The organism is Pseudomonas sp. RIT-562 (assembly GCF_026241895.1).
Taxonomy (GTDB): Bacteria; Pseudomonadota; Gammaproteobacteria; order Pseudomonadales; family Pseudomonadaceae; genus Aquipseudomonas; species Aquipseudomonas mandelii_F.
Genome location: NZ_JAPJIV010000004.1, coordinates 226,253 through 323,820 on the forward strand (window position 1 = coordinate 226,253; position 97,568 = coordinate 323,820).

A 97,568-nucleotide genomic window follows, 5' to 3' on the forward strand; every position below is an offset into this window, starting at 1 on the left:
AAGGCAAGCGTGTAGCGATCTCGGGGTCAGGCAACGTGGCGCAGTACGCGGCGCGCAAGGTCATGGACCTGGGCGGCAAAGTGATCTCGCTGTCAGACTCCGAAGGCACTCTTTACTGCGAAGCTGGCTTGACTGAAGAGCAATGGGTGGCGGTCCTGGAGCTGAAAAACGTCCAGCGCGGACGAATCAGCGAGTTGGCCGCGCGCTTCGGCCTGGAGTTCCGCGCCGGTCAGAGTCCATGGGATTTGGCCTGCGACATCGCGCTACCCTGCGCGACGCAGAATGAACTCGATGCCGAGGCTGCCCGCACGCTGCTGCGCAACGGCTGCATCTGCGTGGCTGAAGGCGCCAACATGCCGACCACGCTGGAAGCCGTGGATCTGTTTATCGAAGCGGGCATTCTGTTTGCGCCGGGCAAGGCGTCCAACGCCGGCGGTGTCGCGGTGAGCGGGCTGGAAATGTCGCAGAACGCCATGCGCCTGCTGTGGACCGGCGGTGAGGTGGACAGCAAGCTGCACGCAATCATGCAGTCGATCCACCATGCCTGCGTGCATTACGGCGAGGAAAATGGCCGGATCAATTACGTCAAGGGCGCGAACATTGCTGGTTTCGTCAAAGTCGCTGACGCCATGCTCGCCCAGGGCGTGGTTTAAGCCGGTTCGATGCGAATGATCTCTATCAACTGATCGCCGGCCGGCCGCTGCCACAGCACCTCGTCCCCGAGTTGCGCTCCCAGCAGCGCCCGGCCCAACGGCGAGCCCCAGTTGATCAGGCCCGCTGGCGCATCGGCCTGATCCTCGCCCACCAGCTGGACCGTCTGTTCGGCACTGTGCTCGTCGGCGAAGGTCACTCGACTGCCAATCTGCACCTTCTGCGTTGAACTCGCCGGTGTGACCACCTGCGCGCTGAGCAGGCGCTGGTTGAAGTAGCGTAGATCCCGATCGAGGTCCGCCTGACGCTGCTTGTCGGCCTGTTCTCCTTTGGCCGACTGGGCACTGAGCTGCTGTTGCAACTCGGCGACCTTGGCTTGCAGCTGGGTCAGTCCGGTGGGCGTGACGTAATTGGGCTGCGCGCTGACCTGCCGTTCGACAGGCTGATCGGCTTGCGCAGCTGCATTATCTTCATTGACGAAGGCGCGACTCATGGTTTTCTCCCGTTATAGGGTTTGGGCCATGGTCGCAGGCATTTAGTTTCGATGGATGCCCGTGGGCGACTCATTGCGAGCGATAGGCGCGCGCTGCGTCCTGGTCTTTTTGCTGTTGCCAGGCCTTGTCACGATCATCCCCGTGGTGGTTGCGATAGTCTGCACGATCCTGATTTTCCAGCATCGCCTGGCATTGGCGAAAGCCATCGCTCCAGCCCTCGGCGTAGCGCGGGTCCTTGAGATAGCGCGGGACGTTCTTGCGAAACTCCCCGGTTATCGCCCCGGCAGCCTGCCGGCCACTGCTGCAACCGTCATCGAAGCCATCGGCGAAGGCGGGTGGATAGCCCTTGGCGATCAGGTCTTCGTGGGTCGACTGGCAACCTGTGATCAGCAGCACAACACTCAATGCACCTACCCAACGCCACATCTCAAACTCCCGGGCCGTGCTACGGCCGATGCAGGAAGTCTAGGTGTGGATTTGTGAGCCGGATGTGAAAGAAAGATCAAAAGATCGCGGCCCGTTGAGAGCGCCGTTCGGGGGAGCAAAGCTTGGTGGGAGCAAGCTTGGTGAGAGCAAAGCTAGGTGGGTGCAAAGCTTGGTGGGAGCAAAGCTTGCTCGCGATAGCATCGACGCGATCCATCGCCAGCAAGCAGGCTCCTACACGATCAGTAGTGATACCACTTCATCTCCAGCATCACTTCGTTCTCAGGTGACGCCATATGGCTGAACTCGCGCTGCGCACTCAGGCGCAGGCCAAGGTTGCGCGACAGCTCCCACTGCTGATTCAAACTCACGCTGCGGCGCACCTCACCGTTGGTGAAAAAATCACCTTTGGTTTCCAGGCTGAGGTTACCCAGCGAATTCTTCCACAGCAGCCCGGAATTAAAACCGGCGGCTGGGGCAATGAACCCGGCGAAATCATTGTTGTGTTCCACGCGCACGGTGCCCAGGGCAAACCCGAGCATGTCTTCGGTCAATTGCCAGGTGCCACCGGCGCCGCCATTGACATGGCTGACCAGATTCTCGTCATCGTGCTTGCCGGGCACACGCTCCAGGCCGCCAGTGACCTGCCAGGACAAGGGTTGCAGCAGCTCGTTGCGTGGGGTCAGGGAGCGAATCGTCGCCAGATCGAGCTGCTGGAACTGCCAGCGATTGCCTTCGTACTGGCGCAATTTCATCTGCAGGATTTCAATCTGCGCACCCAGAGGGAAGCTTTCGGCGTTGTCGTTGAGGTCGTGGTAGGCCATGCGCAAACCATACTCGGCGAAGGCTTCATCGCCTCGCGTGCCGATGCCGGCCTGCCAGGTGCGTGATTCGTGGCCGTCCTCGGGCAAGCCTGGGCGTGGGATATCCAGCGCTGGCGCCGGGTTCTGGTTGATCGCCCGCAGCAGTTCGAAACTGCGTTGGGAGCGCTCAGGATCACGCTCCTGACCGTTGGCGCGGTAGCGTTCCAGACGATAGGCCGCGTCGATGATCAGCGCCTGGCGATCCCGGGGTTGGGCCTTGAAGTCCGCAGTCTGCAGCTGATTCTGGTCGGCGCTGACCTTAAGCACCCATTGCTGCTCTTCATGGGTCAACGGCTCGGCGCGGCTCAGCAGCTCACGCTCCCGGGACGGGCGATACTCGATGGACTCCACCAGGCCCGCCTCTTTCACCGCCTTCACGGTGTCGGTGGGAATTGCCGTGAGGGGAAACTGTTCGGTCAGGCGCAGGCTCGGGCGAGCCACTTGCAGCAGTTCCAGCAAGCGGTAGGAGCAGTTTTCATCGAAGAAGAAATAGTCGAACTGAATCTGTTTCAGCTCCCAGACGTGCTCGACCATGCGCGCAGTTTCCGCCTGGGTCAGGTTCAGCCGGTATTCCCACAGGTCGCGGTTTTCCAGGCTGCGGTACTCAGAGAGTTTTTCCTGATAGGGCACCAGCGCAAACAGCCCCGGATAGCCGCCCATGAGACCTTTCCAGGCATAGAGGATGCTGTTGTCAGAGCCTTCGATGTAGGCGCCGAAGTTGATCGCATAACTGAGCAGTGACGTCTTGTCGCTCTGCACGCCAGCCTGATCGATACGCAACAGGGTGTGACCGAACATCGAAGACGGACTGTTCAAATACGCTGCCGGAAAGATCATCACCGCACTGTCGGGGGATACGTCCTTGAACCACTGCGTGAATTCAGCGCATGGCAGCGCCGGTAAATCAGTCAGGTTCAACTGCGCCTTGAGCCAGCGGGTGCGTGCCGGGTAAACGCATTGCGCGTGTTGTTCGCCGGCGCTTGCCGGGGCGTACAAGGCTTGCACGGTAGCTGCCAGTTCGCGGTCGGGATGTTCATTGCCGTCGGGGGCGAGGAAAAACTTCTTGTCGCTGACGTAGCTGCGCCAGCCGCCAAGCTTCGCGGTTTCGTAGTGGCCCAGGGAGATCCAGAAAGGGTCGTTAGCCAGTTGCTGCAAACGTTGAGAGTCGATGTTTGGCGCGGCGGACAGCGGGGCGCAGGCACAGAGCGCCAACCAGGCAAGGCGTTTGAGCATAGTGGGCAACTTAATGGAAAGAAACAAAGACCCAAGGGGGCGCAGGTCCAAAAAATAAAACCCGCTCCCCAAGAGGAGCGGGTGGGGTCGAGCTTATGCTTGAGTGGCGTATTTGGCCAGACGAGCATCGTTCTTGATAACGGACAGCGTGTTGGTATGCACGTCTTCAGCGGTTACGTCAGCTTTGCTGAAGATTTGCTGGAAGTGCTCGTGAGTCACAGCAGCGAAGTGCTCACGGTCTTCCGGCGCCACGCCCAGGACCACGGCGTAGGTAGTCAGCGCTTCGCCGTTACCTTTAGCCATGTCTTCGGACAGCTCATTCATCATGCCATTCATGGCCAGCCAGGATTTGCCGCCATAGGTCAGCGACGCGTTAGTCGAGCAACCGTTGGTACCAGAAGTCATACCGAAAGTTGCGTTACCGGAAGTGCCGTTAGTGGTGGATGCCAGGAAGTGAGCCGGGGTGCCACGCTGACCTTCGAACAGCATGTTGCCCCAACCGCAATCCGGACCGCCGGGCGCTTGTGCCATGGCGTTGAGGGATACAGCGGTGAAGAGAGTACCGAGAAGAATCCGTTTCATAGCTTTGTTCTCTTTATGTGCATACCAATGGACAGGGTCTGGCCCGATCTGGCGCCAGTGGGCCGGTTATTGTTCCAGCCGCGCAGTTTGGAGTTTAGGCACGTTCCAAGGGTTCCGTGACTTTTTGCAAAATATTCGTGGAAAACATTGATTTAGCCCCGGCCAGGCTGGAGATGGTGCTTTGGCTATGCTTTGGCGTAAGGCGCGCCTTGCAAGTGGGGTGGGGGCAGCGCCAGAATGCCGTTATCTGCCCCGCCTGATGTAAGGAAGCCCGATGCCTGATCCTGTTGCTGCCAGCTTGCGTCTAGCGCCCGAAGCGCTGACCCGTCCGTTTTCCGCTGAACAGTTCAGCTTCTCTACCACCAATGATCTGGAGCCCTTCCGCGGTGTACTCGGCCAGGAACGTGCGGTCGAAGCCTTGCAGTTCGGCGTGGCCATGCCCCGCCCCGGTTACAACGTATTTGTCATGGGTGAGCCCGGCACCGGCCGGTTCTCGTTCGTCAAACGCTACCTGAAAGCCGAAGGCAAACGCCTGCAGACCCCGGCAGACTGGGTCTATGTCAACAATTTCGACGAGCCGCGCGAGCCCCGCGCGTTGGAGCTGCCGTCCGGGACCGCCGGCGCATTCATCGGCGATATCAACACCTTGATCGACAATTTGGTGGCGACGTTTCCTGCGGTGTTTGAACACCCGTCCTACCAGCAAAAGAAAAGTGCCATCGACCGCGCCTTCAACCAGCGTTACGACAAGGCGCTGGATATCATCGAGCGCCTGGCGCTGGAAAAGGATGTGGCGCTGTACCGTGACGCCAGCAACATTGCGTTCACTCCGATGGCAGATGGCAAGGCCCTGGATGAGGCGGAATTCGCCCAGTTGCCGGAAGCCGATCGCGAGCGTTTTCACGATGATATTTCCGGCCTAGAGGAACGCCTCAACGAGGAGCTCGCGAGCCTGCCGCAATGGAAGCGTGAATCGAGCAATCAGCTGCGCCACCTCAATGAAGAAACCATCACCCTGGCCTTGCAGCCAATGCTGTCGCCGCTGTCGGAGAAATATGCCGAGAACGCGGCGGTCTGCGGTTACCTGCAAGCGATGCAGGTTTATCTGCTGAAAACGGTGGTCGAGCAATTGGTCGACGACAGCAAAATTGATGCTGTCGCCCGCAAGATGCTGGAAGAGCAGTACGCGCCAAGCCTGGTGGTCGGCCACTCGGCCAGCGGCGGTGCACCGGTAGTATTCGAGCCGCACCCAACTTACGAAAACCTGTTCGGGCGCATCGAGTACAGCACCGATCAGGGCGCGCTCTATACGACTTACCGGCAGTTGCGTCCGGGTGCACTGCACCGCGCCAATGGCGGTTTCCTCATCCTTGAAGCGGAAAAAATGCTCAGCGAGCCCTTCGTATGGGATGCGCTCAAGCGTGCCCTGCAGTCGCGCAAGCTGAAAATGGAATCGCCATTGGGTGAGTTGGGCCGCCTGGCCACCGTGACGCTGACGCCGCAGCACATTCCGTTGCAGGTCAAGGTCGTCATCATCGGGGCGCGGCAGCTGTACTACACGCTGCAGGACCTCGATCCGGACTTCCAGGAGATGTTCCGCGTCCTGGTGGATTTCGACGAAGATATCCCGATGGTCGACGAAAGCCTGGAGCAGTTCGCCCAGCTGCTGAAAACCCGCACCTCGGAAGAGGGCATGGCGCCGTTGACTGCTGACGCGGTGGCGCGCCTGGCAACCTACAGCGCACGCCTGGCCGAACACCAGGGGCGTTTGTCGGCGCGGATCGGCGACCTGTTCCAGCTGGTCAGCGAGGCGGATTTCATTCGTCATCTGGCAGCGGATGAGATGACCGACGCCGGGCATATCGAACGAGCCCTCAAGGCCAAGGCCACCCGTACCGGGCGGGTCTCGGCACGGATCCTCGATGACATGCTGGCCGGTATCATCCTGATCGACACCGATGGCGCCGCCGTGGGCAAGTGCAACGGGCTGACGGTACTGGAAGTTGGCGATTCGGCCTTCGGTGTGCCAGCGCGGATTTCCGCCACGGTCTACCCCGGTGGCAGCGGCATCGTCGACATCGAGCGTGAGGTCAATCTCGGCCAGCCGATTCACTCCAAGGGCGTGATGATCCTCACCGGTTACCTCGGCAGCCGTTATGCCCAGGAATTCCCGCTGGCGATTTCCGCGAGCATCGCCCTTGAACAGTCCTACGGTTACGTGGACGGTGACAGTGCGTCGCTGGGCGAGGCTTGCACGCTGATTTCGGCCTTGTCGAAAACCCCGCTCAAGCAGTGTTTTGCCATCACCGGTTCGATCAACCAGTTCGGGGAAGTGCAGGCGGTGGGTGGGGTCAACGAGAAGATCGAAGGCTTCTTCCGTCTCTGTGAGGCCCGTGGCCTGACGGGTGAACAAGGCGCGATCATTCCGCAAGCCAACGTGGCCACGCTGATGCTGGACGAGAAGGTACTGGCGGCGGTGCGCGCCGGGCAATTCCATGTCTACGCGGTGCGCCAGGCCGACGAGGCCTTGAGCCTGCTGGTGGGCGAACCGGCCGGTGCGCCGGACGAGAATGGCGAGTTCCCTGAAGGCAGCGTCAACGCCCGGGTAGTGGAGCGCCTGCGGGTGATTGCGGAAATGATCAGCGAAGAGGACCTGAAGGAGGCCGAGAAGGAAGCGGCGCAGGAAGCTCTGGCAGAAGCCAAGCCCGCCTGAAATTAATACCGGCCCTACTGTGGGAGCGGGCTTGCTCGCGAAAGCGGTCTATCAGTTAACGCATTGGTGAATGATAAATCGTCTTCGCGAGCAAGCCCGCTCCCACATTTTTGATCCGTACGAAATGAATGAAAGTGCCATCACTCTGGCGCCAATATTCACACAATGACCATTCGGCGCCTTGTGGTTCTACTTGGCATGCCCGCCAGACTTTTCTTCTATTCTCAGCTCAAGGATATCGACAGTATCACTGGATCGAAACAGTCTTCCGATGGGGGCTGAATACCGGATCTACCGAGGGTCGCCGCCATGTCGCGCAACCTCTGCCTCACCCGACAATGCCTGGGTCTTGTGACCCGTATCGAATGCGCTGTCCGCCCGCTGGCGGGTGACAAGGGCATGTGGACCTTGCTGTTTGCCGCCGGAATGGCCGGCGAACAACCTTCTGCCATCAAGGCCCAGGGACCTTTCCATGGCCCGTTCGTGGCCGAATCAATCCTCGACACTATCGTCGAAAGCCTGACCTTGCACGGCTACGAATTGGCCGACGATCCGCAGATCTGGTGCCTGCACCTGCAAGCCCAGCTGCGGGAGATCAATGGGGGACGGACGCGCAACCTGGCCGGCTTCGAGTTTCGCCCTGATCACTGATCGAGGCTGGAAGTGTCAGCCTTATCGAGCTTGACCTCGAATCCATATTGCACGGTGGTGAGGTCGATCCGCTGATAGGTTTCCAGCCGGGTCGGCTTGCCGTAGAAGTAGTGCACGCCAGTCAACGCCGGACCCTCCGGGCTCGCATCGTGACTGACCGCAAGAATCTCCTTCAGGTAATTGCCGCTGTCGTCCCGGGCGTAGAAGCGCCAGTCCTGCTGCGCGAATTCCTTGCGGTCGACCAGCAGGGCGTTCCCCCTGAGCTCCAGGCCCTTGGGCAATTGACGGACATCCAGGGTGTTCTTCTGAATGCTGGCCAGGAACAGTGGGATCGAGCCTACGGCGTACGCGGGTGTCTCCGGGAACAGGTTCAGGTCGTAGGTGATGGTGCCGCGCAGGGGGGCGACCTGGAACGCTTCGGGTGGCAGTTCGATCGGCTCATCGCGTTTGCCGCTTGAGTCTTCGGTGAAGAAACTGACCGGGCTGTCGCCAGGGTTGAATGAACTGCCCAGCAGTTCGTCGTTGAAGCTTGTCCTGTGGGAGAACTCGATGGTTGCGGCGCTCGGGTCGTCGACCGACTGGCGGATGCTCACGCCTTTTTTCAGTTGGTCTTCGCTCAGGGTCGCGCCCTTGAGCCAGTTTGCAGCCTGATCGTCATACACCACCACCGGCAGCTCCAGGCTCTGGATGGTTTTTTCCGTGGTGTGCGCGTCGAAGCGGCGGATTGGCAGATCCAGGTCCTTGCGGGTCACAGTGGCGGTGGAGAAATCCAGCACGCTGACTTCCAGGGTGTCGATCGGCCCGTTGAAGTAGACCTTCGAGTAGTGCCGGGTTTGCTGCTTTTCAAAAGCCCGTTGCTCGGATTCGAGTTGTTTCTCAAACGCCTCGCTCCAGGTTTTCTGCTGTTGCAGCAGGGCCAGTTGCTTTTGATAAAAGGCGATTTGCGTGGCCGACTGGTTGATAGAGCCTGAGCGCGAGAGAAATTGCCCGGTGCTGTCTTTCGCCTGGACGATCAATGGGTTCAGTGGAGTGTCAGCCACTTCCGCAGCCACCGGGGCGCTGTTGCTGAATTCGATTTCGGCGTAGTTGTTCTCGAGTTTCAACAGTTTGACGCTGAGGTTGTCATTGCTGCGAGTCTGGCCCACGTCCTTTTTTGTCAGGTCGAAGCTGTACAGCCTCCGCGGCGCAATAACTTCCACCTTGCCCTGCAGCCTCACGGGTTGAGGCTGGTGCTTGTTATCGACGTCCAGGCCATCAATGAAAGGGTAGGTGACGGTCAGGTCATCGGGGTTGGTCAGGTTGGAGCTTGAGGGGCTCAACTGGATACCGGGATCGGTTTCCGACCATTCCGGCTGGAACGGGATCACGCGTTTGTTGCTCAGGGTTACCGACAGCCATTCCACGCCATGGGGAAACACAAAGGCGTCGGGAATGTTGAAGTTGAAGGGGAATACCGGCTGCAGATCGGTCAGGTAGTCGGAGCTGGAGTCCTTGTGCAGCACGAACAGGCCGTTGATGTAGGTGTCGACCAGCGCCTGGGGCGTTGGGTAATGTTTGAGTACGGCGAGGGCATCTTCGCTGTATTCGGTTTCCAGTGGTTTGCTGTCGAGCTTGAGTTGCGCGCGCTCGAGCAGTAACAGCGAGCCGCCCAGTTCGGCGACGGCATCCTTGAGTTTGGGGTCTTCGATGGTCTCCAGGGATTTTTCGAACTGGGCCGTTTTGTCCTCGAGGCTGACCTGGCGTTTTTCATCGCTGGGCGAGCAGGCGCTCATCAGTAAAGCCAGGCAAATTCCGGCGCTCGTTAAAGGCAATCGCACTTCCATTTTCCCGTCTTCCTGTCCGATGTCGCTGAGCTGTCAATTGTTTCGACACTAGCAGAAAAAACTTGTCACACACGGGCAGGTTGCGGATTGACCGTCTGTTTCCAGTTGCTTCTGAATGTCCACAAGCGACTGGTATACTCGCGGCCATTTCCAGCCCAATGTGTGAGATTTAATGGAACGCTTTATCGAAAATGCAATGTACGCCTCGCGCTGGCTACTGGCGCCGATCTACTTTGGCCTGTCGTTGGGATTGTTGGCCTTGGGGCTGAAATTCTTTCAGGAAGTATTCCACGTCATTCCCAGCGTGTTCTCGATGGCTGAGTCGGATGTGATCCTGGTGCTGCTGTCGCTGATCGACATGGCGCTGGTGGGCGGCCTGCTGGTGATGGTGATGATTTCCGGGTACGAGAACTTCGTCTCCCAACTGGACATCGACGATCACAAAGAGAAGCTCAACTGGCTGGGCACCATGGACTCGTCTTCGTTGAAGATGAAGGTGGCAGCGTCGATTGTGGCCATTTCCTCGATTCACCTGCTGCGGATCTTCATGGACGCCAAGAACGTCGATCCCGAGCACTTGAAGTGGTATGTGATCATCCACATGACCTTCGTGGTCTCGGCCTTCGCCATGGGCTACCTGGACAAGCTCACCAAACACTGATCGCAAACGGACGGGCGGTGCAGCTCGTGGCTTGTGCTTTGAAGCGCCGAAGCCTATGCCTGTAAGAGTCCTGGCTCGCCACTGCCCGAGGTGCGTTCATGAACCTGCAAGAGCTCAATGCCTTTGCCATCGCCCATAAGGTCGATGAGCTGAACCTGATTTCGCTCGAAGGCGGAATCTACCTGCTGGAGGCGCGCATGCACGGCGCAGCCTATCCCTTGAGCGATGGCCACGGCAAAGTGCTGCATCTGCGCTCGGTCGAGCATGCCCGAGAAGTGCTGCATGCCTTTCCGGTCATGCCATTCAATCTGGTGCACACCTCTGTGCATGATGAAATGTGCGGGCTGGGCCCTGGTGCAGAGGAGAGCTTGAAGGTGCCTATTGCCTTGCGTACAAATTTGCAGGGCTGACACCCCTCATCAGCGCGCCGACATCTGTGCTAGTCTGCTGGCCCTTTTAGTTCCGGGCGCTCCGGGACGCGCTGTGCACGCACGGCATGTTCCAGGGCCGTCCGCACAGCGGAGCAGTGTCATGTCCGAAGTAAATCTGTCCACCGACGAAACCCGCGTCAGCTACGGTATTGGCCGTCAGCTGGGCGACCAGCTGCGCGACAATCCGCCGCCGGGCGTTAGCCTGGACGCGATCCTCGCAGGTCTGACCGATGCCTTCTCCGGCAAGGAAAGCCGTGTAGGTCAGGAAGAAATGTCCGCCAGCTTCAAGGTCATTCGCGAAATCATGCAAGCCGAAGCGGCTGCCAAGGCTGAAGCTGCTGCTGGCGAAGGCCTGGCATTCCTGGCTGAAAATGCCAAGCGTGACGGCATCACCACCCTGGCTTCCGGCCTGCAGTTTGAAGTGCTGACCCAGGGCGAAGGCGCCAAGCCAACCCGTGAAGATCAAGTGCGTACTCACTACCACGGCACCCTGATCGACGGCACCGTGTTCGATAGCTCCTACGAGCGCGGCCAGCCTGCAGAATTCCCGGTAGGCGGCGTGATCGCTGGCTGGACCGAAGCCCTGCAACTGATGAACGCTGGCAGCAAATGGCGTCTGTATGTGCCGAGCGAACTGGCTTACGGTGCTCAAGGCGTTGGCAGCATCCCGCCGCATAGCGTACTGGTGTTCGACGTCGAGCTGCTCGACGTTCTGTAATATCTGGCCCGATTTATCGTCGGGCTAATGTGGGAGCGGGCTTGCTCGCGAAAGCGGTGAGTCATTCAACGATGATGTTGAATGTTATGGCCTCTTCGCGAGCAAGCCCGCTCCCACAGTTGTTGTGCGGTTACTCATATTTCGATCTTATGGTTAAGATCGCTCGCCGGGCGCAATGCCCGGGCATAGCAGAACAGAAACAGATTGCGCACCAGCTCCTTGAGTACCACCGGTTCGCTGGAGCTCAGGCCGATGACGTCCAGATCTCCTTGGTCCTGCAGTTCGTTCAGGGCTTCTTCTTCAAGCACCGCACAGACTTCTCCGGTTTCCCGATGCAGGATCCTGAGGTATGGGTGTGGGCGATCAAGCCAGGCATCGATCAAATAGGTCATCAGTCTCATCTCCATTGATTGGGGTTCAATGAGAATAATTCTTATTCAATAAATAGCAAGGGACTATTGGCGGTTTGCGTTTTTTTGCGGGTAAAGATTGCGTAAGGTCAAATCGTTTGGCCATCACACGGGGGAGGGGACCATCCGGAGCAAGACTCCGGACGGGCTACAGCGGGATCAGACTTTTCTGACGAACTCGGATTTGAGTTTCATCGGGCCAATGCCATCGATCTTGCAATCGATGTCGTGGTCGCCATCGCACAGGCGGATGTTCTTGACCTTGGTGCCGACCTTCACTACCAGCGAAGTGCCCTTGACCTTGAGGTCCTTGATCACGGTGATGGTATCGCCGTCCTGCAGGACGTTGCCGACCGAGTCCTTCTTCACGGTGTCGTCAGCCGCCACTTCAGTTTCGCCGCCGGCCGACCACTCGTGGGCGCACTCGGGGCAGATCAGCTGCGCGCCGTCTTCGTAGGTGTATTCGGAATTGCATTTCGGGCAGGGTGGCAACGTGCTCACTAAAGCTCCTTGGATGAGGATGGCTAAAAGTCGCACATTATATAGGGTTTTGTTCGAAGAGGGTGTCGACGGCAAAAGATCGCAGCCTTCGGCAGCTCCTACAGGGTTTTGTGTACACCTGTAGGAGCTGCCGGAGGCTGAGATCTTTTGATTTTGCGTTTGCCTTTAATGCGTGCGGGCTACGGCAAACTCGCTCAGCTCGACCAATGCATCGCGATATTCGCTGGCCGGCAGCGCGTCGAGGCATTTGATCGCGCGGGCCACGTAATCACGGGCCAGTTTCGCGGTGTACTCCAGCGAGCCCGACGCTTCCACTGCTTCGCGGATGCTTTCCAGGTCTTCGATGCCGCCTTTCTGGATCGCCTTGCGCACCAGGGCCGCCTGTTCCGGCGTACCTTCACGCATGGTGAAGATCAGCGGCAGCGTCGGTTTGCCTTCAGCCAGGTCGTCGCCGACATTCTTGCCCAGGGTCTCGGCATCGCCTTTGTAATCGAGCAGGTCGTCGACCAGCTGGAAGGCCACCCCAAGGTGGTCACCAAAGGTGCGCAGGGCCTCGCTCTGCTCCGGCGTCGCGCCCGCCAGGGCCGCGGCGCTGTGGGTCGAAGCTTCGAAGAGCATGGCGGTCTTGCCGCGGATGACTTCCATGTAGGTTTCTTCGGTGGTGCTGGCGTCTCGCACCTTCGACAGCTGCAACACTTCGCCTTCGGCGATGATGCGGGTCGCTTGCGAAAGGATTTTCATGACTGGCATGGAGCCCAGTTCGACCATCATTTCGAAGGAGCGCGAATACAGGAAGTCACCCACCAGCACGCTCGGCGCGTTGCCCCACATGGCATTGGCGGTCGAGCGGCCACGGCGCATGCCGGACATGTCGACCACGTCGTCATGCAGCAGGGTGGCGGTGTGCAGGAACTCGATGGTCGCGGCGAGCAGACGCATGTCATCGCCTTCGCGGCCGAGGGCCTTGCCACACAGCAACACTAATAAAGGACGCAGGCGTTTACCGCCAGCCGAGGTAATGTAATCGCCGATTTTCGATACCAGCGGCACTCGGGAAGTCAGCTGCTTCTTGATGATGCCGTCGACGGCGCTAAAATCGTCCGCCACCGCGCGGTAGAAAGCTTGGGGTTGCATCAGCGACAGTTGCTCCAGAAGGGTTGCGCGGCATGCTAGGACCCACGTCGGCGGGTGTCAAGGCGCGATGGACGGCCCCTTGCATCAGCCCGGCAGCTTGCGTACAATCGCGCACCCTGAACTTCCTGGGCAGCACCTGCCTTACGCAATTGCAATCGGGCCTTCCAGCCCAATGCAGCCATGCCAGCCAATACCTCTTCTTATAAAGAGCTGGGTGAGCAGGATTATCGGAGAAATACCATGTCTTATGCAGTAATCGTTACTGGTGGCAAGCAGTACAAAGTTGCTCCAGGTGAATACCTGAAGATCGAAAAACTGGAAATCGCTACCGGCGAATCCGTTACTTTTGATCGCGTTCTGTTGGTTGCCAATGGCGACGACGTGAACATCGGCGCTCCAGTTGTTGCTGGCGCTACCGTTGTGGCTGAAGTGATCTCCCAAGGTCGTCACGATAAAGTCCGTATCATCAAGTTCCGTCGTCGTAAGCACCACATGAAGCGTATGGGCCACCGCCAGTGGTACACCGAGATCAAAATCACCGGTATTCAGGCTTAATTTCAGCCTAATTCCTCACTAGGAGAATTGACTCATGGCACACAAAAAAGCTGGTGGTAGTACCCGTAACGGTCGCGACTCAGAAGCCAAACGCCTTGGCGTGAAGATGTATGGCGGCCAGAAAATCATTCCGGGCAACATCATCGTGCGTCAGCGCGGCACCCAATTCCACGCCGGTTACGGTGTTGGCATGGGCAAAGATCACACCCTCTTCGCGAAAATCGAAGGCGTGATCAAGTTTGAAGTAAAGGGCGCGTTCAACCGCCGTTACGTGAGCGTTGTCGCAGCTTAATTGCGCGATCGCTGGAAAAGCCCTGTCTCGCGACGGGGCTTTTTCGTTTGTGGGGTGAGTCTCTTGCAAAGCTGTTTGTAATGAGCTCCAGCGCTGGATTTGCGGTCGTTGATTGAGGTCGCTGCGCTCATTTTTGCAAGAGTCTTATGTCTGGATTTTCTCGGCTCGTCCGTATGACGAGAGGCGTTTTGTTATGAAGTTTGTTGATGAAGTATCGATTCGAGTAAAGGCCGGTGACGGCGGCAACGGTTGCATGAGCTTCCGTCGCGAAAAATTCATTGAAAATGGTGGCCCTAACGGCGGTGATGGCGGTGATGGCGGCTCGGTCTACATGCTCGCCGACGAAAACCTCAACACCCTGGTGGATTACCGTTACACCCGTCATTTCGATGCCGAGCGTGGCTCCAACGGCGGCAGCACCGACTGCACCGGCAAGAAGGGTGAAGAGTTGGTCCTGCGCGTTCCGGTTGGCACGACGGTCATCGACTCGGCGACCCAGGAAGTCATCGGTGACCTGACCAAGGCTGGTCAGAAGCTGCTGGTTGCTCATGGTGGCTGGCACGGTCTGGGTAATACCCGATTCAAGTCCAGTACCAACCGTGCTCCGCGCCAGACCACTCCGGGTAAGCCGGGTGAGGCGCGTGACCTCAAGCTGGAAATGAAGGTACTGGCTGACGTGGGCCTGCTGGGTCTGCCGAACGCTGGCAAAAGTACGTTCATTCGTTCGGTTTCGGCCGCCAAGCCGAAAGTCGCCGACTACCCGTTCACCACGCTGGTGCCGAACCTGGGTGTGGTCAGTGTCGATCGCTGGAAAAGCTTCGTGGTTGCGGACATTCCGGGCCTGATCGAAGGCGCATCCGACGGCGCAGGCCTGGGGATTCGCTTCCTCAAGCACTTGTCGCGTACCCGTCTGCTGTTGCATCTCGTGGACATGGCGCCGCTGGATGACGCCAGCGCTCCGGATGCGGCTGAAGTGATCGTCAGTGAGCTGACCAAATTCAGTCCGTCCCTGGCTGAGCGCGATCGCTGGCTGGTGCTGAACAAGTGCGACCAGATCCTGGAAGAAGAGCACGAAGAGCGCGTCAAGGAGATCGTTGATCGCCTGGAATGGACCGGTCCGGTCTACGTGATTTCGGCTATCTCCAAGCTCGGTACCGAGCGCCTGTGTCACGACATCATGCGTTACATGGAAGATCGTGCTGACCGCCTGGCCAACGACCCGGTGTACAAGGAAGAGCTGGCTGAGCTCGATCAGCGCATCGAAGACGAGGCGCGTGCTCAGTTGCAGGCCCTGGATGACCAGCGTGCCCTGCGTCGCAGCGGCGTTAAGTCGGTCCATGATATCGGTGACGATGATTGGGACGAAGAAGACGTGGATGACGAAGACGGTCCGGAAATCATTTACGTGCGTGACTGATCTGTTGCTATAAACTTGAACGCCGCTCAATCGAGCGGCGTTTTAGTATCTGGAAATCGATTGTTGGTGACACATAGCCACGATTAACGTCATGGGCAGTGCCAAGTCGCGCTGCCCTCAAGCTAAGGTTGAAGATGATGCGGAGCAAGGTGACAGGTGCGCAGCGTTGGGTCGTGAAGATCGGCAGCGCTTTGCTGACGGCTGACGGCAAGGGCCTGGATCGCGCGGCGATGGGGGTCTGGGTCGAGCAGATGGTGGCGTTGCATGAGGCTGGCGTCGAGCTGGTGCTGGTGTCCTCGGGGGCGGTAGCAGCGGGGATGAGTCGCTTGGGCTGGAACGTCCGACCCAGTGCCATGCACGAGCTCCAGGCGGCTGCGGCCATCGGCCAGATGGGCCTGGTGCAGGCCTGGGAGTCGAGCTTTGCCGAGCATGGCCGGCATACCGCGCAGATTCTCCTGACCCACGATGACCTGTCCGACCGCAAGCGCTACCTAAACGCCCGCAGTACCTTGCGTGCACTGGTCGAGCTGAAAGTGATCCCGGTGATCAACGAAAACGACACCGTGGTTACCGATGAAATCCGTTTCGGCGACAACGACACCCTGGCGGCGCTGGTGGCCAATCTGGTCGAGGCTGATTTGCTGGTGATCCTGACTGACCGCGACGGCATGTTCGACGCCGATCCGCGCAACAATCCCGACGCCAACCTTATCTACGAAGCGCGTGCCGATGACCCTGCGCTGGATGCGGTTGCTGGCGGCACTGGCGGTGCCCTGGGGCGTGGCGGCATGCAGACCAAATTGCGTGCTGCACGGCTGGCGGCGCGCTCCGGTGCGCACACCATCATCGTCGGCGGGCGCATTGAGCGTGTGCTGGATCGGCTGAAGGCGGGTGAGCGCATTGGCACTCTGCTGTCGCCCGAGCGCGGCATGCTGGCGGCGCGCAAGCAGTGGCTGGCCGGGCACCTGCAAACCCGTGGCACGCTGGTGCTGGATGCGGGCGCGGTGACGGCGCTGTCCCAGGGTAACAAGAGTTTGCTGCCGGTCGGGGTCAAGCTGGTTCAGGGCAGCTTTCGGCGTGGCGAGATGGTGGTGTGCGTAGCCCCGGATGGTCGAGAGATCGCCCGCGGCCTGGCCAACTACAGCGCGCTGGAGGCTCAAAAAATCATAGGTCAGTCGTCTGAGGCGATTGTCGGTCTATTGGGTTACATGGCGGAACCGGAACTGGTCCACCGCGATAACCTGATTCTGGTCTGAAGGAATATTCGAATGCGTGTGGCAAAAGGATTGTTAGGGCTGCTGCTGGCACTGCCGCTGCTGGCCTCGGCCGAGGAGATTGGCCAGGTGTCGACGGTGTTCAAGATTGTCGGTCCGAACGACCGTATCGTCGTCGAGGCGTTTGATGATCCCAAGGTCGAGGGTGTGACCTGCTACCTGTCGCGGGCCAAGACTGGCGGAGTGAAGGGTGGTTTGGGTCTGGCGGAAGATCGCGCCGAGGCGTCGATTGCCTGTCGGCAGGTCGGGCCGATCAGCTTCAAGGGTGAATTGAAGGATGGCGATGAAGTGTTCAAGGAGCGCACTTCGCTGGTGTTCAAGACCATGCAGGTGGTTCGCTTCCTCGACAAGAAGCGCAATACGCTGGTTTATCTGGTGTACAGCGATCGCTTGATTGAAGGTAGCCCGCAGAATGCGGTGACGGCGATTCCGATTTTGCCGTGGGCGCACGCTCAATAATTTGATCGAATCACAATTGTAGGAGTGAGCCTGCTCGCGATAGCCGTTTAACGGACGACATCAGTGTTGAATGTTAGATAGCTATCGCGAGCAGGCTCACTCCTACAGTTGTTTGTGGTGTTGGTTAAATCCCAGGCAATAAAAAACCGACCCTGAGGTCGGTTTTTTAACAAGCTTATCGCTTATGCGGCAACAGCAAGGTTCAGAGCCTTGACGTGACCGTTCAGGCGGCTCTTATGACGAGCAGCCTTGTTCTTGTGGATGATGCCTTTATCGGCCATACGGTCGATAACTGGCACGGCCAGAACGTAAGCAGCTTGAGCTTTTTCAGCGTCTTTTGCGTCGATGGCTTTAACTACATTCTTGATGTAGGTACGAACCATGGAACGCAGGCTGGCGTTGTGGCTGCGACGCTTCTCAGCCTGTTTTGCACGTTTTTTGGCGGAAGGTGTGTTGGCCACCGTCGAGCTCCTCGAAAGACTTTTTAGGAAATAGCAAACAAAATAGGCCGCGAATCATGCCGATGAGTTGATGTCTTGTCAAGGGCGGTTGAAACGTTCCGCTAAGTGGTAGGTATAAAGAGGCGGGATATTTATTTCCGGCGCTTGACCTGTAAACTCGCGAGCTTTGGCTCTGTGCTGCTGCGGCGCGGAGTATCGCATAAGTAGGCGCTTTGTTCGCCTGCTGTTTATCGACAGGCACAAACTCTTTCAATGAATCTGCTCAAATCGTTGGCCGCCGTCAGCTCTATCACCATGCTTTCCCGGGTTTTGGGATTTGTTCGTGACACGCTGATCGCACGTACATTCGGGGCCGGGATGGCCACTGACGCCTTCTTCATAGCGTTCAAACTGCCTAATCTGCTGCGCAGAATCTTCGCCGAGGGCGCTTTTTCCCAGGCTTTCGTGCCGATTCTCGCCGAATACAAAAGCCAGAAGGGCGAGGAGGCGACTCGCACGTTCATTGCCTACGTCTCGGGCCTGCTGACCCTGGTGCTGGCGCTGGTCACTGCCTTGGGCATGCTCGCTGCGCCCTGGGTTATCTGGGCGACTGCCCCGGGTTTCACCGACACACCGGAAAAATTCGAGCTCACTTCCAGCCTGTTGCGGGTGACGTTCCCCTATATTCTGCTGATCTCCCTGTCTTCGCTGGCCGGGGCGATCCTCAATACCTACAACCGCTTCTCGGTGCCGGCATTTGTGCCGACGTTGCTGAATGTCAGCATGATCATTTTTGCGCTGTTCCTCACGCCGTATTTCGATCCGCCGGTCATGGCGCTCGGCTGGGCTGTATTGGTCGGTGGCCTGGCGCAGCTGCTGTATCAGCTGCCGCATTTGAAAAAGATCGGCATGCTCGTGCTGCCGCGCCTGAATCTGCGCGACACCGGCGTCTGGCGGGTCATGAAGCAGATGTTGCCGGCGATTCTCGGGGTCTCGGTGAGCCAGATTTCGCTGATCATCAACACCATTTTCGCCTCGTTCCTGGTCGCGGGGTCCGTGTCCTGGATGTACTACGCCGACCGCCTGATGGAATTGCCTTCCGGGGTGTTGGGCGTGGCGTTGGGCACGATTCTGCTGCCAACCCTGGCCAAGACTTACGCCAGCAAGGACCGCCAGGAGTATTCGCGGATTCTCGACTGGGGCCTGCGCCTGTGCTTCGTACTGGTGCTGCCATGCTCCCTGGCGCTGGGTATCCTCGCCGAGCCGTTGACCGTTTCGCTGTTCCAGTACGGCCAGTTCACGGCGTTTGATGCCTCCATGACCCAGCGCGCCTTGATTGCCTACTCGGTCGGCTTGATGGGCATTATCGTGATCAAAGTGCTGGCGCCGGGCTTTTATGCGCAGCAAAACATCCGTACTCCGGTAAAGATCGCAATTTTCACCCTGATCATCACGCAATTGTTCAACCTGGTATTGATCGGGCCGCTGGCGCACGCCGGCCTGGCCCTGGCCATCAGCGCCGGTGCGTGCATCAATGCCGGCTTGCTGTTCTATCAGCTGCGCAAGCAGCAGATGTATCAACCGCAACCTGGCTGGGGCAAATTCGGCCTGAAGCTGGTGGTGGCCGTGACGGTCATGTCGGCGGTGTTGCTGGCGGGCATGCATTTCATGCCGGCTTGGGGCGAGGGGCACATGCTGGAGCGCTTCCTGCGCCTGGGAGCGCTGGTCGCCGCCGGTGTCATTGCTTATTTCGGCATGTTGCTGCTGATGGGTTTCCGTTTGCGTGACTTCAACCGCAAGGCGCTCAGCTGAGGGCGCCACGACATGGGCGAGCCGGTGTTTTGGTCGGCTCGATGACTTTGGTTACGGTGTTGCCTGTCGTCGGCCGCCGGGTGTGGTTATAATCGACCACTTTATGAGCAAGAAGCGCGTTATGCAGCTGGTTCGAGGCCTCCACAACCTGCGCCCCCAGCATCGGGGCTGTGTCGCCACTATTGGCAACTTTGACGGTGTTCACCGTGGCCACCAGGCAATCCTGGCGAGGCTGCGTGAGCGTGCGCTCGAGTTGGGCGTGCCCAGCTGCGTAGTGATTTTCGAGCCGCAGCCACGGGAGTTTTTCGCTCCGGACACGGCGCCAGCCCGTTTGGCTCGCTTGCGCGACAAACTGCAGCTGTTGGCCGACGAAGGCGTGGACCGGGTCCTGTGCCTGGCCTTCAACCAGCGCCTGAGCAAGCTCAGCGCCAGCGAGTTCGTCGATACCATTCTGGTGGACGGGCTGGGCGTGCAGCATCTGGAAGTCGGTGATGACTTCCGTTTTGGCTGTGATCGGGTAGGGGATTTCGAATTCCTGCAGAAGGCCGGGCTGGTTCACGGTTTTACCGTGGAGGCGGCGCAAACCGTGGAGCTTGAAGGCATTCGCGTCAGCAGCACCCAGGTTCGCAACGCACTGGCCGCCGCTGATTTCGCCTTGGCCGAACGGCTGCTCGGTCGGCCGTTCCGGATCGCCGGGCGAGTCCTGCATGGGCAGAAGCTGGCGCGCCAATTGGGCACGCCCACGGCCAACATTCAACTCAAGCGTCGTCGCGTGCCGTTGACCGGGGTCTACCTGGTCAATGTCGATATCGATGGCAAGACCTGGCCCGGCGTCGCCAATATCGGCGTGCGCCCCACGGTCCAGGGGGATGGCAAAGCCCATCTCGAAGTTCATCTTTTAGATTTTGCCGGCGATCTGTATGACCGGCGTTTGACGGTGGTCTTCCACCATAAGCTGCGTGAAGAGCAGCGTTTCGCCTCTCTGGAGGCGCTTAAGACGGCAATCAATGCGGATGTTGCCGCCGCCCGTGCCCTGTCGCACCTAGCGCCAATCGCTAATGAAGAGCCTTAAATGACCGACTATAAAGCCACGCTAAACCTTCCGGACACCGCCTTCCCAATGAAGGCCGGCCTGCCACAGCGCGAACCGCAGATTCTGCAGCGCTGGGACAGTATTGGCCTGTACGGTAAGTTGCGCGAGATTGGCAAGGATCGTCCGAAGTTCGTGCTTCACGACGGTCCTCCGTACGCCAACGGCACGATTCACATCGGTCATGCACTGAACAAGATTCTCAAGGACATGATCATTCGCTCGAAGACCCTGTCGGGCTTCGACGCGCCTTATGTTCCTGGTTGGGACTGCCATGGCCTGCCGATCGAGCACAAAGTCGAAGTGACCCACGGCAAGAACCTGGGCGCGGACAAGACCCGCGAACTGTGCCGTGCCTACGCCACCGAGCAGATCGAAGGGCAGAAATCCGAATTCATCCGCCTGGGCGTGTTGGGCGACTTCGCCAACCCGTACAAGACCATGGATTTCAAGAACGAAGCCGGTGAAATCCGCGCTTTGGCCGAAATCGTCAAGGGCGGTTTCGTATTCAAGGGCTTGAAGCCTGTGAACTGGTGCTTTGACTGCGGTTCGGCCCTGGCTGAAGCGGAAGTCGAGTACGAGAACAAGAAGTCCTCGACCATCGACGTGGCGTTCCCGATTGCCGATGAAGCCAAATTGGCGACTGCTTTCGGTCTGGCGTCGCTGGCCAAGCCGGCTTCGATCGTGATCTGGACCACCACCCCGTGGACCATCCCGGCCAACCAGGCGCTGAACGTTCACCCGGAATTCAACTACGCCCTGGTCGATGTCGGCGACAAACTGCTGGTACTGGCTGAAGAGCTGGTCGAGTCGTGCCTGGCCCGTTACAGCCTGGAAGGTTCGGTCATCGCGACCACCACCGGTAAAGAACTGGAACTGATCAACTTCCGTCATCCGTTCTACGATCGCCTGTCGCCGGTGTACCTGGCCGACTACGTTGAACTGGGCGCTGGCACTGGTGTGGTTCACTCCGCCCCGGCCTACGGCGTGGACGACTTCGTGACCTGCAAGAAATACGGCATGGTCAACGACGACATTCTCAACCCGGTACAGAGCAACGGCGTTTACGTCACGTCGCTGGAATTCTTCGGCGGCCAGTTCATCTGGAAGGCCAACCCGGCGATCGTCGACAAGCTGACCGAAGTCGGTGCGCTGCTGCACACCACCATCATCGAACACAGCTACATGCACTGCTGGCGGCACAAGACCCCGCTGATCTACCGCGCCACCGCGCAGTGGTTCATCGGCATGGACAAAGAGCCTGTCAGCGGCGACACCCTGCGCAAGCGCGCGCTCAAGGCCATCGAAGAGACTCAGTTCGTTCCGGCCTGGGGCCAGGCGCGCCTGCACTCGATGATCGCCAACCGTCCGGACTGGTGCATCTCCCGTCAGCGTAACTGGGGCGTGCCGATCCCGTTCTTCCTGAACAAGGAAAGCGGCGAGCTGCACCCACGTACCGCCGAACTGATGGAAGAAGTGGCCAAGCGCGTCGAAGTAGAAGGCATCGAAGCCTGGTTCAAGATGGACGCTGCCGAGTTGCTCGGCGACGAAGCGCCGCAGTACGACAAGATCAGCGACACCCTGGACGTCTGGTTCGATTCGGGCACCACGCACTGGCACGTCCTGCGCGGTTCGCACCCGATGGGCCACGACAGCGGCCCACGCGCTGACCTGTACCTGGAAGGCTCGGACCAACACCGTGGCTGGTTCCACTCGTCGCTGCTGACCGGTTGCGCCATCGACAACCACGCGCCGTACCGTGAGCTGCTGACCCACGGCTTCACCGTCGACGAGTCCGGCCGCAAGATGTCCAAGTCCCTGGGCAACGTGATCGCGCCGCAAAAGGTCAACGACACCCTGGGCGCCGACATCATGCGCCTGTGGGTGGCTTCTACCGATTACTCGGGTGAAATGGCGGTTTCCGAGCAGATCCTGCAACGCAGTGCGGACGCCTACCGGCGTATCCGAAACACCGCGCGCTTCCTGCTCTCCAACCTGACCGGCTTCAACCCGGCCACCGACATCCTGCCGGCCGAAGAAATGCTCGCGCTGGACCGTTGGGCCGTGGACCGCACGCTGCTGCTGCAACGCGAGCTGCAAGAGCACTACGGCGAATACCGCTTCTGGAACGTCTACTCGAAGATCCATAACTTCTGCGTGCAGGAGCTGGGCGGTTTCTACCTCGACATCATCAAGGACCGTCAGTACACCACTGGCGCCAACAGCAAGGCGCGTCGTTCGGCGCAAACCGCGCTGTATCACATCTCCGAAGCGCTGGTGCGCTGGATCGCACCGATCCTCGCGTTCACCGCCGACGAACTGTGGGAATACCTGCCGGGCGAGCGTAACGAGTCGGTGATGCTCAACACCTGGTACGAAGGCCTGACCGAGCTGCCGGAAAACGTCGAACTGGGCCGCGCCTACTGGGAGCGGATCATGGCGGTGAAGGTCGCGGTCAACAAGGAAATGGAAATCCAGCGTGCGGCCAAGGCCGTCGGTGGCAACCTGCAGGCCGAAGTGACGCTGTTCGCCGAAGAGGCGCTGAGCGCTGACCTGGCCAAGCTGAGCAACGAACTGCGCTTCGTGCTGATCACCTCGACCGCCAGCGTGGCACCTTTTGTTCAGGCTCCTGCGGACGCGGTCGTCACCGAAGTCAGCGGCCTGAAACTGAAAATCGTCAAATCGGCCTTCGCCAAGTGCGCCCGTTGCTGGCACTGCCGCGAAGACGTTGGAGTGAACCCGGAGCATCCGGAAATCTGCGGTCGTTGCGTTGACAACATCAGCGGCGCTGGCGAGGTTCGTCACTATGCCTAATGGCGTTGGCCGTTTCGGACGGCTGAGCTGGCTGTGGTTGAGCTTGCTGGTCCTGGTCATTGACCAGGCCAGCAAGTTCTACTTCGAAGGTTCCCTGAGCATGTACCAGCAGATCGTGGTTATTCCGGACTACTTCAGCTGGACCTTGGCCTACAACACCGGCGCCGCGTTCAGCTTCCTGGCCGACAGCTCCGGCTGGCAGCGTTGGCTGTTTGCCCTGATCGCTATCGTGGTCAGTGCCGTGCTGGTGGTCTGGCTCAAGCGTCTGGGACGCAACGAGACCTGGCTGGCCGTCGCCCTGGCACTGGTGCTGGGTGGCGCGGTGGGTAATCTGTATGACCGCATTGCCTATGGCCATGTGATCGATTTCATCCTGGTGCACTGGCAAAACCGCTGGTACTTCCCGGCGTTCAACTTCGCCGACAGTGCCATCACTGTGGGCGCTGTGATGCTGGCGCTGGATATGTTCAAAAGCAAAAAGACCGGAGAAGCCGTTCATGACTGAGCACGTATTGGCTGAGCAACGCATCCGCCAGAACACCGAAGTCACTTTGCACTTCGCCCTGCGCCTGGAGAACGGCGACACCGTCGACAGCACCTTCGACAAAGCTCCGGCGACCTTCAAGGTCGGCGATGGCAATTTGTTGCCGGGTTTTGAAGCGGCACTGTTCGGCTTCAAGGCTGGCGACAAGCGCACCCTGACGATTGCACCGGAAAACGCGTTTGGCCAGCCCAACCCGCAGAACGTGCAGGTCATCCCGCGTTCGCAGTTCCAGGACATGGACCTGTCCCCGGGATTGCTGGTGATCTTCAACGATGCGGCCAATACCGAATTGCCGGGCGTGGTAAAAGAGTTCGATGACGAGCAAGTGACCATCGATTTCAATCACCCGCTGTCGGGCAAGACCTTGACCTTTGATGTCGAGATCATCAACGTCGTATCGCTGTAACGGGACTTTTCCTGCCTGTGGGAGCAAAGCTTGCTCGCGATTGGGGGGGCTTATTCAACATTGATGTTGGATGTCATGACGCTATCGCGAGCAAGCTTTGCTCCCACAGGTTTGGAGCTTTGCTCCCACAGGTTTGGCTATTCCCAGAATTTTTGTTATTCATTGTTTTTCGCGCGCAAGACACGAGGCACAGCATGCAAATCAAACTCGCCAACCCCCGTGGCTTTTGCGCCGGTGTGGACCGGGCGATCGAAATCGTCAATCGCGCCCTGGAAGTGTTCGGGCCGCCGATCTACGTGCGCCACGAAGTTGTCCACAATAAATTCGTGGTTGAAGACCTGCGAGCCCGCGGAGCGATCTTCGTCGAAGAACTCGACCAGGTGCCCGACGACGTCATCGTGATCTTCAGTGCCCACGGCGTATCCCAGGCCGTGCGTACCGAAGCTGCTGGCCGTGGCCTGAAAGTATTCGACGCCACTTGCCCGCTGGTGACCAAGGTGCACATCGAAGTCGCGCGCTACAGCCGCGACGGCCGTGAGTGCATTCTCATTGGCCACGCCGGTCACCCGGAAGTCGAAGGCACCATGGGCCAATATGACGGCAGCAACGGTGGCGCGATCTACCTGGTGGAAGACGAAGAAGACGTCGCCAAACTGCAGGTGCGCAATCCCGATAAGCTGGCGTTCGTTACCCAGACTACTTTGTCGATGGATGATACCAGTCGAGTCATTGATGCCCTGCGTGCGCGTTTCCCGGCGATCGGTGGTCCGCGCAAGGACGACATCTGCTACGCAACGCAAAACCGCCAGGATGCGGTCAAGCAACTGGCCGATGAGTGCGACGTGGTGTTGGTGGTGGGCAGCCCGAACAGCTCCAACTCCAATCGCCTGCGAGAACTGGCTGAGCGCATGGCGACACCGGCCTATTTGATCGATGGCGCCGAGGACCTGCAAAAAAGCTGGTTCGACGGAGTCCAGCGGATCGGTATCACTGCGGGCGCTTCCGCCCCTGAAGTGCTGGTGCGTGGTGTGATCCAGCAGTTGCAGGCCTGGGGCGCTACCGGTGCCGACGAATTGGCCGGTCGTGAGGAGAACGTCACGTTCTCCATGCCCAAGGAATTACGCGTCCGCTCCCTCCTCTGAGTCGTTCCCCCGACGCAGAGCGCGTACTGCGTCTTGTCACTGCGCAGGCTGACTCGACCGTTTGACGCCAGTACCACCTGGTACTGGCTCACCGGCTCGCGTGCCGCACACACGTGCAACGTCCCCCCTTGAAAGCCACCATGCGCCGGTTGACCAAGGTGGTTGAACCGTATCGAGCTTTTGACATGCGTGTTGCCGACGATCGTGGTCCCGACGCTGCTCTGGCGTTCGACCAGCAGCGGATTGCTGCTGTCTTCATCGCCCTGGCCGCTGGCATCGACGATGATTCGCCAGCCCTGGCTCCAGTCGCCATTGACGCCGTGGATCATGGTCGTCTGACCGCGCGTGATGGCCTCGTTTCTCGCGGTGCGCACACCAACCGCCAGCGACTTCGCCGCTGCTTCGCGGTAGGTGGCTTCGGTAAGCGCGGCGAATACCGGGCTGACCAACGACAGAACAATCCCGGCAATCGCCAGTCCCATAAGCAACTCGACCAGGCTGAAGCCTCGCTGATGCATGTCATTCCTTCCCTGGAGTGTGAGCATTTGCGCATTCCCTGCGCGAGTGAAGGCAAAACAACCGAACATCTGCCGGCCGAATGTTCTAGCTTGTAACAGCAGGTATAGCCGACGGCAACGGAGGGCACTGATGGATCGTGGTACAAAAGGTTTCACGCTGATCGAGTTGCTGGTAGCACTGGCGATTTTCTTGATCCTGATTACCCTGGCCGTTCCGGCATTCACCAGTTCGGTGCAAAGTACCCGGGCGGACACCGAGATCGGCGACTTGCGCCGTGCCCTGAGTTTCGCTCGACTGGAAGCCATCGACCGCAGTATTACCACGCAGGTTATGCCCAAGGAGGTCGGTGCGGCTTGGAGCGATTTACTGACCGTCACTGACATCACCAGCAAACCGCCGGTTGTGTTGCGGATTGTTCCCGCCATGAGCAGCGGGGCAAATCTGACGCTACCCTCAGGAGTGACCGCCATCAGTTTTAATAACCTTGGCGGACTTGCCACACCTGCCACTGCAGTGGCGATCAGCTATGTGCTGGGGGCACAGAGCCGAACGCTGAATGTGTGTTTGAACGGACGTATTCAATTGGGTGGAAACTGCGGATGAGGCAAAGGAGCAAGCGTGCCCAGGAGGGCATGACGCTGATCGAGGTGCTGGTTGCATTGTTGATTCTGACTGTGGGCCTGTTGGGAGCTGCGGCGATTCAGCTCAATGCCCTGAAGTACACCGACAGCTCGCGGATGACCAGCCAGGCGAGCTTCATCGCCTACGACATGATGGACCGCATTCGCGCCAACTCCGGCGCCGACTACACGATCACGCCCCCGACTTCGGGCAACCTCAACGTGGCCCGCGATCAGGACCTCTTCGACTTCACCAGCAACATCGTCAGCTCTCTGGGCGCCACTGCCACTGGCACCATTGCCTTGAACCAGCGGGTGTACACCATCACGATCACCTGGGATGACTCGCGCGCCGCCAACACCAACATGCGCCGCAGCTTTGTATTGACCAGTCGCGCCACCGTCGACCCGGTATCGGCGCCATGAGTCGACACCAAAGAGGCTTTGGCCTGATCGAGCTGCTGATCGCCCTTGCGTTGAGCCTGGTAGTCGTCCTCGGCGTGGCGCAGATTTTCATCGCGGCGAAAAATACTTATGTCAGCCAGAACAGCGCGTCGAACATGCAGGAGGACGCACGTTTTGTGCTGGGCAAAATGATTCAGGAAATTCGCATGGTTGGCATGTTCGGCTGCCTGGGCACCATCGACGCCGGTTCTGCGCCCGACTTCAGTGCCAGCCAGATCACCCCCATCAGCTGGGACAACGCCAACCTCAAGCTCACGCTGGTGACGGCAGATGTCGGCGCAAATGGCGGAACACCAACCTGGACAGTGATTTCCGATTGCCGAACCAGCGCGACGGCTTACAACCAGGTGAAAGCCCCTGTGCCCGGCCAGCTTGCATTTCCGATCCGGCGACTGATCTACAGCCTGAAAAACGGCCAGCTGACGATGGGCGTCCATGGCGGTACGCCGATCCAGTCCGCGCTGGTGGACAACGTCAGTGCCTTCAACGTCAGTTTCGGTCTCGCCAGCTCTGCTACCGAGGTTGCCGCTTCCAGCTACAGCAGCAACCCGTCGGACCCTGCGCGAATTCGCAGCGTGCGGCTGACGTTGACCCTCACAGACCCGAACAAGCGCGTGCGTGATCAAACCTTCAACGTGGTTGCCGCATTGCGCAATCGCCTGCAATGAGAGGAGGGCCGATGAGTATTCCCGTTACCGTGCGGCGTTCCCAGCGCGGCATGGCGCTGTTGATCAGCCTGGTGTTCCTGCTGTTGCTGACGCTGATCGGTCTGTCCTCGATGCAGAGCGCGACGCTGCAGGAAAAAATGGCCACCAGCGTCTCTTTACGCAATCAGTCGTTCCAGAATGCCGAAGCGGCATTGCGCATGGGCGAAAACGCGGTGCAACTGTCCACCTATACCTTGCCGGTGTGCAGTGGCACCACCCAATGTGCACCGCCCGCAGAATCCGCCTCCATTACCGGCGCCGGGTTCAACTCGACCTCGGGAGTCACCTGGGTCGCTGCCGGCAGTGGCTTCTACGGAGTGCAGAACATCGGTACCTCATTGAATGCGGTGAATGTGCCGAGCAATACCTCGGCAACGCTGTACCGCGTCACGGCTGTAGCCGTGGCCGGTAACAACGTGCGCAGCGTGGTGGAGAGCATTTATGCCAAGTACTGAGCGCCGCGGCTGTTGGCGGCAAATGCTCTGCGGCATGTTGCTGAGTCTGTACCTGGCAGCGCCGGCCTATGCCTTCACGCCCTCTGACTCACCCCTGCTGAGCGCGGCGGCAGTGGCGCCGAACGTGATGTTGCTGATCGATAACTCGGGGAGCATGAACAACATCATCTATGCCGCCGGCTTTGATCCCAACATCAACCGCACACCGGCCCGTGAGTGCAACGCATTCCTGGGGCTGTGTTTCAGCTCGACGGCGATCACCGGAGATTCGATATTTCTCTCGAGCCTCGCCACGTCGGGCTGCTCGAACGGCTACAACTCGTTTTACAACAACAGCGCTACGCCTCTGTGCATCAAACTGCCAGACCCGGCAGGTAACGGTGATACCCGCTACTCGGCGAATTACATCGCCTACGTCGTTGGCCTGGCGAACGGTCAGAGGAGCGATTTTTCCACGTCCAGCTCGCCCATCCCCATCGAATCGCGGATCAGCGTGGCGCGCAGCGTATCGACCTCGCTGGTCACCGCCAACCGCACGCTACGCATCGGCCTCGCGACGTTCAACGCAGTGACCAGCAACAATCGGGGTAACGGCGGCTACATTGCCATCCCTATCGACGATCTGACCACGGGCGCCAAGTTCGACGCGCTGACCGATTCAATCGACGCCTTGAGAGCTGTCGCCAACACGCCCTTGGCCGAAACCTACTACGAAGTCACCCGTTACATGCGCGGCCTGGCTTCGTATTACAACACCTCCAGAACCTACACCAGCCCGATCCAGTACCGCTGCCAGAAAAACTACGGCGTGGTAATCACCGATGGTTTGCCGACGTATGACCGAACCTTTCCCTCCGACGACCCACAGGCCACTGCCCAGGGCGGCCCAAGGCTGCCCAACTGGGACGGTATCAATAACGATGGCGACAACCCCCTCGGGGGGGATGACGAGGGGGATTCGCTATTCCTCGATGACATCGCCAAGTTTGCCTTTGATATCGACATGCGTTCGACCGGGGTCGATCTGGCGAAGAAAGCCTGGGATTCGCCCGACTTTCCCAAGCAGAACATGAACACCTATACCGTGGGCTTCACCACGGCCAACCAAATGCTGGAAGACGCGGCAAAGTACGGCCAAGGCAAGTATTACCTCGCCACCGACAGCACCGGCCTGACCACCGCGCTGTCGTCGGCCTTGAGCGAAATCACCTCCAAGGCCGGTTCCGGCGGCAGCGGGACCACCAGCAGCGCAGTCGTCGGGATCGGCTCTTCGTACTACCAGACCAGCTACGACCCCAAGGATTGGCGCGGCACCATCAAATCCTTCGGCTTCACCGCCACGGGCGCGGTCAATACCGCTTCGCTGCTGTGGAGCACGGACAAGACCATCGTTCCCGGCGCGACCGCACCGACTTACCAGTCCTGGAATACCCTGGACAACACGGCAGTGACCCTGGCATTCAATAACTTTTCGCCGGCGCAGCAGGCGACCCTGAACCAGGGGTTGCCCTCTACTATCAAGGGCACAGACCTGGTGGAGTGGAGCAAGGGCACCAACAAGACCGGGTTGAAGGTACGCAGCGCTTTGCTCGGCGATATCATCAACTCGCCGCTGGTGCTCGCCTCGCCCACGGAGAAAACGGCTTCCGACCTGGCCGGCGATAACAGCTACAGCACCTATCTGGCCAACAAGGCTGCCAATATGACTGCCAGCCTGGTGGTCAACGGGAACGACGGCTTTGTCAGCGTGATCAACGCCAGCCCCACGAGTAACGCCAGCAATGGCACCCGGCGTTACGCCTACATGCCTTCCAGCGTCTTGCCGTCGCTGCGCTATATCGCCGATCCCACCTACATCAACGGCACCAGCCACAAATTTCTGGTAGACGGCCAAGTCGGCGTGTTTGACGCCAAGATCGGCGCTGGCTGGAAAACCATGGCCGTCGGCGGGACCGGGGCGGGGGGCAAGACGTTTTACGGGCTGCAATTGTTTGACGCTACGGCAGGCAATGTGACCAAGGCGTCCTGGGAAATCAGTGCGCCGGCCACGCCGACTCCTGCGAATGCTTTTAATGACCTGGGATTTGCCTACGCCCGACCTGAAGTGGCGCGCCTCGACGATGGTCGCTGGGCGGCGTTTATTTCCAATGGGTACGGGAGCAACTCGGGGGTGGCGGCGTTGTACGTCATCGACCTCAGCAACGGCGCGCTGATCAGGAAAATCGTCGCCGACAGCGCCGGAAACGACAACGGGCTGTCTTCGGTGAAGCTCAAGGTCAACTCGCAGAATGTGGTACAGGCTGCCTACGGCGGTGACCTGAAGGGACGGCTGTGGAAGTTTGACCTGAGCAGTACCAGCAGCGATGCGTGGGGCGTGGCGTTTGGCGGCAAACCTTTGTTTACTGCTACCACCGCCGGCGGCACCTTGCAGCCCATCACTGCCCAGCCATTGCTGGCCGACAATAGCCTGGGCGGCAAAATGGTGTTTGTCGGCACGGGCAAGTTCAACGAAACCGCGGACAAGACCAATAAGGATCTGCAGGCCTTCTACGCGGTGTGGGACGCGGACGGTGGTTCAGGGCAAATCACTCCGGCCAATCTGCAGCTGCAATCGGTGCAGAGCGTGTTCTCGGGCACCGGCGGACAATTCATCACCACCAGCCAGAACGAAGTCACCTATCCGGCGGAGAAGGGCTGGTACCTGCCACTGGTCTACAACAGCGCCCTGACCGGCGAGCGGGTGATCAACCAGGCGGCTCTGGTGCTGGGGCGAATCGTCTTTACCACGGCCAGCGTCGACACCACGGACCCCTGCGCCAGTTTTGGTACCGGCAAACTGGTCGAACTGGATGCGTTCAGCGGTAAGATGCTCAATTATGCTGTGCTCGACACCAACGGTGACGGGCTGGTCGACGGCACCGACGCGATATCCAGCGGAGTGGTGTTCACTGGCGGGATGCCGGTGCTCAACGCCATCGTCAACGGCGGCGCCCGCAAGATCGTGAACGACTCCAGCGGAACGCCAACCTCGTTGGTTGAAAAGGCCGGCGGTGGCAGCCGACGCATCATGTGGCGACAAATTCAGTAAGCGAGAGTGCAGGCATGCGTAGATCGAACCGAGGTTTCACCCTGATCGAGATCATGATCGTGATTGCGATCATCGGGATCGTCATCACCATTGGTTACCCGAGCCTGACCGAATACGTGAAGAAGGGCCGCCGGGCTGAAGTGGCAGGTTTGCTTTCCGAGCAGGCGCAGATACTCGAGCGGTTCTATTCCAACTCGAAAACCAGCGTGTACACCGGCGCGACTGGCCTGAGCGCCGGTAACGACTATTACACCATCGAGTCGACCCTGACTGATCAGACCTACAAGGTGACGGCCACGCGTAAAGTCGGTTCGGCGATGGCCACTGACAAGTGCGGCAACTTCACGATTACCAACACCGGAGCCAGAGGCATGGAAAATGCCGCAGCCGGGCTGACCACCAAGGATTGCTGGGGGCGCTGAGTTATTTTTCGGGCGCGTTTTGTGCCCCTGTCTATTTAATGGTTGGATCAGAACATGAGCAGGCAACAGCAAGTGGTGATCGTCGGCGGTGGAGTGATTGGCTTGCTGACGGCCTTCAATCTCGCCTCTGAAGTGCAAAGTGTCGTACTGCTGGATCGATCGTACGTCGGCCAGGAATCGTCCTGGGCTGGCGGCGGTATTGTTTCGCCACTGTACCCGTGGCGCTACAGCCCGGCGGTCACGGCCCTGGCGCACTGGTCACAGGATTTTTATCCGCAACTTGGCGAGCGCCTGTTCGCTGCCACCGGGGTGGACCCCGAAGTGCATACCACCGGCCTGTATTGGCTGGACCTGGATGATGAGGCGCAAGCGCTGGCCTGGGCGCTACGGGAAAACCGCCCGCTACGGGCCGTGGATCTCTCGGCGGCGCACGATGCAGTGCCTGTGCTGGGGCCGGGGTTTTCCCGGGCGATCTACATGGCCGATGTGGCCAACGTGCGCAATCCGCGGCTGGTGAAGTCCCTGAAGGCTGCGTTGCTGGCGCTGCCGAATGTGACAATTCATGAGCAGTGCGAGGTGCGCGAGTTCATTCGTGAAGGCGAGCAGGTGGTTGGAGTTGGCACTTCGGCAGGCGCCATCATGGGCGACCAGGTCGTGCTGACCGCAGGCGCCTGGAGTGGCGATCTACTCAAGACCCTGGGGCTTGAACTGCCGGTGGAGCCGGTGAAAGGCCAGATGATTCTCTACAAGTGCGCGGTGGATTTTCTGCCGAGCATGGTGCTGGCCAAGGGTCGATATGCGATTCCCCGACGCGATGGGCACATTCTGATCGGCAGTACCCTGGAGCACGAGGGGTACGACAAGACTCCCACCGAATCGGCGCTGGAGAGCCTGAAGGCTTCCGCCGTGGAGCTGATACCGGCGCTGGCCGAGGCGCAAGTGGTCGGGCATTGGGCCGGTTTGCGGCCAGGTTCGCCGGAGGGCATTCCGTATATTGGCCGTGTTCCCGGGGTTGAGGGGCTGTGGCTCAACTGCGGGCACTACCGCAACGGCCTGGTGCTGGCGCCGGCGTCGTGCCAGTTGTTCGCGGATGTGATGCTGGGGCGCGAGCCGATCATTGATCCTGCGCCATATGCGCCAGCTGGACGAATGTGAATCTAATCCAGCCCTAATTTCTTCAGCCTGTAGCGCATTGATCGAAACGACAGATTCAGCCGCTGAGCCGCCGCCGTGCGGTTCCAGCGAGTCTCTTCCAGGGCCTGGAGGATGAGTTTTCGCTCCACGTTCTCCAGGTAATCTTCCAGATTGTCGATCTGCGTCAGGTCCGGCACATCTCCATCAGCCGTGCAGTTGCCCTCAAGCAGTCGCAGGTCGCTGGTTTCAATCTGCTGGTTCTCACATAAGGTATGAGCGCGTTCGAGGACATTCTCCAGCTCCCTGACGTTGCCCGGAAAACGGTAGTTCTTCAGAGCGTCCAGGGCGTGCGGGTGGAGTTTTGCTGCAGGCTGGCCGCTGTTGCTGGCCAGGCGCTTGAGCATGTGGCTCGCCAGGGATTCGATGTCGTCACGGCGTTCGCGCAGCGGCGGCACGCGCAATTCGATTACGTTGAGGCGGTAGTACAGATCCTGGCGAAAGCGTTCAGCGGCGACTTCGGCGTCGAGGTCCTTGTGCGTGGCGCAGAGAATGCGCACATCCACCACGGTTTCCTGTTGCCCGCCGACACTGCGCACGGCTTTTTCCTGAATCGCCCGCAGCAGCTTGACCTGCATGGCCAGTGGCAAGTCAGCCACTTCATCGAGAAACAGCGTGCCACCATTGGCGGCCTGGAACAGTCCAGGCTTGTCGTCGATGGCGCCGCTGAAGCTGCCTTTGCGATGACCGAAAAACTCGCTCTCCATCAACTCTGACGGAATGGCCCCGCAGTTCACCGGAATGAATGGCTGGTGGGTGCGCGGCCCTTGTTCGTGGATCAGCCGGGCGACCAGTTCCTTGCCACTGCCGGACTCGCCGCTGATGTACACCGGGGCCTGGCTGCGAGCCAGTTTGTCGATGTGCTTGCGCAGGTTGCGCATGGGCAGGGACTCGCCGAGCAACCGGCGGTCGATCGAAGTCGTGGCGCCGGGGGCAGGTGACAGGCGCAGTGCGCTGGCGACCAGTTCTCGCAGGCGGGTCAGGTCCACCGGTTTGGTCAGGAAGTCGAATGCGCCGGCCTTGAGGGCGTTGATGGCCGTATCAAGGTTGCCGTATGCCGTAATCATGGCCACCGGCAGCTGTGGATAACGTTGCTGGATGTATTGCACGAGTTCCAGGCCGGTACCGTCCGGCAGACGCATATCGGTCAGGCACAGGTCGAAGGTCTCCCGCGCGAGCAAGGCCTGGGCCTCACCAAGGTCGCGGGCACTGAAGGTGTCGAGCTTCATCCTGCCCAGGGTGATTTCCAGGAGTTCGCGGATATCCGGTTCATCGTCGACGATCAGAATTTTTTGCAGTGGGCTCATGTTCAACTTTGTTTCCGTCCGTGAGCAAAGGTGATGCGAAAGCAGCCGCCGCCTTGGCGTGGTTTGAAGTCTAGGCGCGCCTGGTTGCTTTCGCACAGCTCACGGGACAGATAAAGCCCCAGGCCAGTGCCTTGAGTGCTTGTGGTGAAGAAGGGTTCGAACAGATGAGCCTGGGCTTGCACCGGTACGCCGGGGCCGTTGTCGCGGACCTCCAGGGTCGGCAGCTGGCTGTGCGGGTCGAGGAATAATTCCAGCCAGACCTGCGCCTGGGCATGCAGCTGGGCGCTGTGGCGCCAGGCGTTACGCAACAGATTGTCGAGAATCTGGGTCAGCTGATTGGGGTCCATCAAAGTCTTGAAGTCTCCCGGTCCGATGTTCAAATGCAGCTGTTGACTTGCCGTCGCGGCCTCGCGGGTTTCGGCGACGAACTGTTCAAGCCACGGCTTCAGGTCGAGCCGCTGGGGCACGGTTTGCTGACGGCGGGACAATTGCAGGACGTTTTCAATGACCCGGTTCATCCGCTGGGAGTGGTCTTGAATGATCTGCGTCAGACGTCGGTCGGCGCCGTTCAGTTCCTCGGATTCCTGTAATAGCTGCGCGGCATGACTGATGGCGCCCAATGGATTGCGAATTTCATGGGAGATACTGGCCGTGAGTCGCCCCAGAGCCACAAGTTTGAGTTGCTGGGCCTGTTGGGCGATTTGCGCCAGATCTTCGAGGAAGATCAGAGTCTGCTGCTGCGGACTGCGCTCCAGGGCAATGAAGCTGGGTTGCAACTCCAGCCCATTGCTGTCGATTTTCAGGCTCTGGGGGCGCAATGTCGGATTGTTGAGCCATAGCTGCAGGCGTTCGACCAGCAACGGAAAGTCACGGTCGAGCGAGCGACCTTCCAGCGAGTCATGGCCCAGGAGGTTCAGCGCGCTGTGGTTGGCCAGTTGAATGTGCCGAGTATCGTCGATCACCAGGATGCCAGTGCGCATGCGTTGCAGGATCAGCGAGTTGAGGGCTTCGAGGCCCATCACTTCGCTGGCGCGTTGCTCGGCCAGGGTTTCACTGACTTCCAGGCGACGGATCAGTCCTTGTACCAGCAACGCCGCGGCAAAACACAGCGCCCCCAGAGTGCCAACCTGCAGGTATTCGTTGGGGCTGATGGCGTGGCTGAAGCTGAGGAGAAAGCCCGAACCGACAATGCCGAGTGCACCGATGGCGGCGATCAGCAGGCCAATGCGCCGGCGCAACAGGGTATTGCTAATGGCCACCGAGACGATCAGCAGGTTGCCGATCGCACTGGCAACGCCACCGCCCGCGTAGAACAGCCCACACAACAGCAACACGTCGACCAGCGCCAGGGTGAACAACTGGGTAGGGCGCCGAGTGTTCTCCAGGAACACCACCAGCAGGATGTTGAGTATCAGGTACAACCAGCTGCCACTGCGCAGCAGCTCGCCATTGGCCAGCGACAGCAGCTCGCTGTCCATGTTGCTGGAAATCAGCAGCACCAGGGTGATGCCGACGCTCAAGCGGTAAAAATGATAGAGACGCAGCAGGCGCTGGGCTTGTTTGTGGCCGGGACGGGTCGTCTCAGCGGTCACTGGAGCCCGGGCCTTGCTCGAGGTGAGCCTGGCTGCAATACCATTGCTGCTGAAGGCTCAAGGCTCGATCACGGGGCAGGTGCACGCCGCAATGAGCGCAGCGAACCATCGGGGCCGCTTCCCGCTCGGCAGACGAGCGGGGCGCAGCCGCCTGGCCCTTGAACTTGCGCCACAACCATACTGCGGCGGCAATCAGGGCGATCCAGAACAATAAACGAAGCATGGTGAGCTGCTTTATGGCGAGTGATGGAGCAGTTTAGCCAAGGTCGAGGCAGGCGCACAGCGGATTAGCGCAACGGCAAAAACCGGACAATAAAAAGGGAGGCTCGTGAGCCTCCCTTTTGCACCGCATGAAGATCAGTCGAACACGCCGAAGGTCATGTAGCTGAACCACGAACGGTCGTCGTTGTTGCCTTCCGACTCTTGTTCCTCTTCCTCGATCACGTCGCCATTTTCATCTCTAGGCTTCAGATCGTTCGGAATTGCGTCCTTGGCATCCTGGAACTGCTTCTGCACGTCCTGGTTGGCACGGGTTTCACCCGGTGGCAGCGGCGGACGGGATTCGATCAGGCCCAGGGTGGCCTTGCTCAGCCACGAACGGTTGTCGGCTTCAGCCACCGAAGGCTTGAACTGACCGTCTTCCAGGCTTGGGTGGTTCGGGTAGTTGAGCTTCAGGGTTTCCAGGCTGGTGTTGGCCAGCTCGTCCAGGTGCAGGCGCTGGTAGGCTTCGACCATCACCGCCAGGCCGTCACCGACCGAAGGGGTTTCCTGGAAGTTTTCCACCACGTAGCGACCACGGTTGGCAGCGGCTACGTAGGCCTGACGGGTCAGGTAGTAGTCGGCAACGTGAATTTCGTAGGCGGCCAGCAGGTTGCGCAGGTAGATCATGCGCTGCTTGGCATCAGGTGAATAACGGCTGTTCGGGAAACGGCTGGTCAGCTGGGCGAACTCGTTGTAGGAGTCGCGGGCAGCACCCGGGTCACGCTTGGTCATGTCCAGCGGCAGGAACCGCGACAGCAGACCGACGTCCTGGTCGAAAGAGGTCAGGCCCTTGAGGTAATAGGCGTAGTCGACGTTCGGATGCTGCGGGTGCAGGCGAATGAAACGCTCGGCGGCGGATTTCGCAGCCTCAGGCTCGGTGTTCTTGTAGTTGGCGTAGATGAGCTCGAGTTGAGCCTGATCGGCGTAGCGACCGAACGGATACCGCGACTCCAGCGCCTTCAGCTTGGCTGTGGCGGCGGTGTAGCTGTTGTTATCCAGATCGTGCTGAGCCTGCTGGTACAGCTCGGCCTCGCTCAGGTTTTCGTCTACGACTTCCTTCGATGAGCAAGCAGCGGTCAATGCGAGGATGGCGATCAGCAGCAGGTGTTTCACTTGCATGGCGGCTTGCGTCCCTATGACGGCCGCTGTCTTGGGCGGGGCCGTCCTGTTATGATGAGCGCCCCGTTGCGTAGCCTCGGGGCAAAAGACGCCGTATTTAACCACAAGCGCGCAGCCGAAACCAAAAGCTGTGCCGACGCCTAGTCTGAGCATGTCCGATAAAATTGAACTCCGCGCAGAGGTGCCGTCCGAATTGGGCGGCCAACGCCTCGATCAAGTCGCCGCACAATTATTCGCTGAGCACTCGCGCTCGCGCCTTTCCGCCTGGATCAAAGACGGCCGCCTGACTGTGGATGGGGCGGTTATCCGCCCGCGAGACATCGTTCACGGTGGTGCCATTCTTGAACTGACTGCCGAGCAGGAAGCTCAGGGCGAATGGATCGCTCAGGACATCGAGCTGGACATCGTCTACGAAGATGACGACATCCTGGTGATCAACAAGCCTGCGGGCCTGGTGGTACATCCGGCTGCCGGTCACGCCGACGGCACCTTGCTCAACGCCTTGCTGCACCACGTACCGGACATCATCAATGTGCCGCGCGCCGGTATCGTGCATCGCCTGGACAAGGACACCACCGGTCTGATGGTGGTGGCCAAGACCATTCAGGCGCAGACCCAGCTGGTCACCCAGCTGCAAAGCCGCAGCGTCAGCCGGATCTACGAATGCATCGTGATTGGTGTGGTCACCGCCGGCGGCAAGATCAACGCGCCGATCGGTCGTCACGGCCAGCAACGCCAGCGCATGGCCGTGATGGAAGGTGGCAAGCAGGCCGTCAGCCATTACCGCGTGCTCGAGCGCTTCCGCTCCCACACGCATGTGCGGGTGAAGCTGGAAACCGGGCGTACCCACCAGATTCGTGTGCACATGGCCCACATCAACTACCCGTTGGTCGGAGATCCTGCCTACGGCGGACGCTTCCGTATTCCACCGGCAGCCAGTGTGACCATGGTCGAGTCGTTGAAGGCGTTCCCGCGCCAGGCACTGCACGCGCGGTTCCTGGAGCTGGATCATCCGACGACCGGTAAGCGCATGAGCTGGGAGTCGCCGTTGCCGGACGATTTTGTCTGGTTGCTGACCCTGCTCAAGCAAGACCGTGAGGCGTTCATCGGATGAGTGACTGGCTGATTCCCGACTGGCCTGCGCCTGCCGGGGTGAAAGCCTGTGTCACTACCCGTGCGGGCGGCGTCAGTCTGGCGCCGTTCGACAGCCTCAACCTTGGCGATCATGTCGACGACAGCCCCCAGGCCGTTGCCGAGAATCGCCGACGTCTCACCGAATATTTCGCCATTCAGCCGGCCTGGTTGCAGCAAGTGCATGGCATCGCCGTGTCTCACGCCGACCCTGGCGTGGTCGCCACGGCCGATGCCAGCTGGACGGCAACACCCGGTATCGCCTGTGCGGCGATGACCGCGGACTGCCTGCCAGTGCTGTTCTGTGACCGTTCCGGCACCCGTGTCGCAGCCGCCCACGCCGGTTGGCGCGGGTTGGCGGCGGGTGTGCTGGAAGCCACGCTCGATGCTTTGGCCGTTGCGCCGGAAGAAATGCTGGTCTGGCTCGGTCCTGCTATTGGCCCCCAAGCCTTTGAAGTGGGGCCGGAGGTGCGCGAAATCTTCGTCGAGCAATCGCCTGACGCAGCCAGCGCCTTCACGCCCAGCATCAATGCTGGCAAATTCATGGCTGACATCTATCAGCTGGCGCGTTTGCGCCTGGCGGTGTGCGGCGTCACCGCCGTGTATGGTGGCGGTTTTTGTACCGTGACCGACCCGCGGTTCTTTTCCTACCGGCGCAACCCGCGCACCGGAAGATTTGCCTCCCTTATCTGGCTCGAACGCTAGACTTCTCTGACCTGCGTCAACCTCGCGGCGCTTGAAACTCCCAGAATCGACCACATCTAATGGGGTATCTGGCAGGTTTCTTCATTCAGGATGTTTATAGGTCCGGCCTGCTCAAAAGGAAGGTGACTTATGCGTATAGACCGTTTAACCAGCAAATTACAGTTAGCTCTGTCCGACGCCCAATCCCTGGCCGTCGGCCTTGATCATCCGGGCATCGAACCTGCGCACTTGATGCAGGCCATGCTCGAACAGCAGGGTGGTTCGATCAAACCCCTGCTGATGCAGGTGGGTTTTGATGTCAACAGCCTGCGAAAAGAGCTGACTAAAGAGCTCGACCAGCTGCCGAAAATCCAGAACCCCACCGGCGACGTCAACATGTCGCAGGATCTGGCGCGCCTGCTCAACCAGGCTGATCGCCTGGCCCAGCAGAAGGGCGATCAATTCATCTCCAGCGAGCTGGTGCTCCTGGCGGCGATGGACGAAAACAGCAAGCTTGGCAAATTGTTGCTGGGCCAGGGTGTGAGCAAAAAAGCCCTGGAAAACGCCATCAATAATCTGCGTGGGGGCGATGCTGTCAATGACGCCAACCACGAAGAGTCGCGCCAGGCTCTGGATAAATACACCGTCGACCTGACCAAGCGCGCCGAAGACGGCAAACTCGATCCGGTGATCGGTCGTGACGACGAGATTCGCCGGACGATCCAGGTGCTGCAGCGTCGGACGAAAAACAACCCGGTGCTGATCGGTGAGCCTGGCGTGGGTAAAACTGCGATTGCCGAAGGCCTGGCCCAGCGCATCATCAACGGTGAAGTGCCGGATGGCCTCAAGGGCAAGCGCCTGTTGTCCCTGGACATGGGCGCGCTGATTGCCGGTGCGAAGTACCGGGGTGAGTTCGAAGAGCGCCTCAAATCCCTGCTGAACGAGCTGTCGAAGCAGGAAGGGCAGATCATTCTGTTCATCGACGAACTGCACACCATGGTCGGCGCCGGTAAAGGCGAAGGCTCGATGGATGCGGGCAACATGCTCAAGCCGGCACTGGCCCGGGGTGAGTTGCACTGCGTGGGCGCCACTACGCTCAACGAGTACCGTCAATATATAGAGAAGGACGCGGCGCTTGAGCGGCGTTTCCAGAAAGTCCTGGTGGATGAACCGAGCGAAGAGGACACCATCGCGATCCTGCGTGGCCTCAAAGAGCGTTACGAAGTTCACCACAAGGTGGCGATCACCGATGGTGCAATCATCGCGGCGGCCAAGCTCAGCCACCGCTACATTACTGACCGTCAGTTGCCGGATAAAGCCATCGACCTGATCGACGAGGCCGCCAGCCGCATCCGCATGGAGATCGACTCCAAGCCGGAAGTGCTGGACCGTCTGGAACGCCGCCTGATTCAACTGAAAGTGGAATCCCAGGCGCTGAAGAAAGAGAGCGACGACGCGGCGAAGAAACGCCTGGAAAAACTCCAGGAAGAAATTGCCCGCCTCGAGCGTGAGTATTCGGACCTCGAAGAGATCTGGAACGCGGAGAAAGCCGAAGTCCAGGGTTCTGCGCAGATCCAGCAGAAAATCGAGCAGTCCCGTCAGGAGCTGGAAGCCGCCCGCCGCAAAGGCGACCTGAACCGCATGGCCGAGTTGCAGTACGGGGTGATCCCGGATCTGGAACGCAGCCTGCAAATGGTCGACCAGCATGGCAAGAGCGAGAACCAGTTGCTGCGCAGCAAGGTGACTGAGGAAGAGATCGCCGAAGTGGTGTCCAAGTGGACCGGCATCCCCGTGTCGAAAATGCTCGAAGGCGAGCGCGACAAGCTGATGAAGATGGAAAGCCTGTTGCACCAACGCGTGATCGGCCAGAACGAAGCGGTGATTGCCGTTTCCAACGCAGTGCGGCGCTCGCGTGCCGGGTTGTCCGATCCGAACCGTCCGAGCGGCTCGTTCATGTTCCTCGGCCCGACCGGGGTGGGTAAAACCGAGCTGTGCAAGGCGCTGGCCGAGTTCCTTTTCGATACTGAAGAGGCGATGGTGCGGATCGACATGTCCGAGTTCATGGAGAAACACTCCGTGGCTCGCTTGATCGGGGCGCCACCAGGGTACGTAGGCTATGAGGAGGGCGGTTACCTGACCGAGGCGGTGCGTCGCAAGCCTTATTCGGTGATCCTCCTGGATGAGGTCGAGAAGGCCCACCCGGATGTGTTCAACATCCTTCTGCAAGTGCTGGAAGATGGCCGCCTGACCGACAGTCATGGGCGCACTGTGGACTTCAAGAACACGGTGATAGTCATGACCTCTAACCTTGGGTCGGTACAGATCCAGGAGCTGGTAGGTGATCGCGAGGCCCAGCGCGCGGCGGTGATGGATGCGATTTCCACGCACTTCCGGCCGGAGTTCATCAACCGGGTCGACGAAGTGGTGATTTTCGAGCCGCTGGCTCGTGATCAGATCGCCGGTATTACCGAGATCCAGTTGAGTCGCCTGCGCAGCCGCCTGACCGAACGGGAGCTGAAGCTCGAACTCAGCCCTGAGGCAATGGACAAGCTGATAGCCGTCGGTTACGACCCGGTGTATGGCGCACGGCCACTTAAACGTGCGATTCAGCGCTGGATCGAGAACCCGCTGGCACAGCTGATCTTGTCGGGTCGGTTCATGGCTGGGGACACTGCCAAAGGTGTCGTGGAAAACGACGAAATCGTGTTCGTCTGAGCCACGACGGCAACAAAACCTGTGAGGCCTCGCATTGCGAGGCCTTTTTTTCGTTAGGCTGTTGAACTCAAAGGAAAAGGCTTGTAAAGTGCGCCCCGCAGTAAGTCACCCGGAAGGGTTTCTGCTCCCCAAGCGGGAATCTGAATTAAGTTGCAAATCATTAACTTGAATGCAAATTAGGGGGTTGACAGAGGTGCTTAAGATTGTAGAATAGCGCGCCTCAGACACACGAACGCAGCGATGCAGGCGGGTCGAAGAGACGCAGTAAAAGCTTCAAATGTTGTAATTGAAATATGTAGTTCCGTGATAGCTCAGTCGGTAGAGCAAATGACTGTTAATCATTGGGTCCCAGGTTCGAGTCCTGGTCACGGAGCCAATTTCAAACCGGGGTATAGCGCAGTCCGGTAGCGCGCCTGCTTTGGGAGCAGGATGTCAGGAGTTCGAATCCCCTTACCCCGACCATTTTTGGGTCGTTAGCTCAGTTGGTAGAGCAGTTGGCTTTTAACCAATTGGTCGTAGGTTCGAATCCCACACGACCCACCATTTTTGAAACCAGTTAGCGCTGGGATCGAATCTTAAGATCAGAGGCCAAAAGCGCTGATCGAAGAAGGCGATCTTTGAAAGGTCGCCTTTTTTTTACCGGGGTATAGCGCAGTCCGGTAGCGCGCCTGCTTTGGGAGCAGGATGTCAGGAGTTCGAATCCCCTTACCCCGACCATATTAAAAATCCTCGTATCGAAAGATACGGGGATTTTTTTTGCCTGTTGCAAAAGCTTGTGAAAAAAGCCCCGCGTTTTCCTGATTGGAAAAGCGGGGCACGTTTCGACTCTGCAAGACTCAGCTGTTGTCCTTGAGGTGTTCGAACAAGCCTTTTGGCATTTTTTTGCCGTTGGCTTCGTAGTTGGCCTTCACGTTATCAAAAGCCTCCTGCTCGTCGATCTGGCCGTCATGGTTGGTGTCGATCTTGTCGAAATCCGCCTTGGGCGCGACTTTCAGAAATTCCGCGCGGGAAACCTTGCCGTCGCCATCGGTATCAGTCTGGGCCATGGACTCATCGCCGCATTTGCCTTCGCCACATTTGCCTTCGGGAGTTTTCACCACCTGTTCCGCCGATGCCAACAGATAACCCTGGGCCAGGGGCTGGGATGCGAACACGGAGCCAGACAACATCATGCCACCGGCCAGAACCGCGCCGAGCAATCCAATGGTGTTAGAGGTACGGGACATTTCAATTCTCCTGGGTTGCACAACACAACCGCTCGATAAAGGGTCTGATCACCGAAGCAGGCGGGATGCCTTGCTCGGGTGTGGCCATTTAGCGGGTGGGGTGTATCGCTACTGTGTCGTGCGAGGAGGGAGTTGTAAGCGAAGGGGCTGGATCGGGGCGGAGGATACAGTGGGACACAAACGCCCAACTCAATGTGGCAAAAACAACTGTAGGAGTGAGTCTGCTCGCGATAGCGGTATTTCAGTCGATGCAGATGCTGACTGGCATTCCGCTATCGCGAGCAGGCCCGCTCCTACAGTTGATCTCTCACAAGTTTGAAATCAGTGCAATTTCAGTCGCGGTTCGGTGCCCCGGCCGATCTTGCTGCCCAGCATCAGCATCGCCGTGCGAAACGCGCCATACAGCGCCATCTGGTGCATGCGATACAGCGACACATAAAACATCCGCGCCAGCCAGCCTTCCAGCATCACGCTGCCGGTCAGGTTGCCCATCAGGTTACCCACAGCGGAAAACCGTGACAGCGAGATCAGCGAACCGTAGTCGGTGTATTTGTATTCCGGCAAAGCCTTGCCTTCGATCCGCAGCTTCAGCGACTTGGCCAGCAAGGACGCCTGCTGATGCGCTGCCTGGGCGCGTGGCGGAACGTTGCGATCGGTGCCCGGTTGTGGGCAGGCGGCGCAGTCACCGAAGGCAAAGATGTTTTCGTCGCGGGTGGTCTGCAGCGTCGGCAGGACCTGCAACTGGTTGATGCGGTTGGTTTCCAGGCCATCGATGTCCTTGAGGAAACCCGGCGCGCGAATCCCGGCGGCCCAGACTTTCAGGCTGGCGTTGATCACTTTGCCATCGGCGGTGATCAGGCTGTCAGCGGTCACTTCGCTCACGGCCGCATTGGTCATGACGTTGACCCCGAGCTTCTCCAGGGTTTTATGCACAGGCCCGCCAATCCGCTCGGGCAGGGCTGGCAACACTCGCGGCCCGGCTTCGATCAGGGTGATGTGCATGTTTTCCGGTTTGATCCGGTCCAGGCCGTAGGCCGCCAGTTCATGGGCTGCGTTATGCAGCTCGGCTGCCAGTTCGACCCCGGTCGCGCCGGCGCCAACGATGGCCACGCTGATCTGCTCGACTTTGTCAGTCTGCCCCGCATGCGCTCGCAGGTAGTGATTGAGCAGTTGCTGGTGAAACCGCTCGGCCTGTTTGCGGGTGTCGAGAAACAGGCAATGCTGCGCCGCACCCTGGGTGCCGAAATCGTTGGTGGTACTGCCGACCGCAATCACCAGCGAGTCGTAGCCCAATTCCCGTGCGGGCACCAGCTCGATGCCGGCTTCGTCGTAAGTGGCGGCCAGCTGGATTTTCTGCTGGGCGCGATCAAGCCCGCTCATGCGCCCCAGCTGGAACTCGAAGTGGTTCCATTTCGCCTGGGCAACGTAGTTGAGTTCGTCTTCGGAAGAATTAAGGGAACCGGCGGCCACTTCATGCAGCAAAGGTTTCCAGATGTGGGTCAGGTTCGCGTCGACCAGCATCACACTGGCCGTGCCGCGCTTGCCCAGAGTCTTACCCAGACGGGTAGCCAACTCCAGACCGCCGGCGCCGCCGCCAACGATGACAATACGATGAGTCATGGGGATATCTCGCAAGGCTAAAAGAAATCGGTGCAGTTACCCTCGCGAGCGCAATGCGGCTCATAGCGTCAGGTAACTGATAAATCGGCTCAACAGGCCCAAACCAATGGTCACTGCCAACACCAGCACCAGGAGCATCCACGGCCGGAATGGCCGGCGCTCGACTCGGTGCTGGGACAAGTGCAGGTACTCTTCGACATGCTTTTGGTCGTCGGGGTTCAGGCGGCTGGTCATAAAGCCCTCGTCAGATAGACGTTGCGCAAGGTATGAAAGCTACAGGCTGAGTTAATAAAGCTTGCACGGAGCATAGCCGATGCGGGCCGGCGACTCACAGACTGATGCCGACATCGAAGACGATGCTGCGACCCAGGTTACTGCGCAGGAAGTCCGGAGCATCCGGATGGGCGAACAGCACGCGGGCAAAGGTCGGCCCCACCAGCGATAACGAGCGCCAACCCTGGCGCAGGTATTCGGTGGGTGGTGGGAAATGGCTATTGAGGTCCAGCACTTCGCGCTTGAGGCTGGCGAAGGCAATGATGTCGAGCTCGCCAAGGTCCATGCCGCGCTCTTTGTAGTTGTGTGCCTTCTTGCGCAAGGTCGGGGCAAGTCTGAGCAGGAATTCGTTGGCGGGAATGCGTTTGGGTTTTGCCTCTCGACGCACCAGTGAGCTCAGGGAAAAAGCACTGCGCCGGCGCTGCAATTCATCGCGCCACTCATCGTTGAGGCGCCGGCCCTCGTCCAATACGAAGAACACCTCGAAACTGGCGTCACGGAATAGTACGTCGGGCGGCTCGCCGGCAGGCGCAAATTCGTCCACTCGGTAGGGAATGTTCAGCCCTTGCAGCAGGCGCTGGCACACCCAACGCTCGCGCTCCCATTTGCGGGCATTGGACAGGAACGCGTTGGCTTGCTCGGCCGCGATGGTCAGCAGGCGTAAGTAATCAGAGTCATCCATAGGCCCAAGCTTAGCGTTCAAATGCGCTGGCAAAGAAGACAATTTATTGCGCCAGGGCGAAGGCCATTGGCAGGCCAGCCCCTTCTCGCACCCATTCGGGAGCCTGCACAAAACGGATAGCGATCTGCGCGCAGTGGATATTTCCTCGCGTCCGGCGGCTTTACCCTCGGCTTTACGGGACGTTAGCCGCTTTTACGACGCTCTGAAATAACAACAACAAGAGATAAACGCCATGCGCAAAATTGACGTACATGAGGTCATCGACAATGCACGCTTCAATCGCTTCCACTGGATGGTGCTGTTCTGGTGTGCCCTGATCATCATCTTCGACGGTTACGATTTGGTGATCTACGGCGTGGTCCTGCCGATGCTGATGAAAGAGTGGGGGCTCACGCCCTTGCAGGCCGGTGCGCTGGGTAGCTACGCATTGTTCGGAATGATGTTTGGTGCGCTGTTTTTTGGCCCGCTGTCGGACCGGATCGGCCGCAAGAAAGCCATCACGATCTGCGTAATGCTGTTCAGCGGGTTTACCGTACTCAACGGATTCGCCCGTAACCCCACCGAATTTGGCGTGTGTCGCTTTATTGCCGGCCTGGGTATCGGCGGGGTGATGCCCAACGTCGTGGCGCTGATGAACGAATACGCGCCGAAGAAAATCCGCAGCACCCTGGTGGCGATCATGTTCAGCGGTTACTCCGTGGGCGGCATGCTCTCGGCAGGGCTGGGGATCGTGCTGATCCCGAGCTTCGGTTGGCAGTCGGTGTTTTACGTCGCCGTGCTGCCGTTGCTGCTGCTGCCGCTGATCATGTATTTCCTGCCTGAGTCGGTGGGTTTCATGCTGCGCCAGGGCCGCGATGAAGAGGCACGCAACATTCTTCAACGGGTCGATCCGGCGTACGTCGCGCAAGCCGGCGATCAACTGGACATGAGCGAAGTGAAGGGCACCGGAACCCCGGTGTTGCAATTGTTTCGCGAGGGTCGGGCACTGCGCACGCTGATGCTGTGGCTGGCATTCTTCTGCTGCCTGCTGATGGTCTACGCCTTGAGTTCGTGGCTGCCAAAACTGATGGCCAATGCCGGTTATAGCCTGGGTTCGAGCCTGTCTTTCCTGCTGGTGCTCAACTTCGGGGCGATTTTCGGCGCAGTCGGTGGCGGCGTGCTGGGGGACAAATTGAACCTGCCACGGGTGCTGGCGGTGTTCTTCGCCATGGCGGCCGTTTCGATCACCTTGCTTGGCTTCAACAGTCCGATGCCGCTGCTGTACCTGCTGATAGCCATCGCCGGTGCAACCACCATCGGATCGCAGATTCTGTTGTACGCCTGCGCCGCACAGTTCTACTCGATGACCATTCGTTCCACCGGGCTCGGCTGGGCCTCGGGTATCGGACGCAATGGTGCAATCGTCGGCCCGCTGCTGGGTGGCGCCTTACTCGGCATCAACCTGCCACTGCAACTCAACTTCATGGCCTTTGCGATGCCGGGTGCGGTGGCGGCCATTGCCATGACCGTGTTCGCTATCAGCAGTCGGCGTAGCGCCAGGCATGGGCAGTCAATGGTTGACCATGCACCTGCCGCAGCGGTCGGCGAAGCTTCATGAAAGCCTTGTTGCGAGACTTCTCCCTGTCGGCGGCCGTCGCGGGTTTTATCGCGACGGTTATTTCCTACGCGGGCCCGCTGGTGATCATCTTCCAGGCCGCCGAGACCGCACAGCTTTCGCGAGAAGTGCTGTCGTCCTGGGTTTGGGCGATATCCATCGGCAGCGCCGTGCTGGGTATCGGTTTGAGCCTGCGTTACCGGGTGCCGGTGATCATTGCCTGGTCCGCGCCGGGTTCGGCGCTGCTGGTGGCGCTGTTGCCGGGTATCTCGATGCCGGAGGCGGTGGGCGCATACCTGGTCAGCAGCCTGATTATTTTTCTGGTCGGCGTGTCGGGGGCGTTTGACCGGATCATCGGCAAACTGCCTGCGGCCATTGCTGCGGCGATGCTGGCGGGAATTCTATTCAGCTTCGGCACCGGGTTATTTGTGTCATTGCAGGGCAAGCCGCTGCTGGTGCTGGCGATGTTCGTCACCTACCTGATCTGCAAACGGTTGATGCCGCGTTATGCGGTGTTGATGGTGCTGCTGGTGGGCTGCTCGATAGCCTATTTCGCTGGCGATCTGCACAGCGAAGCACTGGTGATTGGCCTGGCGACTCCGGTGTGGATTACGCCGCAGTTTACGTTGAGCGCAACCCTGAACATCGCATTGCCACTGGTGATGGTGGCACTGACCGGCCAGTTTGTGCCGGGCATGGCGGTGTTGCGCGCCAGTGGATACCCGACGCCAGCCGGTCCGATTATCGCCAGCAGCGCATTGGGCACGGCGTTGCTGGCACCGTTCGGTTGCCACGGGCTGAATCTGGCGGCGATCACCGCGGCTATCTGCACCGGTCGCGAAGCGCATGAGGATCCCCGCAAGCGCTATGTGGCTGGCGTTGTCGGCGGCCTGTGTTACCTGGTGCTGGGGATCTTCGGCGCCACCCTGGTTTCGTTGTTCTCGGCCTTTCCCAAAGAACTGATCGCCGCGCTCGCGGGGCTGGCCTTGTTCGCGGCGATTGCCGGGGCTTTGGCGGGGGCAATGGCTGTGCCGGGTGATCGTGAAGCGGCGTTAGTGACCTTTCTCACCACGGCTTCGGGCATGTCGTTGTTCGGTTTGTCAGCGGCATTTTGGGGCCTGATTTTCGGCATGGCCACCCACCTTCTGTTAAACGCCCGCCGCGAAAATGCGGCGGCTGAAGCACTTCCGACTGTCGATCAATAAAAACAAGAGAAAAGACAATGAAACAGATTTTCCCAACGACCGGTCCGGTGTTGTCGATGGCGCTCGTCTCGAGTTTCTCTGCAGGTGCTCTGGCCGAGGAGAAGGGCTTTATCGAGGACACCACGGCCACCTTGCAAGCGCGCAATTACTACTTCAGCCGGGACTTCTCCGATATCGTCGGGGCAAACCAGCAATCGAAGGCTGAAGAGTGGGCGCAGGGCTTTATTCTCAACGTCAAATCCGGCTATACCCAGGGGCCAGTGGGGTTTGGCGTTGACGTGATCGGCCTGCTCGGCCTCAAGCTCGACAGCAGTCCGGACCGGGTCAATACCGGTTTGCTGCCGGTCAAAGATGACGGGCGCGCGGCAGACGATTACAGCCGCATGGAAGCGGCGTTGAAGGTGCGCTATTCGAAAACCGAACTCAAAGTGGGTGAGCTGCAACCTAATCTGCCGGTGCTGGTGTTCAGTGATATCCGCCTGCTGCCACCCAGCTATCAGGGCGCGAGCATCAGCTCAAATGAGATCAACGGCCTGACGTTGCAGGGTGGCCACTTGCGCACCACCAGCTTGCGCAACGAAGCGGGCGACGAAAAAATGCAGGCCATGCTGGGCCATGTGCCGCAGCGCCAGGTCAGCAGCGACGGCTTCAATTTTGCCGGTGCCGATTATGCCTTCAACGATAAACGCAGTTCGGTCAGCGCCTGGTACGGGCAACTGGAAGATATCTACAGTCAGCGTTTCCTCGGCCTGAAACACAGTCAGCCAATGGGCGACTGGATTCTGGGTGCCAATATTGGCTATTTCGATTCGCGCGAAGATGGCCAGAAACTGCTGGGTAACATCGACAACCAGGCGTTCTTTTCCCTGTTGTCGGCCAAGCGCGCAGGCCATACGTTCTATGTCGGGTATCAGGGGATGTTCGGTGACAGCGCTTTTCCACGGGTGTTTGCCAATATCTCGCCGCTGGGCAACGAAGTGCCGACCTACGAGTTTGCCTACACGGACGAGCGTTCGTGGCAAGCGCGGTATGACTACGACTTCGCCGCGTTGGGCGTGCCGGGTCTGACCAGTACCGTGCGTTACATTTCCGGTAATAACGTCGACACCGGGCAAGGCTTCGAGGGCAAGGACCGCGAGCGTGATCTTGACCTGGGGTACGTGGTACAGGGTGGCAGCCTCAAAGGCCTGGGGATACGCGTACGTAACGTGATGGCGCGTTCAAACTATCGCAGTGACATCGACGAAAATCGTCTGATTTTCAGCTACACCTGGACCTTGCTGTGACGCCTTGATCACAAATCGCAGTTGCCCATCACTTGATACGTTACACGTTGGGTCTGGCCTTGGTGGTCGATGTAGACCATGGTCGCCGGCACTACGTCACAGCCGGTCGGGGTGTCAGTGATCGACACTACTTTGGCGATGTCCAGCGGGTGCGCCGGGTCGTAGGGGGTGGCGGCTGGCTCGTTGGAAGCGGCCATGGCTGAGCTGGCCACCAAGGTAAAAAGCAGGGCGGTAAGGGTTTTCATCTGGGTTCTCCGAGTTGATTCTGTTGCTTGAATTTTAGTCTTTGCCACCATTGGATAAAGAGGGGCGGGGCCGATTCAGCGTTGCAGGAAACGTAACAATCGCTGGGTTCCACATCGATCAGCGTGGCGCAACAACCTCGGTGTAGACTGAAAATCCTCCCGGCATTCAAAAAGGAGTAAGCACAGCCATGATCGGCGCCGAGCTGCTGTCAGCTGAAACCCTCACAGTCGGATGGCTGATTTACGTGCCGATCCTGATCTGGGCCATAGCGCGCTCGCCCTGGGTCGAACTGTTCAGCGATCGCCGGCGCCAGCACCTGTTGTTCGGTACCGTGTTCGCGCTGTTTATGCTCTGGCTGGTAAGAAGGGATTTCGACACTGGCGTGTCCTATCACTTTCTCGGCATGACCGCCGTTACCCTGTTGCTCGACTGGCCATTGGCATTGGTTGGTGGATTAGTCGCGCAAGCAGGGTTGGTGATGCTCGGGCGCCAGGACCTGGCAGCGATGGGGGTGAACGGTGCATTGCTGATCGCGTTGCCGGTGTTGATCACGGAGAGCTGCGCGATCCTGGTCGAGCGCGCGCAACCGCGCAATCCGTTCGTCTACATCTTCGTTTCCGGTTTTTTCGCGGCAGCGCTGTCGGCCTTGTTGTGCCTGCTGCTGGCGTTGTGGTTGCTGTGGTTCGACGGACGTTTTGTGATGCCGTACTGGCTGGAGGATTTCGTCGGGTACCTGTGGCTGATCATTTTCCCCGAAGCATTTATCAACGGCATGATCGTCAGCGCATTGGTGGTGTTCAGCCCCGAATGGCTCGAAACCTTCAATCGCACGCGTTACCTTTCCGCGCCCTGGAAAGACGACGACCCCAAGTCCTGATGCTCACCTGGCTGCCGAGGTCTCGCGCAGGCCAGCAATCAATGGCGAGGTTCAAAGTCCTCGCTGAACAGGTCGTCTTCGGCATCCGGGCTCACCGGAATCTTGTGTTCTTCAGACGCCCAGGCGCCCAGGTCGATCAATTTGCAACGATCCGAACAGAACGGCCGGAAGGTATTGTCAGTGCTCCATTCGACGGGGGCGCCACAGGTTGGGCAGTTGACGGTTGGGGTTTGGCTCATGACTGGCCTCCACGCAATGTAAGGTAAAAGTGATGCAGGCGTTCGACCTCGCTGTGCAGCCAGGCGAGGTCGCGGTCGTTGACCACCACATCGTCGGCATGACTCAAGCGGTCCTGGCGACTGGACTGGGCCTTGAGGATTGCCTGCACTTGCTGTTCGCTGCTTTGGTCGCGCTGCAAAGTGCGTTCGATCTGTAGCTGCTCGGGCGCATCGATCACCAGCACCCGTTGCGTCATGGCGTACTGGCCGGACTCGATCAGCAGCGGCGAAACCAGAATCGCGTAGGGCGATTGTGCCTTGCCCAGGTAGTCGGTTATTTCCCTGGCGATCAGCGGATGCAGCAGCGCTTCTAGCCAGCGACGTTCCTCGGGCACTTCGAAGATCAGTTTGCGCAACGCCGCGCGATCCAGTTGTCCGTCGGTTTGCAGCACGCCGGCTCCGAAGTGTTCGGCAATCTGCGCCAACGCTGGACGGCCAGGTTCCACCACCCAGCGTGCAGCATGGTCGGCGTCGATCAGGTGCACGCCCAGGTCGATGAAGTGCTGGGCTGCCGCACTTTTGCCGCTGCCGATGCCGCCGGTCAGGCCAAGAATCCAGGGTTTTTCCACAGGGGTATTCATTTCAAACCGACAAACTGCCAATAGAAGTCGGTTATTTGACCACCCCAGAGCAAGGCAATCCAGCCGGCAATTGCCAAATAGGGCCCAAAGGGCATTGGCGTCGAGGTTTTGGCGTTACGCAAGCGCAGCATCGCCACGCCGATGATGGCGCCCACCAGGGATGACAGCAGGAGTGTCAGGGGCAGGATCTGCCAGCCCCCCCAGGCGCCGAGCATCGCCAGCAGCTTGAAATCACCGTGGCCCATGCCGTCCTTGCCGGTCACCAGCTTGAACACCCAGAACACCGACCACAACACCAGGTAACCGGCGATCGCCCCCCACAGCGCTTCATGCAGGGGTACGAACAACTCGAAACTGTTGGCAATCAATCCCAGCCACATCAGCGGCAGCACCAGGACGTCCGGCAGCAACTGATGCTCGGCGTCGATCAGACTCATGGCCAGCAGGCCCCAGGTCAGGAACAGCATGAGGCCAGCTGGCCAACCGAAGCCAAAGTGCCAGGCGATGAACCCAGACAACAGGCCACAGGCCAGTTCGGTCAATGGGTAACGCTTGCTGATCGGCGCCGCGCAGCCAGAGCAGCGGCCTCGCAGAAATACGTAGCTGATGACCGGGATGTTTTCCCACGCGCGGATCGAATGACCACAGTGCGGGCATTGCGAGTGAGGCAGCATCAGGTTGTAGGTGGGCAGGGGCGCAGGGGCGGGCTGGCCGAGAATGTCTTGCGCCTGCAGGCGCCATTCACGCTCGAGCATCTTTGGCAGGCGCCACACCAGCACATTCAGGAAACTGCCGACCAGCAGGCCCAGCACGACGGCCAGCGCCACGAAGCCCAGCGGATAGTGCTGGAGGATTTCATTCAAGGGCATATCAGATCGCTGCGCCGAGTTGGAAGATAGGCAGGTACATGGCAACCACCAGGCCGCCGACAATAATCCCCAGCACTACCATGATGAACGGCTCCATGAGGCTGGTGAGGTTATCGACCATGTTGTCGACCTCGGCTTCGTAGAAGCTCGCGACTTTGTCGAGCATATCGTCGAGGGCGCCTGACTCCTCGCCAATCGCCGCCATCTGGATCGCCATGTTCGGAAACACGCCGGAAGTGCGCATGGCGAAGTTCAGCTGCATCCCGGTCGACACGTCTTGCTTGATCCGCAGCACCGCACGTTTGAACACAATGTTGCCGGTGGCGCCCGCCACTGACTCCAGGGCCTCCACGAGCGGCACGCCGGCGGCGAAGGTGGTAGACAGGGTGCGGGCGTAGCGGGCCACGGCAGATTTATAGAGCAGGGTGCCGACCAGGGGCAGCTTCAGCAGCCAGACGTCGGTGCGGTCGCGAAAAGCCTGGGAAGTCTTGAAGGCATGGCGCACGCCGAAGAATCCGGCGATCAGGGCGCCCAGTATCATCCACCACCACTGCTGGAGGAATTCGGACAGGCCGATGACCATCACGGTAAAGGCCGGCAACTCCGCGCCAAAGCCCTTGAACACCGATTCGAATTGCGGCACGACCTTGACCAGCAGAATCCCGGTGACAATGATCGCGACGAACACCACGGCCAGCGGGTAGGTCATGGCTTTCTTGATTTTTGCCTTGAGGCTCTCGCTCTTTTCCTTATAGGTCGCCACCCGTTCCAGCAAGGTATCCAGGGCGCCCGCCTGTTCACCCGCGTCCACCAGGTTGCAGTAGAGCTCGTCAAAATACTGCGGCTTTTTGCGCAGGGATGCGGCAAAGCTGTTGCCCGCCGCAACCTCCTGTTTGACCTCATCCACCAGCTTGCGCATGGCCGGGTTTTCGAAGCCCTCGCCGATGATGTCGAACGATTGCAGCAGCGGTACGCCGGCTTTCATCATCGTCGCCATCTGCCGGGTGAACAGGGCAATGTCCTGGGCCTTGATGCGTTTGCCCATGTTGAGAATCGACACCGACTTCTTGCGCACTTTGCCCGGGCTGATGCCTTGCTTGCGTAACTGCGCCTTGACCAGCGCCGGACTCTGACCGTTCAGCTCGCCGGTCATCTTCGTGCCTTTCCTGTCCGTACCTTCCCAGGCGTAGACACTGATTTTCGCTGCTTTGACCGCCATGTTCAGTCCTTGGTAACCCGGTTGATTTCTTCAAGGCTGGTAATACCCAGCATGGCCTTGTGCAGGCCGGAAGTACGCAGGTCATCAAAACCGTCCTTGCGCATCTGGCTATCGATTTGCAGCGAGTTGCCTTCGGCCATGATCAGGTGTTGCAGCGCAGGGGTGTTTTTCACCACTTCGTAAATCCCCACTCGACCCTTGTACCCGCCGTTGCAGTGATCGCAGCCAACCGGCTCGTAGATCGTGAAGGAGCCGATGCGCTCCTCGGGAAAACCTTCCTTGATCAAGGCTTCGTGGGGAATATCGATGGGTTTCTTGCAATGGCTGCACAGCTTGCGCGCCAGGCGCTGGGCGATGATCAGGCTGACCGAAGTTGCAATATTGAAGCCCTGCACCCCCATGTTCTGCAGGCGGGTGAGCGTTTCTGCGGCGCTGTTGGTGTGCAGGGTCGACAGCACCAAGTGACCGGTCTGGGCCGCCTTGATGGCAATTTCCGCGGTTTCGAGGTCGCGAATCTCGCCGACCATGATCACGTCCGGGTCCTGACGCAGAAAAGAGCGCAGGGCCTGGGCGAAATCCAGGCCCTGGCGGGGATTGACGTTGACCTGGTTGATGCCTTCCATATTGATTTCCACCGGATCCTCGGCGGTGGAGATGTTGATGTCCACGGTATTGAGGATGTTCAGCCCGGTGTAGAGCGACACGGTTTTGCCCGAGCCTGTGGGCCCCGTGACCAGGATCATGCCTTGCGGCTGCTTCAATGCGGCCATGTACAGGTCTTTCTGTGCTGGCTCGTAACCGAGGGCGTCGATACCCATCTGGGCGCTGGACGGATCGAGGATCCGGATCACCACTTTCTCGCCCCACAGAGTCGGCAGGGTGTTGACCCGGAAGTCGATGGACTTGCTCTTGGACAGGCGCATCTTGATCCGCCCGTCCTGAGGCTTGCGGCGCTCGGAAATGTCGAGACTGGCCATGACCTTCAAGCGCGCGGCGATGCGCCCGGCCAATTGAATCGGCGGCTTGGCGACTTCGCGCAACATGCCGTCGGTGCGCATCCGCACTCGATAGCTTTTTTCATACGGCTCGAAGTGCAGGTCGGAAGAGCCGCTCTTGATCGCGTCGAGCAGCATCTTGTGGACAAAGCGCACCACGGGCGCGTCATCGGCATCCTGACCGCCGATAGCGTCCTGACGCTCGTCCGTGGATTCGATATCGAGGCCGTCGAGGTCGACGTCGGCCATGTCCTCAAGCCCGGTGGAGTGGGTGTCGAAGAGCTTGTCGATGGCGTCGGTGAGCTTGTCGTCCTCGACCAGAATGGCTTCGGTGGTCAGCCCGGTACTGAACTGGATGTCATTGATGACCTGGTGATTGCTGGGGTCGGATACCCCGATGAACAGCTTGTTACCGCGTCGCCACAGAGGCAATACGTGGTGCTGGCGAACCAGCTTCTCGCTGACCAGGCCTTTGGGCAGGGCTTCCTTGTCGAGTGCACTGAGGTCGAACAAGGCCATGCCGAAATGTTCGGAAGCGATTTCGGCGACTTGCCGACTCTTCACCAACTTGTTCTGCACCAGATGGTTGACCAGCGAGGTGCGGTTTCTTTGGGCTTGCTGATACGCCTGTTGCGCGCTTTTTTCAGTCAGCAGCTCGGCCAGGACCAATTGTTTGGCCAGGCCGCTAAGAGCGATGTCATTCATGGGGATACCGGACGCAGACAGTTCATGACTTATAGCCTAGTCAAGGGACGGAGCCAAACCATGGCTGTTGAAGTGACAAAAAATGTCAGATAGTGCGGTTTTCGAGGGCTGCACAGGGTTCCGGTAGAAGCCGGAGCCCAGGCAGGCAGGGGGTGTAGTGCTTGGCATGGGCTGTGCTGGGGTAATTCAGATCATGAGATTCCGCCTCATGCATGGAGTTTGTCTATGAGTAACCAAAAAGGTTTTACCCTCATCGAGCTTTTGATCGTGGTGGCAATCATCGGGATTCTGGCGACGTTTGCGATTCCGGCTTATTCGAAGTATCAGGCTCGGGCGAAAGTGACGGCTGCTGCTGCGGAGGTTTCGGCGCTCAAGGTCAATTTTGAGGATGCGGTCAATTCTGGAACTGCGACCCCCACTGCGGCGTTAGTCGTGCCAGCTGGCGATTCGAAAAATTGCAAATTCACCATCAGTGCTACTGACATCGTTTGTGAACTGGTAGGTGCGCCAGCGCCTATCGCCGCTGCGAAAGTATTCCTGACTCGTGATGCAGCGAAAGGTTGGACATGCGCGACAACAGTTGCCTCCGATTATGCTCCGGCCGGCTGTGCCGCCGGTGCTACCGCGCCTACAAGCTGATAAGAATTCACCAACTCATGCATGGAACTTGCCTATGAACAGCCAAAAAGGTTTTACCCTGATCGAACTGTTGATCGTGGTCGCGATCATCGGGATTCTGGCAACGTTTGCCATTCCGGCTTATTCGAAGTATCAGGCCCGTGCCAAGATGACAGCCGCTACCGCTGAAATCTCTGCATTGAAGGTTGCGTATGAAGATGCGGTCAACTCGGGGACTGCAGCTCCAGATGTGACCGTTTTTGCACCGAATGCGGGGGCATCGCAGAACTGCACGATCACTGCAGTCACCGGTACAACATCAGGCATCCTCTGCACAGTTAAAAGCCCACCAGCAGCCATCTCCGGTGCGACCGTGACGCTGACTCGCGATGCAGCCAAGGGCTGGTCGTGCGCTACGAGTGTCGCCGCAGAGTACGCGCCGGCAGGTTGCAAGCCTACCTGATTGGTAGTTAACGGCATGTAATTGGAATGCCTCTATCGAAAGACGGGGGCATTTTTTTTAGAAATTTGCCGGCACGCAGGCTCCGCTGGAAAACCTCCGACAATTCATGGCCTTAGGCCCACGCGAAAACCCGCAACTTGCATGTCGATAAATTCCAACTCATGCAATTTGCATGATTTCGAAAATTGACCAATTTATCAACCTGTTGATTTATAACGATTTTTTGTCTGTCTCAAAGTTGGCACAGCGTTCGCAATATATCCAGTAACCCTGCTGACAAGACACGCAGCAGACTTTCCAGAAAAACAGGAGTTACTCGTATGAAGAAGTTCGCTATCACTGCCGCTGCTGCTACCGCGCTGACCCTGACCATGGCCGGTTCCGCATTTGCACAAACTACCCAAGCTACCCAGGCACCAATGGTGCTGGCTGCTGGTGAAGTGACCGAAGCCAAAGAAGCTACTTCCGATACCTGGATCACTACCAAAGTCAAAGCTGACCTGGTTACCGAAAAAGGCATTCCTGGTACCGACATCAAAGTCGAGACCAACAAAGGTGTTGTTTCCCTGTCGTCCACCGTTGCTGTGACTGACGCTCAGAAAACTACCGCCGTAGCTATCGCCAAAAAAATCAAAGGCGTCAAAGCGGTCTCCGCTGACGGCCTGAAAGCCGAGTAAGGCAAGGCTTCTCGCCTGGACCGGGAGAAGGCGCGACAGACGGGCCGAGATATACGTCTGTTGCTGCTTTGGAGTTCATGCGAAAGGTCATAAGGATGTGACCATTACAGGCCCCGGCATTCGTGTCGGGGCCTGTTTTATTGTGTCTGCAGGAAAAGCTCGCAGCCTCGTTTCTTGTAGGAGCTGCCGAGTGAAGCGAGGCTGCGATCATTGGATCGTCATTGCCCGCGTTTGCTGGTGATCTGCACCAGGCGATTACCCTCGAACCGCAAGAACTGATACATCCCGCCGTTCGGCCCGTAGGTCCATTCCTCTACCTGATACTCCTCGCGCCGGTTGGCGCTGCGCTTGTAGCCCAGCGGATCCCGGGCCACAGGCTCGCCGCATTTCTGCAGCACTTCCCCCGACCTGTCGCCAACGCTGATCAGCTGGCTGCCGCAGCGCAGCGTATCGGCAGCCCAGGTTTGTCCGGCGAACGCCAGTAGCGCCAGGCCGAGCGCGTATCGTCGGTTCATCATTCGGCATCCAGGTGCAGTGGCGTGATGACTCGACCGTCACTCTGCGCTTCACCGAGAGTGGCATCGACGAAATACACACGCTCGTCGTCGAGCTGACCCTTGTCGACCAGATAGTCCTTGATGCTGCTGGCGCGGTCCTGCCCCAGCTGACGCAACAGCACGTCGTTGGAGCTCCAGAACTTGATCACGCCTTCACGCATCTTCGCCGTGCGTTCTTCCTTGCCCAGGTCCTTCCATTCGGCCGGCGGTTGAGTCTTCAGGCGAGTGCGGTAGATGCCTTCCAGCAGCGGGCCTTTCTCGCTGTCCGGCACATCCAGCAAACCGGCCTTGGCCGGTACCTTGTCGCCGCGACGCTGGAGCATCTTGTAGTAGTTGTACTGGTACTCGCGCTCCAGCCGTTGCTCGGCAATCAACGGACCATCACTGCTGGCCGCAGCAGTGCCTTCAATTTCCAGGCGTAGCGCCGGGCGTTCCTTGAGGGCTTGCGACAGCTTGACCAACGCGGCTTCGGCGTCCTTGCTCAGATCGCTGGAGCCAGGGGCAAACGAGACGGTACCCAGGTCCTGGGAGCCGCCCCCGCTGACCAGGCCACCGATCAGCTTGAACGGCGCGGCTGCCGCTTTGACAATCAGGTTGCGCAGGGTTTGCCAGACTATCGGCATGACGCTGAATTGCGGATTGTTCAGGTCGCCAGTCACTGGCAGCTCGATGGAAATCTTGCCGTCGACATCCTTGAGCAAGGCGATCGCCAGTTTCAGCGGCAGACTGACAGCGTCCGGGCTGTCGACTTTCTCTCCCAATTGCAGCTGTTCGACCACCACTTTGTTTTCGGCCTTGAGCTGGCCTTTGGTGATCATGTAGTGCAAGTCGAGGTTAAGCCGGCCTTTGCGGATGCGATACCCAGCGAACTTGCCGGAGTAGGGGGTCAGCGTGGTCAGTTCCACTCGTTTGAAGCTGGTGGCGATGTCGAGGCTGGCCATCGGGTCGAACGGGTTGACCGCGCCCTTGATGGTCACCGGCGCATAACGATCGACCTTGCCCTTGATGTCGACGCTGGCGGGTTTGACCTGGCGGCTGTCGATAGTGCCGATGGCGCCGTTGAGCTGCTGGATGGCCGTGGCGAAGTTCGGAGTCAGGCTGAAGTCGGCGAAGTTGGCCGAGCCGTCATTGATGGCGATGCCGCCCACATGAATGCCCAGCGGCTTGTCCTTGCTCGCCGGTTTGGCTGCAGGGCTGGTGCTTGCAGATTTGTTGCTGGCAGTATCAGCCGGCTGCGGGATCAGTAGGTCATCGACGTTGGTGGTGCGGTCATCATTGATCATGAAGCGCACGTATGGCTGGAACAGGTTGACCTTGTCGATCGACAGGCTGTCGCCATGCTGGTAGTTCAAGCCTTCGACAATCACCTGCTGCCACTTGAGGAAGTCGCGGGTCTTGAGCGTGTCGAGGGTGTGCAGCTGATCGACCTGAGCCCGGCCGGTGACGCTGAGTGCGAGGGGCTCGGTGCTTTTCAGGTCGACCGCCAGATCACTGCCGAGCATGCCGCTGCGCAGTTCCAGGCGAATGAACGGGTTGATGTAGGACTGGGCCACCCGCAGGTCGATGTCCTTGGTCTGCACTTTCAGTTTGGCCGTGACCGGGGCCAGGTTGACCACGCCGTCCGCCGTGAGCTTGCCTTGCTTGCCGACGCCGGTGTCGAGCTTGAGGTTGAAAGGCGAGCCGTTGAGGCTGTCGAAATTCTGCAGGTCGACATTCAGCGGGCTTAAGTCCAGCTCGACCACGGGCTGGGCCTTGCGGTCCGCCAGATGCACTTGATAGTTACGCAGTTGCACGTCCTTGAGCAGCACTTGCCAGGGTTTACTCGGCGCTGTCGGCTCGGGTTTCGGCGAGTCGGCGGCCGCTGGGGTGCTGGCGGGTTCGGCCTTGGCTTTGGCAGCCTCCTTGGACGGTTGGCTGGCGAACAGTTTTTGCCAGTCGAGTTGGCCATCCGCTTCCAGTGCGGCCCAGGTTTCCAACTTGTTGCTGCGAATCTTGCCGACCACGACTTGCTGTTTGGCCAGGTCGATGGAAGTGTCAGTGACGTCCAGGCGTTCCAGTTTCGCCAATTGCCGGCCATCCGGGGCCTTGATGGCGAAGGGCGCGACACTGAGCGCGAGATTACTCAGCAGCAGCTCGGTTTGTTTGGACAGGTTGAGTTTGTAATCGGTGCTCAGGCTGTAGACACCATCTTCGAGCACCAGGGGCGCCGAATCGCGCACGTATGGCCAGAACGCTTTCATCTTGCCGTCAGTGATCTTCAGTTTGCCCTCGGAGGCGATCGGGATGAGGCTGAAATTGCCGGTCCAGTCGATTTGCCCGCCGTTGGGGCCCGCCGCAACCAGTGTCATGTCGGCACTGTCTTCGGGCAGGGTGCTGAGGTTTTTCAATTCGAAGTCGAGTTTGTCGTAGAGGAACTCGATCGGTTCGCTGGGCCTGGCATCCTTGAAATGCACTATGCCGTCGGCGAGTTTTATCCGTTCAATCCGCAGCGGAAACGGCTTTGCGTCCGGGTCGACCGGGGTCGGTTCACTGGCGGGAATTTTGAACAGACCCAGCAGATTGAGTTTGCCCTGTTTATCGAACAGGATTTCGCTCTTGGGTTTATCCAGCTCGATGTCGGACAGATGCAGTGCCTTGGTCCACAGGCTGTCGATCTGCAGGTTGGCGTAAAGTCGTTCGAAACCGACCTGTTCCTTGCCCGGCTCGCCAACGATCAGGCCCCACAACGTTACTTCAAGACTGAACGGGTTTAATTCGATGCGCTGGATGTGCGCGGGCACCGTTGCGTAGTTGGCCAACTGTTGATTGGCGACCCGCAGTGCGATGCCCGGCAAAATCAGAAACCCCAGCAGGCTGTAGAGAGCCACTGCAGTCAACAAGGCGCCAATGGCGCGGATCAATCCTTTGGGCATGTGGGGCTTCATCTGTCTGAATCGGAGTGCCTTGGAGTATGGCACGCGATTCTGGTTCCGAAGTGGTCGCGCTTTGCAGGATTAGTCTGAAAGTGTCGAAGGATTTCAGAGCTGCAGGATCAGGGTCTTCAGCGGCGGCTGTTGGTCCATCGACGGAAAGTCCGCCCCGGGTTTCATTACGGTCCATTCGCGAACCGGTCGGCCGGCCTTTTCCGCGCAGCGCAGCACCTGTTCGCGCCAGTCATCCATGCTGACTTTCGCCAGATTGTTGCAGCAGATCAGCACGCCGTTGTCTGCCGTGCTCAGTAGAGCGGGCTTGAGCAGGCTCTGATAGTCGCGCAGCAGGTCGACGGTGCCGAACGCACTCTTCGCCCAGGCTGGCGGGTCGAGCAGCACCAGGTCGTACTGACGCTGTTCCAGGCGCAGATAGGCGGGCAGCTTCTGCCCGCGACGCTGGCTGATCGGCAGGCCGGCGAGTTGGCGGATCGCCGGAAAATAATCGGACTGGATGAATTCCATGGTCGGTAGCTGCGGGTTGAGCAGACCATTTTCCCGCCCGACTGCCAGGTTGCCCTCGGCGAAGTCCAGGTTGCACACTTCCCGCGCACCGCCTGCCGCAGCACTGAGGCCGACGCCGCAGGTGTAGGCGAACAGGTTGAGGACGCTTTTACCCTGGCTATGCGCCTTGACCCAGCCGCGGGTGTTGCGCAGGTCGAGGAACAGCAGCGGGTCCTGTCCGGCATGACGGCCGCGAACGCGATAGTTCAGGCCCCACTCGTGGCCGACCAGGTCTTGCAGCGCCGCTTCGTCGGCACGGTACACGGTGTCTTCGCGATCGATGCGCGAATTACCTCGGGACCGGTCGTTGTAAACCAGCAGCGTTTCCAGGCCCAGATGCTGATTGACGGTCGCGTGCAGGTCGAGCAGGGCATCGCGTTCCAAGGCCTGGTGGAAGCTTTGCACCAGCAGTTGCGGGCCGTAGCGGTCGATAGTCAGGCCGCCGGCGCCTTCCTGGCTACCGTGGAACAGGCGGTAGCAATCGGTGCCTTGTTGATGCAACTCGGCAAGCAGGTCCTGGCGATGATCGAGGGCGGCGCGCAGCGCCTGATTCAAGGAAGACATGCTGGGGGCCTTGCAGAGGGAATTTGGCGCGAGAGTTTAACAGCTTGGCTGGGGACCGAGGTGCTGCCATCGCGAGCAGGCTCGCTCCTACATTGGATTTTTGAAGGTTTGCCCCTGTAGGCGTGAGCCTGCTCGCGATGCTTTTAGCTGAGCAACCCCATCCGCCGCTTGGCCCTCTGCACCGAACCATTACGCACCGCCCAGCGCAGCATGGGGGCACTGCGATTGACGCTGGCACGGATCAGCTTGCGCTGCAGCGGGCTCTGACGCACGCCAAGCATGTCGCTGGCCCAATCTGGTAGCAGGTCAATGCCGGCCTGCATCATCAGGCCGCCAAATGGCTTGGCCAGGCGGCTCGGAGCCGGGGCGTCCAGCAGCAGGCGCAACACTTCGCGACTGCGTTCGTCGCACAGCAGCTGTGGGCGGATTCGCTCCAGGTAGCGGGATATTTCCAGCCTGGAGCGGGGCACATCCCGGGCGCCGAGGCGTTCGGCGACCAGCGCGATCTCTGCGTAGTAACGGTCCTGGTCGGCCAGCGACAACTGCGGGTTGCGATACCGCAGATGCGCCGCGAGGAAGTTGCTGACCTCCGCCACATGCACCCACGTCAGCAGCTCCGGATCGCTGGCGGCGTAAGGCCGTCCATCCGGTGCCGTACCGGTGACTTGTAAATGAATGGTGCGAACTTTTTCGATCAGCCAGTCGGCATCCTTGCGTGAGCCGAAGGTCGTGCCGGAGATGAACTGACCGGTGCGGCGCAGTCGGCCCAGCATGTCTTCACGAAAATTCGAGTGGTCCCACACGCCGGCCAGCGCCAGGGGATGCAAGGCTTGCAACATGAGTGCGCTGATACCGCCAATCAACATGCTGCTGAAGTCGCCATGTACCTGCCAGCTCACCGAGTCGGGGCCGAATAAGCCGGGATCGCCCTTGGGGTTTTCCAGGTCGAGCTTGCCGAGGGATAGCCCGGTCAGGCTCATGATCTGCGTTTCGATGCGGGTGCGGATGAATTCCATGACGACTCAGTGCAAATGAATGGGGGCAGTAGGAGCCGGGCCGGCTCCTGCAAATGTGTTACTGGTTCAGGCGTTTATCCACCAGATCCTCAACCACACTCGGGTCGGCCAGAGTCGACGTGTCGCCCAGGCTGTCGAGCTCATTGCAGGCGATCTTGCGCAGGATCCGGCGCATGATCTTGCCTGAGCGGGTTTTCGGCAAGGCGGGCGCCCACTGGATCAGGTCCGGTTTGGCGAAACTGCCAATTTCCTTGCTGACATGATCCAGCAGCTCCTTCTTCAACTGATCATTGGGTTCGGTGCCATTCATTGGCGTGACAAAGGCGTAGATCCCCTGGCCCTTGAGGTCGTGGGGATAACCGACCACCGCCGCTTCGGCGATGCTGTCGTGGAGCACCAGGGCGCTCTCGACTTCCGCAGTGCCAATACGATGCCCGGACACGTTGATCACGTCGTCGATGCGCCCGGTGATCCAGTAATCGCCATCCTCGTCGCGACGCGCGCCATCGCCAGTGAAGTAGTAGCCAGGATAGGGTTTGAAGTACGTATCGACCATGCGCTGCGGATCGCCATAGACGCTACGGATCTGCGCTGGCCAGCTGGATTTGATCGCCAGCACTCCGCTGCCGGCGCCTTTGATTTCCTTGCCGACTTCATCGAGCAATACCGGTTGTACGCCGAACATCGGTTGAGTGGCGCAGCCCGGTTTGATCCGCTGGGCGCTGACCAGGGGGCTGAGCATGATGCCGCCGGTCTCGGTCTGCCACCAGGTGTCGACGATCGGGCAGCGTTGCTCGCCTACGACGTTGAAGTACCAGTCCCACGCTTCCGGGTTGATCGGCTCGCCGACGCTGCCGAGTAGTCTGAGGCTCGCGCGGGAGGTTTCCTGCAACGGTTCCGGGCCTTCACGCATCAGCGAGCGCAGGGCGGTCGGCGCGGTGTAGAAGATGTTGACCTGGTGTTTATCGATCACCTGCCAGAAACGCGAACTGCTGGGATAACTCGGCACGCCTTCGAAGATCAGCGTGGTCGCACCGTTGGCCAACGGGCCGTAGACGATGTAGCTATGACCGGTCACCCAGCCGACATCGGCGGTGCACCAGAAGATTTCATCATCGCGATAATCGAGCACGTATTTGAACGTCATCGCGGCTTGCAGCAGGTAACCGCCGGTGGTGTGCAACACGCCTTTGGGCTTGCCGGTGCTGCCGGAGGTGTAGAGGATGAACAGCGGGTCTTCGGCGTCCATCGGTTCAGGCGGGCAGTCGTCGCTGACGTCGCGCACGGCCTGGTGATACCACAGGTCACGGCCTTCAACCCAATCAACATCGCCCTGGGTACGCTCAACCACGATGACCGTGCTGACGTCGGGGCAACTGAGCAGGGCCTGGTCGACTTTTGCTTTCAGCGGCACGACTTTGCCGCCGCGCACGCCTTCATCTGCGGTAATCACGGTACGACAGTCGGCGTCGAGGATACGGTCGCGTACCGAGTCCGGGGAAAAACCGCCAAACACCACCGAGTGCACCGCGCCGATCCGCGTGCAGGCGAGCATGGCGTAGGCAGCTTCCGGGATCATAGGCATGTAGATACACACCCGGTCGCCTTTCTTCACGCCACGGCTCTTGAGCACGTTGGCCAGGCGGCACACGTGGTGGTGAAGTTTCCTGTAGGTGATCTGGACGGAGTCGACCGGATCGTCGCCTTCCCAGATGATGGCTACCTGATCACCGCGTTGGGCCAGATGGCGATCGATGCAGTTGTAACTGACGTTCAACCGGCCCCCGGCAAACCAGCTGGCTTCGCCGGTTTTCAGGTTGTAGCGCTGCACGGTGGTCCATGGCGCGCTCCAGTCGAGGAAACGCGTGGCTTGTTCTGCCCAGAAGGTGCTGGGGTGTTCGATGGATTGGCGGTACAGGCGCTGATAGTCGTCTTGACTGAGATTCGCAGCCCGGCGGACGGCATCGGCTTTGGGGAACGTGCTGATATCGAACATGACGGTTCCTTATTCTTGTTTTTGGAAAACAAGCCATAAAGATGCGCCGAGTGGCGAAAGGGTTCAAGCCGAACACTGAACCGGAGGGTGTCCACTAAACGACTGTAGGAGTGAGCCTGCTCGCGATGGCGATGGATCAGTCAACATCGATGTTGAATGAGAAATCGTCATCGCGAGCAGGCTCACTCCTACAGGTATTGATGTTGCCCGCAGAATTTGTGTTTTTCACACATTCTGGGGGCGGGGCGTCAGATCAACCGCGGTGACGACCGCGGAAGTAGTTGATCAAACCCTGAGTCGAAGCATCGTCAGCCGGTGTTTCTTCGCTGCCAACCAGACGGTTATAGACGCCCTTGCCCAATTCCTTGCCCAGCTCCACACCCCACTGGTCAAAGGCATTGATACCCCAGATCACGCTTTGCACGAAAACTTTGTGTTCGTACATCGCCACCAGCGCACCTAGACGACGCGGGCTGATGCGTTCAACCACGAGGGTATTGCTCGGACGGTTACCCGGGATCACCTTGTGCGGCGCGATCTTGTGCACCTCTTCTTCGCTCACGCCTTTATCGCGCAGCTCGGTTTCGGCTTCGGCAAGGGTCTTGCCGAGCATCAGGGCCTGGCTTTGGGACAGGCAGTTGGCGTACAGCCACTGGTGATGGTCGGAGACCGGGTTGAAACTGACGATCGGCACGATGAAGTCGGCCGGGATCAATTGGGTGCCCTGGTGCAGCAGCTGGTGATAGGCGTGCTGGCCGTTGCAACCTACGCCGCCCCAGATCACCGGCCCGGTATCAGTGGACACCGGCGTGCCGTCCTGGCGCACGCTCTTGCCGTTGGATTCCATGTCCAGCTGTTGCAAGTGCTTGGTGATATTGCGCAGGTAGTGGTCGTACGGCAGGATCGCATGGCTCTGCGCACCCCAGAAGTTGCCGTACCAGACGCCGAGCAATGCCAGCAGTACCGGCATGTTCTGTTCGAACGGAGCGCTCTGGAAATGCTGGTCCATGGTGTAGGCACCGGACAGCAGTTCCTTGAAGTTCGACATGCCGATGGCGAGGGCAATCGGCAGGCCAATGGCCGACCACAGCGAATAACGTCCGCCTACCCAATCCCACATCGGGAAGATGTTTTCTTCGCGAATACCGAAGGCCACGGCAGCGGCATTGTTGCTCGATACCGCGATGAAGTGGCGATACAGCTCGGCTTCCGAACCACCCTGGGCCAGGTACCAGGCGCGTGCGGCCTGGGCGTTCTTCAGGGTTTCGAGGGTATTGAAGGACTTCGACGAGACAATGAACAGCGTGGTCTCGGCGCGCAGCTTCATGGTCAGTTCGTGAAACTCACTGCCGTCGATGTTCGCCAGGTAATGGCAGCGCACGCCTTTCTGGGCGTAGGACAACAGCGCTTCGGACACCAGCTCGGGGCCGAGGAATGAACCACCGATACCGATGTTCACCACATCAGTGATCGGCTTCTCGGTGTAACCGCGCCACAGACCGTCGTGGATGCGGCCCACCAGATCGGTGATCTGGTTCAACACCTTGTGTACTTCTGGCATCACGTTGACGCCGTTGACCGACAATTTGTCGCCGACCGGACGACGCAGGGCGGTGTGCAGCGCAGGGCGCCCTTCGGATGAGTTGACGATTTCGCCTTCGAACAGCGACTTGATCGCGCCCTTGAGATCGACTTCGTTGGCCAGGCCCACCAGCAGATCGCGGGTCTCGGCGTTGATCAGGTTCTTCGAGTAGTCGAGAAACAGGCCGCAGCTGCTGAGGGTGAATTGAGTAAAGCGCTGCGGATCGGCATTAAACGCTTCGCGCATGCTGAAATCCTGCATGGCTTGGCGGTGATCATTCAACGCTTGCCAGGCGGGCAGAGCGGTCACGTCGTGAGGAGTGCGGTAGTACGCCATCGCTGCGGGTTTCCTTTTTACTTGAACGGCTTTTGAACACTAAAAATACCGGAGCGCTGCGGGTGGGCGTCCGGTCAACTGCGTCGTCACGTTTTCATGGCGCAGGGCGAATACAGTAACCCTCGCGCTGCGATCTGTCTTGACTTTGTCTGACCCGTCCCCGGTACTTTTTTATACATCAACACTGGGGACGAGCCGACAAACGGAAGGAAAAGGTGTTTCGGGTTCGATCAGGCGACCTGAACCGGGATGGCGTTGCTGGTGTGGCTCAACTCGTTACCTGGCGCCATATAGAGCATGCGCGGCTTGAAGTTGAGTAGTTCGGCTTCGCTGTAATGGGCGTAGGCGCAGATGATCACGCGATCGCCGACCTTGGCCTTGTGCGCCGCAGCGCCATTCACCGAAATCATCCGCGAGCCTTCCTCGCCACGGATGGCGTAGGTGGTGAAGCGTTCGCCGTTGTCGACGTTGTAGATCTGGATCTGTTCGTACTCACGAATCCCTGAAAGGTCCAGCCATTCACCGTCGATGGCGCAGGAGCCTTCGTAATCGAGAACCGCGTGGGTGACTTCGGCGCGATGCAGCTTGGCCTTGAGCATGATGGCGTGCATTTTTTGTTATCCCAGGTCGAAATTGGGTTGTGGAAGCTTAGGCAGATCCAGTGTGGGAACAGCGCTTAGGCGGGCGCGTCCAGGTTCAGATGCAGATTGTCGATCAACCGGGTTGTGCCCAGGAACGCTGCTACCAGAATCACCACATCCCGATCCTCCGGGCTGGCCGGCCGCAGGTTCTGCGCCTGGCGAATTTCCAGATAGTCAGGGCGTAGCCCGGCGGCTTCCAGTTGCTGCAATTTTGCCTGGATCAGTGCCGGATAGTCGCGATCTCCCTGCTTGATCGCCTCGGCAATCTCGCTCAGTGTGCGGTACACAACCGGCGCAACGGCCCGCTGTTCTTCGCTGAGGAAGCCGTTGCGCGACGATAGGGCCAAGCCGTCGGCGGCGCGCACGGTCGGCTCGCCGATGATCTGGATCGGCATGTTCAGGTCGTGGACCAGTGACTTGATCACCGCCAGTTGCTGAAAGTCTTTCTGGCCAAAAATCGCCAGGTCTGGCTGAACCATGTTGAACAGCTTGCTGACGACCGTCGCCACTCCTTCGAAATGCCCAGGGCGGCTGGCGCCACACAAGCCTTCGGAGAGTTGCGGCACGCTGACGCGCGTCTGCCCGGTCATGCCGTCTGGGTACATTTCCTCGACGCTCGGTGCGAACAGCAGGTGGCAGCCGGCCTGGAGCAGTTTCTCCTGGTCGGCGGCGAGGGTCCGCGGATATTTGTCGAGGTCTTCGCCCGCGCCGAATTGCAGCGGGTTGACGAAAATGCTCGCAACCACAAAATCTACCCGCTGGGTGGCCTTGGTGACCAGTGCAACATGGCCGCTGTGCAGGTTGCCCATGGTGGGCACAAAGCCGATGCGTTTGCCTTCACTGCGGGCGCGGGCCACGGCGGCGCGCAGTTCGCGTACGGTTTTTACGGTGTTCATGCAGAGAATCCGTGTTCGATGCCTGGGAAAGTCGCTGCTTTGACTTCGGCTACGTAAGCGCTGAGGGCAGCCTGGATGTTGGGCTGGCCAGTCATGAAGTTCTTCACGAACTTGGGCACGCGTCCGGTGATGGAAAGACCGAGCATGTCGTGCAGCACCAGTACCTGGCCGTCAGTGGCGCTACCTGCGCCAATCCCAATCACTGGGATCTTCACGGCGTGGCTGATTTCTTCGGCCAGTTCGCTCGGCACGCATTCCAGCAGCAGCATCGCCGCACCGGCCTGTTCGAGGGAAATCGCGTCGGCGCGCATTTGCCGCGCCTGGTTTTCATTACGCCCCTGGACCTTGTAACCGCCAAGGATATTCACCGACTGTGGCGTCAGCCCCATGTGTGCACACACCGGGATGCCGCGTTCAGCCAGCAGGCGGATCGAGTCAGCCAGCCACAACGCCCCTTCTACCTTGACCATGTGCGCACCGGCCTGCATCAACAGGGCGCTGTTGGTCATGGCTTGTTCGGTGGTGGCGTAGGCCATGAACGGCAGGTCGGCAAGGATCAATGCGTCCGAGTTGCCGCGTTTGACGCAGGCCACGTGGTAAGCCATTTCTGCGGTGGTGACCGGCAGAGTGCTGTCATGCCCTTGCAGGACCATGCCGAGGGAGTCGCCCACCAACAGCACTTCAACCCCAGCCTCATTGCAGGCGTGGGCGAATGTCGCGTCATAGCAGGTCAGCATGGTGATTTTTTCACCTTTTTGCTTGAGACCTTGCAGGGTGGTCAGGGTAATGGCTGGCATCAAAAGGTTCCTCATTCAGGCGCTGTGGAAACTACTGCGAGTAACGCGCGTGATTCTTCGTTGAATACAGGCGCACGCTCTGTTGTCGTGCTTTTATGGCCTGAATTGCGCCCTGTAACGCCGTATTGCCGGCGGCGGGACGCCTATAGTCGTGAGGAGAACACGGGAAGTCAATTGCGTGTGTTACCGCGTTGTTACGGGAGGGGTGTTACCGAGGGAAATAGATGCCTGTAGGAGTGAGCCTGCTCGCGATGGCGTCGACGCGGTGTTGCTGGGAGACCGCATTGACTGCATCGCGAGCAGGCTCACTCCTACAGGAGGTCGCCGTGGAATGGGGGGAGGCGTTCCAGGCCGACGAACGGACAGGCGGCGAGCAGTGCCTTCAGGGTGCGCCCATCGGGGAGCCGCAGCTCAGCAGGTGCCAGTTCGGCCAATGGATACAGGACGAACGCCCGTTCCTGCAGCTGATAATGAGGCACATTGAGGCGAGGTTCGTCGATCAGTCGATCACCGAACAACAGAATATCCAGGTCCAGCGTGCGCGGGCCCCAGCGTTCCAGGCGCTCGCGGCCTTGCTCGTTCTCGATAGCCTGCAGCGCATCGAGCAGTTCCAGCGGCTGGAGGGTGCTGTCGAGGGCGGCGACCGCATTGGTATAACGCGGTTGCCCGGGTAACAGCGAATCGCTCTGATAGAAGGCGGAAACCCCGGCCAACTCGCTGCGCGGCAACTGCGCCAGCGCTTCGACCGCGCTGCGCAATTGTTCGGCTGGGTCGGCGAGGTTGCTGCCCATGCCGATGTAGATGCGTTCCATCAATTACTCGCCCGTAGCGCTCGGAGCATCGGCAGCACGCTTGCGCTTGGCGCCACCGCTGCGACGACGTTTGCGTGGGGCACCGGTGCCTTCGTCCTTGCCGCTGAGGTCGCGGATCATGTCCCGACGCTCGCTGTCGTTGGCGTCCTGGTAGTCCGTCCACCATTCACCCAGGCCATCGGTCTGCTCTCCGGCGCTTTCGCGCAACAACAGGAAATCATAACCGGCGCGGAATCGCGGGTTGTCGAGCAACAGGTCGGCACGCTTGCCGCTGCGGCGTGGCAGGCGTTCCTGCATGTCCCAGATCTCGCGGATCGGCATGGTGAAACGCTTCGGAATGGCAATCCGCTGGCACTGTTCGGCGATCAACTCGTGCGCAGCTTCCTGCATTGCCGGAATCGGTGGCATGCCACGTTCTTGCAGGCGCAGTACGCGGGCAGGCAGGGCTGGCCACAGCAGCGCGGCAAACAGGAACGCCGGAGTCACCGGCTTGTTCTGCTTGATGCGCAGATCAGTATTGATCAACGCCTCGCTGATCAGCGTGTGGGTGTAAGTCGGGTTGTATTCCAGGGCCTCGGCACTGGCCGGGAACAATGGATCGAACAGCTGCAGGTCCACCAGCATTTCGAAGGTGTCGGCGGCATGGCCGGACAGGAACAGCTTGAGGACTTCCTCGAACAGACGTGCCGACGGAATTTCCCGCAGCATCGGCGCCAGCTCGCGAATAGGGGCGGCGCTGTGTTTTTCGATGCCGAAATTGAGTTTCGCAGCGAAACGCACGGCTCTGAGCATCCGTACAGGATCTTCCTGATAACGTTGCTTGGGGTCGCCAATCAAGCGGATCAGGTGATTGCGAATGTCGTGAACGCCGTTGGCGTAATCGAGGATGCGCTCACTGACCGGATCGTAATACAGGGCATTGATGGTGAAGTCGCGGCGTTGCGCGTCTTCTTCCAGGGTGCCGTATACGTTGTCACGCAGAATCCGCCCGGACTCGTTACGGGAAGATTGGTTGCTGTCTTCTTCCTCGTCGTTTTGTGGGTGATTGGCGCGGAAGGTCGCGACTTCAATGATTTCGCGGCCAAAATGGATATGCACCAGTTTGAACCGGCGACCAATGATCCGCGCATTGCGGAACTCGGCTCGAACCTGTTCGGGCGTGGCGCTGGTGGCGACGTCGAAATCCTTGGGTGTGATGCCGAGCATCATGTCCCGCACACAACCACCTACCAGGTAGGCCTGGTAGCCGGCGTTTTGCAGGCGCTCGACGATATTCACCGCATAACGGCTGAATTGGCCCTTTTGCAGCGAATGTTGGCTGCTATTGAGCACTTCAGGCGTACTGCGAATGTGTTGCGTATGACGCTTGGGAGTACGGAATGACTGGAACAGCTTCTTCAGCATGGGATGCACTGTTTGAAGGAATGTTCGGCCATAACGAAGAATGACCGCATGATGGGCCGGGATTCTAGCATTTAGTCGAGGGATGGTGTAGGACGCAGGCGATATCACCTGTAGGAGCGAGCAAATCGCAGAAACCACATGGGGAGCCGAAGCTCCCCAAGAAGTAGTTGCATGCTCTATTTTTATTATTGGTTTCGGGCTTTTTGTTTTTGTTAAGTGCCCTCGTCATGAAGTTTTTCCTTCATGACCCTCCCAATCGGGAGCCAAGAGCAAACGGATTGCTTTGGTCGCTGTGCTGCAGTGATCTATCGATCCAACCAGTTCAGGCTCTGTCTTAGGACAGTTTTTGTTGTTCTCGGCCTGGTCGTGGGGCAAGCCCCAAATACAACGCCTCTCCAAAAGAATCAGTTAGCTGCGCCTCTCGCCGTCTTGTTTTTATTGTGCGTGAGTCGATTCGTCTTATTTTTATTGTCTTGTGCATTGCTTGTTATTGTTCTTGTACCAGACATATAGCAGGGTGCGTGCCAACTTTTGTGAAGCCCAGTAAAACAAGGGGTTGCGCTGGCTATCGGGCTTTTTCGAGGGCCAAAAAAACCGGGGCTTCGTTACCGTAAGCCCCGGCTTCTGTTACGTGTAAAACCACAGGTAACAGTTTTTTCACAAATTCACCTGTTACCCGCACACTCGACAGGTGACATTCAGCTTTCGCTGGCTACCCCGGTCTTGCGGCGCGGGATGCCCAGGCGTTGCCGGCGTTCCCACAGGCATTTACGGCTGACGCCAAGCTTGCGAGCCAGCTCGGTCTCGGTCATATGGTCCTGATGCTCAAGCACGAAGTGCTGGAAGTAGTCTTCGAGTGACAGGTCCTCGGTCGGCTCGTGGCTGGTGTTACCTGCGCCATTGCCCTGCTGCGGCGCCAGGCCGATGAATTCATCGTCGTCGAGATCGTTGAGCTCGATGTCGATCCCCAACAGCTCGGCGGAAATTTCCGGGCTCTCGCACAGGATCACTGCGCGCTCCACGGCGTTTTCCAGTTCCCGAACGTTACCCGGCCAGGAATAGTGCCGAATGGCCTGCTCGGCATCCGGGGCGAACTTCAGGTCGGTGCGATTGACCCGCGCACTCTGGCGAGCCAGGAATGCCGTGGCGATTTCGTTGACGTCAGCACCACGCTCGCGCAGGGCGGGCAGTTTCAGGGCGATAACGTGCAGGCGATAATACAAGTCCTCCCGGAACTGACCGATCTTCGCCAGGCTCTTGAGGTCCCGGTGGGTCGCGGCGATCAGACGTACGTCGACCTTCTGCGACTGCACGGAACCGACGCGGCGGATTTCACCTTCTTGCAGTACGCGCAACAGGCGGGCCTGGGCTTCCAGCGGCAGTTCGCCGATTTCATCAAGGAACAGGGTGCCGCCATCGGCTGCTTCAACAAGGCCAGCACGGCCAGCGCTGGCGCCGGTGAATGCACCTTTCTCGTGACCGAACAGCTCGGACTCGATGAGGCTTTCCGGAATGGCCGCACAGTTCACCGAAATCATCGGCGCCTTGGCGCGCCTGGACAGATTGTGCAGGGCGCGGGCCACCAGTTCCTTGCCGGTCCCGGACTCGCCCTGGATCAATACATTGGAGTCGGTTGGCGCTACCTTGCGGATCTTGCTGTACAGATCCTGCATGGGTGGGCACGAACCGATGATGCCGATCTCGCCATTGCTGTTATCGACTCCATTTTTTGCCGCGACAGGCGTGGCCTTGCCGCTGACCGACTCTGTGCCGGCGCTCTGGAGCGATTGCCGGTCGCGCAGGATGCGCGCGACGGCCTGGAGCATTTCGTCGTGATCGAAAGGCTTGGCGATGTAGTCCACCGCGCCCATCTTCATCGAGTCGACTGCCGAGCGCAGGCTCGCGTAGCTGGTCATGATCAGCACCGGAGTGCCTTGGCCGAGCTTGATCAGCTCGGTACCCGGAGCACCCGGTAAACGCAGATCACTGACGATCAGGTCGAACGTGGGGATAGTGAATCGTTCTTGTGCTTCCTGCACAGAACCGGCTTCGCTGACCTGGTACTGGTTACGTTCCAGCAGGCGGCGCAAGGCGGAGCGGATAATTGTTTCGTCTTCGACGATCAAAATGTGCGGCATTGATTCGATACTCTCGACGGTCTCAGTTCACAGCGGACGTCGCTTCGACATGACGCGGCAAGGTCACCCGGATACGGGTGCCGCGCTGGCTTTGAACATCAGCCGGGCTGTCGATGGTGATTTGTCCATAATGCTCTTCAACGATGGAATAGACCAGTGCAAGGCCCAGACCGGTGCCTTCGCCAGGATCCTTGGTGGTGAAGAAGGGTTCGAACAATCGGTCCATGATGTTCTTCGGGATACCGCTGCCTTCGTCTTCGACGATCAGGTCGACCGTGTGTTCGCCGGCTTCGCTTTTGACCCGCACGGCACTGCCGGCAGGCGAGGCGTCACGGGCGTTCGAGAGCAGGTTGATCAAAACTTGAGCAAGGCGCTGGGGATCACCCTCGACCCAGTGATCGGGGTCGCACAGGTTGTAGAACTGCACCTCGAAGTTACGCCGGTTCAGGGCCAGCAAACCGATCGCATCCTGGGCCACTTCGGCCAGACAGACGGGCTCGTCGCTATGCTGATGGCTGCCTGCGTGGGCAAAGCTCATCAGTGACTGGACGATCCGCGACACGCGCTTGGTCTGTTCGAGGATCTGCCCGCTGATTTCCTTCAGCTCGCCATCGTCTTCGCGCTCTTCGCGCAGGTTCTGCGCCAGGCAGGCGATGCCGGTGATCGGGTTGCCAATTTCATGCGCGACGCCGGCCGCCAGGCGACCGATGCTTGCCAGGCGCTCGGAGTGCACCAGTTTGTCTTCGAGCATCTGGGTTTCGGTCAGGTCTTCCACGAGCAACACCAGGCCGCTGTTACCCGGTGCCAACGGCTCGTCGATGGCCGCCTTGTGCAAGTTCAGCCAGCGAGTCTGGCCATCCAGTGCCAGGTGCTGCTTGTGCAGGTGCTCGTCGGGAAGGTTGATGAAACCTTGCAGCAGTTCCTTCCAGGGATCGGCAATGGTGCTCAGGCGCGAACCGACCACACGCTGCGCAGCAATTCCGGTCAGCTCCTCCATGGCTTTGTTCCACATGAGGATTTCCTGGTCTTTGGCCAGGGAGCAGACGCCCATGGGCAGCTCCTGCAGGGTCTGGCGGTGGTAGCGACGCAGCGCGTCCAGTTCCGCAGCCAGCCCGGTGAGGCGCGAGTGATAGTCCTCGAGGCGGCTTTCGATGAAGTGGATGTCTTCGGTGACGTAGTTTTCGCCACCGGCTTTATAAGGCAGGAAGGTCTCGACCATGTCCTGGGCCACGCTCGGCCCCATCAAGCCGGAAAGATTGGCTTCGATGCGGTCACGCAGACGGCGCAAGGCATAAGGCCGGCGCTCGTCGAAAGGCAGATAGAGATCGCGCAGGGCTTGCTCGACTTCTTTCTGAGCGGCCTTGGCACCCAATGGTTTTGCCAGCTGCGTGGCAAATTCCTGCGGCGAGGCGGCGTGCAGTTCGCGCCGCTGCGGCCGGCGCACGTTGTCCACGGCGCAAGCTTCCGCGGCGCTGGCTTCTTCCGGGCTGGCGTTGGTGAATAGTGAGATCAGGGTGAACATCAGCACGTTGGCCGCCAGCGACGCGATCGCCGCCATGTGCCAGCTGGTGTCATCCAGCACGTAGATCATGTTCAGCAGAGGAATGTAGAAACCCTGCAGATTGCCGACCAGCGGCAGCAACATGGTCACCAGCCACACCAGGATCCCGGCCAGCAGGCCGGCGATAAAGCCGCGGCGGTTGGCGGTCGGCCAGTACAGGACCGACAGCACCCCCGGCAGGAATTGCAGGGTGGCGACAAAAGCGACGATGCCGAGGTTGGCCAGGTCTTGCTCCGCTCCCAGCATTAGATAGAAACCGTAGCCGGCCATGATGATTGCAACGATCAGCGCCCGGCGAGTCCACTTCAGCCAGCGATAGATATTGCCTTCTGCCGGCGGCTGGTAGAGCGGCAGCACCAGGTGATTCAGGGCCATCCCGGACAATGCCAGGGTAGTGACGATAATCAGGCCGCTGGCTGCGGACAGGCCGCCGATATACGCCAGTAACGCCAGCGCCTTGCTGTTGGCGGCAATGCCGATGCCCAGGGTGAAGTATTCCGGGTTGGTGGTGGCGCCCAGTTTCAGCCCGGCCCAGAGAATCAGCGGAACCGCCAGGCTCATCAACAGCAGGAACAGCGGCAAGCCCCAGCTGGCACTGACCAGCGAGCGCGGGTTGAGGTTTTCGGTGAAGGTCATGTGATACATGTGCGGCATCACAATGGCCGAGGCGAAAAACACCAGCAGCAATGTACGCCATGGGCCTTCCTGCAACGGCGTGTGCAGGGCAGCCAGGGCGGTCTGGTTTTGCAGCAGCCAGAGTTCAAGCTGCTGCGGACCGTCGAACACTCCGTACAACGCATACAGGCCAACGCCGCCGATCGCGATCAGCTTGATCACCGACTCAAAGGCAATGGCGAACACCAGCCCTTCATGCTTCTCGCGGGTGGCGATATGGCGCGAGCCGAAGAAGATCGTGAACAGGGTGATCAGCGCGCAGAAGCTCAACGCCACCCGGTGCTGCACCGGCTCGCGGGTGAGGATGCCGATGGAGTCTGCCACCGCCTGGATCTGCAAAGCCAGCAACGGCAGCACGCCGATCAGCATGAAGATCGTGGTCAGCGCGCCGGCCCAGGTGCTGCGAAAGCGGAACGCAAACAAGTCGGCCAGCGACGACAGCTGATAGGTTCGAGTGATTTTCAGGATCGGATAGAGCAACACCGGCGCCAGCAGGAATGCCCCGGAAACCCCGAGGTAGCTGGAAAGGAAGCCGTAGCCATACTGATAGGCCAGGCCCACCGTGCCATAAAATGCCCAGGCACTGGCGTAGACGCCCAGCGACAGGGTGTAGGTCAGCGGGTGGCGAATGATCGCCCGGGGGATCATGCCCCGTTCGCTGATCCAGGCTACGCCGAACAGCACCGCCAGGTAGGCGGCGCTGATCAGGATCATCTGGGTCAGGCTAAAGCTCATCGGCATCTTTTTGGCTCTGCAGGATGAAGGTCACGACGATCAGAATCAGCCAGAGCAGATAAGGGCGATACCAGGCGCCAGTGGCGTCGATCCACCAGTCCATGATGGCCGGGGAGAACAGGTAAATCCCCACTACCAGAAGCAGGACCAAGCGATAGATGTACATCCCGGCCTCTCTTTTTTATGCGCGTGCCCGAAAACGTGCGGCGATGGTAACGGATGGCGGCGCGACTGCAAGCGCCATCACTGCAGTTGTGCCTCGGGCAGGTGCAGTGTGCGCGGGATCTGCAGCGCATCCCAGTGAGCGATACCCCAGTTCAGCACCTCCCGTGGGGTGGCGCAGGACAGTTCGGTTGGCGGATTTTGCCCCAGTGCCCGCAGCGCCCGAAGTAGCAGGGGAGTGGCCTGGTCTGCGGTCAGCGGCGGGGAGCGATAGGATTTGCCGAGCTTATGGCCATCGGGCTGGGTGATCAGCGGTATGTGCAGGTAACGCGGTTGTGACAGGCCGAGTAATTCCTGCAGGTACAGCTGGCGCGGCGTGGAGTCGAGGAGGTCGGCGCCCCGTACGATATCCGTGATGCCCTGCCAGGCGTCATCCAGGACCACCGCCAGTTGGTAGGCGTACAGCCCGTCTCGGCGGCGGATCACGAAATCGCCGACTTCACGGCCCAGGTGCTGGCGATATTCGCCCTGTACGCGGTCGATGAAGTGGTATTCCAGCTCGGGGACCCGCAAGCGGATCGCGGCATCGTCGGTGGCATGCCCGGCATTGCGGCACAGGCCCGGGTAAATTCCGTGATACGGCTCCAGTTGTTTGCGCGAGCAGGTGCAGGCGTAGGCCAGGCCCTGGTTGAACAGGCGATTGATGATCTCGGCATAGGCATCGTGGCGGTCGCTTTGACGCACCACCGCGCCATCCCATTCAAAGCCGTAGCTTTCCAGTGCCTGGAGAATTGCCGCCTGGGCGCCGGGCTCTTCCCGGGGCGGGTCGAGGTCTTCCATGCGCATCAGCCAGCGCCCGCCCACCGAGCGCGCATCGAGGTACGAGGCCAATGCGGCAACCAGCGAACCGAAGTGCAGGTGACCACTGGGCGTGGGGGCGAAGCGGCCGATGTAGGTGGGGGTGGTGGCAGTCATGAGGTGATATTACGTCGTCGGGTCGTGTGGGAGCGGGCTTGCTCGCGAAAGCGGTGTGTCAGGCGATGTATGTAGCTGACACGTCGCATTCGCGAGCAAGCCCGCTCCCACAAGGTTTCCACAATATTTGCGGCGGGGCGAATTGCAGAAACAAAAACGGAGCGTTCGCACGCTCCGTTTTTTATCCAAATCGCAATTACTTGCCGACTTGTTTTTCCTTGATTTCCGCCAGGGTCTTGCAGTCAACGCACATGTCGGCGGTAGGGCGGGCTTCCAGTCGCTTGACGCCAATTTCGACGCCGCAGGACTCGCACCAGCCATATTCTTCGTCTTCGATCAATTGCAGAGTCTTGTCGATCTTCTTGATCAACTTGCGCTCGCGATCACGGGCGCGCAATTCGAGGCTGAATTCTTCTTCCTGGCTGGCACGATCTGCCGGGTCGGGGAAGTTGGCCGCTTCGTCTTTCATGTGATCAACCGTACGGTCGACTTCCTGCATCAAGTCCTGTTTCCACTTGTTCAGGATCTTGGTGAAGTGAGCGCGCATGGGTTTACCCATGTACTCCTCGCCCTTTACTGCCTGGTAGGGTTCGAAGCCGCTGATCGACTGATTTTGCTGCTTTGCTTGGGTGGGCATGAAATGGACCGCCTCTACTCTTGTAATCCATTGCGCAGGATTGCTCCATCACCGACACCTGCCGGCCCTGCGGCTGCAAGCGGGCGAACTTACCAGATCAAATCGGAGCGCGCTACTCCCGGATGTCGAGGTAGTGGCTCAATGGCCTTGCAAATGTTTGCCAAGCCTTGTCTGGTGGTGCTGGAGACCTGATCAAATATTGATTTTAGTCAAACCTGGGACACACGCCTGAGTCGTTTGAGACCAGAGTTATACGGTCTGACCGCTTTATGTTCTCGCTCGTTCCTGCGCTTGGGTAGAATCAGTTTTTTCCCCCGTTGAAGGAAGGCCGATGGCTCAGTCCTACAGTGCCCGCAGCCGCGCAATCGAACCGTTCCACGTCATGGCCCTGTTAGCGCGCGCCAATGAATTGCAGGCCGCAGGCCACGACGTGATCCACCTGGAAATCGGCGAACCGGACTTCACCACAGCCGAGCCGATCATCCAGGCCGGCCAGGCCGCGCTGACCGCCGGCAAGACCCGATACACCGCCGCGCGGGGAATTCCCGAGCTGCGCGAGGCTATCTCGGGTTTTTACCAGCAGCGCTACGGTTTGAGTATCGATCCCCGGCGGATTCTGATCACTCCGGGTGGCTCCGGCGCACTGTTGCTGGCCAGCGCCTTGTTGGTGGACCCGGGCAAGCACTGGCTGCTGGCAGACCCCGGTTATCCGTGCAATCGGCATTTCCTGCGGCTGGTGGAAGGTGCGGCCCAGTTGGTACCGGTCGGCCCCGACGTGCGTTACCAATTGACTCCAGACCTGGTGGCGCGGCATTGGGACAACGACAGCGTCGGCGCGTTGGTGGCATCGCCCGCCAACCCCACCGGGACCATTCTGACTCGCGATGAACTAGCGGGCCTGTCCAGTGCGATCAAGGCGCGGCATGGCCATCTGGTGGTGGACGAGATCTACCATGGCCTGACCTACGGAACCGATGCCGCCAGCGTTCTGGAAGTGGACGACAGCGCCTTTGTCCTGAATAGTTTTTCAAAGTATTTCGGCATGACCGGCTGGCGCCTTGGCTGGCTGGTGGCGCCCGAGGCCGCCGTCGGCGATCTGGAAAAGCTCGCGCAAAATCTCTATATCAGCGCCCCAAGCATGGCTCAGCACGCGGCCCTGGCGTGTTTTGAACCGGCCACCATCAGCATTCTCGAAGAACGTCGTGCCGAATTCGGCCGCCGTCGCGATTTCCTGCTCCCGGCATTGCGCGAATTGGGTTTTGGCATCGCCGTGGAACCGGAAGGCGCCTTTTACCTGTATGCCGATATCAGCAAGTTCGGCGGTGATGCCTTCGCGTTTTGCCGGCATTTCCTCGAAACCGAGCATGTGGCGATTACTCCCGGACTCGATTTCGGTCGTTATCAGGCTGGGCATCACGTGCGCTTTGCCTACACGCAGAATCTGCCGCGCCTGCAGGAAGCGGTCGAACGAATTGCCCGCGGTCTGCGGAGCTGGCAAGGCTGATGCGCTTTCATCCTCCACTCGAAGAAGGCCGTCTGATCCGACGCTACAAGCGTTTTCTTGCCGATATCGAAACCGTGAATGGCGAGCTGCTGACCATTCACTGTCCCAATACCGGCTCGATGCTCAACTGTCAGGTCGAGGGTGGGCAGGTGTGGTTCAGTCGCTCCAATGATCCGAAGCGCAAGTTGCCCGGTACCTGGGAGATCGGCGAAACGCCTCAGGGGCGGTTGTTCTGCGTCAATACCGGGCGGGCCAATGGCCTGATCGAGGAAGCGCTGCGAGCGGGTGTGATCACCGAGTTGAACGGTTTCACTGAGCTCCGGCGTGAAGTGGCTTACGGCCAGGAAAGCAGTCGCATTGATTTTCGTCTGGACTACCCAAGCGGACCGGCTTACGTCGAAGTCAAAAGTGTCACGCTGGGTTTCGATGGTTCATCAGTGGCGGCCTTTCCCGACGCGGTCACCCAGCGCGGGGCCAAGCACTTGCGCGAATTGGCCCACCTGGCGCGGGACGGGATTCGTGCGGTGCAGTTGTACTGCGTGAATCTCACCGGCATTGACGCGGTGCGCCCGGCCCGTGAGATCGATTCGGCTTACGCCGAGGCGTTGCGTGAAGCGGTGGCCAGTGGGGTGGAAGTACTGGCGTATGGCGTGCGCCTGAGCCATGAAGAGATGCTGGTTGATCGGCGCCTTGACGTGCTGCTGCACGGCTAAACGTTTACCCATATCCCCTGATCGTCTTCCCGGCAGGGGACCGGCGTCAGTGCTTGCCCGGCGCACGGGCCGGCCACGCATTCGCCGTCTTCGATCAGGAACAGTGCGCCGTGGGTGGCGCACTGGATAAGGCTGTTGCTGGCGTCGAGAAACTGGTCTGGCTGCCATTCCAGGCCAACGCCGCGGTGCGGGCAGCGATTGAGGTAGACGTAGACCTGGCCACTGCGACGCACGGCAAACAGTTTGCGGCCTTCGATCTCGCCGCCGCGGCTGCTGCCATCAGGCAGGTCGGTGCCTGCGCAAAAAAACTTCATGACTATCCTCAAGTGCCGTCGCCGGTGACAGGATATGTCCGAGCTTGACGTTCAAATGCAAACAATTATCAAATGCCGGCTTCGCCCGCTGGAGGCCAGATGTCGAGGATACTTGGCCTGACATCTTCCTGTCCGGGAAAAACCTTAAAGGAAAGTTGTTTATGCGCCTGACTACCCGCGTTGCTGCGCTCTGTATCGGACTTCTGGTTAGCCATCAGGCCGCGGCCGAGCTGCCTCAACGCTGGGTCAGCGCGGGTGGAGCCTTGTCGGAATGGGTCAGCGCGCTGGGTGGCCAGTCGAAGCTGGTCGGGGTCGACACCACCAGCCAGCACCCGCAAGCGCTCACGGCTTTGCCGAGTATTGGCTACCAGCGCCAGCTGTCGGCTGAAGGTATTCTGAGCCTGCGCCCGCAGATTCTTGTGGGCACCGAGGAGATGGGGCCGCCACCGGTATTGTCACAGGTGCGCACTGCGGGCGTGCAGGTTGAGCTGTTCTCGGCCCAGCCCGACCTGACGGCATTGCAGGGTAATTTGCAGCACTTGGGCAAGTTGTTGGGGGCTGAGGAGCAGGCAAGTCAAGCGTACCAGTCCTACCGCGAACAACTCGATACACAACGGGTGCGGGTGACCCAGGCCCAGCTCAAGCAACAGGCGCCCGGCGTGCTGTTGCTGGTGGGGCATGCCGGTGGCAAGCCGTTGATTGCCGGCAAGGACACGGCAGCGGACTGGTTAGTGCAGCAAGCCGGTGGACACAATCTGGCAACTCATACCGGCTACAAGCCGTTTTCCGTCGAAGCGCTCGCCAGCCTCAATCCGCAGGTACTGGTGTTTGCCGATCGAGTGCTGACCGGTGAAGAAGCCCGCGCGGCACTGTTCAGGGAGAACCCGATCCTGTCCTCGACCCGTGCCGCCAAGGACGGTCGGGTCATTCAACTTGATCCGACCTTGCTGGTAGGCGGGCTGGGGCCGCGCTTGCCCGACTCACTGAAAAATCTGTCGGAAGGTTTCTACCCCGGCATTTCCGCCCAATGACTGTATTGGTCAAACCCCGAACCCTGTTCATCGGCCTGAGCCTGTTGTGTTTACTGGCGATCTGGCTGTCGTTGGCGCTCGGACCCGTCAGCCTGCCTTTGATGGATACCTTGCGCGCCGGCTTGCGCCTGGTTGGCGTGCCCATCGCGCCTGAGGGGCTGGAGCAGGCTGAATTGATCCTGGGGCAGATTCGTCTGCCGCGAACCTTGTTGGGCCTGGCGGTAGGCGGGGTGTTGGCGTTGTCCGGCGTGGCGATGCAGGGCCTGTTCCGTAACCCGCTGGCCGATCCAGGCCTGGTCGGTGTGTCCAGTGGCGCGGCGCTGGGTGCGGCTGTTGCGATCGTTGGCGGCTCAGTATTTGGCGGATTGCCGGAGTCTTTCGGACCTTACTTGTTGTCGTTGTGTGCCTTTCTCGGTGGGCTTGGGGTGACTGCGCTGGTCTATCGACTGGGTAGACGCAACGGCCAAACCAACGTCGCGACCATGCTGTTGGCGGGCATCGCCCTGACAGCGTTGGCTGGGTCGGCAGTCGGGCTCTTCACTTATCTGGCCGATGACGCCACCCTGCGTACGCTGACCTTCTGGAACCTGGGCAGCCTCAATGGCGCCAGTTACTCGCGACTTTGGCCGTTGTTATTGATCAGCACCGGTGTCGCGCTCTGGTTGCCGCGCCGGGCGCGGGCCCTGAATGCGTTGCTGCTGGGCGAGTCGGAAGCCGGACACCTGGGCATCGACGTCGAAAGGCTCAAGCGCGAACTGGTGTTCTGCACCGCGCTTGGAGTTGGCGCGGCGGTGGCGGCGGCAGGCATGATTGGCTTTGTCGGCCTGGTAGTACCGCATCTGGTGCGACTGCTGGCCGGGCCTGACCATCGGGTGCTGTTACCGGCTTCCATATTGGCCGGTGCCAGTCTGCTGTTGTTTGCCGATCTGGTGGCGCGCCTGGCCTTGGCGCCGGCCGAACTGCCGATCGGGATAGTCACCGCGTTTATCGGTGCGCCGTTCTTTCTGTTTCTACTGGTCCGGAGGCGAGTCTGATGCTGCGTACGCAGAATCTGCAGATCCGCAGGGGAGCCAAGACGGTCCTGACGGATATCACGCTCGAACTCAAGCCGGGGGAAGTGCTCGGCGTGCTGGGGCCCAACGGCGCTGGTAAAAGCACTTTGCTGGGGGCGTTATGCGGTGAGTTGAAGGCTGACCAGGGCAGCGTCTGGCTCGATGACCTCGAATTGAGTCACTGCATTGGCGCGCAGAGAGCCCAGCGCCTGGCGGTCTTGCCGCAAGTGTCGACCCTGGACTTCGCCTTTCGCGTGGAGGAAGTAGTCGGCATGGGCCGTTTGCCTTATCAAACCGGTCGACTGCGCGATGACGAAATCATCACTGCAGCCTTGCGCGCTGCCGACGCCGGTCACTTGATCGGCCGCAGCTACCTGGCGCTGTCCGGGGGCGAGCGTCAGCGGGTGCATCTGGCACGAGTACTGGCGCAGTTATGGCCGGGGGAGGCGGGGCAGACGTTGTTGCTCGATGAACCCACCTCGATGCTCGATCCGTTGCACCAGCACACTACGCTGCAAGCGGTCCGCGAATTTGCCGACCGGGGTGCGGCAGTGCTGGTGATCCTGCATGATTTGAACCTGGCAGCGCGCTATTGTGATCGCCTGTTGCTGCTTGAAGGCGGTCGACCGGTGGCGCTCGATACGCCCGAACGAGTTTTGCGCCCGGAGCCGCTAAAGGCCGTGTTCGGGCTTGAAGTCCTGGTACAACCCCATCCGGAGCGTGGACATCCGCTGATCATCGCTCGTTAAATCTGTCATAGGAGCCTAAACATGCGCGCAGTCTTGATTCTGGTGGTGCTCCTGCTGGGGGCTTGTACGCATGTCGTGGCGCCGCCACCTGCACCGCCTCCTCCTGCTCCTGTAGCCGGGGAAATCCGCGACCTGCGCACCGGCCAGGTATTGACGGCCGACCAATTGCTGACGGCACTGGCGAGGCCATCGCGACTGATCGTGGGTGAGCAGCATGACAATCGTGATCACCACGCCGTGGAGTTGTGGTTGCTGGAAGCCTTGGGCGGGCAACGACCACAAGGCAGCCTACTGCTGGAAATGCTCACCCCGGACCAGCAGCCGCACGTCGATCAGGTTCACCAGGCTGCGACACCCCCAGCGGATTTGCGCGATGCATTGGCCTGGCAGGAAGGGTGGGACTGGGCCCTCTACGGGCCGATCGTTCGATTCGCCCTGACCCAGCCCTATCCGCTGCTTGCCGCAAACCTGGACCCATTGGAAATTCGTGCGGCTTACACCCACCCTGCAACCCCAAGCGGTTCTCGGACCAACGCAGAAGCGGTGAAGACTGAACTGCTCAAGCAAGTCAGCGAGTCCCATTGCGGCCTGCTGCCTAAATCGAAGATGCCGGCCATGCTGGCTGTGCAGCAACAGCGAGATCGACGCATGGCCGAACGCCTGCTCGCCGCGCCGGAGCCTGCGCTGCTGTTTGCTGGCGCGTTCCATGCGCGCAAGGACGTGGGAGTGCCGATCCACGTCCTTGATCTGGGGGCGGAGCAGGCGCCGACAGTGCTGATGCTGGCGCAGAAGGGCAGTGAGGTTACGGCGCAGATGGCGGATTACGTCTGGTATACGCCTGTGGTGAAGGCGCCGGATTATTGCAAGGAGATGCGCAAGAAGTTAGGTGGGCGTCGTAAGAAGTAGATCGTCGGGGACTTTTCTCTGGGCAAAAAAAGACCCGGCAAGAGCCGGGTCAAATAACCGTGATTAGCCTGATGAGGAGATATCTGAGAGTCCGAACCAAGGGCTGTTCAAATATCGACCAGTCTCGCGACCAGTTGTGATAATCATAGCGATTCTCATTACCATGTCAACTGCTGATTATCCGTTTCTTTGATATCCCCCCGAAAGCCCCGTGCTCAAAGGCTTTCAGAGTTGTCGCAACGCACTGCTCAATTCTTGTGCCGAGACGAGATGGCTTCCAACTGCTTGTTCAACGCTTCCTTGCGCTCGGCAGGTATGTCATTCCAGTGCACATCCATCAGCGCGCCTTCGATGGCATACAGCAACACCTTGGACGCCCGAAACCCGCGCGTACGCACGGCCCGATAGGCGTCCACCGCTCCGAGGCGACGCAAGTCCGAGGCGCTGTGGATACCCACGGCATGCAGCCACTGCGCTGACGTCTTGCCAAGATTTTTCAGGTGCTGCAGTTCATCGTTCATCAAGCCTCCTTGCGACGGCCGAATGGAGCGTGGGCAAGCTTCTCAGGAGTGTAGCCATCAGTAGGAAAAGCGTGATTGTTTGGTCGGTTTCAGGGCAAAAGCTTCTAAGAGGGGACGTGCGGATGGGTTGCGAATGCAGTTTAGGAGGGCAACGCAAACCCATGTGGGAGCGGGCTTGCTCGCGAATGCGGCGTGTCGGGCGAAATGAATGTTGAAGGTTAAGCCGCTTTCGCGAGCAAGCCCGCTCCCACAGGAATGCGTCGTGTCAGCGAGTGCGATAGCGCAGGCGCGTGCCGAAATTCATCGACATGAGGATTTCGTCTGCGCTCAGTTCTGACGGAAAATATGCACCCGAGATCTGCGCGTGTGCCAGGCTCGCGCCTTCGAGGAAGGATTGTCGGAAGTCGATGCCGCGCAGATCGGCGGAGCGGAAGTAGGCGTCGGTGAAATCCACGCCGTCGGCATTCAGTTCGCGCAAGTCCAGGCCGCGGAAATCGCCGCCCACCATGTCGATCACGCCTTCGCTGGGGCGTTCGTTATTGAAGCCTGTGATGTCGTCCTTGTGCAGCAAGGCATAGAGCGGGGTGTCGAGGAGTTTTGGCTGGCTCATGTCACATCACCTGTTGGTTTTATGGCGCCAGTATAGTGCCACTATTGAGTCGCCGTGAGGTCGCCGAGGACCTCACGGACGAAATGCTCGTTACAAGCCTGGCAGGCGCTGGCGAATCTGCGCCACCACTGTGTCCAGCGTGCCGCTTTCGTTGGTCTGGACGCGCTTGCTGCAGAGAATTTCCGCTGGCGTCAGGGCTTCGCGATTGGCCTGTTGAGCTTCGATAACGGCCAGGTTGGCGTCGGATGGGTCGGTTTTGTCCGCCTGACGCAGGGCCAGCCAGGTCTCGATGACCGCTTGTGGTGCATTGCAATCCAGGATCAGGAAAGGTGCGCCGGTCGCTTCGGCAATTTGCGCTGCACCGTCGCGCTGCTCGCGCTTGAGGTAGGTGGCGTCGACCACGACCGGGAAGCCGGCACGCAGAATGACGGCAGCAATTTCATGCAGGCGGGCGTAGGTCGCGGCGCTGGCTTCGGCGCTGTAGATGCCGGCTTGCGGGTCATTGGCAACCGTCTGCTCACCAAACAGGCGCTTGCGCTCCACATCGGAACGCAGGCGGATGGCGCCCAGCGCTTCAACCAGGCGCATCGCCACACGACTTTTGCCCACAGCCGAAACACCATGGGTGATGGCCATGAAGCGTGAAGGAATGGTGCTGTAGCTTTCCGCCAGGTTGGCGTAGTTGCGGTACTGGCGCAGGGCGGTGGCGCGTTGCACAGGGTCGGCGGCGGCTGGCATGCTGAACAGCGTGACCTTGGCGCGAACAAGCGCGCGGTAGGCCTTGTAGAAATTCAGCAGCTCCAGGCCCTGGTAGTCGCCGGTCAGCTCCAGGTACTGGCTGATGAAGCGACGCGCCAGGCTTTTCAGGCCACGATCTTCCAGGTCCATCGCCAGGAATCCGGTGTCGGCATAAACGTCGGTGAAGCGGAACGGTTCGTTGAATTCGATGCAGTCGAAAATCACCACCTTGCCGTCGATCAGGGTGGCGTTGCCCAGGTGAATGTCACCGTGGCACTCACGGGTGAAGCCTTCGGCCTTGCGTTGCGCGAGCAATGGCTTGAGGCGTTCGAAGCTGCTTTCGGCCCAGGCTTGCAGTGCGTCCAGTTGCAGCAGGTCGGCCTTGTCACTGAGGAATGGGCGGATCTGCTCGAAGTTCTGGCTCACCGGTGCCATCACTGCGTCCGGCGTACCGGCTTCGTGCTCGGCCGGGACTTTGGGCGCCGAGAGGTGGAATTGAGCGATTTGCGCGGCCATCTCGTCGATGTGAGCGGTGGTCAATTCACCATTGGCCTGCAGGGTGCTGAGCAGGTTGCTTTGCGGGAACTGGCGCATTTTCAGCACAAACTCGATCGCCGGGCCGTCGCCACCTAGTTGCGGGGCTTCGGCGCTGCCGGTGATCGGCAACACTTCAAGATACAAATCATTGGTCAGGCGCTGGTTCAAGCGCAGTTCTTCGCCGCAAAAATGCTCACGAGCATCCAGGCTGGTGAAGTCGAGGAAGCCGAAATTCACCGGTTTCTTCACTTTATAAGCAAAAGGGCCGGTGAGCAGGACCCAGGAAATGTGGGTCTCGATGACCTGGAACCCGTCTACGGGATGCGGGTAGAGGGCCGAGTTTTGCAGGGCAGCGATCAGGGACTGGCTCACAGGCGATCCTTCAGAGTCTGGGAAAATTCACGGTCGCCATTATGGCCGCAAGTCCGCTCGACGCAAACCTCGGAGGCCTCCTGTTGAGTATGAATAAAGTGCGTATAATCCGCCGCCATGACTCGTACTCGATCCCCCCGAACTCCAAAAAAACCACCTTCCAGGGGCCTGCGCCCGTGGCTGGGCTGGGCCCTTAAACTCAGTCTGGTCGGCCTTGTGGTGCTCGCCGGCTTCGCCGTCTACCTTGATGCGATTGTCCAGGAGAAGTTCTCCGGCAAGCGCTGGACCATTCCGGCCAAGGTATACGCGCGCCCGCTCGAGCTGTTTACCGGCCAGAAACTCAGCAAGGAAGACTTCCTCACCGAACTCGACGCCCTGGGCTACCGGCGCGAGAGCGTGAGCAATGGCCCAGGCGCTGCGGCGGTCAACGGCAATACCGTCGACTTGAATACCCGAGGCTTCCAGTTCTATGAGGGCATGGAACAAGCCCAGCCCGTGCGCGTCAGGTTCTCAGGCGACTATGTGGCAGAGCTCTCGGCCACCAATGGCTCGAAACTCTCGGTGGTGCGCCTGGAGCCACTGCTGATCGGCGGGATCTATCCGAAGAATCTTGAGGACCGCATCCTGATCAAGATCGATCAGGTGCCGCCTTATCTGCTGGAAACCCTGGTTGCCGTCGAAGACCGGGATTTCTACAGCCACTGGGGTGTGTCGCCCAAGTCGATTGCACGGGCCGTCTGGGTCAACACTTCCGGGGGCAGGATGACCCAGGGCGGCAGTACGCTGACGCAACAATTGGTCAAGAACTTCTACCTGACCAGCGAACGCAGCCTGACCCGCAAGCTCACCGAAGCCATGATGGCGATGCTGCTGGAGCTGCATTACGACAAACGCGAAATTCTTGAGGCGTACCTCAATGAAGTGTTCGTCGGTCAGGATGGCCAGCGCGCGGTGCATGGTTTCGGACTGGCCAGCCAGTTCTTCTTTGCCCAGCCGTTGTCCGAGTTGAAACTGCATCAGGTGGCCTTGCTGGTGGGCATGGTCAAGGGGCCGTCCTACTACAACCCGCGACGTAACCCCGAGCGGGCGCTGGAGCGCCGCAATCTGGTGCTGGACGTTCTTCAGGAGCAGGGCGTCGCCACTGCCGAGCAGGTAGCCGCCGCGAAGAAATTGCCACTGGGTGTGACTACCCGCGGCAAACTCGCCGACAGCTCGTTCCCTGGTTTCCTCGACTTGGTCAAACGTCAACTGCGCCAGGATTATCGCGACGAGGATTTGACCGAAGAAGGCCTGCGGATTTTCACCAGCTTTGATCCAATCCTGCAGATGAAAGCCGAAGCGTCGGTGAATGACACGTTCAAACGCCTGTCCGGGCGCAAAGGCTCCGATGAGGTCGAAGCGGCGATGGTCGTGACCAATCCGGAAACCGGCGAAGTTCAGGCCATGATCGGCAGTCGCCAGGCCAGTTTTGCCGGTTTCAACCGCGCGCTGGATGCGGTTCGCCCGATCGGCTCGCTGATCAAGCCGGCTGTCTATCTGACCGCCCTGGAAAAACCGAGCCAGTACACCCTCACCAGTTGGCTGTCGGATGACTCCTTCTCGGTGAAGGGCGCAGACGGCCAGGTCTGGAAACCGCAGAACTATGACCGCCGCTCCCATGGCACGGTGTTCCTGTACCAGGGCTTGGCGCATTCCTACAACCTGTCGACCGCGCGTCTCGGGTTGGCGGTAGGTGTGCCGAACGTGCTGAAGACGCTTGCTCGCCTGGGCGTGACCCGAGAGTTTCCGGCATTCCCGTCGATGCTGCTGGGTGCCGGTGGCTTGACCCCGATCGAAGTGGCGACCATGTACCAGACGCTCGCCAACGGTGGATTTAATACGCCGATGCGCGGCATTCGCAGCGTGTTGACCGCCGAGGGCGAGCCGCTCAAGCGTTATCCGTTCCAGATCGAGCAGCGTTTCGACCCGGCCTCCATTTATCTGATCCAGAGCGCCATGCAGCGGGTCATGCGTGAAGGTACCGGCAGTTCGGTTTATAACGTGTTGCCGAAGACCCTGACCTTGGCCGGCAAGACCGGTACCAGTAACGACTCGCGCGACAGCTGGTTCGCCGGTTTCAGCCAGGACTTGCTGGCCGTGGTGTGGCTGGGTCGCGACGACAACGGCAAGACGCCGTTCACCGGCGCCACCGGTGCGCTGCAGGTCTGGTCAAGTTTCATGCGCAAGGCCGACCCGCTGCCGCTGGACATGCCGCAGCCGGACAACATTGTTCAGGCCTGGGTCGATTCACGCACGGGACAGGGTTCCGACGCGGGTTGCCCGGGTGCCGTGCAGATGCCGTATATTCGCGGCAGCGAACCGCCTCCCGGCGCCGCTTGCGGTGGCGAAAGCCCTGCTTCTGGCGAAACGGTGATGGATTGGGTCAAGGGCTGGATGAATTAAGCAAAGAGGGTTTCAAGTGAACAAGTGGTTGATTCCAGCGGTTACCGCCGTAGCTTTGCTCAGCGGTTGCTCCACTGTGCAGCGTGGTTCCATACCGGTAGTGGACTCCGGCAGCGCCGTTTCGAACAGCGAGCGTGTGCAGGCCAATGGCGGCTTCCGTCAGACGACGGTCAAGCGTCCGGTTCAAGCCCAGGCCCAGGCAATTCCGCAAGGTGATACTGGCGTGGTAGTCATGGTGCCAGGCGGCGGTGCGGTAGCGTCGGCGCCAATCAGCACTTCGCCGATCACTCCGGGCCCGATTACCCCAGGTCCGATCGATACAGCGCCAGTGCAGTCGGCGCCGATCAACCAGGGCAGCTACAGCATGCCATCGACGCCGAGCGGTATTCCCTCGGCCAGTACCGGTGGTGGCTTGTCGGCCGATGAGCAACTGGACGGTCCGGTGTTGGCCCTGTTGACCACTGCCCAGCAGCAGCAGGCGGGCGGCGACCTGAATGGCGCGTCGTCGAGTCTCGAACGTGCCCAGCGGGTTGCTCCGCGCGAGCCACAAGTGCTTTATCGCCTGGCTCAGGTGCGTATGGCCCAGGGTGACGCGGCCCAGGCCGAGCAGTTCGCTCGTCGTGGCCTGACCATGGCCAATGGGCGTCCGGACTTGCAGGCCAGCTTGTGGAACCTGATCGCCCAGGCGCGCGACAAGCAGGGTGATTCTGCCGGCGCCGCGTTGGCCCGTCAGAAGGCCAAGGTAACGCTGTGATGGACGCACGCTTTCCCAGGATCGCCGAGCAACTGTTGTTGATCGAGCGCGAGCTGCGAGTGCAGGGGTGGTGGGATGAAGTCTCGCCCTCCGCCGAGGCGCTTTCCAGTGTCGAACCGTTCTCGGTCGATACGCTGGATTTCGAGCAGTGGCTGCAATGGATTTTCCTGCCGCGGATGAAAATGATCCTCGAGCAGGATCTGCCATTGCCCAATGCCTCGGGGATTCAGGAAATGGCCGAAATGGTTTTCGCCGCACGCAATGTGCAGGGCAAGGACCGGCAGTTGCAGGTGCTGCTCAAGGAGTTTGACCTGCTGATCACGGCGGCGCGCTGAACCGCCGCATTTGTCGTTACTGGCAATTGTCCCCAATCTGCTTCTGTGTTTCGGTGATGCGCTCCTGACGTTGCTGCTCGGTCAGGCGGCGCATCTCACCCTCTACATCCTCCCGTATCCTTGGATTGTTCTGCAGCTGGGCAAGGTTGGTCCGCGCCTGTTGGCAGAACACCTGCAACTGCGCTTGCTGCTCGGCAACCTGTGCCTTCACCGATTTGTCGATCGCCTGCTGATCGCCTATGACATTGCTGCGGGGCGGCGGTGCCGGTCTGGCGGGCGGCGGTGATGGCGTGAGCACCGTCGTCGCCTCCTGACCCTGAGGCGGCTGGGCGTCGAAGTGAGTCACACCCTGGGCATCCACCCACTTGTAGATTTGCCCTGCCATACACCAGGGGCTGACCAGCAGACCGACTATCAATAAAGTTCGCATGCCATTTCCTTGCCATAGTTGCGCAATTGAAGCTAACACAGTTGCGGTTTAGCGGTTTTTTCTTGCTTTCTCATGCGCTTACTTCAATAAAGCACATAGACGGCTTGACTTGCAGAGGACGAAACAGAAGAATCCAAAGTCCGCTGTAGAGGGACTGCCAGAAGCAGGCCCGCTCAGCAGATCATGAGGCGCACACCCGCGCCGACCTGTTACACCCGCAACGCGTTACCTCGCGCTGGGTGGGAGAGCCCCGCAACACTTGGGACGATCCCAATACTTGCTCAGTCAGTGCTGACGTAGTCGGCGACCACCGTCGCTCATGCTCTGCTGAGAAGTAAACCTATTAAGACCCGTCCTCTTGTATGTGGGCGGTATTCTGGCGTTTTAGAGGTGAACAACGTGGAGCTTTTATCTGGCGGTGAGATGCTCGTCCGCTTTTTGCGTGACGAAGGCGTCAAGTACATCTACGGGTACCCGGGCGGTGCTCTTCTTCATGTCTACGATGCCCTGTTCAAAGAGCCGGAAGTGACCCACATCCTGGTTCGTCACGAGCAGGCTGCGACCCATATGGCTGACGGCTACGCCCGTGCCACCGGCAAAGCCGGCGTGGTACTGGTGACCTCCGGGCCGGGCGCAACCAACGCCATTACCGGTATTGCCACGGCCTACATGGACTCCATTCCGATGGTGGTCATTTCCGGCCAGGTGCCTAGCACCATGGTGGGCACCGACGCGTTCCAGGAAACCGACATGATCGGTATCTCCCGGCCGATCGTGAAGCACAGCTTCATGATCAAGCACGCGTCGGAAATTCCGGAAGTGATGAAGAAAGCGTTCTACCTGGCGCAATCCGGTCGTCCTGGTCCGGTCGTTGTCGATATTCCGAAAGACATGACCAACCCGGCCGAGAAGTTTGAATACATCTTCCCGAAGAAAGCCAAGCTGCGTTCCTACAGCCCGGCCGTCCGCGGTCACTCCGGGCAAATCCGCAAGGCAGCTGAAATGCTCCTGGCGGCCAAGCGTCCGGTGATGTACGCCGGCGGTGGCGTGATCCTCGGTGGTGGCTCCGCGCCGCTGACCGAGCTGGCGAAAATGCTCAACCTGCCAGTAACCAATACCCTGATGGGCCTGGGTGCCTACCCTGGCACCGACCGTCAGTTCATCGGCATGCTCGGTATGCACGGCAGCTACACCGCCAACCTGGCGATGCACCACGCCGATGTAATCCTGGCAGTGGGTGCGCGTTTCGATGACCGCGTGATCAACGGCCCGGCGAAGTTCTGCCCGAACGCCAAGATCATCCACATCGACATCGACCCGGCTTCGATCTCCAAGACCATCAAGGCCGACGTGCCTATCGTTGGTCCGGTGGAAAGCGTCCTGACCGAAATGGTCGCGATCCTCAAGGAAATCGGCGAGACCCCGAACAAGGACTCCGTTGCCAGCTGGTGGAAGCAGGTTGATGAGTGGCGCGGTGATCGTGGCCTGTTCCCTTACGACAAGGGCGATGGCAGCATGATCAAGCCGCAGACCGTGGTCGAAACCCTGTGCGAAGTCACCAAGGGCGATGCCTTTGTTGCCTCGGACGTGGGCCAGCACCAGATGTTTGCTGCGCAGTACTACACGTTCAACAAGCCGAACCGCTGGATCAACTCCGGTGGCCTGGGCACCATGGGCTTCGGTTTTCCGGCGGCCATGGGCATCAAGTTGAGCTTCCCGGATGCCGACGTCGTCTGCGTTACCGGCGAAGGCAGCATCCAGATGAACATCCAGGAACTCTCCACCTGCCTGCAATACGGCCTGCCGGTGAAGATCGTCATCCTCAACAACGGTGTTCTGGGTATGGTTCGCCAGTGGCAGGACATGAGTTACGGCAGCCGTCACTCACACTCCTACATGGAATCGTTGCCTGACTTCGTCAAGCTGGCCGAGGCCTACGGTCACGTCGGCGTGCGCATCACCGAATCGAAAGATTTGAAGTCGAAGATGGAAGAGGCGTTCGCCATGAAGGATCGCCTGGTGATCATCGATGTTTCGGTCGACACCAGCGAGCACGTCTACCCGATGCAGATCAAAGACGGCTCCATGCGCGATATGTGGCTGAGCAAGACGGAGCGTACTTAATCATGCGACACATTATTTCCTTGCTTCTGGAAAACGAACCTGGCGCTCTGTCTCGTGTAGTCGGCCTGTTCTCGCAGCGCAACTACAACATCGAAAGCCTGACCGTGGCCCCGACCGAAGACCCGACCCTGTCGCGTCTGACGCTGACCACCGTTGGCCACGATGAAGTCATCGAACAGATCACCAAGAACCTGAACAAATTGATCGAAGTGGTAAAGCTGGTCGACCTGTCGGAGAGTGCTCACATCGAGCGCGAGCTGATGCTGGTCAAGGTCAAGGCCACTGGCGCCCAGCGCGCCGAGATCAAGCGCACCACCGATATTTACCGTGGACAGATCGTCGACGTCAGCGCCAGCGTGTATACCGTTCAGTTGACCGGTACCAGCGACAAGCTCGACAGCTTCATTCAGTCCATCGGCACCGCATCGATCCTGGAAACCGTGCGTAGCGGTGTAACCGGCATTGCTCGCGGCGACAAAGTACTCAGCATCTAAACCAAATTAGTGAATGGCCTGAACGGCCTGGATATATAGGGGAATTTCATGAAAGTTTATTACGAAAAAGACTGCGACCTGTCCATCATCCAGGGCAAGAAAGTTGCCATCATCGGTTACGGTTCCCAGGGTCACGCTCAAGCGTGCAACCTGAAAGATTCCGGCGTTGACGTGACTGTTGGTCTGCGTAAAGGCTCGGCTACTGTTGCCAAGGCTGAAGCTCACGGCCTGAAAGTGACCGACGTTGCTTCCGCCGTTGCCGCTGCCGACCTGGTCATGATCCTGACCCCGGACGAGTTCCAGTCTGCCCTGTACAAGAACGAAATCGAGCCGAACATCAAGAAAGGCGCCACCCTGGCCTTCTCCCACGGCTTCGCGATCCACTACAACCAGGTAGTTCCGCGCGCTGACCTCGACGTGATCATGATCGCGCCGAAAGCACCAGGCCACACCGTTCGCTCCGAGTTCGTCAAAGGCGGCGGTATCCCTGACCTGATCGCTATCTACCAGGATGCTTCGGGCAACGCCAAAAACGTTGCACTGTCCTACGCCGCTGGCGTTGGTGGCGGTCGTACCGGCATCATCGAAACCACCTTCAAGGACGAGACCGAAACCGACCTGTTCGGCGAACAAGCCGTTCTGTGTGGCGGTACCGTTGAGCTGGTTAAAGCCGGTTTCGAAACTCTGGTTGAAGCTGGCTACGCGCCGGAAATGGCCTACTTCGAATGCCTGCACGAACTGAAGCTGATCGTTGACCTCATGTACGAAGGCGGTATCGCCAACATGAACTACTCGATCTCCAACAACGCCGAATACGGCGAGTACGTGACCGGTCCGGAAGTGATCAACGCCGAATCCCGTCAGGCCATGCGCAACGCCCTGAAACGCATTCAGGACGGCGAATACGCCAAGATGTTCATCAGCGAAGGCGCTACCGGCTATCCTTCGATGACCGCCAAGCGTCGTAACAACGCCGCTCACGGCATCGAAATCATCGGCGAGCAACTGCGCTCCATGATGCCGTGGATCGGTGCCAACAAGATCGTCGACAAAGCCAAGAACTAAGTCGCGCACTTGTACGGAAAACGCGGCCTAGGCCGCGTTTTTTCGTTTGGGCGGCTGGTTCTGGTATAAAGCTGCATCGTTTGCGGGCGAACCGTCGTCCCAGACGCCTGTCGAAACTTTTCCACCCTGTTGCAAGGTAATGTCCATGAGCGAACGTCCCGAAGAGCCAAACCAGGCTTCTGACGCCGAAAGCCTGCTGCCCATCGATGAACATATCGAGGAAGGGCATGACGCTGAAGGTCGTAAAGTCCGGCATCGTGGTATCTATCTTCTGCCGAATCTTTTCACCACCGCGAATCTGTTCGCGGGGTTCTATTCCATCATCAACTCGATGAGCGCCCAGGCGGCAGCGAGTGCCGGCGACTCGGTCGGCGCGAGCAAGTACTTCGCCTTTGCCGCCATCGCGATCTTTGTCGCCATGGTGCTCGACGGTCTCGATGGCCGCGTGGCTCGCATGACCAATACCCAAAGTGCCTTCGGTGCTGAATACGACTCGCTGTCGGACATGGTCGCATTCGGGGTTGCCCCGGCACTGCTGGCGTTTGGCTGGGCCCTGGGTGACATGGGCAAGGTCGGCTGGATGGTTGCCTTCATCTATGTGGCAGGAGCGGCGCTGCGTCTGGCGCGCTTCAACACCCAGGTCGGCACAGCAGACAAGCGCTACTTCATCGGGCTGGCCAGCCCGGCAGCGGCGGGTGTGGTCGCCGGCATCGTGTGGGCATTCAGCGACTACGGCATCCAGGGTTCCAGGATGTCTTTCCTGGTGGCGCTGATGGTTGCTGCCGCTGGCATGTTGATGGTCAGCAACATCAAGTACAACAGCTTCAAGGAGCTGGACTTGAAGGGACGCGTGCCATTTGTGGCAATCCTCGCCGTGGTGCTGGTGTTCGCGGTAGTGTTCAGTGATCCGCCGCGCATCCTGCTGCTGGTGTTCCTTGCTTACGCAGCCTCTGGTCCGGTGCAATATCTGTTACGACTTCGCCGGAACAAAAACGCCTGACATCCCTCATACTCCGCAGTCTAATTTGGTGCATCTGTTCTCCAAAACTGCGGAGTAGCCATGCTGATCAAAATCCCCCGGGCGTCTGACTGCCTCGAGTCGGACGTCACGCCTGAATCCCTGTATTTGTCTCGACGTAACGTCCTGGGCGCTGCCGTTGCCGGTTTGGCAGTCGGCGTCCTTCCGCGTTGGTCGAGCGCCGAAGAGGCGTCCCGCTACGCCGATGTCGAGCCGGGCAAGGCGCCTTCCTGGTTCTCCGAGAAGCTTCCCGACACTCGCTGGGGCGCGGTTACCGTAAAGGATGAGGCGATCACGCCCTTCAAGGATGCGACCCACTACAACAACTTCTATGAGTTCGGCACCGAGAAAGGCGACCCTGCGGCGAACGCTGGCGCGCTGAAGACCGAACCCTGGAGCGTCGTCATAGACGGGGAGGTGGGTAAGCCGGGGCGGTATGCGCTGGAAGACTTCATGAAACCTTATCAGCTGGAAGAGCGTATCTACCGGCTGCGTTGCGTGGAAGCCTGGTCGATGGTCATTCCCTGGCTTGGTTTCCCCTTGTCGGCATTGCTCAAGCAGGTGGAGCCGACTTCCAGCGCCAAATACATCCGCTTCGAAACCTTGCAGGACCCCAAGACCATGCCCGGCCAGCGTTCCGGGTTCGCCTTGATTGACTGGCCGTATGTCGAGGGCCTGCGCCTGGATGAAGCGATGAATCCGCTGGCGATTCTTGCGGTCGGCATGTATGGGCGCGAATTGCCCAACCAGAACGGTGCACCGCTGCGTTTGGTGGTGCCTTGGAAGTATGGCTTTAAAAGCATCAAGTCGATCGTGCGCATCAGCCTGGTCAGCGAGCAGCCCAAGACGACCTGGCAGAGCCTTGCTGCAGATGAGTATGGTTTTTATGCCAACGTGAACCCGACGGTCGATCACCCACGCTGGACCCAGGCCCGTGAGCGGCGTTTGCCCAGTGGCCTGTTTAAACCGAATGTGCGGGACACCCAGATGTTCAACGGCTATTCGGAAGAAGTCGCCTCTCTATATACAGGGCTCGATCTGCGGAAGAACTACTGATGCGGTTTGCCGTCTGGCGTATCGGCGTTTTCATTGCCGCCGCAGTGTGGCCGTTACTTTGGCTGTACCAGGCCTGGGTCGATGCGCTGGGGCCTGATCCCGGCAAGGTGCTGGTTGATCGCTTGGGGTTGGGTACGCTGATCCTGCTGCTGGTCACTCTGGCCATGACGCCACTGCAGAAACTGAGCGGTTGGGCGGGGTGGATCGCGGTGCGTCGCCAGCTCGGGTTGTGGTGCTTCGCCTACGTGGTCCTGCATTTATGTGGATACATGGCATTTATCCTGGGGTTTGACTGGTCCCAGTTGGGTGTCGAGTTGCGCAAGCGGCCATACATCATTGTGGGAGCCTTGGGTTTTCTGTGCCTGCTCGCATTGGCCGTGACCTCCAACCGCTACAGTCAGCGCCGATTAGGCTCTCGCTGGAAGAAGCTGCATCGGCTGGCCTATGCCGTACTGGGGCTTGGTTTGCTGCATATGTTGTGGATTGTGCGGGCTGATCTTGAGGAGTGGGCTATCTATGCATTGATAGGTCTGCTGCTATTGGTGTTGCGATTGCCTCCGGTATCCAGGCGAATCCCGCGTTTAGGGGCTAAAAAGGGCACTTCTGCAAAGAAGGCGTAATTAGCC

The 97,568-nt window shown here is 59.6% G+C and carries 93 protein-coding genes, 4 tRNA genes and 1 pseudogene (1 of these 98 cut by a window edge); 53 read left to right on the forward strand and 45 right to left on the reverse strand.

Annotated features, from left to right (window positions below; all coding sequences use genetic code 11):
- Nucleotides 1-653 carry the final stretch of an NADP-specific glutamate dehydrogenase gene (gene gdhA, locus ORL50_RS08015; protein ID WP_266011939.1) on the forward strand. 685 nt of this gene lie to the left of the window's left edge, so only the last 653 of its 1,338 coding nucleotides appear in the window; its start codon lies beyond the left edge, outside the window; it ends in the stop codon at nt 651-653.
- On the opposite strand, the gene ORL50_RS08020 is transcribed toward gdhA, so the two are convergent.
- The 4 genes from ORL50_RS08020 to ORL50_RS08035 all read right to left on the reverse strand — a co-directional run bounded on the left by ORL50_RS08020 (nt 650) and on the right by ORL50_RS08035 (nt 4,246).
- Nucleotides 650-1,144, reverse strand: coding sequence for a GreA/GreB family elongation factor (locus ORL50_RS08020; RefSeq protein ID WP_266011941.1), 495 nt, complete (start codon nt 1,142-1,144; stop codon nt 650-652). The genes gdhA and ORL50_RS08020 overlap by 4 nt on opposite strands.
- 70 nt (nt 1,145-1,214) lie before the next feature.
- The gene (locus tag ORL50_RS08025) at nt 1,215-1,571 is read right to left on the reverse strand and encodes a hypothetical protein (RefSeq protein WP_266011943.1); all 357 of its coding nucleotides are present in this window, start codon (nt 1,569-1,571) and stop codon (nt 1,215-1,217) included.
- A 239-nt stretch (nt 1,572-1,810) separates the two neighbouring features.
- Nucleotides 1,811-3,664, reverse strand: coding sequence for an Lnb N-terminal periplasmic domain-containing protein (locus ORL50_RS08030; protein WP_266011945.1), 1,854 nt, complete (start codon nt 3,662-3,664; stop codon nt 1,811-1,813).
- Nucleotides 3,665-3,757: 93 nt separating this feature from the next.
- Complete coding sequence (locus tag ORL50_RS08035) at nt 3,758-4,246, reverse strand: DUF3015 domain-containing protein (protein ID WP_266011947.1); 489 nt, start codon at nt 4,244-4,246, stop codon at nt 3,758-3,760.
- A gap of 274 nt (nt 4,247-4,520) precedes the next feature.
- Here ORL50_RS08035 and ORL50_RS08040 point away from each other — a divergent pair, with 274 nt between their 5' ends.
- Both ORL50_RS08040 and ORL50_RS08045 read left to right on the forward strand, forming a co-directional pair.
- Nucleotides 4,521-6,959, forward strand: coding sequence for a Lon protease family protein (locus ORL50_RS08040; protein WP_266011949.1), 2,439 nt, complete (start codon nt 4,521-4,523; stop codon nt 6,957-6,959).
- Nucleotides 6,960-7,268: 309 nt separating this feature from the next.
- Nucleotides 7,269-7,610, forward strand: coding sequence for a PA4575 family protein (locus tag ORL50_RS08045; protein WP_266011951.1), 342 nt, complete (start codon nt 7,269-7,271; stop codon nt 7,608-7,610).
- Here ORL50_RS08045 and ORL50_RS08050 read toward each other — a convergent pair.
- The gene (locus tag ORL50_RS08050) at nt 7,604-9,433 is read right to left on the reverse strand and encodes a hypothetical protein (RefSeq protein ID WP_266011953.1); all 1,830 of its coding nucleotides are present in this window, start codon (nt 9,431-9,433) and stop codon (nt 7,604-7,606) included. The genes ORL50_RS08045 and ORL50_RS08050 overlap by 7 nt on opposite strands.
- Nucleotides 9,434-9,605: 172 nt before the next feature.
- Between ORL50_RS08050 and ORL50_RS08055 the strand changes: the two genes are divergently transcribed.
- The 3 genes from ORL50_RS08055 to bamJ all read left to right on the forward strand — a co-directional run bounded on the left by ORL50_RS08055 (nt 9,606) and on the right by bamJ (nt 11,243).
- Complete coding sequence (locus tag ORL50_RS08055) at nt 9,606-10,094, forward strand: TIGR00645 family protein (protein WP_045059345.1); 489 nt, start codon at nt 9,606-9,608, stop codon at nt 10,092-10,094.
- A 98-nt stretch (nt 10,095-10,192) separates the two neighbouring features.
- Complete coding sequence (locus tag ORL50_RS08060) at nt 10,193-10,504, forward strand: DUF6482 family protein (RefSeq protein WP_266011955.1); 312 nt, start codon at nt 10,193-10,195, stop codon at nt 10,502-10,504.
- A 121-nt stretch (nt 10,505-10,625) separates the two neighbouring features.
- Entirely contained in the window at nt 10,626-11,243 is a 618-nt protein-coding gene (gene bamJ, locus ORL50_RS08065) for a BamJ family beta-barrel-assembly machinery protein (protein WP_266011957.1), read from the forward strand.
- 134 nt (nt 11,244-11,377) lie between these two features.
- Here bamJ and ORL50_RS08070 read toward each other — a convergent pair whose 3' ends face one another.
- From ORL50_RS08070 to ORL50_RS08080, 3 genes are all read right to left on the reverse strand, one after another.
- A complete protein-coding gene (locus tag ORL50_RS08070) occupies nt 11,378-11,635 on the reverse strand; it encodes a PA4570 family protein (protein WP_266011959.1) in 258 nt (85 codons plus the stop codon).
- A 177-nt stretch (nt 11,636-11,812) separates the two neighbouring features.
- Nucleotides 11,813-12,154, reverse strand: coding sequence for a zinc ribbon domain-containing protein YjdM (locus tag ORL50_RS08075; RefSeq protein WP_266011961.1), 342 nt, complete (start codon nt 12,152-12,154; stop codon nt 11,813-11,815).
- A gap of 165 nt (nt 12,155-12,319) precedes the next feature.
- Nucleotides 12,320-13,288, reverse strand: a complete 969-nt coding sequence (locus tag ORL50_RS08080) for a polyprenyl synthetase family protein (protein WP_266011963.1) — start codon at nt 13,286-13,288, stop codon at nt 12,320-12,322.
- A 240-nt stretch (nt 13,289-13,528) separates the two neighbouring features.
- Here ORL50_RS08080 and rplU point away from each other — a divergent pair, with 240 nt between their 5' ends.
- The 5 genes from rplU to ORL50_RS08105 all read left to right on the forward strand — a co-directional run bounded on the left by rplU (nt 13,529) and on the right by ORL50_RS08105 (nt 17,285).
- Entirely contained in the window at nt 13,529-13,843 is a 315-nt protein-coding gene (gene rplU, locus ORL50_RS08085) for a 50S ribosomal protein L21 (RefSeq protein WP_003176051.1), read from the forward strand.
- A 34-nt stretch (nt 13,844-13,877) separates the two neighbouring features.
- On the forward strand, nt 13,878-14,135 hold the full coding sequence (gene rpmA, locus ORL50_RS08090; protein WP_003176049.1) for a 50S ribosomal protein L27: 258 nt from the start codon (nt 13,878-13,880) through the stop codon (nt 14,133-14,135).
- A gap of 193 nt (nt 14,136-14,328) precedes the next feature.
- Nucleotides 14,329-15,552, forward strand: coding sequence for an Obg family GTPase CgtA (cgtA, locus tag ORL50_RS08095; RefSeq protein WP_266012042.1), 1,224 nt, complete (start codon nt 14,329-14,331; stop codon nt 15,550-15,552).
- Nucleotides 15,553-15,689: 137 nt separating this feature from the next.
- Nucleotides 15,690-16,808, forward strand: coding sequence for a glutamate 5-kinase (gene proB / locus ORL50_RS08100; protein ID WP_266012560.1), 1,119 nt, complete (start codon nt 15,690-15,692; stop codon nt 16,806-16,808).
- A 12-nt stretch (nt 16,809-16,820) separates the two neighbouring features.
- The gene (locus ORL50_RS08105) at nt 16,821-17,285 is read left to right on the forward strand and encodes a CreA family protein (protein ID WP_266012044.1); all 465 of its coding nucleotides are present in this window, start codon (nt 16,821-16,823) and stop codon (nt 17,283-17,285) included.
- Nucleotides 17,286-17,467: 182 nt separating this feature from the next.
- Here the strand turns inward: ORL50_RS08105 and rpsT are convergent, their stop codons facing one another.
- A complete protein-coding gene (gene rpsT, locus ORL50_RS08110) occupies nt 17,468-17,746 on the reverse strand; it encodes a 30S ribosomal protein S20 (RefSeq protein ID WP_008154937.1) in 279 nt (92 codons plus the stop codon).
- 252 nt (nt 17,747-17,998) lie between these two features.
- On the opposite strand from rpsT, the gene murJ reads away from it, so the two are divergent.
- The 6 genes from murJ to ispH all read left to right on the forward strand — a co-directional run bounded on the left by murJ (nt 17,999) and on the right by ispH (nt 25,533).
- On the forward strand, nt 17,999-19,537 hold the full coding sequence (murJ, locus tag ORL50_RS08115) for a murein biosynthesis integral membrane protein MurJ (RefSeq protein WP_266012050.1): 1,539 nt from the start codon (nt 17,999-18,001) through the stop codon (nt 19,535-19,537).
- A gap of 121 nt (nt 19,538-19,658) precedes the next feature.
- A complete protein-coding gene (gene ribF / locus ORL50_RS08120; RefSeq protein WP_266012052.1) occupies nt 19,659-20,609 on the forward strand; it encodes a bifunctional riboflavin kinase/FAD synthetase in 951 nt (316 codons plus the stop codon).
- Nucleotides 20,610-23,441 carry an isoleucine--tRNA ligase gene (gene ileS, locus ORL50_RS08125; protein ID WP_266012054.1) on the forward strand — a complete coding sequence of 944 codons (2,832 nt, stop codon included), beginning with the start codon at nt 20,610-20,612 and terminating at the stop codon, nt 23,439-23,441.
- Nucleotides 23,434-23,946 carry a signal peptidase II gene (gene lspA, locus ORL50_RS08130; protein WP_266012056.1) on the forward strand — a complete coding sequence of 171 codons (513 nt, stop codon included), beginning with the start codon at nt 23,434-23,436 and terminating at the stop codon, nt 23,944-23,946. The genes ileS and lspA overlap by 8 nt, the downstream gene beginning before the upstream one ends.
- Nucleotides 23,939-24,391, forward strand: a complete 453-nt coding sequence (gene fkpB, locus ORL50_RS08135; RefSeq protein ID WP_416236012.1) for an FKBP-type peptidyl-prolyl cis-trans isomerase — start codon at nt 23,939-23,941, stop codon at nt 24,389-24,391. Before lspA ends, fkpB begins: the two co-directional genes overlap by 8 nt.
- A 194-nt stretch (nt 24,392-24,585) precedes the next feature.
- A complete protein-coding gene (gene ispH, locus ORL50_RS08140; protein WP_266012058.1) occupies nt 24,586-25,533 on the forward strand; it encodes a 4-hydroxy-3-methylbut-2-enyl diphosphate reductase in 948 nt (315 codons plus the stop codon).
- Nucleotides 25,534-25,538: 5 nt separating this feature from the next.
- On the opposite strand, the pseudogene ORL50_RS08145 reads toward ispH, so the two are convergent.
- A pseudogene (locus tag ORL50_RS08145) lies at nt 25,539-26,051 on the reverse strand (GspH/FimT family pseudopilin); the annotation flags it as partial.
- A gap of 130 nt (nt 26,052-26,181) precedes the next feature.
- Here ORL50_RS08145 and ORL50_RS08150 point away from each other — a divergent pair.
- Genes ORL50_RS08150 through thiO form a run of 7 tightly spaced genes read left to right on the forward strand, consistent with a single transcriptional unit; the run spans nt 26,182 to nt 32,964 of the window.
- Nucleotides 26,182-26,655: a GspH/FimT family pseudopilin gene (locus ORL50_RS08150; protein ID WP_266012060.1), complete on the forward strand. Its 474-nt coding sequence runs from the start codon at nt 26,182-26,184 to the stop codon at nt 26,653-26,655.
- Nucleotides 26,652-27,098, forward strand: coding sequence for a type IV pilus modification protein PilV (gene pilV, locus ORL50_RS08155; RefSeq protein ID WP_266012061.1), 447 nt, complete (start codon nt 26,652-26,654; stop codon nt 27,096-27,098). The genes ORL50_RS08150 and pilV overlap by 4 nt, the downstream gene beginning before the upstream one ends.
- Nucleotides 27,095-27,805 (forward strand): PilW family protein, encoded by a 711-nt coding sequence (locus tag ORL50_RS08160; RefSeq protein WP_266012063.1) that lies wholly within the window; start codon nt 27,095-27,097, stop codon nt 27,803-27,805. The genes pilV and ORL50_RS08160 overlap by 4 nt, the downstream gene beginning before the upstream one ends.
- 11 nt (nt 27,806-27,816) lie before the next feature.
- On the forward strand, nt 27,817-28,299 hold the full coding sequence (locus ORL50_RS08165) for a pilus assembly PilX family protein (protein ID WP_266012065.1): 483 nt from the start codon (nt 27,817-27,819) through the stop codon (nt 28,297-28,299).
- Nucleotides 28,286-31,387 (forward strand): pilus assembly protein, encoded by a 3,102-nt coding sequence (locus ORL50_RS08170; RefSeq protein ID WP_266012067.1) that lies wholly within the window; start codon nt 28,286-28,288, stop codon nt 31,385-31,387. The genes ORL50_RS08165 and ORL50_RS08170 overlap by 14 nt, the downstream gene beginning before the upstream one ends.
- Nucleotides 31,388-31,401: 14 nt before the next feature.
- Nucleotides 31,402-31,809: a type IV pilin protein gene (locus ORL50_RS08175; RefSeq protein ID WP_266012069.1), complete on the forward strand. Its 408-nt coding sequence runs from the start codon at nt 31,402-31,404 to the stop codon at nt 31,807-31,809.
- Nucleotides 31,810-31,863: 54 nt separating this feature from the next.
- Nucleotides 31,864-32,964, forward strand: a complete 1,101-nt coding sequence (thiO, locus tag ORL50_RS08180; protein WP_266012071.1) for a glycine oxidase ThiO — start codon at nt 31,864-31,866, stop codon at nt 32,962-32,964.
- 2 nt (nt 32,965-32,966) lie between these two features.
- Here thiO and ORL50_RS08185 read toward each other — a convergent pair whose 3' ends face one another.
- From ORL50_RS08185 to ORL50_RS08200, 4 genes are all read right to left on the reverse strand, one after another.
- A complete protein-coding gene (locus ORL50_RS08185) occupies nt 32,967-34,307 on the reverse strand; it encodes a sigma-54-dependent transcriptional regulator (protein ID WP_266012073.1) in 1,341 nt (446 codons plus the stop codon).
- 2 nt (nt 34,308-34,309) lie between these two features.
- The gene (locus ORL50_RS08190; protein ID WP_266012075.1) at nt 34,310-35,899 is read right to left on the reverse strand and encodes an ATP-binding protein; all 1,590 of its coding nucleotides are present in this window, start codon (nt 35,897-35,899) and stop codon (nt 34,310-34,312) included.
- Complete coding sequence (locus tag ORL50_RS08195; protein ID WP_266012077.1) at nt 35,889-36,122, reverse strand: PP0621 family protein; 234 nt, start codon at nt 36,120-36,122, stop codon at nt 35,889-35,891. The genes ORL50_RS08190 and ORL50_RS08195 overlap by 11 nt, the downstream gene beginning before the upstream one ends.
- Before the next feature lie 134 nt (nt 36,123-36,256).
- Nucleotides 36,257-37,279, reverse strand: coding sequence for an outer membrane protein assembly factor BamD (locus ORL50_RS08200; RefSeq protein WP_266012079.1), 1,023 nt, complete (start codon nt 37,277-37,279; stop codon nt 36,257-36,259).
- A 151-nt stretch (nt 37,280-37,430) separates the two neighbouring features.
- Here ORL50_RS08200 and rluD point away from each other — a divergent pair, with 151 nt between their 5' ends.
- From rluD to ORL50_RS08235, 7 genes are all read left to right on the forward strand, one after another.
- Nucleotides 37,431-38,393: a 23S rRNA pseudouridine(1911/1915/1917) synthase RluD gene (rluD, locus tag ORL50_RS08205; RefSeq protein ID WP_007942311.1), complete on the forward strand. Its 963-nt coding sequence runs from the start codon at nt 37,431-37,433 to the stop codon at nt 38,391-38,393.
- Nucleotides 38,390-39,115 carry a peptidoglycan editing factor PgeF gene (gene pgeF / locus ORL50_RS08210; protein ID WP_266012084.1) on the forward strand — a complete coding sequence of 242 codons (726 nt, stop codon included), beginning with the start codon at nt 38,390-38,392 and terminating at the stop codon, nt 39,113-39,115. The genes rluD and pgeF overlap by 4 nt, the downstream gene beginning before the upstream one ends.
- 129 nt (nt 39,116-39,244) lie before the next feature.
- The gene (gene clpB, locus ORL50_RS08215) at nt 39,245-41,809 is read left to right on the forward strand and encodes an ATP-dependent chaperone ClpB (RefSeq protein WP_266012086.1); all 2,565 of its coding nucleotides are present in this window, start codon (nt 39,245-39,247) and stop codon (nt 41,807-41,809) included.
- Between the two features lie 300 nt (nt 41,810-42,109).
- A tRNA-Asn gene (locus ORL50_RS08220) sits at nt 42,110-42,185 on the forward strand.
- A gap of 9 nt (nt 42,186-42,194) precedes the next feature.
- Nucleotides 42,195-42,271, forward strand: a tRNA-Pro gene (locus tag ORL50_RS08225).
- A 5-nt stretch (nt 42,272-42,276) separates the two neighbouring features.
- Nucleotides 42,277-42,352, forward strand: a tRNA-Lys gene (locus ORL50_RS08230).
- A gap of 97 nt (nt 42,353-42,449) precedes the next feature.
- Nucleotides 42,450-42,526: transfer RNA gene (locus tag ORL50_RS08235), tRNA-Pro, on the forward strand.
- A 119-nt stretch (nt 42,527-42,645) separates the two neighbouring features.
- Here ORL50_RS08235 and ORL50_RS08240 read toward each other — a convergent pair.
- From ORL50_RS08240 to ORL50_RS08255, 4 genes are all read right to left on the reverse strand, one after another.
- On the reverse strand, nt 42,646-43,035 hold the full coding sequence (locus ORL50_RS08240) for an HvfA family oxazolone/thioamide-modified RiPP metallophore (RefSeq protein ID WP_266012087.1): 390 nt from the start codon (nt 43,033-43,035) through the stop codon (nt 42,646-42,648).
- 321 nt (nt 43,036-43,356) lie between these two features.
- Entirely contained in the window at nt 43,357-44,655 is a 1,299-nt protein-coding gene (locus tag ORL50_RS08245; RefSeq protein WP_266012089.1) for an NAD(P)/FAD-dependent oxidoreductase, read from the reverse strand.
- Nucleotides 44,656-44,715: 60 nt separating this feature from the next.
- Entirely contained in the window at nt 44,716-44,889 is a 174-nt protein-coding gene (locus ORL50_RS08250; RefSeq protein ID WP_060543358.1) for a DUF3094 domain-containing protein, read from the reverse strand.
- Nucleotides 44,890-44,983: 94 nt separating this feature from the next.
- Nucleotides 44,984-45,610 carry a DUF1780 domain-containing protein gene (locus ORL50_RS08255; RefSeq protein ID WP_045059375.1) on the reverse strand — a complete coding sequence of 209 codons (627 nt, stop codon included), beginning with the start codon at nt 45,608-45,610 and terminating at the stop codon, nt 44,984-44,986.
- A gap of 232 nt (nt 45,611-45,842) precedes the next feature.
- On the opposite strand from ORL50_RS08255, the gene ORL50_RS08260 reads away from it, so the two are divergent.
- Genes ORL50_RS08260 through ORL50_RS08270 form a run of 3 tightly spaced genes read left to right on the forward strand, consistent with a single transcriptional unit; the run spans nt 45,843 to nt 49,695 of the window.
- A complete protein-coding gene (locus tag ORL50_RS08260; protein ID WP_266012094.1) occupies nt 45,843-47,207 on the forward strand; it encodes an aromatic acid/H+ symport family MFS transporter in 1,365 nt (454 codons plus the stop codon).
- Nucleotides 47,204-48,409, forward strand: coding sequence for a benzoate/H(+) symporter BenE family transporter (locus tag ORL50_RS08265; RefSeq protein WP_266012096.1), 1,206 nt, complete (start codon nt 47,204-47,206; stop codon nt 48,407-48,409). The genes ORL50_RS08260 and ORL50_RS08265 overlap by 4 nt, the downstream gene beginning before the upstream one ends.
- A gap of 17 nt (nt 48,410-48,426) precedes the next feature.
- Nucleotides 48,427-49,695: an OprD family porin gene (locus ORL50_RS08270; protein WP_266012098.1), complete on the forward strand. Its 1,269-nt coding sequence runs from the start codon at nt 48,427-48,429 to the stop codon at nt 49,693-49,695.
- An 8-nt stretch (nt 49,696-49,703) separates the two neighbouring features.
- Here ORL50_RS08270 and ORL50_RS08275 read toward each other — a convergent pair whose 3' ends face one another.
- Entirely contained in the window at nt 49,704-49,940 is a 237-nt protein-coding gene (locus tag ORL50_RS08275; protein ID WP_266012100.1) for a DUF2790 domain-containing protein, read from the reverse strand.
- A gap of 188 nt (nt 49,941-50,128) precedes the next feature.
- Here ORL50_RS08275 and ORL50_RS08280 point away from each other — a divergent pair, with 188 nt between their 5' ends.
- Complete coding sequence (locus ORL50_RS08280; RefSeq protein ID WP_266012102.1) at nt 50,129-50,818, forward strand: energy-coupling factor ABC transporter permease; 690 nt, start codon at nt 50,129-50,131, stop codon at nt 50,816-50,818.
- Between the two features lie 38 nt (nt 50,819-50,856).
- On the opposite strand, the gene yacG is transcribed toward ORL50_RS08280, so the two are convergent.
- From yacG to pilB, 5 genes are read right to left on the reverse strand one after another with little or no spacing between them, the layout of a single operon-like run.
- Nucleotides 50,857-51,057 carry a DNA gyrase inhibitor YacG gene (gene yacG, locus ORL50_RS08285; protein ID WP_266012104.1) on the reverse strand — a complete coding sequence of 67 codons (201 nt, stop codon included), beginning with the start codon at nt 51,055-51,057 and terminating at the stop codon, nt 50,857-50,859.
- Entirely contained in the window at nt 51,054-51,677 is a 624-nt protein-coding gene (gene coaE / locus ORL50_RS08290) for a dephospho-CoA kinase (RefSeq protein ID WP_266012106.1), read from the reverse strand. Before coaE ends, yacG begins: the two co-directional genes overlap by 4 nt.
- A complete protein-coding gene (locus ORL50_RS08295) occupies nt 51,674-52,546 on the reverse strand; it encodes a prepilin peptidase (protein WP_266012108.1) in 873 nt (290 codons plus the stop codon). Before ORL50_RS08295 ends, coaE begins: the two co-directional genes overlap by 4 nt.
- A 1-nt stretch (nt 52,547) precedes the next feature.
- A complete protein-coding gene (locus ORL50_RS08300; protein WP_266012110.1) occupies nt 52,548-53,765 on the reverse strand; it encodes a type II secretion system F family protein in 1,218 nt (405 codons plus the stop codon).
- Between the two features lie 2 nt (nt 53,766-53,767).
- Nucleotides 53,768-55,465 carry a type IV-A pilus assembly ATPase PilB gene (pilB, locus tag ORL50_RS08305; RefSeq protein ID WP_266012112.1) on the reverse strand — a complete coding sequence of 566 codons (1,698 nt, stop codon included), beginning with the start codon at nt 55,463-55,465 and terminating at the stop codon, nt 53,768-53,770.
- A 225-nt stretch (nt 55,466-55,690) separates the two neighbouring features.
- Between pilB and ORL50_RS08310 the strand changes: the two genes are divergently transcribed.
- The 3 genes from ORL50_RS08310 (at nt 55,691) to ORL50_RS08320 (ending at nt 57,223) form a co-directional block, all read left to right on the forward strand.
- A complete protein-coding gene (locus tag ORL50_RS08310) occupies nt 55,691-56,104 on the forward strand; it encodes a pilin (protein WP_266012114.1) in 414 nt (137 codons plus the stop codon).
- Nucleotides 56,105-56,138: 34 nt separating this feature from the next.
- Complete coding sequence (locus tag ORL50_RS08315) at nt 56,139-56,546, forward strand: pilin (protein ID WP_266012116.1); 408 nt, start codon at nt 56,139-56,141, stop codon at nt 56,544-56,546.
- A gap of 320 nt (nt 56,547-56,866) precedes the next feature.
- Nucleotides 56,867-57,223, forward strand: coding sequence for a BON domain-containing protein (locus tag ORL50_RS08320; RefSeq protein WP_266012118.1), 357 nt, complete (start codon nt 56,867-56,869; stop codon nt 57,221-57,223).
- Between the two features lie 218 nt (nt 57,224-57,441).
- Here ORL50_RS08320 and ORL50_RS08325 read toward each other — a convergent pair whose 3' ends face one another.
- The 16 genes from ORL50_RS08325 to dksA all read right to left on the reverse strand — a co-directional run bounded on the left by ORL50_RS08325 (nt 57,442) and on the right by dksA (nt 78,177).
- Entirely contained in the window at nt 57,442-57,738 is a 297-nt protein-coding gene (locus ORL50_RS08325) for a DUF2845 domain-containing protein (protein WP_266012120.1), read from the reverse strand.
- Complete coding sequence (locus ORL50_RS08330; protein ID WP_266012122.1) at nt 57,738-60,704, reverse strand: DUF748 domain-containing protein; 2,967 nt, start codon at nt 60,702-60,704, stop codon at nt 57,738-57,740. The genes ORL50_RS08325 and ORL50_RS08330 overlap by 1 nt, the downstream gene beginning before the upstream one ends.
- Before the next feature lie 93 nt (nt 60,705-60,797).
- Nucleotides 60,798-61,814, reverse strand: coding sequence for a class I SAM-dependent rRNA methyltransferase (locus ORL50_RS08335; RefSeq protein ID WP_266012124.1), 1,017 nt, complete (start codon nt 61,812-61,814; stop codon nt 60,798-60,800).
- A gap of 143 nt (nt 61,815-61,957) precedes the next feature.
- A complete protein-coding gene (locus ORL50_RS08340; RefSeq protein WP_266012126.1) occupies nt 61,958-62,830 on the reverse strand; it encodes an oxygenase MpaB family protein in 873 nt (290 codons plus the stop codon).
- 58 nt (nt 62,831-62,888) lie between these two features.
- Nucleotides 62,889-64,826 (reverse strand): acetate--CoA ligase, encoded by a 1,938-nt coding sequence (gene acs / locus ORL50_RS08345; RefSeq protein ID WP_266012128.1) that lies wholly within the window; start codon nt 64,824-64,826, stop codon nt 62,889-62,891.
- A 253-nt stretch (nt 64,827-65,079) separates the two neighbouring features.
- Complete coding sequence (pgi, locus tag ORL50_RS08350) at nt 65,080-66,744, reverse strand: glucose-6-phosphate isomerase (RefSeq protein WP_266012130.1); 1,665 nt, start codon at nt 66,742-66,744, stop codon at nt 65,080-65,082.
- A 230-nt stretch (nt 66,745-66,974) separates the two neighbouring features.
- The gene (panD, locus tag ORL50_RS08355; protein ID WP_003228271.1) at nt 66,975-67,355 is read right to left on the reverse strand and encodes an aspartate 1-decarboxylase; all 381 of its coding nucleotides are present in this window, start codon (nt 67,353-67,355) and stop codon (nt 66,975-66,977) included.
- A gap of 65 nt (nt 67,356-67,420) precedes the next feature.
- On the reverse strand, nt 67,421-68,281 hold the full coding sequence (gene panC, locus ORL50_RS08360) for a pantoate--beta-alanine ligase (protein ID WP_266012145.1): 861 nt from the start codon (nt 68,279-68,281) through the stop codon (nt 67,421-67,423).
- Nucleotides 68,278-69,078 carry a 3-methyl-2-oxobutanoate hydroxymethyltransferase gene (gene panB, locus ORL50_RS08365; protein ID WP_266012147.1) on the reverse strand — a complete coding sequence of 267 codons (801 nt, stop codon included), beginning with the start codon at nt 69,076-69,078 and terminating at the stop codon, nt 68,278-68,280. Before panB ends, panC begins: the two co-directional genes overlap by 4 nt.
- 311 nt (nt 69,079-69,389) lie before the next feature.
- Complete coding sequence (folK, locus tag ORL50_RS08370) at nt 69,390-69,890, reverse strand: 2-amino-4-hydroxy-6-hydroxymethyldihydropteridine diphosphokinase (RefSeq protein ID WP_266012149.1); 501 nt, start codon at nt 69,888-69,890, stop codon at nt 69,390-69,392.
- A 3-nt stretch (nt 69,891-69,893) separates the two neighbouring features.
- Nucleotides 69,894-71,294, reverse strand: a complete 1,401-nt coding sequence (locus ORL50_RS08375) for a polynucleotide adenylyltransferase PcnB (protein ID WP_266012151.1) — start codon at nt 71,292-71,294, stop codon at nt 69,894-69,896.
- 698 nt (nt 71,295-71,992) lie between these two features.
- Nucleotides 71,993-73,432 carry a sigma-54-dependent transcriptional regulator gene (locus ORL50_RS08380; RefSeq protein ID WP_266012153.1) on the reverse strand — a complete coding sequence of 480 codons (1,440 nt, stop codon included), beginning with the start codon at nt 73,430-73,432 and terminating at the stop codon, nt 71,993-71,995.
- A gap of 22 nt (nt 73,433-73,454) precedes the next feature.
- Nucleotides 73,455-76,409 (reverse strand): sensor histidine kinase, encoded by a 2,955-nt coding sequence (locus ORL50_RS08385; protein ID WP_191632369.1) that lies wholly within the window; start codon nt 76,407-76,409, stop codon nt 73,455-73,457.
- Nucleotides 76,393-76,569, reverse strand: coding sequence for a hypothetical protein (locus tag ORL50_RS08390; protein ID WP_003176118.1), 177 nt, complete (start codon nt 76,567-76,569; stop codon nt 76,393-76,395). Before ORL50_RS08390 ends, ORL50_RS08385 begins: the two co-directional genes overlap by 17 nt.
- A gap of 77 nt (nt 76,570-76,646) precedes the next feature.
- Nucleotides 76,647-77,540: a tRNA glutamyl-Q(34) synthetase GluQRS gene (gluQRS, locus tag ORL50_RS08395; protein ID WP_266012427.1), complete on the reverse strand. Its 894-nt coding sequence runs from the start codon at nt 77,538-77,540 to the stop codon at nt 76,647-76,649.
- Nucleotides 77,541-77,736: 196 nt separating this feature from the next.
- The gene (gene dksA, locus ORL50_RS08400; RefSeq protein ID WP_045059401.1) at nt 77,737-78,177 is read right to left on the reverse strand and encodes an RNA polymerase-binding protein DksA; all 441 of its coding nucleotides are present in this window, start codon (nt 78,175-78,177) and stop codon (nt 77,737-77,739) included.
- A 331-nt stretch (nt 78,178-78,508) separates the two neighbouring features.
- Between dksA and ORL50_RS08405 the strand changes: the two genes are divergently transcribed.
- Together ORL50_RS08405 and sfsA are read left to right on the forward strand one after the other, a co-directional pair.
- Nucleotides 78,509-79,681, forward strand: coding sequence for a pyridoxal phosphate-dependent aminotransferase (locus ORL50_RS08405; RefSeq protein WP_266012431.1), 1,173 nt, complete (start codon nt 78,509-78,511; stop codon nt 79,679-79,681).
- Nucleotides 79,681-80,394, forward strand: coding sequence for a DNA/RNA nuclease SfsA (gene sfsA / locus ORL50_RS08410; protein ID WP_266012434.1), 714 nt, complete (start codon nt 79,681-79,683; stop codon nt 80,392-80,394). The genes ORL50_RS08405 and sfsA overlap by 1 nt, the downstream gene beginning before the upstream one ends.
- Here the strand turns inward: sfsA and ORL50_RS08415 are convergent.
- Entirely contained in the window at nt 80,391-80,708 is a 318-nt protein-coding gene (locus ORL50_RS08415; protein WP_266012437.1) for a Rieske (2Fe-2S) protein, read from the reverse strand. The two genes, sfsA and ORL50_RS08415, sit on opposite strands and share 4 nt — an antisense overlap.
- Nucleotides 80,709-80,869: 161 nt before the next feature.
- Between ORL50_RS08415 and ORL50_RS08420 the strand changes: the two genes are divergently transcribed.
- The 4 genes from ORL50_RS08420 to ORL50_RS08435 are packed head-to-tail and all read left to right on the forward strand — an operon-like array spanning nt 80,870 to nt 84,446.
- Nucleotides 80,870-81,739 carry a heme/hemin ABC transporter substrate-binding protein gene (locus tag ORL50_RS08420; protein ID WP_266012440.1) on the forward strand — a complete coding sequence of 290 codons (870 nt, stop codon included), beginning with the start codon at nt 80,870-80,872 and terminating at the stop codon, nt 81,737-81,739.
- Entirely contained in the window at nt 81,736-82,773 is a 1,038-nt protein-coding gene (locus ORL50_RS08425; RefSeq protein ID WP_266012443.1) for a FecCD family ABC transporter permease, read from the forward strand. The genes ORL50_RS08420 and ORL50_RS08425 overlap by 4 nt, the downstream gene beginning before the upstream one ends.
- A complete protein-coding gene (locus ORL50_RS08430; protein ID WP_266012446.1) occupies nt 82,773-83,540 on the forward strand; it encodes a heme ABC transporter ATP-binding protein in 768 nt (255 codons plus the stop codon). The genes ORL50_RS08425 and ORL50_RS08430 overlap by 1 nt, the downstream gene beginning before the upstream one ends.
- Before the next feature lie 21 nt (nt 83,541-83,561).
- Nucleotides 83,562-84,446, forward strand: a complete 885-nt coding sequence (locus ORL50_RS08435; RefSeq protein ID WP_266012449.1) for a ChaN family lipoprotein — start codon at nt 83,562-83,564, stop codon at nt 84,444-84,446.
- A 248-nt stretch (nt 84,447-84,694) separates the two neighbouring features.
- On the opposite strand, the gene ORL50_RS08440 is transcribed toward ORL50_RS08435, so the two are convergent.
- From ORL50_RS08440 to ORL50_RS08450, 3 genes are all read right to left on the reverse strand, one after another.
- On the reverse strand, nt 84,695-84,967 hold the full coding sequence (locus tag ORL50_RS08440; RefSeq protein ID WP_007971093.1) for a TfoX/Sxy family protein: 273 nt from the start codon (nt 84,965-84,967) through the stop codon (nt 84,695-84,697).
- Nucleotides 84,968-85,232: 265 nt separating this feature from the next.
- Entirely contained in the window at nt 85,233-85,577 is a 345-nt protein-coding gene (locus ORL50_RS08445) for a pentapeptide repeat-containing protein (protein WP_266012465.1), read from the reverse strand.
- A 90-nt stretch (nt 85,578-85,667) separates the two neighbouring features.
- On the reverse strand, nt 85,668-87,224 hold the full coding sequence (locus tag ORL50_RS08450; protein ID WP_266012468.1) for a bifunctional aminoglycoside phosphotransferase/ATP-binding protein: 1,557 nt from the start codon (nt 87,222-87,224) through the stop codon (nt 85,668-85,670).
- A 117-nt stretch (nt 87,225-87,341) separates the two neighbouring features.
- On the opposite strand from ORL50_RS08450, the gene mrcB reads away from it, so the two are divergent.
- From mrcB to ORL50_RS08465, 3 genes are read left to right on the forward strand one after another with little or no spacing between them, the layout of a single operon-like run.
- Nucleotides 87,342-89,666 (forward strand): penicillin-binding protein 1B, encoded by a 2,325-nt coding sequence (gene mrcB / locus ORL50_RS08455; RefSeq protein ID WP_266012471.1) that lies wholly within the window; start codon nt 87,342-87,344, stop codon nt 89,664-89,666.
- Nucleotides 89,667-89,682: 16 nt separating this feature from the next.
- Entirely contained in the window at nt 89,683-90,420 is a 738-nt protein-coding gene (locus ORL50_RS08460; protein WP_266012474.1) for a tetratricopeptide repeat protein, read from the forward strand.
- Nucleotides 90,420-90,755, forward strand: coding sequence for a YqcC family protein (locus ORL50_RS08465; RefSeq protein ID WP_266012477.1), 336 nt, complete (start codon nt 90,420-90,422; stop codon nt 90,753-90,755). The genes ORL50_RS08460 and ORL50_RS08465 overlap by 1 nt, the downstream gene beginning before the upstream one ends.
- 16 nt (nt 90,756-90,771) lie before the next feature.
- Here the strand turns inward: ORL50_RS08465 and ORL50_RS08470 are convergent, their stop codons facing one another.
- Nucleotides 90,772-91,185, reverse strand: coding sequence for a DUF4124 domain-containing protein (locus tag ORL50_RS08470; protein WP_266012479.1), 414 nt, complete (start codon nt 91,183-91,185; stop codon nt 90,772-90,774).
- A 399-nt stretch (nt 91,186-91,584) separates the two neighbouring features.
- On the opposite strand from ORL50_RS08470, the gene ORL50_RS08475 reads away from it, so the two are divergent.
- From ORL50_RS08475 to msrQ, 6 genes are all read left to right on the forward strand, one after another.
- Nucleotides 91,585-93,309, forward strand: a complete 1,725-nt coding sequence (locus ORL50_RS08475) for an acetolactate synthase 3 large subunit (RefSeq protein ID WP_266012482.1) — start codon at nt 91,585-91,587, stop codon at nt 93,307-93,309.
- 2 nt (nt 93,310-93,311) lie between these two features.
- Complete coding sequence (gene ilvN / locus ORL50_RS08480; RefSeq protein WP_003176102.1) at nt 93,312-93,803, forward strand: acetolactate synthase small subunit; 492 nt, start codon at nt 93,312-93,314, stop codon at nt 93,801-93,803.
- Between the two features lie 48 nt (nt 93,804-93,851).
- Nucleotides 93,852-94,868, forward strand: a complete 1,017-nt coding sequence (gene ilvC / locus ORL50_RS08485) for a ketol-acid reductoisomerase (protein ID WP_007948647.1) — start codon at nt 93,852-93,854, stop codon at nt 94,866-94,868.
- A gap of 145 nt (nt 94,869-95,013) precedes the next feature.
- Nucleotides 95,014-95,868, forward strand: a complete 855-nt coding sequence (gene pssA, locus ORL50_RS08490; protein ID WP_045059415.1) for a CDP-diacylglycerol--serine O-phosphatidyltransferase — start codon at nt 95,014-95,016, stop codon at nt 95,866-95,868.
- Between the two features lie 60 nt (nt 95,869-95,928).
- The gene (gene msrP, locus ORL50_RS08495; RefSeq protein WP_266012525.1) at nt 95,929-96,942 is read left to right on the forward strand and encodes a protein-methionine-sulfoxide reductase catalytic subunit MsrP; all 1,014 of its coding nucleotides are present in this window, start codon (nt 95,929-95,931) and stop codon (nt 96,940-96,942) included.
- Nucleotides 96,942-97,562, forward strand: coding sequence for a protein-methionine-sulfoxide reductase heme-binding subunit MsrQ (gene msrQ, locus ORL50_RS08500; RefSeq protein ID WP_266012528.1), 621 nt, complete (start codon nt 96,942-96,944; stop codon nt 97,560-97,562). The genes msrP and msrQ overlap by 1 nt, the downstream gene beginning before the upstream one ends.
- Nucleotides 97,563-97,568: the final 6 nt, after the last annotated feature.

What these genes read in the sequence shown, in the direction of transcription:
- ORL50_RS08150 (WP_266012060.1), top strand. Translation starts at nt 26,182, where the DNA reads ATGGATCGTGGTACAAAAGGTTTCACGCTGATCGAGTTGCTGGTAGCA.
- lspA (WP_266012056.1), top strand. Translation starts at nt 23,434, where the DNA reads ATGCCTAATGGCGTTGGCCGTTTCGGACGGCTGAGCTGGCTGTGGTTG.
- acs (WP_266012128.1), bottom strand. Translation starts at nt 64,826, where the DNA reads ATGTTCGATATCAGCACGTTCCCCAAAGCCGATGCCGTCCGCCGGGCT.
- ORL50_RS08170 (WP_266012067.1), top strand. Translation starts at nt 28,286, where the DNA reads ATGCCAAGTACTGAGCGCCGCGGCTGTTGGCGGCAAATGCTCTGCGGC.
- ORL50_RS08030 (WP_266011945.1), bottom strand. Translation starts at nt 3,664, where the DNA reads ATGCTCAAACGCCTTGCCTGGTTGGCGCTCTGTGCCTGCGCCCCGCTG.
- ORL50_RS08275 (WP_266012100.1), bottom strand. Translation starts at nt 49,940, where the DNA reads ATGAAAACCCTTACCGCCCTGCTTTTTACCTTGGTGGCCAGCTCAGCC.
- ORL50_RS08440 (WP_007971093.1), bottom strand. Translation starts at nt 84,967, where the DNA reads ATGAACGATGAACTGCAGCACCTGAAAAATCTTGGCAAGACGTCAGCG.
- ORL50_RS08255 (WP_045059375.1), bottom strand. Translation starts at nt 45,610, where the DNA reads ATGGATGACTCTGATTACTTACGCCTGCTGACCATCGCGGCCGAGCAA.
- ORL50_RS08025 (WP_266011943.1), bottom strand. Translation starts at nt 1,571, where the DNA reads ATGTGGCGTTGGGTAGGTGCATTGAGTGTTGTGCTGCTGATCACAGGT.
- ORL50_RS08040 (WP_266011949.1), top strand. Translation starts at nt 4,521, where the DNA reads ATGCCTGATCCTGTTGCTGCCAGCTTGCGTCTAGCGCCCGAAGCGCTG.
- ORL50_RS08175 (WP_266012069.1), top strand. Translation starts at nt 31,402, where the DNA reads ATGCGTAGATCGAACCGAGGTTTCACCCTGATCGAGATCATGATCGTG.
- ORL50_RS08385 (WP_191632369.1), bottom strand. Translation starts at nt 76,409, where the DNA reads ATGCCGATGAGCTTTAGCCTGACCCAGATGATCCTGATCAGCGCCGCC.
- ORL50_RS08315 (WP_266012116.1), top strand. Translation starts at nt 56,139, where the DNA reads ATGAACAGCCAAAAAGGTTTTACCCTGATCGAACTGTTGATCGTGGTC.
- ORL50_RS08160 (WP_266012063.1), top strand. Translation starts at nt 27,095, where the DNA reads ATGAGTCGACACCAAAGAGGCTTTGGCCTGATCGAGCTGCTGATCGCC.
- ribF (WP_266012052.1), top strand. Translation starts at nt 19,659, where the DNA reads ATGCAGCTGGTTCGAGGCCTCCACAACCTGCGCCCCCAGCATCGGGGC.
- ORL50_RS08390 (WP_003176118.1), bottom strand. Translation starts at nt 76,569, where the DNA reads ATGTACATCTATCGCTTGGTCCTGCTTCTGGTAGTGGGGATTTACCTG.
- msrP (WP_266012525.1), top strand. Translation starts at nt 95,929, where the DNA reads ATGCTGATCAAAATCCCCCGGGCGTCTGACTGCCTCGAGTCGGACGTC.
- ORL50_RS08055 (WP_045059345.1), top strand. Translation starts at nt 9,606, where the DNA reads ATGGAACGCTTTATCGAAAATGCAATGTACGCCTCGCGCTGGCTACTG.
- pgeF (WP_266012084.1), top strand. Translation starts at nt 38,390, where the DNA reads ATGAGTGACTGGCTGATTCCCGACTGGCCTGCGCCTGCCGGGGTGAAA.
- ORL50_RS08470 (WP_266012479.1), bottom strand. Translation starts at nt 91,185, where the DNA reads ATGCGAACTTTATTGATAGTCGGTCTGCTGGTCAGCCCCTGGTGTATG.
- rluD (WP_007942311.1), top strand. Translation starts at nt 37,431, where the DNA reads ATGTCCGATAAAATTGAACTCCGCGCAGAGGTGCCGTCCGAATTGGGC.
- msrQ (WP_266012528.1), top strand. Translation starts at nt 96,942, where the DNA reads ATGCGGTTTGCCGTCTGGCGTATCGGCGTTTTCATTGCCGCCGCAGTG.
- rpmA (WP_003176049.1), top strand. Translation starts at nt 13,878, where the DNA reads ATGGCACACAAAAAAGCTGGTGGTAGTACCCGTAACGGTCGCGACTCA.
- ORL50_RS08445 (WP_266012465.1), bottom strand. Translation starts at nt 85,577, where the DNA reads ATGAGCCAGCCAAAACTCCTCGACACCCCGCTCTATGCCTTGCTGCAC.
- ORL50_RS08060 (WP_266011955.1), top strand. Translation starts at nt 10,193, where the DNA reads ATGAACCTGCAAGAGCTCAATGCCTTTGCCATCGCCCATAAGGTCGAT.
- mrcB (WP_266012471.1), top strand. Translation starts at nt 87,342, where the DNA reads ATGACTCGTACTCGATCCCCCCGAACTCCAAAAAAACCACCTTCCAGG.
- ORL50_RS08295 (WP_266012108.1), bottom strand. Translation starts at nt 52,546, where the DNA reads ATGCCCTTGAATGAAATCCTCCAGCACTATCCGCTGGGCTTCGTGGCG.
- dksA (WP_045059401.1), bottom strand. Translation starts at nt 78,177, where the DNA reads ATGCCCACCCAAGCAAAGCAGCAAAATCAGTCGATCAGCGGCTTCGAA.
- fkpB (WP_416236012.1), top strand. Translation starts at nt 23,939, where the DNA reads ATGACTGAGCACGTATTGGCTGAGCAACGCATCCGCCAGAACACCGAA.
- ORL50_RS08430 (WP_266012446.1), top strand. Translation starts at nt 82,773, where the DNA reads ATGCTGCGTACGCAGAATCTGCAGATCCGCAGGGGAGCCAAGACGGTC.
- ORL50_RS08435 (WP_266012449.1), top strand. Translation starts at nt 83,562, where the DNA reads ATGCGCGCAGTCTTGATTCTGGTGGTGCTCCTGCTGGGGGCTTGTACG.
- ORL50_RS08045 (WP_266011951.1), top strand. Translation starts at nt 7,269, where the DNA reads ATGTCGCGCAACCTCTGCCTCACCCGACAATGCCTGGGTCTTGTGACC.
- ORL50_RS08340 (WP_266012126.1), bottom strand. Translation starts at nt 62,830, where the DNA reads ATGGAATTCATCCGCACCCGCATCGAAACGCAGATCATGAGCCTGACC.
- ORL50_RS08185 (WP_266012073.1), bottom strand. Translation starts at nt 34,307, where the DNA reads ATGAGCCCACTGCAAAAAATTCTGATCGTCGACGATGAACCGGATATC.
- panD (WP_003228271.1), bottom strand. Translation starts at nt 67,355, where the DNA reads ATGCACGCCATCATGCTCAAGGCCAAGCTGCATCGCGCCGAAGTCACC.
- ORL50_RS08335 (WP_266012124.1), bottom strand. Translation starts at nt 61,814, where the DNA reads ATGTCTTCCTTGAATCAGGCGCTGCGCGCCGCCCTCGATCATCGCCAG.
- ilvN (WP_003176102.1), top strand. Translation starts at nt 93,312, where the DNA reads ATGCGACACATTATTTCCTTGCTTCTGGAAAACGAACCTGGCGCTCTG.
- ORL50_RS08420 (WP_266012440.1), top strand. Translation starts at nt 80,870, where the DNA reads ATGCGCCTGACTACCCGCGTTGCTGCGCTCTGTATCGGACTTCTGGTT.
- coaE (WP_266012106.1), bottom strand. Translation starts at nt 51,677, where the DNA reads ATGAATACCCCTGTGGAAAAACCCTGGATTCTTGGCCTGACCGGCGGC.
- ORL50_RS08245 (WP_266012089.1), bottom strand. Translation starts at nt 44,655, where the DNA reads ATGACTCATCGTATTGTCATCGTTGGCGGCGGCGCCGGCGGTCTGGAG.
- rplU (WP_003176051.1), top strand. Translation starts at nt 13,529, where the DNA reads ATGTCTTATGCAGTAATCGTTACTGGTGGCAAGCAGTACAAAGTTGCT.
- ORL50_RS08200 (WP_266012079.1), bottom strand. Translation starts at nt 37,279, where the DNA reads ATGCAAGTGAAACACCTGCTGCTGATCGCCATCCTCGCATTGACCGCT.
- pgi (WP_266012130.1), bottom strand. Translation starts at nt 66,744, where the DNA reads ATGGCGTACTACCGCACTCCTCACGACGTGACCGCTCTGCCCGCCTGG.
- proB (WP_266012560.1), top strand. Translation starts at nt 15,690, where the DNA reads ATGCGGAGCAAGGTGACAGGTGCGCAGCGTTGGGTCGTGAAGATCGGC.
- ORL50_RS08325 (WP_266012120.1), bottom strand. Translation starts at nt 57,738, where the DNA reads ATGAACCGACGATACGCGCTCGGCCTGGCGCTACTGGCGTTCGCCGGA.
- ORL50_RS08165 (WP_266012065.1), top strand. Translation starts at nt 27,817, where the DNA reads ATGAGTATTCCCGTTACCGTGCGGCGTTCCCAGCGCGGCATGGCGCTG.
- ispH (WP_266012058.1), top strand. Translation starts at nt 24,586, where the DNA reads ATGCAAATCAAACTCGCCAACCCCCGTGGCTTTTGCGCCGGTGTGGAC.
- ORL50_RS08080 (WP_266011963.1), bottom strand. Translation starts at nt 13,288, where the DNA reads ATGCAACCCCAAGCTTTCTACCGCGCGGTGGCGGACGATTTTAGCGCC.
- ORL50_RS08415 (WP_266012437.1), bottom strand. Translation starts at nt 80,708, where the DNA reads ATGAAGTTTTTTTGCGCAGGCACCGACCTGCCTGATGGCAGCAGCCGC.
- ORL50_RS08270 (WP_266012098.1), top strand. Translation starts at nt 48,427, where the DNA reads ATGAAACAGATTTTCCCAACGACCGGTCCGGTGTTGTCGATGGCGCTC.
- ORL50_RS08425 (WP_266012443.1), top strand. Translation starts at nt 81,736, where the DNA reads ATGACTGTATTGGTCAAACCCCGAACCCTGTTCATCGGCCTGAGCCTG.
- ORL50_RS08035 (WP_266011947.1), bottom strand. Translation starts at nt 4,246, where the DNA reads ATGAAACGGATTCTTCTCGGTACTCTCTTCACCGCTGTATCCCTCAAC.
- ORL50_RS08320 (WP_266012118.1), top strand. Translation starts at nt 56,867, where the DNA reads ATGAAGAAGTTCGCTATCACTGCCGCTGCTGCTACCGCGCTGACCCTG.
- ORL50_RS08380 (WP_266012153.1), bottom strand. Translation starts at nt 73,432, where the DNA reads ATGCCGCACATTTTGATCGTCGAAGACGAAACAATTATCCGCTCCGCC.
- sfsA (WP_266012434.1), top strand. Translation starts at nt 79,681, where the DNA reads ATGCGCTTTCATCCTCCACTCGAAGAAGGCCGTCTGATCCGACGCTAC.
- ORL50_RS08330 (WP_266012122.1), bottom strand. Translation starts at nt 60,704, where the DNA reads ATGAAGCCCCACATGCCCAAAGGATTGATCCGCGCCATTGGCGCCTTG.
- ORL50_RS08405 (WP_266012431.1), top strand. Translation starts at nt 78,509, where the DNA reads ATGGCTCAGTCCTACAGTGCCCGCAGCCGCGCAATCGAACCGTTCCAC.
- ORL50_RS08250 (WP_060543358.1), bottom strand. Translation starts at nt 44,889, where the DNA reads ATGACCAGCCGCCTGAACCCCGACGACCAAAAGCATGTCGAAGAGTAC.
- pilV (WP_266012061.1), top strand. Translation starts at nt 26,652, where the DNA reads ATGAGGCAAAGGAGCAAGCGTGCCCAGGAGGGCATGACGCTGATCGAG.
- bamJ (WP_266011957.1), top strand. Translation starts at nt 10,626, where the DNA reads ATGTCCGAAGTAAATCTGTCCACCGACGAAACCCGCGTCAGCTACGGT.
- ORL50_RS08265 (WP_266012096.1), top strand. Translation starts at nt 47,204, where the DNA reads ATGAAAGCCTTGTTGCGAGACTTCTCCCTGTCGGCGGCCGTCGCGGGT.
- pssA (WP_045059415.1), top strand. Translation starts at nt 95,014, where the DNA reads ATGAGCGAACGTCCCGAAGAGCCAAACCAGGCTTCTGACGCCGAAAGC.
- panB (WP_266012147.1), bottom strand. Translation starts at nt 69,078, where the DNA reads ATGCCAGCCATTACCCTGACCACCCTGCAAGGTCTCAAGCAAAAAGGT.
- murJ (WP_266012050.1), top strand. Translation starts at nt 17,999, where the DNA reads ATGAATCTGCTCAAATCGTTGGCCGCCGTCAGCTCTATCACCATGCTT.
- yacG (WP_266012104.1), bottom strand. Translation starts at nt 51,057, where the DNA reads ATGAGCCAAACCCCAACCGTCAACTGCCCAACCTGTGGCGCCCCCGTC.
- ORL50_RS08310 (WP_266012114.1), top strand. Translation starts at nt 55,691, where the DNA reads ATGAGTAACCAAAAAGGTTTTACCCTCATCGAGCTTTTGATCGTGGTG.
- ORL50_RS08465 (WP_266012477.1), top strand. Translation starts at nt 90,420, where the DNA reads ATGGACGCACGCTTTCCCAGGATCGCCGAGCAACTGTTGTTGATCGAG.
- clpB (WP_266012086.1), top strand. Translation starts at nt 39,245, where the DNA reads ATGCGTATAGACCGTTTAACCAGCAAATTACAGTTAGCTCTGTCCGAC.
- ORL50_RS08260 (WP_266012094.1), top strand. Translation starts at nt 45,843, where the DNA reads ATGCGCAAAATTGACGTACATGAGGTCATCGACAATGCACGCTTCAAT.
- ORL50_RS08070 (WP_266011959.1), bottom strand. Translation starts at nt 11,635, where the DNA reads ATGACCTATTTGATCGATGCCTGGCTTGATCGCCCACACCCATACCTC.
- ORL50_RS08050 (WP_266011953.1), bottom strand. Translation starts at nt 9,433, where the DNA reads ATGGAAGTGCGATTGCCTTTAACGAGCGCCGGAATTTGCCTGGCTTTA.
- cgtA (WP_266012042.1), top strand. Translation starts at nt 14,329, where the DNA reads ATGAAGTTTGTTGATGAAGTATCGATTCGAGTAAAGGCCGGTGACGGC.
- thiO (WP_266012071.1), top strand. Translation starts at nt 31,864, where the DNA reads ATGAGCAGGCAACAGCAAGTGGTGATCGTCGGCGGTGGAGTGATTGGC.
- ileS (WP_266012054.1), top strand. Translation starts at nt 20,610, where the DNA reads ATGACCGACTATAAAGCCACGCTAAACCTTCCGGACACCGCCTTCCCA.
- gluQRS (WP_266012427.1), bottom strand. Translation starts at nt 77,540, where the DNA reads ATGACTGCCACCACCCCCACCTACATCGGCCGCTTCGCCCCCACGCCC.
- ORL50_RS08375 (WP_266012151.1), bottom strand. Translation starts at nt 71,294, where the DNA reads ATGCTGAAGAAGCTGTTCCAGTCATTCCGTACTCCCAAGCGTCATACG.
- ilvC (WP_007948647.1), top strand. Translation starts at nt 93,852, where the DNA reads ATGAAAGTTTATTACGAAAAAGACTGCGACCTGTCCATCATCCAGGGC.
- ORL50_RS08280 (WP_266012102.1), top strand. Translation starts at nt 50,129, where the DNA reads ATGATCGGCGCCGAGCTGCTGTCAGCTGAAACCCTCACAGTCGGATGG.
- panC (WP_266012145.1), bottom strand. Translation starts at nt 68,281, where the DNA reads ATGAACACCGTAAAAACCGTACGCGAACTGCGCGCCGCCGTGGCCCGC.
- folK (WP_266012149.1), bottom strand. Translation starts at nt 69,890, where the DNA reads ATGGAACGCATCTACATCGGCATGGGCAGCAACCTCGCCGACCCAGCC.
- ORL50_RS08300 (WP_266012110.1), bottom strand. Translation starts at nt 53,765, where the DNA reads ATGGCGGTCAAAGCAGCGAAAATCAGTGTCTACGCCTGGGAAGGTACG.
- ORL50_RS08105 (WP_266012044.1), top strand. Translation starts at nt 16,821, where the DNA reads ATGCGTGTGGCAAAAGGATTGTTAGGGCTGCTGCTGGCACTGCCGCTG.
- pilB (WP_266012112.1), bottom strand. Translation starts at nt 55,465, where the DNA reads ATGAATGACATCGCTCTTAGCGGCCTGGCCAAACAATTGGTCCTGGCC.
- ORL50_RS08195 (WP_266012077.1), bottom strand. Translation starts at nt 36,122, where the DNA reads ATGCTTCGTTTATTGTTCTGGATCGCCCTGATTGCCGCCGCAGTATGG.
- ORL50_RS08020 (WP_266011941.1), bottom strand. Translation starts at nt 1,144, where the DNA reads ATGAGTCGCGCCTTCGTCAATGAAGATAATGCAGCTGCGCAAGCCGAT.
- ORL50_RS08240 (WP_266012087.1), bottom strand. Translation starts at nt 43,035, where the DNA reads ATGTCCCGTACCTCTAACACCATTGGATTGCTCGGCGCGGTTCTGGCC.